Genomic DNA, 115343 nt, shown 5'->3' with positions numbered 1-115343 from the left:
CGATCACGATCGACCTGGGCAAGACCGCAGCGTCAGCGGACTCCGAGGCCGGCACGACCATCGAGCGGCTCGACCTCGTCCGTGAGGAGGTCCGGAAGATCTTCGGCGAGTACATCCCCGGCGACTGGATCCCCGGGACGATCGGCAAACGCGGCGTGGTGCTGCGCGAGCCGCTCGGCACGGTCGCAGCGATCGGCCCGTTCAACTACCCCCTGTTCATCCCCGCCTCCAAGATCATCCCGGCGCTCGCGGCCGGGAACACCGTCGTGGCCAAGGCACCCTCGGACGCCCCGGTCGCGTTGCTGATGTTCGCCCGGGCCCTGGAGGAGGCGGGTCTGCCCGCGGGCGCGCTGAACGTCGTCACCGGACCCGGCAGTGAGCTCGGCGACGCGCTGGCGTCCCACCCGGACATCTCCATGGTGTCGTTCACGGGGTCGAGCACGGCGGGGCGTGCACTCGCCCGCGCAGCCGGGCCCAAGCCGATCCACCTGGAGCTGGGCGGCAACGGTGCCGGGATCGTGCTGTCCGACGCCGACGTCGAGGACGCGGCGGCCAAGACCGTGGCCGGGGCGTTCAAGCTGGCAGGCCAGCGCTGCTCCGGACTGAGCCGCATCCTGGTCGAGGAGGCGGTGTACGACGAGTACGTGCAGCGGGCGCTGGGTGAGGCCCAGACCTGGACGGCCGGCGACCCGCGCGCGGACGGCGTCGGCATCGGGCCTCTGGTCAACGCCGAAGCCTGCGAGACCGTGCACGGCCTGGTCCGCGACGCCCTCGACAAGGGTGCGGAGCTGCTCGCCGGTGGCGAGACCGACGCGGCCTACCACCAACCCACCGTCCTGGCCGCGGTCCCCCTCGACGCGGACATCGTGTGGGAGGAGACGTTCGGTCCGGTCCTGACGATCGTCAAGGTCCGCGACGAGGACGACGCCCTCGATGTGGCGAACCGGTCGCGGTACGGGCTGGACTCCGCGGTGTTCACGTCAGACCTGAACCGGGCGTGGCGCGTGGCCGGCGCGTTGGAGGTCGGGATGGTCACCGTCAACGACGCCCCGTCGCACGGGGTGGGCCACTTCCCGTTCGGGGGCCGCACCCCCGACTCCGGCGTCGGCCGGGAGGGGCTGGGCTACTCAATCGACGAGTGCACCGCGCTCAAGACGGTCGTGCTACCGGGCTAAGGCCGGGCTAAGGGGTCAGGCGACCTCACGGACCAGCACGACGTGGGCGACCACCGCGTTCCGGATCCACGGACCGGTGCGGTCCTTGCCGGGCGGGTCGTACTTGCCGTGGAAGGCGTTGAGGGCCTCGACCCGCCGATCGTCGTCCTCACCCAGGAACGCCGCCCGCGCCAACCACGACCGCCCGTCGATGCGCAGCACGCCCTGCTCGGACGCCTGCAGGTTCAGGCACCAGGTGGTCAGCCCCCCGGAGCCGCTGAACAGGTACACCCCTCCCTCGGCCGGGACGAACCACAGCTCGGCGGTATGCCGCCGGCCGGTCACCCGCTGGGTGGTGGTGAGGTAGCAGTACCGCTCATCGCGGAGCTCGTCGGGGACCTCGGTCATCCCCCCGCCCCTCCCGGCCAGGCGAGATCGGCCAGGACGGGGCGGTGGTCGGAGCCGTCGGTCGACGCGACCCACGCGTCAACGGGGATCATCCCGCGTGCCATGACCCAGTCGATGCGCAGCAGAGGCCGGTCAGGCAGCCGATCGGTGCCAGCGGGCCACGTGAACCCCGGCCCGGCCCCCGCCTCGATCTGGGGGTCACGGAACCCGGCCGCGACCAGGTGGCGGTAGGGGTCCGACCGCCGGGTCGAGTTCAGGTCGCCGCCGACGACTGCGGGGATGTCCGGATCCAGTTCGGCCAGGGCCGCGTCGATCTCGGCCCGGCGGACATCGACCTCGAGCCGCTGTCGGCCGAGCAACGACGCCCCACAGTCCGGACAGGGCGACGTCAGGTGCACGGGGACGATCTGCAACGGTCGGCCGCCGACGTCGAGGTGGACCACCGCGGTGGGCCGTGACGCTGGTCGCGGGGGTGGGACCGGACGGAGCGCGACGATCGGGAAGCGCGACAGCACACCGACCCCGCCGACGCGCCCGACCTCGTCCCCGAACCAGCGATGCGGGTACGTGTCGCCCAGCTCAGCTTCGAGCTCCGCCGCGCGCCGCGGCGTGATCTCCTGGACCAGGAGCACATCCGGCCTCTCGGCGCGTGCGATGCTGAACACGTGCGACAGGTCCGACGACCGGATGTAGGTGTTGTACGAGGCGACCCGGACGTCACCGTCGACGGCCGGGGACGCGCCGACGAACAGCCCCCCGTAGGCCGTCACGAAGAGGCCGGCGGGCACCGCGAGGAGGAGCGCAACCCGCCACCGACGACGCACCAGGGCCAGTGCCGCCAGCGGCACGGCCGGGAGCGGCCAGTAGAACGTCGTGGCGTGCACCGGCTGGGTCCACCACAGATCGCCGACCAGGAACCACGCCACGATTGTGGCGGCGGTCACGGCGGCGTACACGCCGGCGAAGACGGCCGGCCAGCGCGGGGGGCGCGGCCGTTCCCGGCCGTGCGGACGCTGGCCTGACGGCTCCTTCAGGCGGGGCCGGGCGGCCGTCACGTCACGCGCTGGCCCGGGAACTTCAGATGCCGTCCCGGCATCAGTTCAGTCACCCGGGGTGTGGCCGAGACGGTGGACCAGGATCCGGTTCGTCCCGCCGTGGCCCCCAGGGATCCCCGAGACGATGACGACCGCATCACCGCGCTGGCCGTACCCGGATCCCAGGCAGACCTCCTCGGCGGACACGATGAGGTCACGGGTGTGGTCCTTTTCGGGGACGAGTTCACCCGCGGTCCCCCACATCAGCGTCAACCGCCGGACGGTGTCCTCGCGAGGGGTCAACCCCACGATCGGGACGTTGGGACGGAACTTCGACACCAGCTGCACCGACGAGCCGCTCAGGCTGAACACGACCACGGCTTTGGCCCGGGCGTCCTCGGCCGCTTGCACCGCGGCCCGTGCGACCACACGATCGATCGCCATGTCGTCGGCACCGGGCTCCGGTGGGTGCACGAGGTGGCGGCTGCTCTCGGCCACCTCGATGATCCTGGCCATGGTCCGCACCGCCTCGACCGGGTACCGCCCGGCCGCCGTCTCGCCCGACAGCATCAACGCGTCGGTGCCGTCGAAGACGGCGTTGGCCACGTCCGACGCCTCAGCGCGCGTTGGTCGGGGGCTGCGGATCATCGAGTCGAGCATCTCGGTGGCGGTGATCACCGGTCGGCCAGTCGAGTTGGCCATCGCGATGATCTCCTTCTGCAGGGCCGGGACGCGCTCGGGACCGACCTCTACCCCCATATCACCGCGCGCCACCATCACGGCGTCCGAGGCTTTGACGATCGCGGGGAGGTTGTCGAGGATCTCCGGCCGCTCCAGCTTGGACACCACCGGCTGCTCGCCTCCGCGCTCGCGGATGAACTGGCGGACCTCGTTGATGTCTTCCGGTCGACGAACGAACGAGAGCGCGACCCAGTCGACCCCCATGTCGAGCATGGCGGCCAGGTCCTCGCGGTCCTTGGCGGTCAGGCTCTTGGCTGACACCGCCACCCCGGGCAGGTTGACGCCCTTGCGCGACCGGGCCACGCCGCCGGCCACGACCCGGCAGTGGACCTCGCCGTCGGTGATCCGGGACGCGACCAGCCGCAGCAGACCGTCGTCCATGAGCACGAGCGCCCCGGGCTCGACGTCCCCACTCAACCCCTCGTACACCACCGGCAGGAGCGGCGTCCCGGCGCCGTCGTGGTAGCTGTCGAGCCGTTCGCTCCCCCCCATGAGGACGACGTCGCCGCCGTCGACGAGCTCGACCCCGTCGCTGGGGAGCTCCCCGAGGCGGATCTTGGGACCCTGCAGGTCGCCGAGGCTGCCGATCGGGCGGCCGATCTCGGGGGCCAGCTTGTGGACCCGCTCCAAGCGCTCCGCGTGCGTCTCGTGCGTCCCGTGGGAGAAGTTCAACCGGACCACGTCGATCCCCGCGAACAGGGCCGCCCGGAGCCGGGCAGGGTCGTCGAGGGCCGGCCCCAGGGTCGCGATGATCTTCGCGCGACGCACCCGCGGCCTCCGCTCGTCCGATGAGGTCATCGTAGGCCGGGGGGTCGTGGGGCTTGAGGACGCGCGCCGGTCCGAAGGGAGGCACGGTCGGCGTCACCGCTGTTCGCGGCCAGGGACGATGACCCGGCGCTCTTCGATGGCGTCGGCGACCTCACGCAGCTGAGCGGCGATCGGGCCGTAGCTGGGGCTGGGACCGGGGACGAACGCGAACCCGTCCTCGGCGAACCCGAGCCGGATGTCACGATCGCCGCCCTCGAAGGCGCTTTCCACGACCAGCGCCAGGGCGGTGTCGAACCGCTTCGTCACCGATCCCAGGACGTGGGCCACACCGGTGTCTTCGTCCAGCAGACGGGTCACGTCGACTGCCCAACCGAGCACCAGCCCGTCGGAGGCGGCCGCGGCTTCGCCGACCCCACGGACGACGGCGGTCCCGCCCACCGGCATCAGGCACGGCGTGGGCACGCCGGCGTCGAACTGCGCGGTGGCTGCTTCCCGCGCCGTGCGGACGGCGACGGACATCGCGACGTCCTGGTCGACGGTGGCCGGCGCCATCACGACCGGGATGTCACTGCGGATGAACCGCGCGCCGGCCTCGAATCCGATGCGCACGCGGTCCGCCGACCCGGGAGGGACGGCGCTGACGATCCCGGTCGCACCCACCGATGTGACGAGCGCCCCGGCAGCCCCGGCCAGGAAGGCACCCTCCTCGACGCGCCAGCTCACCGACATGGCGTTGGCAGGCGGGTCGGCGAGCCGGCCGTCGAGGAGACAGAACCGGGTGGCCGGGTACTGGGGCGCCAGCCGCGCCACGTCGTCGGCGCCTGCCTGGCCGACCGTGCAGACCAGCGTGAAGCCTTCGTCCGCCAGGAACGCGAGCTGGTCGCCCCGAAAGTCCTCCTGCGGCGGTTCGAGCACTCGGACGGCCCGCACGTCGTGGTCGATGACGTCGTGGAGCCGTTCCGCGGTCGACCGCACGATGTCGCTCTGCAACGAGGCGATCAGCTCGGTCGGAGGCGCCAGCACGATCCCGACGGTGAGTCCGCGTGCGGGGGGAGACGGTGTGAAGGGGGTCGTGTCGGTCGGCGTCTGGCCCGGCCGAGGCTCGGTCCCCGGACGGCACGCGGGCGCCATCACGGTCAGCACGACGAGCGCCACGATCCACCGCCGCTCGCAGGAGCGGGCACGGCTCGAACAGACGCGTCGCTCGGCCGTCACCGGTCAGGCGGAACGCAACACCGTCAGACGCAAGCGGCGGCGGTCGTTGTCGCGGTTGGTGTCGACCACACAGATGCTCTGCCAGGTGCCCAGCACCACGTCGCCACCCTGCACCGCGAGGACCAGCGTCGGCGACACCAGGACGGGCACCAGGTGGTCGGCGCCGTGGCCGACCGAGCCGTGGCGGTGCGTGTAGCGATCGTCGCGCGGGAGCAGCTCCTGCTCGAGCGCCTCCTCGAGATCACGCTCCGATCCGCTTCCGGTCTCCATCAGCGCCAACCCGGCTGTGGCGTGCGGGAGGAAGACGTGGAGCAGGCCATCGCCGCCCACGTCGCGGGCGAAGCTGCGGACCTGGTCGGTGACGTCCGTCACGCGCTGCCCACGGGTGTCGAGCTGCACCTCGCGGCTCTCCATCATCCCGACCCTTCCGGTCGCACCCCCCGGTAGGCGCCACGGTAGAACAGCAGCGGGTCGTCGTCGTCTGCGAGGCCGAGCGCGGCGACCTCGCCGACCACGACGAGGTGGTCGCCTCCGTCGTACACAGCCCACACCCGGCAGTCGACGAACGCGATCGCCACGTCCAGCACCGGCGAGCCCGTCACCTCCTTGCGGGTGGCGATGCGGTTGAACTCGGTGTCCCCGTGGGGCCGGTAGGGATCAGCGAAGTGCATCGCCAGACCCTCGTCGTCCTCGTGCAGGACCGACAGGGCGAACACCTGGCTGTCACCGACCGCGTGGGCCATGGTGGACCCCCGCTCCACGCACACCAGCACGAGCAGAGGGTCAAGCGACACCGAACACACGGCGTTGGCGGTCATGCCGTGGGGGACCCCGTCGGCGACGGTGGTCATGACCGCGACGCCGGTCGCGAACCGCGCCATCACGTCACGGAACGCGCGCGGGGTCAGGTCGGCGCGGCGTTGCGGGCGGCTCACCGATCCGCCCCACGCAGCCCCGCGAACAGATCGTCCTCCACGTCCGCGCTCGCGGGCGTCCCCCGCTCGACGACGAAGTACTCCATCCCGAACACGTCCTGGCTGACGTCATCCGGCAGGTTGAGGAAGAACGAATCCGCCCCGATCTGGGAACCGTGAGCACGCATGGCCGCACGCTTCCTCCCCAGCCAGGGACGCACGTCCACGGCTGTGGTGACCCGCTCGTCGGCGACCCCGAACGGCATGTCCTCGCCATCGGGCACGGGACCACGCCCGAACGGCGACGCGATCCCGGCATCCAGCAACCGCCGGTGCAGCGCGTGGAGCCGGCTGCGCGGCAGCACGTGCACGTACCACTTGGCGACGTCCCACGGGATCGCCGGCAGTGCAGCATCGGGGTCGGCGGCGAGCTCGATCGCGCGGCCGGTGACGGTGTGGGCCTTGAGGTGGTCCGGGTGGCCGTAGGTCCCGCGGTCGTCGTCGCTGACGACCGCCGCGGGGCGGAAGTCACGGATGATGGCGGCCAGCCGGGCGGCCGCCTCGTCCAGGTCCGCCCGGTGGAAGCTGTCGGGATGTTCGTTGCTGGTCGCGCCGGCCATGCCGCTGTCGCGGTACCCCAGGGTGCGGTGGTCGGTCACGCCCAGAACGGCGATGGCTGCTGCGAGCTCACGGCGGCGGACAACCGCCATGTCCTCGTCGCCGAGGTCGATGCCCGACAGGTTCTCGCCCTCCTCCCCGCCGGTACACGTCACCACCCCCACGCGCAGGCCCTCGTCGGCGTACCGGGCCAGCACCCCACCACACGCGATCGACTCGTCGTCGGGGTGCGGGTGCACGCACAGCAGCCCGAGGGTGTCGGGGCGGTCGGTCACGCCAGCCTCCTCCACACCACATCCTGACACCGCCGATAGCCTGCCTGCTCGTGGAGGTCCGTCTGGTCGACGAACCCGCCGAGGTCATGCAAGCCCTCACGGCGGTCGACGCCCCGACAGTGGGAATCGACGTGGAACGGGCCGACGGCCACCGCTACGTCCGCGAAGCCGCCCTCGTCCAGGTCGGGGTGGACGGGTGCTGCATCATCCTGGATCCGCTCGCACTGGACGACCTCGAGCCGCTCGGGTCCTTCCTGGGGGAGCGCCTGGTGGTTCTGCACGCGCTCGAGAACGACGTCGAGCCGCTGGCGAGCGCTGGCGCAGCGCTGGTCGATCACTGTACGCCGGCGCGACTGGCCGACACGGCCATCGCAGCGGCCGTGCTCGGCCTGCCGACCGGGCTCGCACCGCTCCTCGAGCAGGTTCTGAACGTGCGGCTCAGCGGCGACAAGGCGCACTACCAGCGGGCCGACTGGTCGCGGCGGCCGCTCACGGACGACATGCTCGCCTACGCAGCCGGCGACGTGGTGCACCTGCCGCGACTGTGGGAGGCCCTGTCGACGCACCTGGAGGACCTCGCCCGCACGAGCTGGTACGAGCAGGAGCTCACCGCCACGGTGGAACACGTCCACATCCAGGCCCGGTCCTGGGGTCGGACGAGAGGGCTCGGCCGCCTCGACGGGCACGGCCGGGCGGTCCTCAAGGCGGTCTGGGACGAGCGCGAAGCGATCGCGCGCGAGGAGGACCTCGCGCCGCAACGCATCGCCCGCGACGACACGCTGATCGCGATCGCGGCCCACCCCCCCGCGACGCTGAACGTCCTGCAGCGACGCGGGCTCGACGGCCGCCAGATCCGGCAACACGGCCACCGCCTCCTGGCCGCCGTCCGCCGCGGCGCCTCATCCCCCGACGAGCCCAGCCCATCGGGGCTGCGACGGGCAGACGACGACGACCGTGCGGCACACGACCGGATGCGCCGGGCGCGCGCCCGCGTCGCCGACCAGCTCGGCGTCGACCCCGGATTCCTGTGCCCGGGGCGGGTGCTTTGGACCGCAGCGCTGAGCGACCCCGCGTCGCCCGACGAGCTGGTCGAGGCGGCTGGGCTGCGTCCGTGGCAGCGCGACCTCCTGGCGGATGTGCTGTGGGAGGCGTACACCGGCACGTGACGCACCCCGGTCGCTCCCAGGCGCGCCGCACGACCCGATGCTCAACCGGCCTCGGCGAGCTTGCGGGCCAAGACGGCCGGCAGCTGGAACTCGACGTCCTCATCGACCAGGTGGACGGTGTCCACCGTCCGGGTCCCACGGGCGCGGAACCAGTCGACCACCTGCTCGACCAGGACCTCCGGCGCACTGGCGCCCGAGGTCAGTCCGACGACGTCCACACGATCGAGCCACCGCTCGTCGATCTCGGTGAGGTCGTCGATCAGCTCCGCCGCGACGCCCCGGTCGCGGGCCACCTCGACCAGCCGCTTCGAGTTCGACGAGGTCTGGGATCCCACGACCAGCACCAGGTCACACCGCCCCGCCAGCGCTTTCACCGCGTCCTGGCGGTTCTGTGTGGCGTAGCAGATGTCGTCGCTCTTGGGACGCACGAGGTGCGGGAACCGCCCGTTCAGGCGGCGGACGACCTCCGCGGTGTCGTCCATCGACAGCGTCGTCTGCGTGATGTACGCCACGGACGCGTCGCGGGGGAAGGGCAGGGTTTCCACCTCGTCGGGCGTCTCGATCAACGTGACCCGGCCCGGGACCTGACCCATCGTGCCGATCACCTCCTGGTGACCCTGGTGGCCGATCAGCACGATGTCGTGGTGGTGGTCGGCGTAGCGGCGTGCCTCGGCGTGCACCTTGGTGACCAGCGGGCAGGTGGCATCGATCAGCGTGTGGTGACGCTCGCCGGATCGCTGGTAGGCCGAAGCCGGTGAGCCGTGGGCGCTGAAGACGATCACCGCCCCGTCGGGGGCCTCGCCTTCGTCCTCGATGAACACCGCACCCCGCCGGCGCAGCGACTCGACCACGTGGGTGTTGTGCACGATCTCATGACGGACGTACACCGGCGGCCCGTAGGCTTCGAGCGCCCTCTCGACGATCACCACGGCACGGTCCACCCCGGCGCAGAACCCGCGGGGAGCAGCGAGCAACAGGGTGTGTGGCGTGACGGGCACGTGGGATCCTGGCTGGTCGCGGCGATCTGGCCGAAGGGTACCGGGGTCGCCGCAGGTCCTGGCGGTGCTGCCGGGGAGGCTGTGGTTCCATACACCGACGGTCGTTGCCGGAGGAACGCGTGCACGTGATCGTGGGAGGCTGTGGTCGGCTGGGCGCCGAGATCGCCACCCGGCTGTCCAGCGAGGGCGAGGACGTGATCGTCATCGACGTGCACGCAACCGCGTTCGACCGGCTGGGCACCACGTTCAACGGCGAGACCCTGGTCGGCAGCGTCACCGACCGTGACACCCTGGAACGAGCGGAGATCGGCCACGCCGACGGGCTGCTGGCGGTGACCCGCTTCGACAACGCCAACCTGATGGCCGTGGAGATCGGCGTCCACATCTACGGCGTGCGACGTGCGGTTGCCCGCCTGTTCAACCCGGAACGGGAGGCGAGCTACCGCAAGCTCGGCGTCCGGTACGTGTCCGCGACCGGGCTGCTGGCCAAGCAGTTCCTCAACGAGTTCCGCGAGGCCACGTTCCGCCAGCACCTGGCGTTCGAGGACCCCGACGTGGAGGTCGTCGAGATGATCCTGGCGGATGCCGCCAACGGGTTGACCGTGGACCGGTTCGAGATCAGCGGGAAGCTGCGGGTCAGCGCCGTGCAGCGCGGCGAGCGCGTCTTCATCCCCGGCCCCACCGACCGCCTCGAGCGCGGTGACCTGGTGGTCGCCGCAGCACGCCGCGGGGTCCACCCCCGTGTCCGCCACCTCGTGGTCGACGAACGACGACCCCGCGCCCACGTCCACGGTGGGCGGTGATGTTCGTCGTCATCGCCGGTGGCGGGAAGGTCGGTCGGTACATCGCCGCCGACCTGATCGAGCGCGGCCACGAGGTCAGCATCATCGAACGCCAGCGGGGACGCTGCGAGTCGCTCGTCGCCCAGTACCCGGTGCTGGTCATCGAGGGCGACGCCTGCGATGTGCGCTACCTGGAGCAGGCCCGCGTCGACCGCGCCGACGTGTTCGTCGCCACGACCCGTGAGGACGATGACAACCTGGTGGCCTGCCAGCTGGCCCGAGCCGAGTTCGGCGTGAGAAGGGTGATCTCGCGGGTCAACTCACCCAAGAACGTCGAGATCTTCGAGCTGATGGGAATCGAGGCGGTGTCGTCCACCACACTGATCTCGCGGCTGCTCGAGGAGGAGGTCACGGTCGGGGAACTGATCCACCTCTACACGCTCAAGGCCGGCAAGGTCGATCTGGTGGAGGTGAGGATCCCCGACCACGACGCTGCCGACGCACCGCCGCCGCGGACCGTCCAGGAACTCGACCTGCCACTCGACGCGGTCCTGGTCGCGATCTTCCGCGGCGACGCCGGGTCGGAGCAGACCATCATCCCGCGCGGCTCCACCCAGATCCTCCCCGGCGACGAGGTGATCGCGCTCACCACCCCGGAGCTCGAGGATGAGCTGCGCCGGATGCTGGTCGGCCGGACCGCGCGGCGATGACCGTCCGCGACCCGGTCCGGGAACGCTCCGTCACCCTCGCCGAGCCGGTCCTCGGCATCGGCTTCGTCGCGTTGGCTGCGGCGGCGATCAGCGTGATCGCGTTCGCCATCGCCGTCGTGGTGTCGCTGGTCTTCTAGGCGCCCGCGTGTTCCTCCGGCCGGATCGCGACGATGCACGCCTGGTCGCCTTCTACGTCGGCAGGGTCGTCACGATCCTGGGCGCGATCCAGGCGCTGCCGGCACTGGTGGCGCTGGGCCTCGGCGAGTGGAACGCGTTCACGGCGTTCCTGATCAGCATGGCCCTGGCGATCGGCGCCGGGCGCGTGACCGAACTCCGGCTGCACACGCGGGCACCGTTGGACTGGTCGCACGGGATGCTGATCGCATCACTGTCGTGGCTGGTGGGCTCGGTCTTCGCCGCGATCCCGCTGTACCTGTCCGGCCACGTGAGCGGCTTCGTCGACGCGATGTTCGAGGCGATGTCGGGGCTGACCACGTCCGGGCTGACGGTGCTGCACGACCTGGATCACCTCGCGTACTCGGTCAACCTGTGGCGCCATCTGATGCACTTCGCCGGCGGACAGGGGATGGTCCTGGCGATGCTGAGCCTGTTCGGCGGGGCGGTCGGCCAGGCCGGCACCCTGTACTTGGGCGAGGCACGCGACGAGCGGATCATGCCCAACGTCGTCCGCACCGCCCGCTTCATCTGGCGCGTGTCGTTCGGCTACCTGGCCATCGGGACCGCCTCTCTGCTGGCCGTCCTGGTCGCGGCCGGCCTCGGGCCGGGCCGCGCGCTGATCCAGTCGGTGGAGCTGTTCATGGCCGCCTTCGACACCGGCGGCTTCACCCCCCAGTCGAGCAGCATCGCGTACTACCACTCGGCGGCGGTCGAGGGGGTGATCGTGGCCCTGATGGTGGCGGGGACGATGTCGTTCGGCCTGCACTACCAGCTGTGGCGCGGCAACCGCGTGGAGCTGCTGCGTAACGTCGAGACCCGCACGATCGCGGCGACCCTGCTCGTCCTGGCCGTGCTGACCATGATCGGTCTCGGCCGTGCCGGCACCTACGGCGACGCGATCCCGCTGTTCCGCAAGGGCTTCTTCACGGTCCTGTCGGCACACACCGGGACCGGCTTTGCGGTCACCGCGCCGCGGCTGTTCATCACCGACTGGGGGCTGCTTGCCCCGGCCGCGATCGTCGGGGCGATGGCGCTGGGCGGGATGGCGTCGTCCACGGCCGGAGGGATCAAGGCGATCCGCGTCGGCATCACCGCCAAGGGCCTGTGGAAGGACATCCGGCGCGTCGTCCTGCCCGAGTCCGCCCTGGTCGTCGCGACCTACCACTCGCAGCGCCGGCGCATCCTCCGCGACGACCAGGTCCGCTCGTCGGTGACCGTCCTGCTCCTGTACCTGCTGACCTACATCGCCGGTGGCATCCTCGGCCTGTTCTACGGCTTCGACTTCACCGAGGCGATGTTCGAATCCACCTCCGCCTCGGCGAACGTCGGGCTGTCGGTGGGGATCACCGGACCGGACCTGGCCACGCCGTTGAAGGTCAGCTACATCGTCCAGATGTGGATCGGCCGGTTGGAGTTCATGGCCGTGTTCGCTCTGCTGGCGACCCTGCTGGCCGCAGTCCGGGGGCGGACGTGACCCGCCGCCCCGCTGTGAGCCGTCGCTCGATCGCCCAACTCGCCCTGGCCGCCGTCGTGGTGGCGCTGGTGGTGGGGTTGCTCAGCCACCTGCGTGCCACGGCCCCGTCGCGGCGGCTCGAGCCGGTCGCGCCGGCGGCGCAGAGCCAGCGCGGCGGTCAGCCGACCGTCGCCACGTGCCAGCGCACGCTCGCCGACCGTCCCGCGCAGCTCGAAGGCTTCGGGCCGGTCCCAGAACCCGTCGGTCTGGCCCGCTCTTCAGAGGTGATCGCCTGCCCCGACACCTTCTCGCCGTCGGGGCGAGGCGCTCCTGCCGTCGTCTTCGTCGGCGAGGTCATCGGAGACGTGCTCCGACGCGACCGCGGTGCCTGGGTCCTGCTCAACGACGACGCCTACGCGTTGGAGACCGGACCGCTCCCGGCCCACGCCGAGCTGAGCGGGACGAACACCGGGCTGGCCGTGTGGCTGCCCGCCGATCGGATCGAGGTCGGACAGCTCACTCCAGGGCGTCCGGGCCGGCGGGGCGACGTCGTCCGCGTCGAGGGCCACATCCACCGGGCGGACAACGCCGACGGAGGTGGCCTCACGCTCCGCGCCAACCGCGCCACCATCGTGGCCCAGGCGGTCACCCTGGAACCGCCGCTGCACACCCGTCAGGCGGTCGTGGCGGCGGTCGTGTTGATGGCGGCCCTCGCGCTCACCGCCTACGAGCGGCGAGCGTCTCGACCGCGCTGAGCCGGCCGCCGCGGTCAGCTGGCCTTGTGGCGGTCACGGCGCCCCGCGACCTGGCTCGACGGGCACAGATCCTCCACCGCACACGCGTCGCAGCGGGGTCTTCGCGCCTCGCAGGTCCGCCGGCCGTGCGCGATGAACAGGTCGGAGACCTCGAGCCAACGCTCCTGCGGGAAGAGCGCGACCAGGTCGCGTTCGATCCGCACCGGGTCGTCGTGGCGGGTCAGGGCCAGCCGCCGGGAGATGCGCCGCACGTGGGTGTCGACCGCGATCCCGGCGTGCTCCCCGAACGCGTTCGACAGGACCACGTTCGCGGTCTTGCGGGCCACCCCGGCCAGGTCGGTCAGGGCGTCCATCGTGTCGGGCACGTCACCGCCGTGTTCGTCCAGCAGCTGCCGCGCCGCCGCCCGGATGTTGCGCGCCTTCTGGCGGAAGAACCCGGTCGGGCGCAGATGCCCCTCGAGGTCGTCGAGGTCGGCTCCCGCAACCGCCTCCGGACCGGGGTACAGCGGGAAGAACGTCGCGGTGACCTCGTTCACCTTCTCGTCGGTGCATTGCGCCGACAGGATCGTGGCGACCAGCAGCTGCCACGGATCGGAGAACCGCAGCGCGATCCGCGCGTCCGGGTAGGCCTCAGCGAGCCGGTCGAGGATGACCGGCGCCCGTTGCGCCTTCCGTGAATCGCGCCCGAGCCCGCCCACGGCCGCGGAGCCTACCGGCGAGCCGCGACCAGCGACCTGCGCCGGCAGCGTCACACGCAAACGCGGCTCGCCCAGCCGCTCGGCTACCCGGTCGCCGGATCCTGGCCCGACCCTTCACGTGGGGAGGACGACGGTGAACTCGCTGCCCTCACCGAGGACGCTGTCGACGTGCAGCGAGCCGCCGTGGCGTTCGACGGCGTGGCGGACGATCGACAGGCCCAGCCCGGTCCCGCCGGTCGCCCGCGACCGTGCGACGTCGACCCGGTAGAACCGCTCGAAGATCCGGTCCAGGTCGTGACGCGCCACCCCGATGCCGCTGTCGCGCACGTGCAGCGCCCAGGCGCCGTCACTGCGTTCCAGTCTCACGTGCACGTCGCCGCCGGGCCGGTTGTACCCGACGGCGTTGTCGAGCAGGTTGGCGACGATCAGGCGCAGGTCGTCCTCGTCGCCGGTCACGACAGCACGGTCGGGTAGGTCCATGGTGACCGCGACGTCGCGCTCGCCGGCGACCGGCCGCAGCCGGTCGCCCTCGCGGCGGACGAGCGCCGCCAGATCCACCGGGGCGCGCCCGGGCGTGTCACTGTCCTCTTCGAGGCGCCGTAGGTCCAGCAGGTCGTGGACCAGCTTCGCCAGGCGATCGGTCTCGTCTCCCAGCCGACGCACCAGTTCACCGGCCCGGTCCGGATCTCGCCCGACCGTGACGTCCAGCGCGTCGGCCAGGGCCTGGATCCCCGCGACCGGTGTCTTGAGCTCGTGGCTGGCGTTGACGACGAAGTCGCGGCGGACCGCCTCGACGCGACGGCGCTCACCACGGTCGGAGAGCAGCAGCAGCACCTCGTCCCCGACCGGGACGGCCGCGACGGACACCTCGGATCCGCCCAACTCGATATCGACGTCGACCCTGTCGCCGATGTCGCGCGCTTCGTCGGCCGCGCGCGCGACGTGCGCGCTCGCCAGCGCCTGCGCGGCGGTGAGCGAGCTGGCCTCGGGGATCCCGAAGCGCCGCCGTGCTGCCTGGTTGGCGTTGAGGACGTACCCGTCCTCGTCGACGAGGAGCGCTGGGTCCGGGAGCGCGTCGACCAGCTGGACGCGTCGCTGGCGGGCACGACGCAGTCGGCGTCCTCGCCGGTCGTAGGACGCGCCGAGGACGTTGAGGGCCACCGCCAGCGGCTGCCAGACCGCGCCGGTGGGGACCCGCACCGGCTGGTGCTCCTCGAGCGCCATCCACCGGTTGATCTCGTCGGCGAGGGCGGTCAGCCGGCGGCGCTGCAGCGTCCACGCCACCGAGGCGGCCACCGCACCGACCGCGAGGCCGACGATCACGGCGGCGGCGGTCGGTCCGCGGGCGAGGATCGCAGCCACCAGCGTCGCCGCGGGGATGATCAGTACTGCCGTCCGCGTCACACGCCGAGCGTAACGGCGCAGCCGCGCCCCAAGAGCCTCGGATCAACGGTCGGCGAACCGGTACCCGACACCTCGGACCGTCCGGATCCGGGTCGGGTGGTGCGGGTCCTGCTCGATCCGGCGCCGCAGGCGTGCGATGTGCACGTCGAGGGTGCGGGTGTCACCCACGTAGTCGTTCCCCCACACCTCGTCGACGAGTTGCGTGCGGGTGCGCACCAGGCCGGCGTTGCGCACGAGCACCTCGAGGAGGTCGAACTCCTTGGGCGGCAGCTGAAGGACGCGCCCGCTGACCGTCACCTCCCGGCGAGCAGGGTCGACCCGCACGCCGGCGGCCTCGACCACCTCATCGGACCCGGGGGCGTTGGTGCGGACGTCACGGCGCAGGACGGCGCGGATCCGGGCGATCAGCTCACGCGTCGAGAACGGCTTCGTCACGTAGTCGTCCGCCCCGAGCTCGAGCCCGACGACGCGGTCGACCTCAGCGCCGCGGGCGGTCACCATGATGATCGGCACGTTGCTACGGGCGCGCAGCCGCCGACACACCTCCGTGCCCGATGTGCCGGGGAGCATCAGGTCGAGGAGGACGAGATCCGGCCGCTCCCGCTCCCAGGCACTGATCGCTGCGTCCCCGCTGCTGACCCACACCGGACGGAAACCGTCGGCCTCCAGGGACGCTGTGAGCCCTTCGGCGATCGCGGCCTCGTCCTCCACCAAGAGGATCGTCGGCATGGCGTTCAGCGTACCGACCGACTCTGCGTACGATGGGGGCGAGACCAAGGAGACGGCGTGCGCAACGACTTCCACGCCGAGATGGACCGGCTCATCGATGAGCTGCTCTCGGTGGGCGAGACCGTGATCGAGATGCTCGACCGCAGCGTCGAGTCGGTGTCTCGCCACGATGTCGAGCTGGCAGACACCGTGATCAGGATGGACAACGACGTCGACGCCGTCTACGCCGACGTCCAGCAGCGGCTGGTGCGGACCATGGCGTTGCAGGCGCCGGTCGCCAGTGACCTGCGCCTGCTGTCGGCGATGCTGCACATCGACATCCACCTCGAGCGCATGGGTGACTACGCGGTCAACATCGCCAAGATGGGCAAGCTGTCCGCCGCGTTCCCCGGCGAGCCGGAGCTCGTCGACCAGCTCCGTGAGATGCGCACCATCGCGATCGACGTGGCACGACGGGCCCTGGCGGCGTTCACACACCGCAACCTCGAAGCGGCCTATGGTCTGCCCGCCGCGGACGCCGCCGTGAACCGGCTGAACATCGGGATGTTCCACCGCCTGGTGCGCCTCGCCTCACGCGACGAGTCCTACCTGGAGTGGGCGACGCGGATGATCCTCGTGGCCCGCCAGCTGGAGCGCTGGAGCGACCACGCGGTCGACATCGGGGAGGCGACCATCTTCGCGGTGACCGGCGAGACCGTGGAGCTGTCCAGCAACGCCCCGCCGGACACGGCTGAGGCAGGCGTGTCGGACCGCCCAGCGACGTCGGCTAGGTCACTCAAGTAGCGAAGCGGTAGTGACCCGGTCCTAGGTCACTCAAGTAGCGAAGCGGTAGTGACCCGGTCCTAGGTCACTCAAGTAGCGAAGCGGTAGTGACCCGGTCCTAGGTCACTCAAGTAGCGAAGCGGTAGTGACCCGGTCCTAGCCGAAACGGCCGGTGATGTAGGCCTCGGTGCGCTCGTCGTCGGCGTTGGTGAACAGCTTGTCGGTCGTGGAGAACTCCACCAACTCCCCGGTGCGCGTCCCTTCGGCGATCGTGAAGAACGCCGTGTGATCCGAGACCCGGGCGGCCTGCTGCATGTTGTGGGTCACGATCACGATCGAGTAGTCGGTCGTCAGATCGCGGATCAGGTCCTCGATCTTGAGCGTCGCGATCGGGTCGAGCGACGAGCACGGCTCGTCCATCAGGATGACCTGTGGCTCCACCGCGATCGCACGGGCGATGCACAGCCGCTGCTGCTGGCCGCCCGACAGTCCCGTGCCGATGTGGTTCAACTTGTCCTTGACCTCGTCCCACAGAGCCGCGTCGCGCAGCGCCCGCTCGACGCGTGTGTCGAGGTCGTCGGTCATCCCCACCGCCCGCGGGCCGAACGCCACGTTGTCGTACACCGACTTGGGGAAGGGGTTGGGCTTCTGGAAGACCATGCCCACCAGCCGGCGCAGCGCGACGGGATCGACCCTGGGCGCGTAGACGTCTTGACCGCCGAGCCGCACGGACCCGGTGACCCGCGCACCGGGGATCAGGTCGTTCATCCGGTTGAAGCTGCGCAGGACGGTGGACTTTCCGCATCCCGACGGCCCGATCAACGCGGTGACGTTCCGACGGGGGATCTGCATCGTGATGTCGCGGACCGCGTGGAAGTCGCCGTAGTGCACGTTGAGCCCCTCGACCTCGAAGATGGCCTGGTCCGAGACGTTCCGGGCGGGTGCGGCGTGGACGTCGGCGACGTCCGAGGCGGTTCGAACGAGCGTGGGTCTGGTGTCGCCGGTCGTGGCACCTGCAGGCGGTTGTGGGGCCACGGTCAGCCTCGGTCCTGCAGTCGGTTGCGCAGCAGGATCGCCCCGGCGTTCATCGTGAGCAACACGGTGAGCAGGATGACGATCGCCGCTCCCGCGAGCCCGCTCCGGAAGGCCGGCTGGGGCCGCGATGCCCAGTCGAACACCTGCAGCGGCAGGACCGTGAACGAGCTCGACAGCGACGTGGGGGTCGAGGTGACGTACGCGACGGCCCCTGCGAGGATCAGCGGAGCGGTCTCGCCGATCGCACGTGACAGCGACAGGATGGTGCCGGTGAGGATCCCGGGCATCGCCGCGGGGAGCACCACGCGGGAGGTCGTCCGCCAGCGCGTCGCGCCCAGGCCGAGCGCCCCGTGCCGCAGCTCGCTGGGGACGGCCAGCATCGCCTCACGGCTGGCGATGATGACGATCGGCAGGACCAGGATCGCCATGGTCAGCCCGCCGGCGGCAACCGACCGGCCGAGGGCAGCGAGGCGCACGAAGAACGCCAGACCCAGGATGCCGTACACGATCGACGGGACCGCGGCGAGGTTCGCGACGTTGACCCGCACGAGCCGCCAGAAGCGCGTGTCGGGCGCGTACTCGGTCAGGTAGATCGCAGCGCCGACGCCGACGGGGAACGCCACCCCGGCCGTGATCCCCATGATCCAAAGCGACCCGACCAACGGCCCCCACACGCCCGCCCGATCAGGGTCGGCGCTCGGCTGGTTGAAGACCGTGGCGGTGTCGAGCCAGGGCAGGCCCTGCTGCAGGACAGCGGCGATGAGGACGAACAGCGTCGCAATCCCCACCAGTGTGGCAACGATCAGCAACGCCTCGAAGGCCCCGTCCTTGAGTTGCACACCGCGGCGGCGGCGCCCACCGACCAGCGCCTCGACCGACGCCATCAGTACTCCTCCTTGAACCTGCGGACGAGGGCGGCGCTGACCATGTTGAGCCCGAAGGTGATCACGAACAGGGTCATGCCGACCGCGAACAGCGTGTTGAAGCGTACGTCGGTCTGCGGCGTCTCACCGAGGCTGACCTGCACGATGTAGGCGGTCATTGTCTGCATCGGCTCCAAGGGGTTGGCGCTGAGGTTGGGGGTCTTGCCCGCAGCAAGGGTCACCGCCATGGTCTCGCCGATCGCCCGCGAGGCGGCCAGGATCGCCGAGGCGATGATGCCCGAGAGAGCGGCCGGGACGACGATCCGGACGGTGACCCGGGCCTTGCGCGCCCCGAGCGCCAGCCCACCGGCGCGCAGCGCCAGCGGCACCGACGACAGCGCATCCTGGGAGATCGACGAGACCAGTGGCAGGACCAGGATCCCAACCACCAGTCCGCCCGCCAGGACGTTGAAGGTCCCGACCTGCCCGAACAGCGGCTCGATGACGTTCGGGGTGATGAAGGTCAGGGCGAAGTAGCCGTACACCACGGTCGGTATCCCGGCCAGCACCTCGAGCGTCGGTCTGACCACGCCGAGGACGCGCGGGCCGGCGTACTCCGACAGGTACACGGCGGCCGCCAGGCCGGTGGGGACCGCCACCGCCATGGCGATGGCGGTGACCCACAGCGTCCCAGCCAGCAACGGCCAGATCGAGTAGGAGCAGCCCTGACCGACGGACTCGCAGAACAGCGCGTCCCAGGTCCCGGGGGCGAGGAACTCGCCGACCGGGACCAGCCGGAAGAACTCGACCGTTTCGCTCAGCAGTGCCAGCACGATCCCGGCGGTGATCGCGATGGTCAGAGCGGCGGCCGCGAGCAGCAGCGCCTCGATGGCCCGCTCCCCCGGGCGGCGGGCCCTGGCCAGTAGGACGTTGGTGTCGACGGGCATGGTCTGGCTCAGGGTCCAAGCCGACGCACCCGCCGCCATGACGGCGTGCCACAGCCGGTCATGACGACGCTTGCTGGAGCGTGTCGAGCGCGTCCTGCTGTGCCTGCTCCGACAGCGGGACGTACCCGGCCGCGGAGGCCAGCTCGCCGCTGCGCTGCACGTAGTAGCGCAGGAACTCGTGCACGTGGGGCATCTCCAAGGCGCGCTCGGCGACGTAGACGAACAGCGGACGGGACAGGTGGTACTGGCCGTCCTCGATCGTCTCCTCGGTCGGCTCGACGCAGCCGTCCCCGGCGTCGACCGCGAGCCCCTTGAGACGGGCGCGGTTCTCGGCGTAGTACGCGAACCCGACGTAGCCCAGCGCCCCCGGTGTGCCGGCGACCCCCTGCACGATGACGTTGTCGTCCTCGGAGGCGCTGTAGTCGGTGCGTGGCCGGGCACCCTCGTCGGGATCGCCGATGATCTCCTCGATGAAGAAGTCGTAGGTCCCCGAGTCCGGGCCCGGCCCGAACAGCTGCAGTCCGGTGTCCGGGAAGGACGGGGCGACCTGGCGCCACCGGGTGACCGACGAGCCCTGCACCCAGATGGCCTCGAGCTGATCGGTGGTCAGGCAGCTGACGAACTCGTTGTCGGCGTCGACGATGTTGGTGATGCCGTCCAGTCCGACCCGCATCTCGATGTAGGAGATCCCGCCCCGTTCGCAGACCTCCCGCTCATCGTCCTTGATCGGGCGCGAGGCATCGGCGATGTGGATGTCGCCGGCGCACAGCTTCTTGAAACCGCCACCGGTCCCCGAGAAGCCGACCGCGATGTCCACCTGGGGATGCATCGCCTTGAAACGTTCGGCGGCCAGCTGGGTGACCGGGAAGACGGTCGAGGAACCGTCGACCTCGATCCTGCCCGTCAGCCTGCTCCCCGCGGTCGGGCTGGTCGCGTCCGGTGCACCGGCGTCGGGTTGCCGGGCGCTGCCACACCCGGTCGCGACCACCGCGACAGCGGTGACGACCGTCATCCAACGCCAGGTGGTCACCGTGTGTCCTCCGTCCGCGCACCGTCAGGCGTGCGAACCGTACGGGGGACAGGTGTCCACGCCCCAACGCCAAGGTGAACGCAAAGTGAACGCTGCCTCGCGGTCGGTCGAGATGGTCCGCCGCCTTTCGTCACCGGCGCTGTGTCATGCGCGTCTCCCCGGGCAGCGCGACCGCCGCGCCCAACAGGCCCACGAGCGCTCCGCCGACCAGGGCCACCGCTGGCGGACCCCCCCTGGCGCCCAGCACCGCCTGCGCCGGGACCCCGACCAGGCCGACCCCGGCCGACATCCCGACGGTGGCGACGGCGACGCCACGCCGCCAGCCCGCGCCGACGAGCCGGCTGGCCGCCGTCCCGAGCGTCACGGGCGCGGGCGCCAGCGGCGGGTAGGCCGCACCAACCAGTGCGGTCACGGCAGCTGCCACGGTGATCGCGGTGGCGCCGCGCTCCGCGGCGACGACCGTGCCGGCGGCCAGGCCACTGACGAACCCGACCGGTACCGGGAGGATCAGGAGCACCTGGTCGGCGCCGACGCTCCGCGCCGCGGGTGGGCGGGTGGCGAGGACGACCGCGACGGCCACGGCACCGGCGATGCCGAACGCGACGCCGAGGGCGGCCCAGGCCAGGACGGTACGGGCCGGCTCGGTCAACACGGGCGATGGTGGACCGCCGGAACCGGTCGGCTCAGTAGTCGATCGCCGCGTACTCCCGGAGCTTCCCGAGCCGGTGGCTGGCGCGGACGAAGCGGATCGTGCCGCTCTTGGACCGCATCACCACCGATTCGGTCGCGGCGCCGCGGCGGTCGAAGTGCACGCCCTCGACCAGGCCACCACCGGTGATCCCGGTGCAGACGAAGAAGACGTCGTCGCTGCGGACCAGGTCGTCGGCGGTGAGGATCGCATCCAGGTCGTAGCCCTCGTCCTGTGCGGCCACGCGCTCCTCGTCGGAGCGGGGCCACAGCCGGCCCAGCATCTGCCCGTCGAGGCACTTGACGGCGCAGGCGGCGATGACGCCTTCGGGGGTCCCCCCGATCCCGATCAGCAGGTCGACGTCGGGGCGTTCCTCCCAGACGGCGCGCAGGGCGGCGGCGACGTCACCGTGGGTGATCAGCTGCAGACGCGCACCAGCCTCGCGGATACCGCGCACCAGGTCGGCGTGGCGATCGCGGTCGAGCATGACGACCGTGACGTCGCGGACCTCCTTGCCTTTGGCCTTCGCGATCGCCTGCAGGTTCTCAGCGATCGGCGCATCGAGGTCGACCACGCCGGCCGTCTCGCGGTCCACGACAAGCTTCTCCATGTACACGCACGGCCCGGGATCGAACATGGTGCCCCGCGGCGCCATGGCCATCACCGCGATCGCGCCGGGGCGGCCCTCGGCCAGCAGGGTCGTCCCCTCGACGGGGTCGACGGCGATGTCGACCGGTGGGGCATGGCCGGTCCCGATGCGCTCGCCGTTGTACAGCATCGGCGCCTCGTCCTTCTCTCCCTCGCCGATCACCACGATCCCGTCCATGTCGACGGTCGACAGCATCATCCGCATGGCATCCACCGCCGCCTGGTCACCCGACTCCTTGTCGCCGCGTCCCTGCCATCTGGCGGCCGCGAGCGCAGCCGCCTCGGTCACGCGGACGAGCTCGAGCGCGAGGTTGCGGTCTGGACTCTCCCTGGGGACCATCGCGGCGCTCCCTGTTCGCGGCCGTCTCGGTCGACTGTAACCAGCCCGCGGCTGGTCACGCCCGCTGCGCGGTGTCCGAGATGCCGAACGCACCCGGCCCTGGTGGGACACCGCCTTCCTCGACGTGCGACCGCAGCGCATCGTTCTCCCATGCGACCCGGTCGGGGACGCCCGCGAAGGCGTTGAGGACCTGCTTCAGACGTGCGACCGTTGCACGGTCGCGTGACGCCACGGTGGCGAGCCAGGCCAGCGCTGTGTCCTCGGCCTGGTCGTCAGCGACCAGCCGTTGCACGAACCCGGCCGCGGCCGCCTCGTCAGCACAGACGTCCCGGCTTGACAGCACCCAGTCCTTGGCGACACCCAGACCGACCTGGCCCAGCGTGCGGGCCGCCCCGACCGGGATGCCGTAGAGGGCCCCGGGGAACCGGAAACGGGCGGACGGCGTGGCGCAGCGGATGTCGCACGCCGCGGCGGCCTCGGCGCCGCCACCGACCGCGGGGCCGCGCACCGCCGCGGCGGTGGGCTTGGGGTGCAGCGACAGCAGCTCGTAGAAGAGCGTGAACAGCTCCGTGCGACGCGCGCCACCGTCCGTCAGCTCCTCGTGGACGTCGGCCCCGGCGCTGAACACGTCGCTGTCGCCGGCCAGCAAGATCCCACGGACACGGTCGTCGGTCCCGGCTTGGTCGAGCGCGTCGACCAGCGCCTCGAGCATGGCGGTGTCCATGGCGTTCCGCGCGGCGGGGCGGTGCATGCGCACGATCCGGATGACCTGCCCGTCATCGAGCGCATGGTCTGTCAACAGCAACGGCGGCGGGTCGGCCACTCCCAGCTCCTGTCCATCGCCGGCGGTCGCCCGGGTCAGCGCCAGCGTGGCGCGGCCGGCTGGAGGCTACTTCGCGGATAGCCTGTGGTCGTGTTGAACCTGCCTGGCTCCACGCCCGCCCGACGCCGCTTGGCGCGGATCGTGCGCGACCGCGACTGCGATGTGGCTGAGGCGGCGCTGCTGTGCTGCGTGGAGGTCGAGCCGGACCTCGATGTGGACGGCGAGCTGCTGCGGGTCGATGCGCTGGCCGACCGGCTACGCACGTCGGGGTTCGAGCCCTCGGGGCCGCGCCGGGACGCCAAGGCACTGGGCACCTACCTGGGGGAGACGCTGGGCTTCGTTGGCGACCACGAGTCGTACCACGATCCGCAGAACGCCCTGCTCACCCGTGTGCTCGACCGGCGGCGCGGGTTGCCGATCACGCTGGCGATCCTCTACATGGCGGTCGGTTCCCGAGTGGGAATCCGAGCCCACGGGATCGCCACCCCCGGCCACTTCCTGGTCGGGGTCGGCCCGGTACCTGACGCCGAGGAGGCCGTGGTGATCGATCCGTTCCATGGCGGGGCGGTGGTGACCGAGCACGAGATCGATCAACGTATCCAGCAGGCAACCGGAGGCATGTCCCGCCTACACCGCGGGATGTTGAGCCCCGCACCGCCGGTGCAGGTTGTACGCCGTCTGCTCAACAACCTCACCCGGGACTTCCTGGCGCAGGGCGACACCGAGGACGCCCTGTGGACGGTCGAGCTCAAGCGGCTCCTGCCCGACACCGGTGTCGAGGACGCCCGTGTCGCGGGTCAGCTGCTGGTCCAGCTCGGCCGTTACCGCTCGGCGGCCGAGACGGTCGAGGCGTTCGTGGCGGAGGTTGGCGACAGCGTCGACGCGGATGAGCTCTCGCGCCTGGCACTGCGCGCCCGTGCCAAGATGAACTGACGCGCGGCGAAGACCCTGGCCGAACGGCGGATGACGCTGAGCCGGCCGCGGCGTTGGATGGCGCTCGCCACGTCGGCGCACACCCGGCGTCGACGCCGCGAGGCCATGGATGTCACCAGCCCGTTCGCCGTGCCGTTCAACACCGACACCGTCCAGCAGCTGCTGCGCCGCCTCCCCGCCCGCCAGCGGGTCACGTTGCGGTTGCGCTTCGGTCAGGGACTGACCGACCGCCAGGTCGCCGCGCTCCTCGGTTGCGGGGTGTCGACGGTCCGTACGCTGACCCTACGTGGGGTGCGCCGCGTCCGGGAGCTGCTCAGTGAACAGCGGACGATCGATCTGCGGACCTGATCCTCGCCTGGTCGTCGCGGCTGCTGGCGTGGCGGGGCCGCGCGGGCGCGCCCACCGCGGGCGGTGATCACCCACGGTCGCTCAAAGAGCCGCTCACGTGAGGGCAGGGATGGTCGGGCTGGGCCGCATGGGCGGGAACATGGCCGAGCGTCTCCGCCGCCACGGCCACGCGGCGGTCGGCTACGACCACGATCCGAACGTCAGCGAGGTGGGCTCGCTCGAGGCGCTGGTGGCCGCGCTCGACGGCGAGGCGCGGCGGTGGGTGTGGTCGACGACGGCGACCTGGTCGTCGATGCTGGGAACAGCAACTGGCGTCACTCGCTGGCCCACTGCGACGTGCTGGGCGAACGCGGGATCGGTTTCGTCGACGTGGGCGTCAGCGGTGGCGTGTGGGGGCTCGAGGACGGCTACTGCCTGATGGTGGGTGGTCGCACCGCCGACGTGCAAGACCTGCAGCCGCTGCTGCGCGCGCTCGCGGCCGACGGCGGCTACAGCCACGTCGGCCCGGCGGGTGCGGGCCACTTCACCAAGATGGTCAACAACGGGATCGAGTACGGCATGATGCAGGCCTACGCCGAGGGGTACGAGATCCTGCGCGCATCCGACATGGAGATCGACCTCGCGGCCACGTTCCAGGTGTGGCGCCACGGCAGCGTGATCCGTTCGTGGCTGCTGGAGCTGCTTGCTGACGCGCTGTCCGACGATCCCGAGCTCGACCGCGTCACGGGTGACGCCGAGGACCCCGGCGAAGGCCGCTGGGCGGTCCAGGACGCCATCGAGCTGGCGATCCCGGCCCCGGCGATCGCCTCTGCGCTGTTCGCACGGTTCGCGTCGCGCCAGGAGTCATCACCCGCCATGCGCGCGGTCGCGATCCTGCGCGCCCGGTTCGGCGGGCACGAGATCCCGTCGTGACGACGACCAGCCAGGCTGTGGTGCTGTTCGGTGTCACCGGCGACCTGGCGCGCCGGAAGCTGTTTCCGGCACTGTACGAACTCGTTGCCGCCGGCCGTCTCGATGGCATCCCCGTGGTGGGTGTCGCGCGCAGCGACTGGGACCACGAGCGGTTACGCGCCCACGCCCGCGACGGCATCGAGCGGTTCGGTGACGTCGATGTCGACGAGGAGGTCTTCGCCAAGCTGGCGAGTGGGCTGCACTACGTCCGCGGCGACTACCGCGACGAGGCGACGTACAGGGCACTGGCTGAGACAGTCGGCGACGCCGCCCGGCCGCTGATGTACCTGGCGGTGCCCCCGACGCTGTTCGAGACGGTGGTCGCAGGACTGTCGGACGCGGGCTTGAGCCAGGATGGGCGGTTGGTGGTGGAGAAGCCCTTCGGCCGGGATCTGGACTCCGCCCAGCACCTCAACCGCTGCGTGCTGGATGCCTTCTCGGAGGAAGCGGTGTTCCGCATCGACCACTTCCTGGGCAAGGCGGAGACGCTGGACCTGCTGGTGTTCCGACTGTCCAACACCTTCCTGGAGCCGGTGTGGAACGGCCACTACATCGACAGCGTGCAGATCACGATGGCGGAGGACATCGGGGTCGAGGGCCGTGGTGGCTTCTACGAGGAGGTCGGCGCGCTCCGCGACGTGGTGCAAAACCACCTGCTGCAGATCCTGACGTTGGTCACGATGGAGCCCCCGGTCGACGCGGGCGCCCGCGCGCTGCACGAGGAGAAGTCGAAGGTTCTGCGCTCGATGCGGCGGCTCGAGCCCCATGACGTCATCCGGGGCCAGTACCGCGGCTACCGTCGTGAGGAAGGGGTGGATCCGTCCTCCGACGTCGAGACGTTCGTTGCGCTACGCGCCTGTGTGGACTCGTGGCGGTGGGCCGGCGTGCCGTTCTACATCCGCGCCGGGAAGCGCCTGACGGCGACGGTGACGGAGGTGCTGGTGGAGTTCCGCCGCCCGCCGCTGTCGCTGTTCAAGGGTGAGGACGCGCCGTCGCCCCACCCCAACCACCTGATCTTTCGTCTCGCGCCGGGCGAGCGGGTGTCGCTGTCGGTCCAGATCAAAGAGCCCGGCGACGCTCTGGTCAGCCGCTCGGTCGACCTCGTCTACGCCTACGACGAGCGCCGGGAAGGTCGCCACGAAGCTGCCTACGCCCGGCTGGTGTCCGACGCCATGGACGGCGATCACACGCTGTTCGCCAGCGCCGACGAGGTGGAGGAGGCCTGGAAGATCGTCGGGCCGGTCCTGCAACATCCCGGTGAGCTGTTCTCGTATCGGCCGGGCAGCTGGGGACCATCCCAGGCAGACGACCTGATCGCTCGTGACGGTGGCTGGCACCGACCCGAGCCGTGAGGTGCAACCTGTGCAAGTGCCGTGTCAGCGGCCGAAGCGACGCTGGCGCTGCTGGTACTCGCGCAGGGCACGGAGGAAGTCGATGCGGCGAAAATCGGGCCAGTACGGGTCGCAGAAGTAGAACTCGCTGTGGGTGCTCTGCCACAGCAGGAAGCCCGACAGGCGCAGCTCCCCCGACGTGCGGATGATCAGGTCGGGGTCGGGGAAGTCGTTGGAGTACAGGTGATCCCCGATGTCCTCGGGTTCCAGCGTCTCGGCGACGTCTTCCAGGGTCGCTCCTTGCTGTGCCTTGGCCCACAGCAAGCTACGCAGGGCGTCGATGATCTCCTGACGTCCGCCGTAACCGACCGCGACCTGCAGGAAGCACCGGTCGTGGTCGACGGTGGCCTCCTCGGCCTCCTTCAGCACCCGGCGAGTCTCGTGCGGCAGGAGATCCAGAGCGCCGAGCGCTGAGACCTTCAGGCGTCGCTCACGGGCCTTGGGGTGGTGGGCGATGCGCTGGACGGTCTCTTCGATGATGCGGAGTAGCCCGTTGACCTCAGCCGCGTCACGTTCGAGGTTGTCGGTCGACAACAACCACAGCGTCACGTAGGGCACGCCGAGCTCCCAGCACCAGTCGAGGAACTCGTCGATCTTCCGCGCCCCGGCGAGGTGGCCCAACGTCGGATCGTCCATGCCGCGTTGACGGGCGAAGCGGCGGTTGCCATCGAGGATGACCCCCACGTGGCCCGGTAGCGGCGCGGCCGCGATCTCACGGGCCAGACGCCGCTCGTACAGGCGGTAGGCGAGGTCGACGGGACTGAACATCCGGCCGAGCGTAGCGCTGACGGTGGCCGCCGGGTCGCTCACCGCGACGGTGGCAGCGTCTCGCGCATGGCGAAGGTCGCGGCGAAGCCGGCGCCCAGGAGGATCGCGGCCAGCCCGAACGCGGCCGGGAAGCCGAACACGTCGGCGACCACACCGGTGGCCAACGGCCCTGCGATCGCCCCGACGTCGCGCGCAACGTTCATCGCACCGACCGCACGGCCCTCCGCACCGGCAGGCGCCAGGTCCCCGACCATCGCGGCGGGGACCGTGGAGGTCGTCCCGGTGGCCACACCCTGCACCGCCATCCACACGAACAGCATCGGCACCGTCGATGTCGCCGCGAGACCGGCCAGTGCCAGCGCGAAGACCGCCGTCCCGACCCGGACGGGCAGCAGCCGGCCGTGCCGGTCGGTGACGTGGCTGGCGGGCCACAGCAGCAGCCCGTGCGCGACGCTGGCGGTCGCCAGCGCAAGACCGACCTGTCCCGGTGTTGCGCCGAGGACCTCCTCTCCGAACAGCGGGACTCCCACGAACCGCACACCCTGACTGCCCCAGCTGACGACAGCGTGGACGCCCAGGACCGCCAGGAACGTTCGGTCGCGGACCAGCGCGCCCACCTCGGACCCGCCCCGCGCGATGCCGTGCGCTCCTGTCGCCTCCAGCCGCGGTGGCGAGTCCTCCAGCTCGATGACCTGCCCACCGCGGTCGCGCGCCGACGCGGGGAGCGGCCGCAGGTAGTTCAGCGTGACCGCCGTCGCGATCAGGAGCGTCACGGCGTAGATCAGGAACGGCGCGCGGATCCCCAGGGCCTCGATCACCAGCCCACCGACGGCGGGGCCGCTGGCGCCGCCGAGGAGGAATGCGCCGTGCAGCAGCCCGTTGGCGCGGCCCCGCTGGCCAGCGGGGATCGCCACGACCAGGTACTGGCCGAGGCCGGTGATGAACAGCGCCGAGCCCAGCCCTCCGGCGCCGCGCAGGAACACCAGCTCCATGTACCGGTCGGCGAGTGCGGTCGCAGCTGACGACGCCGCGACCAGGACCAGGCCGGTCGCGACGGTGATGCGGGCGCCGACGCGATCGACGACCGCACCGGCGGGGCCAACGGCCACCAGGCGCACCGCTGCGAACGTCGAGATCACCGCGCTGGTTGCGCCGACGGACGCCCCGAGCTCCCGGGCGAACGCGGGGAGCGCCGGGACGATCAGCCCGAACCCGACCGCGACGGTGAACGCAGTGCCGACCACCCCGCCGAGGAAACCGGGCGTGCGCAGTGACGAGGGACGGTGGGCCACGGCCAGACACCTACCGCAACTGGCCAGGGTGGCGCACGTGGCGCGCCCCGGACCGTGATGACTGGCTACCCTCGCCGCTCACCTCTCGAGGAGTTCGCGGTGTCCCACACGTCGCTGAGCCAGGAGGCGTACGCGCGTCTCGCGGCTGAGCTCGAGGAGCTCAAGACGACCGGTCGGACCCGCATCGCCCAGACGATCGAGGAGGCCCGCGCCCACGGCGACATCCGCGAGAACGCCGAGTACCAGACGGCCAAGGAGGAACAGGGCCGCATCGAGGCACGGGTCCGACAGCTGCAGGCGCTGCTGCGAGAAGCGCACGTTCGTGACCCCGGCCAGCGGCCTGCGGCTGACGCGGTCGTGCCCGGCGTGATCGTCACGCTCGACGTCGACGGCGATGAGGAGACCTACCTGGTGGCCGGCAGCCGCGAGGAGCGCCACGCCGAGCTCGACGTGCTGTCGATCGTGTCGCCGATCGGTCGGGCCGTGCTGGGCAGCGGGGTCGGTGAGACCGTCTCGGTGCAGGCCCCGAGGGGATCCTTCTCGGTGACCGTCAAACGGATCGAGATCCCGTGACGCTGTCCGGTGGTGACAGCCCGCTGTTGCCACCAGGCTCGTGATCCCGGGCGCGCCGCACGGCGTCGGCGACGGCACGACCGGCGGTGGAAGCCACCATCTCGGCCTCCTCCACACGGTCGTGCAGCTCGCGGTTGTGTGCCTCGGCCGCTTCCAGGCGGCGCTTGAGGTCGGCGACCTCTCCGCGGACGGCCCGCAGCTCATCGATCGCGACGGGCGTGGATCGGTGGATGCCCTCGAGCCGGGACTCCACCTCGGGCAGCCGCCGGGCGGCGTGCTCCACCGCGGCGAGTCGCTCCTCGTGGCGGATGCGTGCCTCGCGGACCGCCTCCAGCTCCGCCACCACCGATCCCACCCGCGTCGCGAGCTCGCCGGCGATGCGGTCCACCGCGTCGGCGACGCGCCGACCGAGCACCTCGACGCGTCCGGTGAGCTCCTCCACGTGCCGGTGCAGGTTCCCGAGCTCGGTGAGGTGACGTGCGACCTGCGCGACCGCGCGGGCGTCGACCTGCTCGATGCGGCTCATCAGGCCGTCGAGGCGCTCACGCCACGCCACTTCCGCGCGGTCACGGTCGGCGCGGTCGCGCTCCACCGCCGAGTCGATGTCAGCCAGCCGCCCGCTCAGCGCTTCGAGCCCGCTGCCCAGGTCGCGGTGGGCTGCGGCGACCGCGTCGCGGGCCTCCGCCCGGGCCGCTTCCAGCCCATCGTGGAGCGTCGCGATCCGCGACCGGCCTGCCTCCGCGGCGGCGTTGAGCTCACCGTCCAGTCGGGCTTCGAGATCCTCCAGCTGCACGCTGACCCGGTGAACGGGCCCAGACAGCTCGTCGCGGACTCCGTCGACGAGCCGCCCGACGGATCGCTCGATCTCGGACGTCAGTTCCGTCAGGCGGTGTTCGATCCGACCGGACCATCCGCGATGTTCGTCGGTGGCGGCTTCGAGCGCCTCGAGCGCATCGTCGACGCGGGCGCGCATGACGTCGAGTTGTCCTCGCCGAGCGGCGTCGCGGCTGTCCGCGTCGACGGCGAGCCGCTCGACGTCGTGCTCGAGCTCCCGCAGTCGCGCCTCGAGCCCGGCCAGCTCTGCGTCGGTCCCGATCTCGACGAGCACGTCGCGCACCTCGGCGAAGGCCTCGTCCTGGCCCACGTCGGCGTCGCGGCTGGTGGTCATCGACAACCATCTTCGCGTGCCACGGCCGCCACGTCGAGCGCTGGTTGACCGCGTCCAACGACGAGGGGGGACATCCCAGCGACGGGTGTCTCCATCTCGTGGACTAGTGGGACGGTGTGGCGCGACCACGCGAGAACCGCCCACCTTGGGGATGTCGGCAGGCGCGATGCCACGGCACGCTGCGCGACAGGTACCGCGCGAGCCGTGGCAGGGTCCCCATGCGAACGACGTGCCCCGACGATCACCTCAGCGACGCACCGTCAGTTCGGGCGTTGGTCGCGGTCGCCGACGACCGACCGGTGGTCCGTGCCGGGGTGCGTGCCGCCTTGACCGGTGCCGGCCACGTCGTTGCGGAAGCGACCCTGTCGCAGACCGCGGAAGCAGTGCGTGCCACATCACCACGTGTCGTGGTGGTGGCGTCGGGCGGCGACGACCCCGCAGCGTTCCAGGCGGTGGCAGCCGCCAAGACCGTCCGCGGCGACGTGCCGGTTCTGCTCCTCTCCGACGACTTCACCGCAGCCGATCTCCGCGACGCGGTCTCGGCCGGCGCGGACGGGTTCGTGGTGACGTCGGCACCGCTGGCAGAGCTGTGCCAAGCGGTCGCCGCCGTCGCCCGGGGCGAACCCGTGATACCGCCGCAGGTGGCGATCCACCTGGTGGAGGCAGGGCGCGGCGACGCACCGGGTTCCGAACCACCGTCGCTCACCGCCCGCGAGCGCGACGTCCTCCGGCTGCTGGCCGATGGGCTGACCAACCAGCAGATCGCCGAACGGCTGGTGCTGTCGCCGCGGACGGTCAAGACCCACGTGGCCAACCTGGTGGCCACGCTCGGCGTCTCCGACCGGACCGGCGCCGTCGCCCGAGGGTTCCGACTGGGCCTCATCCGCTGACCTGCGGCGCCCCGCAGGCCGCTGTCGCCTATCTTGTCGACCGGAGCACACACCGTCTCGGCGCAGCGAAGGGCTCACCGTGCCGAACGATGACACAACGCCGCGCCCCGACCGCGACGACCACGACGAGCTGCTCACGCCTGCCGAGGTGGCCAAGGTGTTCGGTGTCGACCCCAGGACGGTCACGCGGTGGGCGAACCAGGGCAAGCTCCAACCGATCCGGACCCTGGGAGGCCACCGCCGCTACCGGGCTTCGGAGGTCCGCCGACTCCGCGAAGAAGCCGGCTGACGGCCTCCACAGCGACCTCCTGCCGCCCGCTACCGGGCTTCGGAGGTCCGCCGACTCCGCGAAGAAGCCGGCTGACGGCCTCCACAGCGACCTCCTGCCGCGCCGATCGTGGGGCGGCGATGCGCCCACGGCTCGGCCGATGTTCGACACACGCTCGACGATGACCGGGCGCGCCTGACGGGCCGGCCAGACGCGACACGCACGGTGGCGTGTCAACGGACATCTGGAACTCGCTGAGAGGGTCGTTGGGCTGTCGCGGCATCGCGATGAGACAGGTTCGAGACACCCTGCGGCCACCCTCGTGACGCGACGCATGAACCGGCGCCGTGAACCGGCGCCGTGAACCGGCGCGATGACTCGCCAGTTCGGGCGGTCGCACATAGTCGCCAGCTGTCGTAGGAGCCGTATGGGTGAGAGGAAGGATCACAGGCGTCTGACGCCTGAGCAGCGTCGCGCGTTCGTCGGAGCGCTCCTGCAGCTCAAGGCGAACGGGGCGTACGACCGCTACGTGGCCGAGCGCCGACGGGTTTTCGCGTCGGGCGGACCGGCACGCATGGGACCGGCCTTCTTGGCCTGGAATCGGGAGTTCCTGCACCAGTTCGAACTCGACCTGCAGGCCGTCGACCCCACGGTGACCCTGCCCTACTGGGATTGGACCGTGGATCGATCCGGCGGGTCGTCGCTGTGGAGCACCGACTTCTTGGGTGGTGGCGGCGACGGGTCCGAAGAGGTGGTGACCACCGGCCCGTTCGCCTTCGCCGCGGGAGCCTGGCGGTTGGTTGAGACGTCCCCGCCCGTCGATCCGGGTCCGGCGCTGCGGCGCCGGCTCGGACCCACGCCGCCGCTACCCACCGCGGCCCAGCTGGACGCCGTGCTGGGTTGCACTCCCTTCGACCGCTTCGCCGCTGTCCTCGACGAGGTCCTCCACAGCAGCGTGCACGCCTGGGTCGGTCGGACGATGGCGTCCGCAACCGCCCCCAACGACCCGGCGTTCTGGTTGCACGCCTGCAACGTGGACCGGTTGTGGGCGGTGTGGCAGGAGCGCCATCCCGACCACGCGCCGTACTTGGAACCGGGTCACGGGCCCGTGGGACACCGGCTCGACGACACCTTGACCGTCGGGAGCCTGACGAAGCGGCCTCGCGACCTGCTCCACCATCGGGCGCTGGGCTACCGCTACGACACCGACCTCCCGCCCGGCACCGTGACCCTGGTGGTCGGCGCGCCGCCCATCTGCACAGCGATCGGGACGGATGGCGAGCAGGACCACTACCAGTTCGTCGCCGCCGCAGCGGGCATCTACGTCATCGAGGCCGAGGGCGTCGCGGATGCCGCACTGGCGCTGTACGGACCCGACGACGCCTCCACGCTGGCCGTTGACAGCAACGGTGCCGATCGTGATGCCGATCGGAGGATGGAAGTCAGGCTCACGGCCGGGAACTACCTGGTCCGGATCCGCCACGGCGACCCCGGGCCCAACCGCGGCCGCTACAGCGTGGCCGTCCGTGGCCGACCTTCACCGCAGCCGTTGACCGCCATGGCAGTCAACGGACCGGGGACGGACCACAGCATCGACGGTGTCGATGTCGCCCACCTGTACAGCTTCGCAGCGACCGAGCCAGGCACGTACACGATCGCGATCGACGGCCCGACCGAGGTCATCGCCACCCTGTTCGGTCCCAACAGCCAGCTGACACGGGTCCCGATCGACGACATCGGCCCTGAACGCCAGTCGCGGATCACGTTCGACCTGGCCGCCGGTGTGTACTACGTCCGCGTGCGCCGCCACGGCCCCGCGGCGACGGGCACCTACCGCGTCACAGTCCGGCAAGAGCCGGCGTGACAAGCGGACAGCGATCCGTCGCACATCGCAGTGGCGGCACAGGACACCACGACGCGACGAGGAGTTGCGAAATGGCGTTAGCATTTCGCTCGTGGAGACGCTCTGGGTCTCGCTCCTGGGAGGGTTCGACGTCGAGGCCGGCGGCGAACCACTGCCGCCGATCCCGTCGCGTGCTGGTCGGTCACTGCTGGCGTACCTCCTGGTCCACCGCTGCCGGGCTCACCCGCGGGAGGAGCTAGCCGCCCAGTTCTGGCCTGATCTGCCCGAAGCCCGCGCACGGCGCCGGCTCTCGCAGACCCTGTGGCAGGTGCAGGACTCCCTGTCGGAACTGTCGGGGGACAAGCCGTACGTCGAGGCCACCACGGACGCGTTGGCGTTCAACGACGCCGCGCCGTACTGGCTCGACGTCGAGGAGTTCGAGACTTGTCTCGCCGGGCTCGACGAGGACCGCACCCACCCGCTATCGCAAGCAGAGCGGCTGGCAGCGCTCGAGCTCGCCGTGGATCTGTACCGTGGTGATTTCCTGTCCGGGTTCTACGACGACTGGGTCGTGCGCGAGCAGGACCGCCTCCAGCAGCGCTACCTCGACGCACTGCAACAGCTGGTACGGCTGCGCAAAGGGGGTGGGGATTACCAGCAGGCGTTGGCCTACGCCCGGCGGGTCACCCACCACGATCCCCTCCGCGAGGAAGCCCACCGGGAGGTCATGCGGCTGTGCGTCCTGCTGGGGCGGACCAGCGAAGCCCTCCGCCAGTACGAACGCTGTCGCTGTGTGCTCGCCGAGGAGCTCGGCCAGGAGCCGGCAGCCGCCACCAGGGAGCTGTACGACAAGATCGCTCGCCAGCGCCGGGTCAGTGGCGGGTCGCGCCTGCCCGACGACGTGGCGCCGACGACCGTGCGGGCGGACGTCCCGCTGGTCGGCCGCGACCCCGAGCGGGGCGTGCTGTTGGATCGACTGGAGCATGCCCTCAGCGGTCGGGGGTCGACGGTCCTGATCGAGGGGGAACCCGGCATCGGCAAATCCCGATTGGTGGCGGAGTTCGGTGACGACGCCGAGTGGCGCGGCTTCTCGGTGCTGTGGGGTCCCTGCCGGGAGCACGGTTGCCCGTACGAACCCCTGGCGGAGGCCATCGACGGGGCGCTCTCGCCGCTGCGCGTCGAGCAGCTGGCCTCCCGTGTCGACCCGGTGTGGATCGCTGACGTCGCCCAGGTCGTTCCCCGACTGCGACGGGTTGCGCCGCAGCTGCCCGGTCTGGCTGCTGCACAGACACCGCATCGTGTCCGCGAAGCGTTCGCCCGGATGCTTGTTGAGCTGGCCCGTCTCGTGCCGACCGTGCTGGTCATCGAGGACCTGCACTGGGCGGACGAGGCGACGCTGGCGTCGCTCGAGACGGTGACCGCCCGACTCGGCGGCGCCCCGCTGGTGGTCGTGCTGACCTACCGCGGTCAGGACGCGCGGCAGCGGGCCGCCGTGTGGGACGCCATCCGGGCGGTCGACCGTCACGGCAGACCCGACCGGCTGGTGCTGGAGCCGCTCACCGCGTTCGGGACCGCGGAGCTGCTGCGGAACCTGCACGGTCGTGGCGACCTGCCGCCGCGCTTCTCGACACGGCTCCACTCCGAGACCGGCGGGAACCCGCTGTTCGTCCTCGAGACGCTCGAAGCGCTCGTCGAGCAGGGGACCCTGGAGGCCGCCGTGCATGGCGCCCTGCCGCTGCCGCGGACCATCGCGGACGTCATCGCCACGCGGTTGACGACCCTGGGCAGCGACGCACGCGCCGTCCTGGCGACCGCCGCCGTGCACGGTGGGCCGGTCGACCTCGAGACGCTCCGGCGGTCGGCCGACGTCCCGGTCGACCGCGCCCTCGGTGCGTTGGACGAGCTGTTGCGACGAGGCCTGCTGACCGAGCGCGGCGACGGGTACCGCTTCGCCCACGACCAGATCGGGCGGGTTGTCGTACGCACGATCGACGACGCGGACAAGATCGACCTGCATCGGCGTCTGGCGACCACGCTGGCCGAGACCCGCCCGGGCGACGTCGAAGCCCTCGCTCACCATGCGCTCGCCGGTGACCTGCTGCCCACCGCCCTGCGGCACCTGGTCGCGGCGGCCGAACGGGCCGAGTCGCTCTCGGCCTTCGAGACGGCGGCCCGCCACTACGCGCAGGCCACCGCGCTCCTCGACCGGGTGCCGGTCACCGTCGACGAGCGCTACCGCGTACTGGCGGCCCACGAGACGGTCGTCGAGCTGCTCGGTGACCGCCAGCAGCAGGATCGGCTCCTGGCCGAACTCGCCGTCCTGGCCGGGAGCGACCCGGCACGCCAGGCCGATGTCCACCGCCGCCGCGCGATGCTCTACGCCCACACCGACCGGTTCGACCTCGCCGAGCAAGAGGCCCGTGCCGCCCTCGCCCTCGACGAGGGCAGCCGGCACGCCTCCCTGATGACGCTGGGAACGGTCCTGCGCTGGGCCGGTCGGGTCCCCGACGCCGCCGCCTGCTTGGAAGAGGCGGTCTCACTCGGGGGGGATCCCGCTGCTGTGGCCGAGGCCAACCGCGCGCTTGGCGCCGCCCTGCACGAGCTGCGCCGCTACCCACCAGCCGCCGCCGCCCTCACGCGCGCCCTGCAGACCTTCGACGAACTCGGCGACATGCGGGGACGGGCGCTGTCGCTGGGGGCGCTGGCTGCCGTGGCCATGGAGACCGGCGACAGCGCCAGCGCGGAGGCGCGCTACCGCGCTGCCGTCGAACTGGACGTCCGGATCGGCTTCCGGGAGGCGGAGGGCCGCGACCGCCTGAACCTGGCGAACCTCCTGGCGTCGACCGGCCGACCGCAGGGAGCGCTCGACCAGTACGGCGCCGCGGCGGCGATCTTCCGCGACATCGGGCACGGACGGGGCACGGCGATGGTCCGGATGAACGCCGCTTGGCTGCGCGAGACCGTGTTGGGGGATGTCGACGTCGCCGAACGGGATGCCCAGTCGGCCCTCGCCTACTTCCGTGACCTCGGCGACGTGCGCCTGCAGGCCTTCTGCCTGGGGATCCTCGGCGACATCGAGCGGCAGCGGGGGCGGCTGGACGCCGCGCGGCAGCGGCTCGTCGACGCCGTCGCGCTCGCGACCAGTGCGGGTGACGCCTGGATCCTCGCACAGCTGTCGCTTGGCGCTGCGACCGTTGAGCTGTCCGCCGGCGACCACGGACGGGCGTTGACGTCCCTGAACGAAGCCGCCTCCGCGTGCCTCGACCACGGCTTCGCCGACCTGGCCGTCACCGTGCGGGCACAACGGGGGCTCGCACTGCTGGGCATCGGACGGGTCCACGACGCTGTGGCGGCGACCACGGATGCGGTCGCGGAGCTACGGCCGGGCGTGCCTCGGCCCTGGCTGATCCACGACGTCCACCGCAGGGCGTTGTCGGCTGCCGGCCGGCCAGCGGACGCCGAAGAGTCACTGGCCCGTGCCCGCGCTGCACTCCTCGACGCGCTCGCGGATCTCCCTGAGAACGAGCGCGACGCCGCGATCGAGCGGGTCGCCGAGCACCGTTCGATCGTCGAGGACTGGGAGTCGGGCCGCCCCCCGGAGATCCGTGTCCGGCTCGCCGCCGCTGCAGCTCCGACGGGCCGGCCGCTGCGCGACGACGAGCGCGTCCCCGTGATCTTCCACCTCGCCGACGATCACGGCCTCGCCGCCGACGACCGTCGTCGCCGCCTCGTTCAGGTCGTCGACGAGGCGTGGGCGCAGGGCGCCGCCCCGACCGTCGAGGATCTTGCGAGTCTCCTCCACGTCAGCGTCCCCACCGTCTACCGGGACCTCAAGGCCCTGCGAGCTGCGGGTCACCGGATCCATACCCGCGGCAGCCGCGTTGGCTGAACGTGAGATGGTGGTCGAGGGCGGCAGGCTCCCACGGTGAGATAGCAGCGAGATAGGTCTGCGTCATCTTGCGCGGTGCAACGTCGCATAGCGCAAGGAGACCAAATGCGTCGCATCGTCACAACCACGCTCGTGACCGTCCTCGCCACGCTGATGGCCAGCCCGGCTTGGGCCGTCGTCAACATGGGGTAACGCCGACCGCATGGGGTAACGCGGACCGCGGCGACAGCGCTCGCCGTCCCGACCCTCGTCCAGGACCCGGCCGTCGCTCACCGTCATCGCTGCGACGCTGACGGACGTCGCCGGTGGGCCAGGTTGGGCGAGGGTCTTCGGGGCTCCGCCTCGTACGTTGGCAGCCACCGACGAGGCGAGGTGAGCGTGAAGCTGTCGCATGTGCCGCTACGGGTGACGACCGGCGTGTTCTTCCTGAACTCCGGGCTCGGGAAGCGGCAGGCACCCCGGCAACAGGCGGAGATGTTCCACAGCATGGCGACGGCCGCGGTCCCCGCGGTCGAGCAGATCGAGCCGGAACGGTTCACCAGGGCGCTGTCGGCGAGCGAGACGGCACTGGGCGTGGCGCTGCTCGCTCCCGTTGTCCCATCGTGGCTGGCCGGCCTGGGACTGACGGCCTTCTCCATCGCCACACTGCGCCTGTACCTCAACGCTCCCGGGATGACCGAGGAGGACAGCGTCCGCCCGACCCAGGAGGGGATCGGTGTCGCCAAGGACCTGTGGATGTTGGGGATCGGTCTGGCGCTGATCATCGACGATCTGCGCGGCTGACGCCCACTTTCCCGTTCGTCGGACGGCCGTTCGTTTCCCCCACGTCCGTCGGGGGGTGGAGGTGGAGACGCGACGTCCCATCCCCCACTCTGTTAGTGAGGCACGCCGCAAGACCGACGCCGCAAGACCCACGACGAGCCAAGGAGTGAACATATGCCGACGACGATCCGAAAGAGCATCGAGGTCAACGTCGACCGCACGACCGCGTACAACCAGTGGACGCAGTTCGAAGACTTCCCGCAGTTCATGAACAACGTCGAGGAGGTCCGGCAGGTCGATGACGTGACGCTGCACTGGAAGGGCAACATCGCCGGCGCGGAACGCGAGTGGACCGCGAAGATCACCGAGCAGCGGCCGAACGAGCGCATTGCGTGGCGTGCTGAGGGTGAGGTCACCCAGGCCGGCACCGTGACCTTCGAGCCGCTCGACGGCCAACGCACCCGCGTGAGCCTCGAGCTGGTGTTCGAGCCCGAGGACTGGCGCGAGAAGGTCGCCGACGCGGTCAACATGACCGACCGTCGCGTGCAGGGCGACCTCGAGCGCTTCAAGGAGTTCATCGAGGAGCGCGGCGGTCAAGAGACCGGCGCGTGGCGCGGTGAGGTCGAAGACGAGCACGAGGTCGAGTAACCACCTGTCGTGCGTCAAACGAGGCCCGGGCCTGGTGCCCGGGCCTCGTTCACGTCACGACCGCGTACGGTCAGGCGAGCGGGAGGCGCGCATGGACCTCGGCGAGGCCCGCCGACCCTACGAGATGGGATACATCGGCTGCTTCGTGTTCCCGCTTCCCCCTGAGGAACTGTGGGGCGACATCCAGCGGCTTGATCGCTACGAGCAGTGGTTCCGATGGCTGCGCAACGTCGAGGTGGAGGGTTCGGGACTCCGCCGGGGGACGGTTCTGCGCGGGGTCATCGTCCCGCCCGTGCCCTACCCCATGCGGGTGGGGATCCGACTCGTTGACTGTCGTCGGGCCGAACGGATCGACGCCTCAGTCCGCGGTGACCTGCGGGGCCCGGCGCGGCTGCGGATCCGCCCAGCCGACGGCGGGTCGTGTGTACGCATCGGGTGGCGGTTGGAGATGCGCAAGCCGTCGATGCGGGTGGCCGCCCGGGTGGCGTACCCGGCGCTGCGCTGGGGCCACGACCATGTCGTCCTTCAGGCGGTGGACGGCTACTGGCGCCACCTCCGCCGGGAGGGGCTCGCGCAGTGAGCCGTCCCGGGTCTAGCCGAACGCCAAGCGGGCGGCGACCAGCGCGGCCCCCAGGAGCACCATCCCCCACGACAGCGCGCGCAGCGCATCCTCGAGCGGGGCCAGCAGGAAGCGCTCGTCGAAGCGACGCGTCGAGGCGCCCTCGGTGGTGGCGACGTGGATCTCGACCCGGTCGGTCTCCCGACGCACGAACCGCGCGGGTGTGCTCAGCGCCCGCTGCGCCCACGACACCGCGAACGCAGCGCCGGCCGCGAGGATCGCCGGCCCGGCCAGCCGCTCGGCCTGAGCGTAGTAGGCGGTGACGACCGGGAACGCGCCCCACGCCGCCGCGAAACCGGCGTGGGTGTGCAGACGTCCCCCCAACAGCTCCAGGTTGTACCCGACGACGAGGACGACTCCGGTCACGATCAGCGCGATCGCCCCGACCACGAACCCCGGGCTTCCAGCCACACGGATCAGCATCACGATCCCGATCGCTGCCGCCGCGGCCAGTGACACGCTGGAGGCCACCATCAGCACCCGGTCGGAGATCGCGGTCGACAGCGGCCGACCGTTGAGTTCGTCGAGCGCGTGCGCCGCGATCCCCAGGGCCAGGAAGAACGCCACCAGCGTCGCCACGAACCTGCCCACGTCGAGCTGCGGCGCCAGGCCGGCACCCAGCGCGACGTAGCTCAGATGCCACAGGGTGTACGGGGGGTGCAGGACCGTCCACCAGTCCCGCCAGCCTCCGGAGCCGGCGGCGTAGAAGGCGGGGCGTCGGTCCCCGGCGTTCGGTCCGGGGCGTTCAGCCACCGGCTCTCACCCCCCACATCACCACGCCACCACCGAGGCTCATGACGTGGTGGTCGACGGCGACGATCCCGGCCTCGTGCCACGCCGCGAGCATCCGGGCCACCGGCCAGTGGCGGCCGTGCTCGCTGATGCTGGGCCCGAGGAAACGCCCCACCTCGTACCACGACCGCCCCGCGAGAGCCCCCAGCGCGGGCAGACCCACCCGGGTGTACAGCCACCACAGCCCGCGCCACGCGGGCTGCGCGGGGATGTGGAACTCGAGCGACGCGATCACGCCACCGGGCCGGACCACACGCGCCAGTTCCCGGAGCGTGGCCGGTGGATCGGCGACGTACCGCATCAGGTAGGTGAAGGTCAGCGCATCGAACGTCGCGTCGGCGAACGGCAGCTGCTCCGCCCGCCCGACCGCCAGCCGGATCCGGTCTGCGTGACCGTCCTCGGCGACCGCTGCCTGTCCCCGGCGCAGCATCTGCTCGGTCAGGTCGATCCCGGTCACGTCCGCGCCCGCGCGGCGGGCCAGCTCACGGGCCACCCCAGCCGTGCCGGTGGCCACGTCCAGGACCGTGCCGGGCCGGGCCGCGACGACCTGGTCGATCATCGTCCGCCGCCACCGGCCGTTCTGTCCGAACGACAGCAGCTCAGCCAGGAGGTCGTAACGGGGCGGTAGACCACGGAACAGCCGCCGGGCGGAGTCGTTGCGGTCGGTGGCGGTCGGTGGGGCAGGTGCGCTCATGGCCGTCGTACCGTAGACGCGAGGAGGTGGGGGCGTGAGCCAGCATGGTTGTGACGTCCTGGTCGTCGGGGCTGGGCCTTCAGGGTGCGTGGCGGCGCTGGTCCTGGCCAGGGCCGGCGCCCGCGTGGCCATCGTCGACAAGGCGCGCTTCCCGCGCGACAAGGCCTGCGGCGATCTGGTCGGTCCACGCGCGGTGCGGCTCCTCGATGAGCTCGGGATCGACCCGCCCGGCGCGCTCGACGTCACCGGGATGCGGGTGGTCGGTCCCACCGGGCGTGCCGTTGACCATCCTCGTCACCTCGGGCGGACCTACGCCGACCACGGGATCATCGTCCCGCGCGTCCGGTTCGACGCCCACCTGTTGGAAGCCGCACGCGAGGCCGGTGCCGACTTCCGCCGCGCGTCGGCGACCACACCGATCATGGGGCGAGACGGGCTGACCGGCTTCGCGCTGTCCGACCGCAGCCGCGTTCGCGCCGACGTGGTCGTGGGGGCGGACGGGGCGCTGAGCACGGTCGGGCGGGCGACGGGGCTCGTGGCGCCGGCGGCGGCGCTGTGGGGCCTGGCGCTCCGCTGGTACGTCGACGCGGACGTCGATGTGCCGACCATCGTGCTGTGGGAACCGCAACGGTGGCGGGCTTTGCCCGGCTACGGCTGGCTGTTCCCCGGCCCGTATGGTCGGGCCAACGTCGGGCTGGGGATCGGGGCGCTGCACGACCGGCGTGGCGGCGCGCGGCTCGCCCCGCTGGTCGATCGCTTCTTCGCTGACCTCCAGCGCAGCGGCATCCTGCGACGCCCTCCCGACCCCGCGACGCGGCGAGGAGGATGGCTGCGGCTCGGGATCGTGGGAGCCGTCCCCGGCCGTGATCGGGTCCTGCTCGTCGGCGACGCGGCCGGCCTGGTCAACCCGCTGCAGGGAGAGGGGATCTGCCAGGCCATGGGCAGCGGACGGGGCGCGGCCGAGGCGATCCTCGCCCGGCCCGAGTGTCCCGCTCCCGCGTACCGGCGCTTCGTCGCCGACTCCTACGCCCGGTTCCACGGCTCGAACGCCGCAGTCCACGCGGCGCTGCTGCCCCGTCCCCGCGTGGCGGCGGCCGCGGGACGTGTGCTGACCGCCCCGGCGATCGGCCGCGCCGCGGCCAGCGGGTGGGCGGTGTACTGGAACGACCTCCTGGACGGGGCGCGACCGAGCTGGGCCGCGGCGGTCGCGGCCACGGGGTCGACCGCCGTTGACCTGCTCACCAGGCGCAGCCGGATCCGCCGAGGGGTCGCCTGGTCGGTGACGGCCGATCACGAGCGGCCAGCGGCGATAGCCTCGACGGTCGATTCCGTCGGCCAACGCTCCGCCAGCTGATCGACGTCACCGCAGGCGACATCGCAGGGTCACGCGCGAGCGATCTCCTCCCAGGTTCGTCCCCCGTCGTGGCTGCGTTGCAGGCTGCGCGGTTCCTCGGTGACCACCCACACCGCGCCGTGACCGTCACCAGCCAGGGCCGCTGGCCGCCCCGGCAACACGCCGGGCTGGGTGACCACCTGCCACGTCCTGCCGCCGTCCTGTGACGTCTCGATGCCCCGTTGCGTGACGGCGACCGCCTGGTCGGATCGGTCGCCGACGTACGCGACCGCGAACCCGCCGGCCCCGACGACCCGGTTGAACGTGCGGCCGCGGTCGGTCGAGTGCACCACCCCGGTCCGCCCGCCGGCCATCAACAGCGTGTCGGGGTCGGCCGGATCCACCGCCATCCCGGTGATGTCGGAGCCGAACTCGTCGCCGAGGGGTGCGACCCGGGTCCACGAGTCACCGGCGTCGTCCGTGATGAACAGCCCGGCGTCGACCACGAACGCGTAGGCGGTGGTCGGTTCGGACGGAGCCTGGGCCAGAGCGTGGACGTCCAGCGACCCGAGCTCGTCGGGCCGCAGCGAGTCGAACGGAGCCGTGGGGCGCGGCGCGCGAGCCAGCAGGCCGTGACCGGCGACCAGCAGCGGCCCGTCAGTGCCGGGATCGATCCCGATCGCCATCGCGTCCTCGCCCTCGAGGCCGACCTCCTCCCAGGTCAGGCCTGCGTCGGTGGAGCGCCACAGTGCCCCGTGCACGCCCAGCAGGAGCGTGCCGTCGTCCGCCGCCCGCAGCGCGTGGACGTGGTGGGACGGCGGCAGACGCCCGACCGTCGTTCGCTCGTCGTCGCCTGCGCACGCCGTCGAGACGGCCACGGCAGCCAACCCGGCGACGAGTGCGACGATCGCTGTCCGCTGCTTCACGTGCTGTCTCCTTTGACCGCCTGCAGCGGCGCTCGGGCTCGAACGGAGCTTCAAGCGGGACCGCTACCGCAGCACCACGGCGCCGTCAGCGGGCAGCTGACCGGTGAAGGGTTCACCTTCTCCGCGACGAACCGAGGAGATGTCGACCACGGGGGTCGTGTCGAGCTCGACCCGCCGTGGCCGGTCGGTGAAGTTGACCAGGACCGTGCGCTGGTCGCTTGCCGCCCTCCGCCGGTAGCCGAGGACCCCATCGGCGGTGTCCAGAGGCGTCCAGTCGCCGACCGCCAGGGCGACGGAGCGCCGACGCGCAGCGATCAGATCCCGGTACAGCCGCAAGATCGACGTCGCGTCCCGTTGCTGCGTCTCGACGGCGTGGCGGGCCGGGCCGGGCGGCCACGGTAGCCACGGACGAGCGGCCCACCCGTGCGGCGGGTCGGCCGACCACGGCATGGGGGCCCGGCACGGGTCACGCCCCCCGGGGTCGACACGGCGATCGGCGGGAACGTCGGCGTCGAGCAGACCCAGCTCCTCACCCTGGTACAGGAACGGTGTCCCCGGCAACGTCAGCAACAGCACGGCTGCCGCACGTGCGCGCTGCAGCGAGCCGCCGTAACGGCTCCTGTGACGCGGCACGTCGTGGTTGGACAGGACCCACGTCGGCCACGCCCGCCGGGGATGGAGCGTGACGACGACCGCCTCGATCGCGTCGCGCCACGTCGCAGCGTCCCACGGCGCGTGCAGTGGCGAGAAGTTGAACACCAAGTTGAGCTGGTCCCTGTCGCCGTAGTACGGCGCGATCCGCTCCACCGATTCGAGGTTGACCTCTCCCACCATCATCCGGTCGCCCGTGTACTCGTCGAGGACCTTGCGTACCCGCTTGAGCAGTTCGTGGGTCCCCGGATGATCGTGGACGGAGACGAGGTCGCGGTCGGCCAGCTCCGGTGGCTGGTCGGGAAGCGCAGGGTCCTTCCCGATCAGGTGCACGACGTCGGCCCGGAAACCGTCGACCCCTCGATCCAGCCAGAACCGGAGCACGTCGTGCATCGCGGCTTCGACGTCGGCGTTGGCCCAGTTCAGATCGGGCTGCTCGGGCAGGAACAGGTGCAGGTACCACTGGTCGGTGCGGTCGTCGTGGGCCCAGGCCGATCCGCCGAACGCTGCCCTCCAGTTGTTGGGTGGCCGATCCGGTGACCCGTCACGCCAGATGTACCAATCGCGCTTCGGTGAGCGCCGCGACCGGCGCGACTCCACGAACCAGGGATGCTGGTCGGAGGTGTGGTTGGACACCCAGTCGAGCAGAACCCGGATCCCCAGGTCGTGCGCGTCACGCAGAAGCGCGTCGAAGTCGTGCATCGTTCCGAACAACGGATCGATGTCGCAGTGGTCGGACACGTCGTACCCGAAATCCGCCATCGGAGAGCGGTAGATCGGTGAGAGCCACAGCGCGTCGACCCCCAGCCACCGCAGGTACTCGAGCCGGGCCCGGATGCCGGGCAGGTCACCGACGCCGTCTCCGTCCAAGTCCGCGAACGATCGCGGGTAGATCTGGTAGACGACGCCCGACCGCCACCATGGCGACGCCGGTCGGAGGGGCTCCTCGACGACCGTCGCCGGTGGATGGTCGGGAACGACGCTGGGCTCAGCCATCCACACCTGTCCGGCGGTTGTGTCTGTTGAAGGGTAGGGAGCGTCCGAACGGAGCAACGCCGTCCGCGTCGTACGGTTGGTGGCCACGGCAGCGGCATGGCCAGGAGGCCGGGATGAGAAGAGCCTGGTACGAGAACGCGACGTTCTACGCCATCGACGTCGAAGCGTTCGACGACAGCGAAGGTGACGGCATCGGTGACCTGTCCGGCGTCCACGCCCGCCTCGACTACCTGGCCGCGCTCGGCGTCAACTGCATCTGGCTCCAACCGTTCTTCCCGTCTCCCAACCGCGACGCCGGGTACGACATCACCGACTACTACAGCGTCGACCCGCGCCTGGGCAACCTGGGCGACTTCGTCCGCGTCGTCCGTGACGCGGAGAAGCGTGGCATCCGGGTGATCATCGACCTGGTCATCAACCACACATCGCGTGAACACCTGTGGTTCCAGCAGGCACTGGCCGACCCCGACTCGAAGTTCCGCGACTACTACGTCTGGAGTGAGGAGCCGGTCGCGGACCTGCGGTACGGCCCGGTCTTCCCGGGGGTTCAGGAGGGTGTCTGGACCTACGAGGAGAAGGTCGACGCCTACTACCTACACTGGTTCTACGCCCACCAGCCCGACCTCAACCTCGCCAACCGGCAGGTGCGCGACGAGATCTTCAAGGTGATGGAGTTCTGGTTGCAGCTCGGCGTGGCGGGGTTCCGCATCGACGCTGCGCCGTTCATCGCGCACAAGGCGCGTTGGGCCGACCCGACCGATGACGGGCTGTGGTTCATCGAACAGATGAGAGCGATCGTCGACGAGTACACACACGAAGGTGTCGTCCTCGCCGAAGCGAACGTCGACGCCGACGACTACATCGCGTTCTTCGGCGACGGCCGTCGCGTGAACCTGATGTTCAACTTCGTGTGGAACAACGAGCTGTTCCTGGCGCTGGCTCGTGAGGACGCGGGACCGCTGCGCCGGGGGCTGAACGACGTGCCGGTGCCTCCGACCGGATGCGTCTACGTCAACTGGGCGCGGAACCACGACGAGCTGGATCTCACCAAGCTGAGCCAGGACGAGCGTGGGCAGGTCATGGGCGCGTTCGCGCCGGAGCCGCACATGCAGGTCTACAAGCGAGGGATCCGCCGACGTCTTCCTCCCATGCTCGGCGGCGACCGGCGCCGGCTCGAGCTGGCCTACACGGCGGTGATGTCGCTGCCGGGCGCGCCGATGCTGCGCTACGGCGAGGAGATCGGCATGGGCGACGACCTCTCCGCCGGGGAACGCATGTCGGTGCGGACGGTGATGCAGTGGTCGTCCGACGCGGTCGCCGGTTTCACGAGTGCCGATCCGGAGACGATCGCACGACCGGTCATCAGCGAAGGACCGTACGGGTACGAGGATATGAACGTCGCCGCACAGCGCGTCGACCCTGGTTCCTTCCTCAACTGGATGCAAAGGCTGATACGCGTGCGGCGGCAGCAGTCAGAGATCGGCTCCGGCACCTGGGACGTGCTGGACACCGGTGTGGACGGCGTCCTGGCCATCGCCTACCGCCTGTTCGACCAGGTCGTGATCGTCCTGGCCAACTTCTCGCCGGAGGCGTGCCGGGTCAAGCTCGGGATCCTCACGGAGCTGGCGTTCGTCTCTGACGTTTTCGCCGATTCGGCGTACGCCCCGCCCGAGGGCCAGGTCCTGGCGATCGAGGGGTACGGCTACCGCTGGCTGCGGGGCCGCAGCGAGGAAGGCCGAGGCAGGTCGCTGGCCACCGGTTGAACCGCTTCAGGTTGCTCCGCCGCCGATGTCGAGCAGGGGCTCGCCGCGCGTCTCGACACCGAGCAGCGCGACCGCGGCGGCCGCAGCCACGAACCCGACGGCGTAGATCGTGAGCGCCACCACCAGCGAGATGGGCAACAGGAGCCCGCCCACGACCGGGGCGATCGCCCCGGCGATGCGGGTCATGCCGCTGGCCCATCCCACCCCGGTGGCACGTGCTTCGGTCGGGTACAGCTCGGGGGTGTAGGCGTACAGCGCTCCCCACGCCCCGAGGGCGAAGAAGCTCATCAGCACCGCGGAGGTGACGACCCAGGCGGTGGTGGACACGGTGGCGAACAGGTAGGTGAAGACCCCCGCGACCGCGAGGTAGGACGCCAAGGTCGGCTTCCGTCCCCAGCGTTCGACGAGGTAGGCGGCGGAGAAGTACCCGGGGATCTGGGCCAGCGCCAGGATGAAGGTGTACTGGAACGTGTCGAGGAACGTGAAACCGCGGCCGACGAACACGCTGGGCAGCCAGGTGAACATGCCGTAGTAGCCGAGCGAGATCCCGAACCACGCCAACCACAGCATGGTGGTGCGGCGTCGGAACCGCGGCTCCCACAACGTCGCCGGCGTCGTGGCGGGGCGGGTGGCGGGGACGGCCTCCTCGAGCGGGGGCGTCGGGCGGTCGTTGGCTTCGGCGACCTTGGCCAGCACGGCACGTGCCTCGTCGAGGCGCCCCGCCGTGGCGAGGTAGCGGGGCGACTCGGGAATCTGCGCCCGGATCCACAGCACGAGGAAAGCCGCGACCCCCGTGGAGGCCAGCAGCGGCCGCCACCCGACCGTGGGGACCAGCAGCCAGGCGAGTCCCGCGGCGACGATCGTTCCCAGCGCCCAGAAGCTCTCCAGCAGCACCAGGTAGCGTCCACGCCGCTGGCTGGGCAGGTACTCGGCGAACAGCGAGAAGTCCAGCGGCAACGCCCCCCCGAGACCGAATCCGGTGATGGCCCGCAGGATCGCGAGCCACAGCGCGTTGGGTGCGAGGGCCGATACGGCACCGAACACGGCGAAGATCAAGACGGTCAGCTGGAAGCCGGTGCGCCGACCGATGCGGTCGGAGATGTTCCCCCAGAACCACGCCCCGACGAGCATCCCGAGGAACGTGGCGGTCACGATCAGGCTGGCCTGCAAGGAGTCCAGTCCGAACTCCCGGGTGATGTCGGGGAGTGCGAAGGCGATCAGCAGCACCTCCGCGGCGTCTGCGGCCCACGTGAGCCCGGCCACGAGCATGAGCTTGCGTTGGAACGGCCCGAACCCGATGTCGTCGATCGCGTCCTGGATCGTGAAAGCTGGCGCATGCGTCTCCATGCGACCTCCTCCTACCACAGCGCCACGTCCCCCGCTCGGGCGACGCGGCGTGCACACCACAGCCACGTGAAGAAGGCGGCGCCGCCGAACCCCACCGACCCGTCACCGGCCGGTAGCGTCGCTCCCGTGACGCTCTGATCAGCGACCCGGTCGGGGGACGACATGGTCGGTGTCCGCAGCTGGAAGGTCCCTGACCACGTCGACGGCCGCGGGCGGTTCCAACGGCCGCGCGCGGGCTTCGTCCCCGCCTACGTGCAGGCGCACGAAGCCGGTGTCCTGGCCCAACGCGCCGAAGCCGCCGGCGATCTGCTGACTCCCTGCCGGGTGTGCCCGCGACCCTGCCGCGACGTCGACCGCCTCGCCGACCGCCTCGGCGCCTGCCGCATCGGCCGCCACGCGCGGGTCGCCAGCGCCTTCCCCCACTTCGGAGAAGAGGATGTGCTCCGCGGCTGGCGCGGTTCAGGGACGATCTTCTTCGCCGGGTGCAACCTGCGCTGCGTGTTCTGCCAGAACGGCGACATCAGCCAGCGCCCCGTGGGCGACGAGGTCACCGCCACCGACCTCGCCGCGATCATGCTCCGGCTACAGGACGCCGGCTGTCACAACATCAACGTGGTGACCCCCGAGCACGTCGTGCCGCAGGTCCTCGAGGCGCTCCCGGTGGCGGTCGAGCGTGGCCTGAACCTGCCGCTCATCTACAACACCAGCGCCTACGACAGCCTCGACAGCATCAAGCTGCTGGACGGGGTCGTCGACGTCTACATGCCGGACCTGAAGCTGTGGGATCCCGAGCACTGCCACCGCTACCTGGGGATGCGCGACTACCCGCAGATCGCCCGGCGGGTCGTGACGGCGATGCACGCACAGGTCGGCGACCTGATCGTGGACCGTGACGGACTGGCGCTCCGCGGTGTGATGGTCCGCCACCTGGTGATGCCCGGCCTCGTCGACGACGCTCGCGCCATCATCGAGTTCCTCGCCGGACTCTCGGCCGACCTGTACCTGAACATCATGGACCAGTACCGCCCCGACTGGAAGGTGACGACCACCGACCGGTACGGCGACATCGACCGGCGGATCACCTCGTCGGAGTTCGACCAGGCACTGGCGACGGCGCGAGCGGCGGGGCTGTGGCGTCTGGACACGCGGTGGCGCCGCCTGCCCGCGTTGCGGTGACGCGTCCCGTCGACGGCCGGGCCGCCACTGCACGTTCGGACGGGCACGCCCGATCGCTCGGGTGCTACTGCGCGTAGTGTCGGCATCGCTGTGAGTGAACGGGGGGCGGCCTCCCCGGCGGACCCGTGACCGGCCGGCGTGCCGCGGCGCTCACGGAATGGGTATCCCCATGGGGTGAAAGTTTGTCACAGGACGTTGGCCAATACACCAGCTCAGACGTCAACACGGCCTACCGTCCGATGGACGAGAGGCCGGCACACACGGTCAACGCCGTGGCGATCCCCGTTGCGACGATCGTCGCGGCGGTCGTGGTGGCGCTGGTCGGGGCCGTCGCTGAGCCGCTGCAGGGTCTTTTGCCGACGGCCGTCATCGTCTACACGGTGGCGTTCCTCGCCGCTGTCCTCGTCGGCTACCTGCTGGGTGTCACCACGCGGGTCCGTCACGAGCCGCTGCTGGAGTGGATGACCCCCGGGTACTTCGTGGCAGCCCTCGGTGTGGGCCTGACCGCGGTGAGCCTGCCGAGCTTCCTGCGCGGTGGCGACATGCTCAACACCGGACCGAACGCGGCCGCTGCCCTGTACCTGGTGTGGCACGCGACGCTGATCGCCTTCGCGGTGGCGGCGCTCGCGCAACCGCAGCCAGCCGCCACATGGCGACGGTGGCTGGTCGCGATCGGCGTCGGGGTGACCATCCTGGCGGCGTTGGAGCCGGTCGGGGTGCCCATGCCTGGACTCGCGCGCCCGGATGGGACGTTCACCACGACCTACCGCGTCGCTGTGTCCGCACTCCTGTTCGCCGCGGTCGCCGTGACCGTGGCGTGGATGCGCCGGGTCGCGCAGCGCGCCAGCTGGTCCGAGGCGTGGATCACCATCGGCCTGGCGTTCCTGTTGTGGGATCTCGCGCTCGACGTCGCCGCGTACCGCTTCTTCGGGGCGTTGTGGTGGGCCAGCGTGCTGCTGCGGGGTGCGCAGTTCGCCGTCCCCGCCGCCGGCCTGCTCTCTCAGTACGTGAAGATCACCGAGGCGCTCGACCGTCACGAACGTTCCCTCGCGGAGCGGCTCAACCAGGAGCTCGCCTTGGCGTACACGCTGCAGTCCGGCAACACCGCCGAGCACCAAGCACGCGAGGAAGCCTTCGGGCGGGTGCGCCGCGCGCTCGACGCAGGCGACCCGGGCACCGTCTACCAACCGATCTACGACCTGCGATCCGGGGAGCTGGTGGGGGTCGAGGCACTCAGCCGGTTCCTCACCCTGCCGAACCGCCCGCCCCACGCCTGGTTCGACGACGCACACGAGGGCGGTCTGGGGCTCGAGCTGGAGGTCGCGGCGGCGCGCAAAGCACTGGACGGGATGGCGCAGCTGCCTCCCGACGCGTACCTCGCCGTGAACGTCTCGCCGTCGACGGTGCAGAGCGAGCGCTTCCACGACCTGATCGCACGCTACCCCGGCGATCGCGTGGTGCTCGAGGTGACCGAGCACGCTCCCGTGGATGACTACTCCACGCTCCACGCGGCGCTGCGGCTCTTAGCGGAGCACGGGGTGCGCCTCGCCGTGGACGACGCCGGGGCCGGGTTCGCCAGCCTCCGTCACGTCGTCCGTCTCGATCCGACGATCATCAAGCTGGATCTCAGCCTCACGCGTGACGTCCACATCGATCCCGTGCGTCGCTCGCTGGCTCTGTCGCTGGTCACGTTCGCACACGAGAACGGCAAGCGGCTGGTCGCCGAGGGCATCGAACACCCCGAGGAGTTACGCACGCTGCAGGACCTCGGCGTGCACTGCGGACAGGGCTTCGGCCTGTGCCGGCCCTGTGACCTCCCGGTGCGCCAGCTGATGCTCTCGTCCGATCGCTCCTCTGCCATCGCCGACTGACGCCCGCTGATCAACGTCGTGGGGGCCGCCCGCGGCGGTCGGCCAGCGATCTTCAGCGCCCGTGCGGTATAGGGTCGTCACCGTGGTGCGCCCCTGGTCACCACCGGTGACGGCTGCTCCTCGAGTGGTCGACGGGGCCATCACGCCGCGAAGCTGCTCGAGTGGCTTGGGGAGGCAACGGTGCCGATCGCTGACCGGCTGGCCGGGAAGCGGATGTTCCTGACCGGGGTCACGGGCTTCCTCGGTCAGGCACTGCTGGAGCGGGTCCTCGCTGACCTTCCCGAGACCCGCCTGGTCCTGCTGGTCCGCTCCAAGGATGGGGTGGCCGCCCGCGACCGGGTCGCCCAGCTGCTGACCGCACCCGTGTTCGAGCCGCTGCGTGACCGGATCGGTGCAGAGGCGGTCGACGCGTTCCTCGACGAACGCATCGAGGTCGTCGAGGGCGACGTCACCGGTGAGCCGCCGTCCATCCCCGGCGACATCGACGTGGTGATCCACCTCGCCGGCAGCGTCGAGTTCGATTCGCCCATCGATGCGGCCTTCCGCACGAACGTCGTCGGGGTGCAGCGGCTGTACCGGTCGGTGCAGGAGGCCGGTGGCGCACCGCACGTCGTGCACGTCTCCACCGCCTACGTCGCCGGTGTGACCCAGGGCGTGATCCCGGAATCGCCGCTCGAGCACGCTGTCGATTGGCGGGCGGAAGCGGACGCTGCCAGCCACGCCCGCCAGCACGTCGAGCGCCGTTCGCGCGAGTCCGAGCTCCTCGAGCGTCTGCTGGACGACGCGCGCGGCGAGAACCGCAAGGCCGGTCCCAAAGCGGTTGCCGATGACGCGGAGCGCCGCCGCCGCGAGTGGGTGGACGACCACCTCGTCGAGCGGGGGCGGAAGCGTGCCCAGAGCCTGGGCTGGCCGGACGTGTACACCTTCACCAAGGCGCTGGGGGAGCGCTGCGCCGAGGAGGTCTGCGCCGACCTGCCGCTGTCGGTCGTGCGGCCTTCGATCATCGAGTCGGCGCTGCGCCATCCGCGGCCGGGATGGATCGTGGGGTTCAAGATGGCCGAGCCGATCATCCTCGGCTTCGGACGCGGGGCGCTGGTCGAGTTCCCCGGGATCCCCGACGGCGTGATCGACTTCATCCCGGTCGACCTGGTCGTCAACGCCCTGATCGCGATCGCCGCCAACCCGCCGCAGGACTCGGGACATGCCTACTACCACGTGTGCTCCGGCGCACGGAACCCGTTGCGTTTCCGCACGCTGTACGAGCTGGTCCGCGAGTACTTCGTCGAACATCCCATCCCTGACCGCGACCACGGTCCGGTCGACCCGCCCCGCTGGGAGTTCCCGGGCACCTCCCGGGTGATGCGGCTGCTGCGTGCGGGCGAGCGGCTGGTCGAGTTCGCCGACACGGCCGTGGAGTGGCTGCCGCGGTCGGAACGGACGCGGACGCTCGCTCGGCGCATCTACCGCCGCCGCCGCCAGGTGGAGTTCATGCGCCGGTACGCCGACCTCTACGGTGCCTACGTCGACATCGAGGTGATCTACACCGACGATCGCACCCACAGGCTGCTGCGGTCACTGGACCCGGACGATCAACGCCGCTTCCCGTTCGACGCGGCCGGTTTCGACTGGCCCCACTACCTCAAGGACGTGCACTGCCCCAGCGTGTCCGCGTCGCTGCGTGAGCCGCAGCCGCGGTCGCGGCCGTCGATGACTCCCGCCGACGGACTGCCCTCCAACGGTTCCGCGGTGGCCATCTTCGACCTCGACGGGACCGTGGTGGCCACCAACGTGGTCGAGTCGTACCTGTGGCTGCGCATGGCCGAGGCCGACGGCGCGGGTTGGGTCCGCCACGCGGGCACGCTGGCATGGGATGCTCCCCGGTACCTGATTGCCGAGCGACGAACCCGCGAGGGGTTCCTGCGTCACTTCTACCGCCGCTACGAAGGTGCGTCCCTGGCGGCACTGCGTCGGCTCGTCGAGGACCAGGTCGCCGAGCTGATCCTCCAACGGGCATCACCGCAGGCGATCCGCCGCATCCGTGCCCACCGTAGCGCCGGCCACCGCACGATCCTCATCACCGGTGCCCTCGATCTGCTGGCGCTTCCGCTGGCTCCGCTCTTCGACGAGATCGTCGCCGCGGAGCTGGCCACCGACGCTGACGGCATCTGCACCGGGATCCTGATCCGCCCACCGCTGGTCGGCGAGGCCCGCTCCGCGTGGCTGCGGCGCTACGCGAACAGGACCGGGGCGGACCTGGCCGCCTCGTACGCGTACGCCGACAACCACTCCGACCTGCCGTTGCTCGAGGCGGTCGGCAACCCGGTCGCCGTCAACCCTGACGTCCACCTGTTCCGCCGCGCCAGTAGCCGGCGTTGGCCGGTGGAGCGGTGGGACCTGGCCGGAGGCACCCCTCGGGTGCTGCTCCCGGCCCGGTACGTGGCGGACGGCCCATGACGGTCGCCCTGCGGACGCGAGGTCGTCGCCCCGCCGCGAGCGGCCGACCGACGCCGCGAGCGCGGCCGTGAAGGCGCTGGAGCTGTACCGCTCGGTCCCCCGCTACGTGGCGTCGCGGGTGGTGGGGCGTCGCGTCCCCGGCGCGATCGCCGGGCCCCTGGCACCGCTGCGACTGGTCGACCGCAACGCGCCCCGTCCCGACCGGCCGGGCTGGGGGCGGGTCCGCCCGCGGCTGTCGGGCATCTGCGGGTCGGACCTGGCAACCATCGCCGGGCGCAGTTCGCTGTACTTCTCACCGCTGATCTCGCTGCCGTTCGTCCCCGGTCACGAGGTGGTCGGTGAGCTGCTCGACGAGGTCGAGGACATCCCTGCCGGCACGCGAGTGGTGCTGGATCCACTGCTGAACTGCGACGCCCGCGGTGTGCGCGCCTGCGCGGCCTGCGCGGCCGGGGAACGCAACCGCTGCGCACGGATCACGGTTGGGCACCTGTCCCCGGGCCTGCAGACCGGCTTCTGCGCGGACACAGGCGGTGGTTGGAGCCACGAGTTCGTCGCCCACCGCTCGCAGCTGTACCCGGTCCCCGACGGCCTACCCGACGAGCGGGCCGTGCTGGTCGAGCCGCTGGCCTGTGCGGCACACGTCGCGCTCCGCGCCGGCGTGACGTCCACACAGCGGGTGCTGGTCGTCGGCGCCGGCTCGGTCGGGCTCCTCACCCTCCTGGCGCTGAAGGAGCTCACCGCAGCCGCAGAGATCATCGTCGTCGCCAAGCACCGCCGCCAGGCCGAGCTCGCCCGCGCGTTCGGGGCGACCGAGGTCGTTGCCCCGGCTCGGTCGATGAACGCCGTCCGGCGCGCCACACGCGCGCTGCGGCTGGATCCCGAGCGTGGCCGATCCTTCCTGCTCGGGGGCGTCGACGTGGCGATCGACTGCGTCGGGTCGGCCAGCTCGCTGGACACGGCGCTGCGCACCACGCGCGCCGGTGGACGGGTCGTCCTGGCCGGCATGCCCGCGGCCGGGACCGACCTCGCCCCCGCCTGGTTCCGGGAGCTGGAGGTGGTGGGTGCGTACGCCAGCTCCACCGAGCAGGTCAACGGCCAGCAGATGGCGACGTTCGAACTTGCGCTGCAGATGGCCGGCGACGCCCCGCTGGATGGGCTGGTCGCCTCGCCGTACCCGTTGCCACGCTGGCGCCAGGCCATCGATCACGCGCTGGATGCGGGACGGCTGGGCACGGTGAAGGTCGTCTTCGACGTCACCCAGTGAACAAGGAGGCTACCGTGGGAAGACCGGGGTTCGTGCTGGAGGTCGACGAGCGCACGCCGCCACTCCTGGTTCACGAAGGACTGGACTTCCGCCTGGAGCGGTTCCCGCTCGGGACACGGGTGGTGTACCCGCCCGACTCACTGCCGGGCATCGACGACGTCGACTCGGCCGTCCGTGAGGCGCTCCTGCACCCACGCGACAGCGAACCCCTCCCCGAACTGCTCCGCCCGGGCATGCGGCTGACGATCGCGTTCGACGACATCTCCCTGCCCCTGCCTCCGATGCAGACGCCCGACATCCGCCAACGGGTGATCGAGGCCGTCCTCGAGCTCGCCGTGCAAGCCGGGGTGGACGACGTGATGCTGATCGTCGCGAACTCACTCCACCGGCGCATGACCCCTGCCGAGATCCACCGGGTGGTCGGCGAGCGGGTCTTCCGTTCGTTCTGGCCCGACCGGCTCGTCAACCACGACGCCGAAGATCCCGACAACCTGCTGCACGTGGGGGAGACCGACCGAGGCGAGGACGTCGAGATCAACCGGCGCGCGGCCGAGTCCGACCTGCTGGTGTACGTCAACATCAACCTCGTCGCGATGGACGGCGGGCACAAGTCCGTCCCCGTCGGGTTGGCGTCCTACCGCAGCCTGCGACCCCACCACAACGTCCACACCATGGTGCGCTCCACCAGTTTCATGGACCCGTCGCACTCGGCGCTGCACGAGTCAGCCACGCGCATGGGTCGGCTGCTGGCCGACCACCTGAAGGTCTTCACGGTCGAGACGACGCTCAACAACGACACGTTCCCGGAGCCGTACGGGTTCCTCAACAAGCGCGAGTGGGAATGGTCGCTGAAGGACCAGGCCACGATGTTCGCGGTCCGCCAGGGCCTGTCGGTGCTGCCCCGCCGAGCCCGGCGACCGATCTTCCACCGCACGATCGCCCCGTACGGGGTGACCGGGGTCAACGCGGGCGAGACCGAGGCCGTCCACGAGCGCACGCTGGCGAGCGTGCACCGCCAGCAACTGGTCGAGGTAGACGGCCAGTCGGACGTGCTGGTGGTGGGGTTGCCCTACATCTGCCCGTACAACGTCAACTCGATCATGAACCCGATCCTGGCGATGTGCTTGGGGCTGGGGTACTTCTTCAACAGCTACCGCGGCAAGCCGCTGGTGCGCCCCGGCGGGGCGATGATCTGCTACCACCCGGTGCCGCGGGACTTCCACCAGGTCCACCACCCCAGCTACGTCGACTTCTTCGAAGAGGTCCTGGCCGAGTCGACCGACCCGGCGACGATCGAGGCGAAGTACGAGGAGCAGTACGCGACCGACCCGTGGTACATCCACCTGTACCGCACGTCGTACGCCTACCACGGCGTGCATCCGTTCTACATGTGGTACTGGGGAGCGCACGCTCTCGACCACTTGAGCGACGTGATCTTCATCGGCGGTGACCGCGGATCGGTGGCGCGGATGGGGTTCCGCAGCGCCTCGACCCTCGACGACGCGCTGGAGATGCTCAGCGACACGGTGGGTCCCAGCCCCACGCTGACCTACCTCCACACACCACCGCTGACACTCGCCGAGGTGCGCTGATGTCGCTGGTCGGCCAGATCCGCGACATCGCCCGGGGTTGGCGGTGGACCCGCCGGCCTCTGGTGCCCGGCTCCGCCGCCCCCCACGTCGACGAGCGTGAGGACGACGAGTTCCCCACCGCCTGGGCGCGGACGCCATCGGCCCAGATCGCACGCGACGCCCTACAGCGGTTCGGTTTGAAGCCCCTGGTGTGGTCCCAGGTCACCCCCTCGGTCCGCGGGCTCGACAACCTCGACAGCCTCACCGGGCCGGTCGTGTTCGCCAGCAACCACTCCAGCCACCTCGACGCGCCGCTGGTGCTGAGTTCACTCCCGCCCGCGTGGCGGCGGCGAACTGCGGTCAACGCCGCCTCGGACTACTTCTTCACCGTGTGGTGGCGGGGGACCGCCACGACGTTGCTGTTCAACGCCTTCCCGATCGATCGCGAAAGCGGTCGGCTGTCGGAACTGCCCGGTCAGCTGCTCAACGACGGGTGGAACCTGCTGCTGTTCCCCGAGGGCGGCCGCTCGGACGACGGGTGGGTGCAGGGGTTCCTGCGTGGTGCGGGTTTCCTGTGCCTGCGCCACGGGGTCCCGGCGGTGCCCGTGGCGATCCGCGGCGCGTTCGCCGCGATGCCACCGGGCCGGGGCTGGCCGCGCCCGGGGCGGCTGCCGGTCACGGTGCACTACGGCCCTCCCGTGAAGCCCCGCGACGGGGAGCGCAGCGGCGACTTCGCACAGCGGCTGGAGAACGCGGTCGCGCGCCTGCTCGACGAGGACGAGACCAGCTGGTGGGCGTCGCTGCGCCGGGCCACCGAGGATCGGACCCCGTCGGCCCGTGCGCCCGACGTGGCTCGGTGGCGCAGGGTCTGGGAGTCGTCACGACCGCTCCCCCCACCAGGCGACGGGCGGCGCGCCTGGCGACGCTGAACCGGTCCGGGTGCGCCGGCACAGGCCGATGCGCCGAGCCTGGCTCAATCCACCAGGGGCAGGAGCCCCTCCCCGGGGGTGGCGCCCGACCCGCCCCGCCGGTAACCGGCCAGGTCCAACGTTACGTGCACGAAGCCGGCCCGGCGCAACGCCACCACGACCGCGTCGGCCTGCGCGACCACCCGCTCGAGGTCGGCCGGGTCCACCTCGATGCGGGCCAGGTCGCCGTGGTACCGGACCCGGAGCTGGCGGACACCCAACCTCCACAGTGCGTCCTCGGCCTCCTCCACCTGCCGCAGTGCTGCCGGGGTGATCTCCGTGCCGTGCGGGAAGCGTGACGCCAGGCACGCGAACGCCGGCTTGTCCCACACCGGAAGGTCGAGGGCGCGGGCCAGATCGCGGACGTCGGCTTTGGTCAGTTCCGCCTCGCGCAGCGGGGCGCGGACCCCGTGGCGGACGGCGGCAGCGCGGCCGGGACGGTGGTCGCCGTCGTCGTCGAGGTTCTCCCCGTACGCCACCCACGCGAGGCCGCGTTCGGCGGCCACGCGGTCGAGGTGCGAGAACAGCTCGTCCTTGCAGAAGTAGCAGCGGTTGCGCGGGTTCGCGGCGTAACGGGGATCGTCGACCTCCGCCGTGTCGATCACCTCGCAGGCGATCCCGATGTGTTCGGCCACCCGGCCGGCGATGTCCAGTTCGCGGCGCGGAAGCGACGGTGACCACGCCACCACCGCCAGTGCCCGATCGTCGAGGACAGCGTGACAGGCGTGCGCCAACAGGCTGGAGTCGACCCCGCCCGACAAGGCGACGACCACGCTGCCGAGTTCCTCCACGATCGCGTGGAGCCGATCGAGGCGCTCATCGTCGTACACGGTGGCCCTGCGTCGGTGCGTCGCGTGTCCCGCCGAGCCTAACGGTGCCTGCTGGCGGTAGCGTCGGACGGGCAGGCCACCAGGACGGGGCGCGGTCGCCGTCCGACTCGGCGTGATCCGGGAGGAGCTCGGTGCCGTCAGGGACGTTGCAGCAACTGCTCGGTGCGGTCCGGTCGGGACAGGTCAGCGTCGCAGCCGCCGCGGCGGCTCTCCGCGACCTGCCGTTCGCGGACCTGGGGGATCTCAAGCTCGACCACCACCGTGAGCTGCGCACCGGTGACCCCGAGGTGGTCTTCGGGGAGGGCAAGACCGCCGACCAGTGCGCCCGCGCCGTGCAGCAGCTACTGCGGGCCGGAGACGGTCCCGTCCTGGTGACCCGGGTCAGCGACGAACAGGCCGCGGCCGTTCACGAGGTCGCCCCCGCGGCCCGCCACGACGAGGTGGGCCGGGTGGTGGTTGCCCGCCGCGCCGCGCCGGCCGCACGCGTGCACGGCGTGGTCACAGTCGCCTGCGCCGGGACCAGCGACCTGCCGGTCGCCCGGGAGTGCGCCACGGTCCTCGACGCGTTCGGCGTCGACGTCGCCGTCGTCGCCGACGTGGGTGTCGCCGGCGTCCACCGGCTCCTGGCGGTGCGCGACCAGATCGACACGGCCGACGTCGCGGTGGTGGTGGCCGGCATGGAGGGTGCGTTGCCGTCGCTGGTGGCCGGACTGGTCGCCGCCCCGATCGTCGCGGTCCCGACCAGTGTGGGGTACGGAGCGTCGTTCGACGGTCTCGCGGCGCTGCTGGGCATGCTGACCGCCTGCGCCCCCGGGATCGCCGTGGTGAACATCGACGGCGGCTTCGCCGCCGCCATGGTGACCCTGCGGATGCTGCGACTGGCGGGACGGGCCCGACACGCGCGGAAGGTGAGTGAGGTGCCGACCGGGTGAAGGTCGCTCATCTTCTCTGCGATCACGGCGTCGCCGGTGACATGTGGCTCGGGGCGCTGGTCGACGCCGGCGCGCCCCTGTCCACGCTGCAGGCCGCCGTCGACGCCCTCGATGCCGGCGCCCGGCTCGACGCCGCGACGGTCCGCGTCCGGGGGGTCGCTGCGGTCAAGGTCCACGTCCGGCTGCCGGCCGGGGCGCCGACCGTGCGCACCTGGGCAGAGGGCCGGTCGCTACTGGACGGCGCCGACCTGCCGGCGGCGGTGCGTGATCCGGCGCTGTCGGTCTTCCGTCGGCTCGCCGAGGCGGAAGCGGCCGCGCACGGCACCGACCTCGACCGGGTCCACCTGCACGAGCTCGGCAGCCTCGACACCGTCGTCGACATCGTCGGGGCCTGCACCGGCGTGCACGCCCTCGGTCTGCAGCGGCTCACCTCCGGGCCGGTCGCGGTGGGCTCGGGGACCGTTGCCACCGACCACGGGGACCTGCCTGTCCCAGCCCCCGCGGTGATCGAGCTGCTCCGCGGGTTCACGGTGTTCGGCGGAGGATCGCGCGAGCTGGCCACACCGACCGGGGCGGCGTTGCTCGCGACGTTGACGATCGGAGCGCCTCTCCCAGCCGTCCGCCTGACCGGCCGCGGGCGGGGCGCGAGCGATCCCGACCGCGCCGACGCCGGTGTGCTCACCGTCCTGGTCGGCGACGCAGAGGCGGGGGCGGCAGCTGACCCGGCGGTGCTGATCGAGGCCACGGTCGACGACCTCTCACCGGAGCTGGTCCCGGTGGTGCTCGACGGGCTCCGCCACGCCGGCGCGCACGATGCCTGGGCGACGCCCGTGCTGATGAAGAAAGGGCGCCCTGGCTACACGCTAACCGCGCTCGTCGACGCCGCGGACATCCCCGCCACCCAGGCCGTGCTGTTCCGCGAGAGCACCACCATCGGGGTTCGGTGGTTTCAGATCAACAGGCGACCGCTGCCGCGGCGCTGGGTGACCGTGCAGGTCGAAGGCCACGACGTCCGCGTCAAGGTGGCGGAGTTCGACGGCCAGATCGTCACGACCGCAGCGGAGTTCGACGACGTGCGCGCCGTCGCGGAGGCGCTGGACCGCCCCGCCCGCGAGGTGCAAGCCCACGCCGCCGAGCTGGCCCGCCACGTTGTCGCGTCCTGGGACCGCTCGGGTTGACGACCGTCACCTCCGAACCGAAGGGGTAGTGGGGCGGGCAACGAGGCACCCGTGCTCCCGTAGGGTTCGACACGCCAGAGGAGGACGCCGGGGTGCACGTCGAGCGTCGGGTGAGGGACGTCCTCTACGACGTCGTCGCGGGCCTCTTCCGGCTCGGCTTCCGCCTGTTCAGGTGGTCGTTCGACGCTCGCGGCCAGGAGCACATCCCGGCGACCGGTCCGGTCATCGTGGCCAGCAACCACATCAGCTACCTCGACTTCTCGTTCGTGGCGCTGTGCCAGCGACGGCGGCGCATCCGGTACATGGTCCGCAGCGACGTCATGCACACGCCGGTGGTGGGCGCCGCCCTGCGGGCCCTGCGACAGATCGAGATCGATCCGTACGGCGACGCCAGGCCCGGGTACCGCGACGCGCTCGGGGCGTTGCGCGCCGGGGATGTCGTCGGGATCTTCCCCGAGGGCACGATCAGCCCGTCGTTCGTCCCGATGGAGGGACGGGCCGGCGCGGCTCGGCTCGCGGCCGCCGCCGGGGCGCCGATCGTCCCGGTGGCGGTGTGGGGCAGCCAGCGGGTCCTGACCAAGGGCCGCGACCCGCGACCCGCCCGCGGGATCCCGATCCTGGTCCGCTACGGGGAACCGCTGCTGGTCGAACGTCGCGCCGACAGCCGCCAGGCCACCGACGAGCTGATGGCCCGGATCGAGCAGCTGCTCAAGCAGGCCCAGGACGACTACCCCGACCAGCCCGCCGGTCCCGACGACCGCTGGTGGCTCCCCGCGCACCTGGGCGGGACCGCCCCCACCGTCGAGGAAGCGGCCGCCATGATCGCCCGACAGAACGAGGAGCGGCGCAGCCAGGGCTCCCGCGACTGAACGACGCGCGCCTGAGTGGGAAACATCAACCGGGCAGGATCGGCGTCAACGTCTCGACCGGTCCGGGACGGCGCGTCGTCGGGGAGTCGTCCGGTTCGGGCTGCGGCGAGCTCGGCGTGGTGTTCCCGAACGTCGGCTGCGTGGTGCCGAACGTCGGCTCGCCCGTCGGAGTCGTCTCCTCATCCGTCTCGGGCCCAAGGTCGGGACCGGAGGTCGGCGTCGGGCTGATCCCCGGCGCCGTCCCGCCAAAGGTGTCGATCGGTGCAGGCGACCGGTCGGGCGTCGGCGACCGGTCGGGCGTCGGCGACCGGGGGACCAGCGTGTCCCAGTTCGGCTCGGGGAACTGTTCCACGGCGAGCGACGCGACCGCCTCGCGCATGTAGTCGCCCCAGGTCTCGGCGGGGATGGAGCCCCCGGTGACCCGGGCCATCGGTGTGTTGTCGGCGTTCCCGATCCACACCGCGGTCGCAAGTTGCGGGACGTACCCAACGAACCACGCGTCGCGGAAGTCGTCGGTGGTGCCAGTCTTGCCGGCTGCCGGCCGTCCGAGCTGTGCGGACGTCCCCGTCCCTTCCTGGATGTTGTTGACGAGCACGTCCGTGACCCCGTGGGCCACGGCGGCCTGCATCGCCCGGTCCGGCCGAGCGCGCTCGGCATCGAGGACGACCTGCCCCGATTCGATGTCGCGCACGGTCCTGATGAACCGCGGCTCGTGCCGCTCCCCGCCCGCCGCGAACGTCGCGTACCCCTGCGCCATGTCCAGCGGTGTGACGTCGACCGTGCCCAGGATCAGCGACGGGACGGCGACGAGGTCCTCGGTGTCGTCGATGCCCGCTGCGATCGCCATCTCCTTCACGGCCTCGGGGCCGATCTCCGACGCGATCTGTGCGTACACGACGTTGGTGGACGTCAGCGTGGCTTGGCGCACGTTCTGCTGACCGAACCCCGCGTCACCGAAGTTCGACACGTCGTACGGCGGGAACTGGTCGAAGTTGACCACCATCTGCGCCGGGGCACGGAACACCTCCTCGAGGGACCGACCCTGGTCCAGCCACGCCGCCAGACCGAACGGCTTGAACGCCGACCCGGCCTGGTTGCCGCCCCGGATCGCGATGTTGAACTGCTCGGTGCGAAAATCCCGTCCCCCCACCACGGCTTTCACCGCACCGCTGGTCGGGTCGATGGACACGACCGCCCCGGTGTAGGGAACGTCCGCCAGGTGGGCGTTCAACGTCGTGAGCGCCAGTTCCTGCAGCCGCACGTCGAGCTCGGTGGTCACATCGAGGCCGAGGTAGATGTCCTGCTCGTCGCCGAGCTCCTCGGCGAGGGCCTGTTGCACCGCGTCGAGGTAGTACGCGTTCGTCCCGTACTCGACCAGTGGCTCCTCGCGGAGCTCAGGGAGCCCCTCCGCGATCAGCTGGTCGGCCTCCGCGTCCGGTAGCCATCCCATCTCCGCCATGCCCCGCAGCGTGATCTCGCGCCGCTCGTTGGCCGTCTCGGGGTGGCGTCCGGGGTCGTAACGGGAGGGGGCCGCCACCATCCCGGCGAGCGTCGCAGCCTCGTTGACGCTGAGCTCGGTCGCGGCCTTCCCGTAGTAGGTCCGGGCAGCCGCTTCGATCCCGATCGCCCCGCGCCCGAACGGGACCGCGTTGAGGTAGTACTCGAGGATCTCGTCCTTGGGCAGTCGGTTCTCGAGCTTGCGGGCGTACGCGAGCTCGCGCAGCTTCCCCCGGTAGGTGCGCGGGACCTCCCGGATGGCGATGTCGACGTACTGCTGCGTGATGGTCGAGCCGCCCTGGCGGATCCCGCCGTGGATCAGGTTGGTCCAGAAGGCGCGGACGATGCCTCGCGTCGAGTACCCCTCGTGCTCGTAGAAGTTGCGGTCCTCGACCGCCAGGATGGCCTGCCAGACGTGGTCGGGCAGCTGATCCAACTCGATGTTCGACCGGACCGCGCCCGGGTCCAGCCTGGCGATCACGTCACCCGCGGCGTCTCGGACGATGCTGGGCTCGGGTAGCTGGAGCTCGTCGGGGCTGGGCAGCGGGCCCGCCCGGTAGTTGCTGAGGAAGAAGATCGCCGTGAACAAGACCACCACCACGAAGGACACGACGATCGCCAAAGCGATCAGCGGCAGCACCGGCCAGGCGCGCATCATCGCGCCACCGCCGCGCGGTTGGTGACGGTTTCGGGAGCGACCGGAGACAGGACGGCGAGGTCCGGGTCGGGGAAGTCGGCCACCGGCAGGTTCGCGACCGCATCCCCCATGTAGTCACCCCAGGTCTCCGCCGGGATGCCGCTTCCGGTCACGCCGTCCATCGGCGTGTTGTCCGGCGTCCCGATCCACACGGCGGTGGCGAGCTGCGGGACGTACCCCACGAACCACGCGTCACGGAAGTCGTCTGTCGTCCCGGTCTTCCCCGCCGCCGGCCGACCGATCTGAGCCGCCGTCCCGGTGCCACGGCGGACGTTGGCGTGCAGCACGTCGGTCACCACATGAGCGACGTTGGGTTGCAGCACCCGCGTCGGCTGTCGACTGGCGTCGAGCAGGACGTCGCCGTCGGTCGTCTCCACGCGTCGGATCAACTGTGGTGCGACGCGGGACCCACCGTTGGCGAAGCCCGAGTAGGCCCGTGCCATGTTCAGCGGCGTCACGTCGGCGGTGCCCAGAGCGATCGCCGGGGCGGTGGCTCGACGCAGATCCTCATCGTCGGCGATCCCGAGGCTCGTCGCGACCTCCGCCACGGCAGCCGGCCCGACCTCGGACGTCAACTGGGCGTACACCACGTTGGTCGACGTCAGGGTCGCCTCGTACACGTCCTGGGCACCGAAGCCTCGACGGCCGAAGTTGGAGACGCTGTAGTCGGGGTACCGGTCGAAGTCCACCTTCATGGTGGCCGGTGCGGCAAACACCGACCGCGTCGGGGAGTTCCCGGCCGCCACGAACGCCGCGAGCGCGAACGGCTTGAACGCCGACCCGGCCTGGTTGCCACCGTGCGTGGCGTGGTTGAACTGCTCTGCGGGGAACCCCCGTCCGCCGATCAGCGCTCGAGCGGCACCGTTGCGCGGGTCGATCGTCACGATGGCGCCGGTGTAGGCGGTCCCCTCCAGGTGGGCGTTCAACGTGTCGAGCGCCACACGTTGCAGCCCAGGGTTCATCTCCGTGAACACCCGCAGGCCGATGTCCACGTCGCGCCGGTCTCCCAGTTCGTCGGCGAGGACGTCGCGGACGGCATCGACGTAGTACGAGTGGGGCCCGTACTGAACCAGCGGCTCTTGGCTGACCGCGGGGAGTCCGGCGGCGACCAACCGCGAGCGCATCTGGTCGCTGATCCAGCCCTGCTCGGCCATGCCGTCGAGGACGTAGGTCCGCCGCTGGTTCGCCGCTCCGGGATCGCGCTCGGGCTCGTACCGCGACGGCGCCGCGATCATGCCTGCGAGCGTGGCTGCCTGGTTGACGCTCAACTGGCTCGCGGGGACGCCGAAGTAGGTCTTCGCTGCCGCCTCGATGCCGATCGCGCCCCGCCCGAACGGCGCGGCGTTGAGGTAGTGCTCGAGCACCTCCTCTTTCGGCAGTCGTCGTTCGAGCTTCACCGCCGCGGCGATCTCGCGGATCTTCCCGACCGTGGTGCGCGGGACGTCGCGGATCGCCAACTCGACGTACTGCATCGTGATGGTCGACCCGCCCTGCTCGATCTCTCCGTGTCTGACGTTGACCCACGCGGCGCGGAGCAAGGCGCTCCAGGCGAACCCCGGATGCGAGAAGAACCCACGATCCTCGGCGGCCAGCACCGCCTGCCAGACGTGGTCGGGCAGCTGCTCGACGTCGACGTTGCGCCGGATGGCGGTTGGATCCAGCGTCGCCACCCGCTGCCCGTTGGATGCGTAGACGACGGTGGGATCGGGGATCGTCAGGTCCTCAGGCGCAGGCAGCTCCATCGTCACGTACGCGTGGAGGAACACGGCGGCTCCAGCGAGCAGGACGGCAGCCACGACCGCGACCGGGAGGAGTAGCAGCGGCGCCCAGCGGACGTACCAGCGTTCATCCCGCCGCAGCAGTCGCTGGTACCACCCGGTGGAGTTTCCATCGTGGGGCACGTGGTTTCGTCGAGCAGGGAGCACATCGCCCCTCGACCGTAACCGGACGACCACTCCCAGGCCGTGGGAGGCGACCGACCATCGGGACGCCACGCGTGTCGCCGCAGCGGGGCGTGGCTGACGCCGACGGCTGTTACAGCGCCTGGATGATCCAGATCAGCAAGGCGATCGCGAGCAGGACACCGACGACCGTCCAGATCCCTCCTCGTGGCATGACGTCTCCGTTCTGTCAACCGCCCGCGGCGACGGATCGCCGCCCCGACCGGTCATGGCGACTGCGCCGCCGTTGGCCGTTCGTCGCGCGTGAGCCGTAGCGCCCGGTCAGCCCCCGTCCCAGTGCGGCGGCGGCAGGTCGGGGTGGTGAACCGGTTCACGCTCGACGTCGTATTCGAACCTGTCGATCGCCTCCTGGACCAGCTCCGGTTTGAGGTCGCCCTGTTGGGCGAGCATCGCCAGAGTGCAGATAATGACACTTTCGGCGTCGATTCGGAAGTGGCGCCGCAGCGCCGGACGGGTGTCCGACAGCCCGAAGCCGTCGGTCCCCAGGACCCCGTAAGCGCCGGGGACCCAGTCAGCGATCTGCCCCGGGACCGCCTTCATCCAGTCGGTAACCGCGATGTAGGGTCCTTCGGTGCCTTCCAGCTGTTGGCGGACCCACGGCACGCGTGGCTCGGAGAGCGGATGGCGGCGATTCCACGAATCGCACGCGATCCCGTCACGGGTGAGCTCGTTCCAGCCAGGGCAGCTCCAAAGGTCAGCAGCCACGTCCCACTCGTCGAGAAGGCGCTGCTGCGCCTCGAGCGCGAAGTGGATCGCGGTCCCGCTGGTCAGGATCTGCGCGCGGTGGCGACGTTCCTCTTCCGCAGCGCGGTAGCGGTACATCCCACGGATGACGTGCTGCTCGTCGACACCGTCGGGCATCGGGGGCTGGCGGACCGGCTCGTTGTAGACGGTCAGGTAACACATCACGTCGTCGGGGTTCTCGCCGTACATGCGGTCGAGCGCGTGCTCGACGATGATCGGGATCTCGAAGGCGAAGGATGGGTCGTAGCTGATCACCGCCGGGTTGCTCGCCGCGAGAAGGTGCGAGTGACCGTCCTCGTGCTGCAGCCCCTCCCCGTTGAGAGTGGTCCGGCCGGCGGTCGCCCCGATCAGGAAGCCACGCGTGCGCTGGTCGGCGGCGCTCCAGATCAGGTCCCCGACCCGCTGGAAGCCGAACATGGAGTAGAAGACGAAGATCGGGATCATCGGCTCGCCGTGGGTGGCGTAGCTGGTGCCGGCCGCTGCCATCGACCCCATCGAGCCTGCCTCGGTGATTCCCTCGTGCAGGATCTGCCCGTCGCGCGCCTCCTTGTAGGACAGCAGCATCTCCCGGTCGACCGGCTCGTAGTTCTGCCCGTGCGGTGAGTAGATCTTCCGCTTGGGAAACAGCGAGTCCATCCCGAACGTGCGCGCCTCGTCGGGGATGATCGGGACGAAGCGCGGCCCCCAGTCCGCGTCGTCCATCAGATCCTTCAGCAGGCGCACGAACGCCATGGTGGTGGCCACCTCCTGGTTGCCTGACCCGCCCTTCAGCTCCTGGTAGGCGTCCCTCTTGGGCAGCGGCATGTGGTGGTAGTTGACCACCCGCTTGGGCAGCACCCCGCCCAGCGTCTGGCGGCGCTCCATCATGTACTGGTACTCGTCGCTGTCCTCGCCCGGGTGCACGTACGGCGGCAGCTCCTCCTCGAGCTCGCGGTCGGAGATGTCCAGGAACAGCCGGTCCCGGAAGGTCTTCAGCGCCTTGACCGACAGCTTCTTCATCTGGTGGGTGGCGTTGCGGGCCTCGAAGTCCGGACCGAGCGTCCACCCCTTGATGGTCTGTGCGAGGATCACCGTGGGTTGCCCGGTGGTGTTCACGGCCGCGTCGAACGCGGCGTAGACCTTGCGGTAGTCGTGTCCACCGCGCGACAGCTTCTCCAGGTCCTCGTCGCTGAGGTCCTCCACCATCGCTCGCAGCCGCGGGTCCACACCGAAGAAGTCCTCGCGGATGTAGCTCCCGGACTCCACCGTGTAGGTCTGGAACTGCCCGTCGGGGACCTCGTTCATGCGCTTGACGAGCACACCGTCGGCATCCTGTGCCAGCAACGGGTCCCAGTCGCGTCCCCAGACGACCTTGATCACGTTCCAGCCGGCGCCACGGAACACCGACTCGAGCTCCTGGATGATCTTCCCGTTGCCGCGGACCGGGCCGTCGAGCTGTTGCAGGTTGCAGTTGACCACGAAGATCAGGTTGTCCAACTCCTCGTAGGCGGCGACCGACAGGGCACCCAACGTCTCTGGCTCGCGTGTCTCGCCGTCTCCAAGGAGGCACCACACCCGCTGTTTGGACGTGTCCTTGACCCCACGGTTGTGCAGGTACTTGTTGAAGCGGGCCTGGTAGATCGCGTTCAGCGGGGACAGCCCCATCGAGACGGTGGGGAACTCCCAGTAGTCGGGCATCAGACGCGGGTGCGGGTAGCTGGACAGGCCGCCCGGAGCGGTCTCGCGTCGGAAGGCGTCCAGCTGCTCCTCGGTGAGACGCCCTTCCAGGTAGGACCGGGCGTAGATACCCGGTGACGCGTGCCCCTGGATGAACACCTGATCACCGCCACCTTCGTCCTTGCCGCGGAAGAAGTGGTTGAACCCGACCTCGTACAGCGCCGCCGCCGAGGCGTAGGTCGCGATATGCCCGCCGACGCCGTACCGGAGGTTGCCGCGGGTGACCATCACGGCGGCGTTCCACCGGATGAAGGCACGGATCCGTCGTTCGAGGTGTTCGTCGCCGGGGAACCAGGGCTCACGCTCCGAGGGGATCGTGTTGACGTAGTCGGTCGAGATCAGCGAGGGAACCCCGACCTGCTGGTCACGAGCCCGTTCGAGCAGCTTGAGCAGCAGGAACCGGGCGCGCATCCGCCCCCGCTGTGTGATCACCGCGTCGAGCGAATCGAGCCACTCCTCGGTCTCCTGCGGATCGATGTCGGGGATCTGGCTGGGCAGGCCGTCGGTGATGACGTGCCGCCGGTCGTCGACCATCCCGCATCCTTCCTCGTGGCTCACGCAACCCTACGCCACCCGAGTCCGCACGGTCGTTGGTGGCCACCCCGCTCGCGACCGTGCCCCTGCGGGTCTCGGAGGTCCCGGTCCGTCCCGCCGGCGTCCTGCAGTCGGCCCAGCTCAGCTCTGTGTGCCCTGGTCGCCCCAGTCGTCGTCCCACTCGTCCTCCCACTGTTGCTGTTCGTCCCAGTCCAGGGGTCCTTGCTCGAGCTTCTCGGCATGGGCCTCCGCGTCATCCCGGGACGCGAAGTTGGCCACGGGAAGGTCGCGGTTGTGGGTGTCGACGACCGCGAACCGCGGCTTGGCGTCGGCCGGATGTTCTCCCTCGCGGATCTCGAACCGTGGCACGTTCGTCTCCCTTCGACCCTCTCCAGCATGCCGGGGGGCCAGCGCTGGCGCTCCGACGGGAGGTCGACGCCCGGACGAGCCGACGTGGCGACTTGCTGGTCCGGGGCGACGCTGCTGGCGTGGTCGCCGGATGGGATCGAGCGCCGCTGACGTTGGACGGGTTGCGGACGCGCAGGGCGGGGCGCACCGGGGACAGGACGGTCGTTGAGACGTGACGACGTGAGCTGGATGCGCTTGGCCCTCACCGAGGCGCACGACGCTGCCGCCCACGACGACGTGCCGATCGGCGCGGTCGTCGTCGGGCCGGACGGCCGCCAGTTGGCCCGGTCCCACAACCGGCGGGAGGTCGACCACGATCCCACCGCCCACGCCGAGTTGCTCGTCCTACGCGGCGCGGCGCGGCGCCTGGGCAGCTGGCGGCTCGAGGGGTGCACGATGTACGTGACGCTCGAGCCGTGCGCGATGTGCGCCGGCGCCACGGTCCTCGCGCGCGTCTCCCGGCTGGTGTTCGGTGCCGACGACCCAAAGGGCGGGGCGGTGGGGTCAATATGGGACATCCCGCGCGACCCGCGCCTGAACCACACCGTCGAGGTCGTTCGCGGCGTCGAAGCCGGGGAATGCGCGGCCCTGCTCCGCGGGTTCTTCCAAGAGCGTCGCGGCCCGGCTGGTGTCTCGCCGCTGGCTCCGTGACCGGGTACGCTCGGCTGTCCGTCTACGGGCGTTCCACGGCCTCGTCAGGGGTCGCTCCGGAGGGATCGCATAGTCCGGCCGAGTGCGCCCGCCTCGAAAGCGGGTAGGCCCGTGAGGGTCTCGAGGGTTCGAATCCCTCTCCCTCCGCCGCGTTTTCCCAGGTCAGAGGCGGTTTCCGCCAGGAAGCTGCCTCGACCGCTTCGGGGGCTCCGAGCGCTCTGATCACATCCTGATCACATGAGGTCCGGAAACCGGTGATCAGACGCGGGTCCGCGTGCGTGTTCATGCATCCCCCTCGGGGTCGTTCTCGGGCTGTTCCTGGTGTCGCGTTTCGGGCTCGTCGGCGGCGTCCTCGTCGTCGCCGTCGCCCTTGGCGAGGCGCTCGTGGAAGCGGGTGGCGGCGTCGCGCTGCATGCCGGGCAGGACGTGCTGGTAGGCGTCCTGGGTGTAGGCGGTCGTTGAGTGGCCGAGGCGCTCGGTGACGACCTTGGTGACCTCCCCGGCCTTGAGCAGCAGCGTCGCGTGGGTGTGTCTCATGTCGTGGAGGCGGATCCGCGGCAGACCGGCCGCGTCGGTCAACGCGTGGAACATCTTGGTGATGTCCGGCGGGTAGAGCCGGCCGCCGACCGGTGAGGTGAAGACGTGGCCCTTGTGCTTCCAGGCCTCCTGGGCGGCTTTGGCCTCTTCCTCCTGGACCTTGCGGTGGAGGTCCAGCACGTCGACGTCGGCGGGTGCCAGCTCGACGGCGCGCCGTGACGAGGAGGACTTGGGGAACTCCTTCTCGTAGACCTTGCCGCGGTCCTCCACCGCTCCGCGCACGACCGAGAGCATCGCGGCCTCGAGGTCGACGTGGTCCCAGCGCAGGGCGGCCATCTCGCTGCGGCGCATGCCGGTCGAAACGAACAGCTGCCACATCGCGAAGAGCCGGTCCTCCGCGGCCGCGCGGACGAGGCGCTGCAGCTGCGCCCACGAGTAGACGTTACGCGAGGCGAGGGCCCGCGCTTTTACCTCGGTCGTGGACGGCGGGTCGGCCTGGTCGCAGGGGTTGCGGATGATAAGGCCCCAGCGCATCGCGTCGGCGAAGGCCTTGTGTAGCTGGGTGTGGATGCGCCGGATCGTCGTCGGCGACAGTCCCCAGCCGAGCTCCGGGTCGCGGCGCTGCGTGCGACCCCGCACGGCGAGGTCGTCGTACATCTCGTTGAGCTCCTCCCCCGTGAGGTTCACGAGCTTGAAGCCACCGATGCGCGGGATGACGTAGGCGCGCATGTGGGTCTCGCGGTCATTGCGCGTCTTGACCGACGTCCGCGTCCGGGGCAGCCACCGATCGAGGAGGTAGTCCTTCACCGTGATGTTGGTCGGCTCGACGCCCTGGCGGCTCTGGTTGACGAACTCCTCCAGCGCGCGCTCGGCCTCGCCCTTGGTCTCGAAGCCCGATCGGAGCACCTGCCGACGCTTCCCGTCGCCCCGGCGGCCGAGGTCGATCACGAACGACCAGCGGACGCCCGGCTTGGCGCACTTCGGGTTGTCGCAGCCTCGCTTCTTGGGCTTGATGCGACGGCCGCATCCGCGGCAGCGCTTGAAGACGTTCCCCGGCATGCGGCTACCCCCGCGCGTCGGCGGCAGGGCAGGCGGGGCGAGAGGCGAGGCTCACGACGCCTCGGCCACGAGCTCGTCGCCCTCGTCCGCGGCAGGACCGAAGTCGACGTCCTCAGGGGACAGCCCGAGGAGATCCAGGAGCCTCGCGGTCGGCACGAACCACCGCCGCCCGATGCGGATCGTCGGGATCTGCCCGCGGGCCGCTGCCCGGTAGGCGGTCCGCCGGCTGACGCCGAGTAGCTCGCCCGCCTGCTCCAGCGAGATCGTGGCCGGCACGTCCATCACGGTCATGGTTCGTCTCCCTCTGCTCCGGCCGGTCCGGCGCGACGGTTACCCGCCTGCCTGTGCCGAAGCTCCGTCCCTCGATGCCAACTGGTTCACATGTCTATACCAGTTGTGGAGGCGAGTCAACGACCCTCGGTACAGACCATGTGGAGGTCACCGCGACGGCAGCGCGTGACCGTAACCTTCGACCTGTGAACGACGAGTCGCTGATCATCGATCGCGCCGCTGCGGCGGCCCGCCTCTCTCGCGAGCAGGTCCGCGACTGGGCCGCCGACAAGCGTGTGTTCATCTCCAGTGTCATGGACGGACTGGAAGACGAACGTCGCGCGGTGGCGGAGGCGATCCGCGAGCTGGGAGCGGAGCCGATCTGGTTCGAGGAGTTCGGCGCACGCGATCAGGACCCCGAGCAGGCCTACTTGAGCGAGGTGGAGCTGAGCGACGTCTACGTCGGGATCTTAGGTTCGCGGTACGGCAGTCAGGACGCCGCCACGGGCTACTCGGCCACGCATGCCGAGTACCTACGTGCGATCGAGCGGGGCCTCCGAGTCGGGGTCTGGGTGCTGGACGTGGATGACATGGCTGGTCACCAACGCGACTTCCTCAGCGAGGTCCGCACGTACTTCACGACGGAGACCGTCGATAGCCCTGAGCGACTGGCAACGCGGGTAGCAGCCCGGCTTGATGCGATCGCCTCCGAGGACGTCGCCCCGTGGTGCAAGATCGGCAACGTCATCCTTCGCGCATCATCCATCCGCGACGACGGGACGACCATCACCGTCGAAGCGAACGTTCGCGACCGAGACGTGGCCCACGCGCTCCAGCGTCTCCGGCCTGACGGGGTCGGTGCGGCACGGCCGGTGCAGGTTGTCTTCGGCGACACGGTCGGAGCCGCCCGACCGACATCGGTCGAGAACGAGGTGACGGCCGGGTCATCGACCCGGGTCGTCGTGACGCTCACCAGAGACGGAGGTCAGCGGGGGCCGGGAGTGTTGGGTGAGGTGTCCTTCAACACCGGAACCTCAACGTACTCGCCCGATGACCTCGCGGAGATCGGTATCCGAAGGGCGCTCTTCGACGAACCGAACCCTCTCGGGCAGATGGGATTCCTGGCCCACGTTCCAGAACCCCTGGGTCCGCTCCGGCACACCGGCGTGACCGAGGAGAACCTGCGGCCCATCCTCCGCCTGGCGCTTGTCGAGGCACTGGTCGGCTCCGGCCGTGCGTCACGCATCGTGCGGCTGCTCGTGGGACCGCGTACCAGAGACGGTCAGCGTCGCCTCCTCCTCGAATGGGAGGGGCCGACCCGATACGGCCAACGCGGGCAACGGCGACAGGTGGAAGGCACGATCAGCGTGTGAGCGCGTTTCTCCGAGTGACCGTGACGCAAATCGTCGCGGGGATGCGCGATCGAAAACGGGTCACCCCGCGCACGGGATGGGGACGAATCCATCGGCCTTGTAGTGCCCCCACCCGGGAGCCCGGACCACTTCGTTGGCCACCTTCTCAAGGCGTTCGTAGCTCTGGAAGCACACGTGGTTGCACCGGGGACATCGGATCCGAGGGTCTTGGCCACGACGACCACCGGATGGCGTGCATCGCAGCTCTGGAGGTACTTGTCGCTCGACCCGCACGCAGCCAGGGAGTTCGCCCCGCAGCGGCATCGGATGCGGACATCGAGAAGCTGTTCCCGACTCATCAAGAGGCCCTTTCGCCGTCAACCTGAAGCTACGGCCGGCCTGTGACAGAGGGTGGCGGACGGCGAGTGCGGAAGAGCTCGGGGCGGACCTCGGGCTGGAAGTGCCCGAAGCCCGAGGCGCCGCCGAACGGGACCCTGAATCCACGCGCTAGTCGGCGGGCAGCTCGTAGGACAACACGTACCGATCGGCGGCCTTGATCGTGTCGCACACTTCCAGGACGGCGCCGTCGTCGGCCACAGCACGTCGGACGACCCGCATGATCGGTACGCCAGCGGGAAGGTCCAACGCCCGAGCTTCCTCCGGGTGTGGCATCCGCGCTGAGACCTCCTCGGTGAAGCTCACCAGTGTGTGCCCGAGATCCTCGAGACGGGCGTAGATGCCGCCGGGACCGGTGTCCTCCTCCTCGATTGGAGTGCCAGAGGCAACGTCCCACGGGAGGTACGACGTCGCGATCTCGACCGGATCACCGTCAGCGAGGTACCGCCGTCTTCGCACGAGGATCTTGGCGCCCTTCTTCACGCCCAGCATCCTCGCGATCTCCGATGGCGCGGAATCGGGTCCGACGTACTCGACCTCGACCGTCGGCTTGCGGTCCTCGCTCTTCATCTCAGCGAGGAACGCGGCCCGGCCTGCTTCTCGGTGCCGTCGCGCGAACCGGTCGTGGGCCAGTCGCCGGATCGGCGGACGATCGCGGACGAACGCGCCCTTGCCGTGGTGCACCTCGATGAGCCCCTCGGTTCGCAGCACAGCAAGAGCTTGACGGACCGTGCCTCGGGCAGCGTCATACCTGTCCATGAGGGAGCGCTCGCTCGGGATCTTGCTCCCAGGCTTGAGAACACTCTCGGTGATGTCGGAGCGCAGGCAGTCGGCGATCTGGTGGTAGGCCGGACGGTCGCTTCGCCGATCGAGACGGTCGGCCACCGCTACTCCTACACTCGTCTGGACCAGTTGACGATACATCCCGGAGACGTTCGTGGGCGAGGAGACGCCGAAGCACTCGGTCAGCGTGGCGGCTGCCGTGGTCCGCGACGACGGGCGCGTCCTAGCGATCCAGCGCCGCGACAACGCTCACTGGGAGCCGCCCGGAGGGGTCCTCGAACTCGATGAGACCATCGAGGACGGCCTTCGACGAGAGGTCCGAGAGGAGACCGGTATCGAGATCGAGGTCGATGGTCTCACGGGGGTCTACAAGAACATGGAGCTCGGCGTCGTCGCACTCATGTTTCGGTGTCGGCTCGCTGACGGGGACCCGGCCCCGACGAGTGAGGTTACGGCCGTTGCGTGGCTCGATGCGGACGGGGTTGCGCAACGCATGGACGAGGCCTACGCCGTCCGCATGCTCGACGCTGTCCGAGCTGCCCCAGAAACAGCAATCCGCGCCCACGACGGAACCGAGTTGCTGTAACACGCTCGCAGGGACGCGGCCGGACTTCGGCAGCGAGACGTCGTCACACTGAACCTCTAGGTTCATGCTGGAGCTTGCAGTGGGACTGGATCATGCTGGACCGCATCGGCGTTTCGCCAAGGGAGACTAGAGGTGGGGGAGTTCATACCGATCGCGCGCAGCTGGGACCGCGTCGAGAAGGCCAGAGGCGACTCGGATACCGCCTACTTCTACGAGTTGCTCTATCTGGGCGAGCTAGCAACGAAGCTAATCGCTCTCGGACTACTGAGTTCCGTGCCGGGCGAGCGGCAGCAGCACCGTTACGCCCTTGAGCACGAACTCGTGCGTGCAGACTCCATCGGGTCCTGGGTCAAGGTTCTCCACGAAGTGCTGCAAGGTCCTGCCGCGGCCGTAGCTCTGTACGAGAGTCGCACCGTCCGGGCTCAGCTCACGCAGGGGTTCGCTGAGGACTCCGGGGCCTGGCAGCGAAGTTGCGTCACCGCCCTGGAGTCGGCTCTAGGTGAGTTCGAGAAGGTCGAACCGTCCCAAGGCAAGGTTTCATTGAGGCGCTGGTTGGACAGCTTCGCGAGGCTGCGCAACGCGACGCGCGGGCATGGGGCTCCCCTGGCTGCAGCGTGTTCCAAGGCGGCCCGACCGCTGCAGGCGAGCCTAACGGCAATCACCGATGAGCTAGAGCTCTTCCGTCGTCCTTGGGTGTATTTGCATCAGAACTTGTCCGGCAAGTTCCGAGTCATCGAGTTGGGTGGCGATGCGAGCGCTCTCGCCCACCTCAAGTCATCCCCGGACTATAACTACCGGGATGGGATCTACATCTATTGGGATGCGCCACGCCCCGTGAACCTCATAACGACGGACGTCGACATCAGGGACATCTACGTAGCGAACGGGAAGTGCAGCGGGAACACATGTGAGGGGCTCTCGTACCACTCGGACGATCGTGTTGCCCTTGACACAAGCCGTTGGAAGACACCCCCGAGTGCCCGACCCACGAGCGAGACCGCTCCGCCGCCGAACCTTGACGTGGTGGGCAACACCTTCGCCACGCTGCCGCCGCCCCGCCCTGATTACGTGCGGCGCCCCCGGCTTGAGCAAGAACTGCGGGAGGTTCTCGAGAATGAACATCGCCACCCCATGGTCACGTTGCTCGGTCGAGGCGGCATCGGCAAGACCTCGCTGGCACTGCAAGTGCTGCACGACCTAGGTACGGCGACCGAGACGTACGAGTTCATCCTGTGGTTCAGCGCGCGTGACATTGATCTTCTGGAACACGGCCCCCGTGTCGTGCGACCTCAAGTGCTTACAATCTCGGAGGTCGCCGAGGACTTCGTCTCGGTGATCGAGGCCATGCCGGATGGCACGTGGGATTCTGCCCAAGACTACCTTCGCGAGTGTCTCTCCGGCACGGATCGGCTCGGTGGTCCCGCGCTCTTCGTCCTTGACAACTTTGAAACGGTGCAGGAGAAGAGCGAGCTCTACCACTTCCTCGATACGGCGATTCGTCTTCCGAACAAGGTCCTCATAACGACGCGTCAGAGCGAGTACAAGTCGGATTACCCGGTCGAGGTTCGCGGAATGGAGGAGCCCGAGTTCCGCGAGCTCGCACAGGCCACGGGGACCCGGCTAGGGATAGGTCAGCTACTCATAGAGGATTACTTGGCCGCGGTTTATGAAGAAAGCGACGGTCACCCCTACGTCGTAAAGGTTCTGCTGGGCGAAGCTGCCACCGCTGGGCATCGTGTTGATGTCGAGCGGATCATGGCGAGCAAGGAGGAACTGCTCGATGCTCTCTTTGAGCGGACGTTCGAGGCGCTTGCCGCCCCCGTCCAGCGAGTCTTCCTGACGTTGAGCAACTGGAGGTCGAACGTGCCTCGCCTGGCGCTGGAGGCGGCAGTCCTTCGGCCGGAGAACCAGGAACGTATAGATGTCGCACATGCCCTCAGGACGCTCCAGAGGGCCTCGCTGATTGAGGTCGCGTCATCGCCGGTAGACGGGGAGGAAGTAATCAGTGTGCCGCTCGCCGCTGCCGTGTTCGGCAGACGAAAGTTAACGGTTCACCCCTACAAGACGGCTATCGAGGCGGACACGCAGATCATTCGACTCTTCGGCGCATCGAAGACGATTCACTCCGAGAGAGGTGTCGAGCCACGAGTCGAACGGCTCATGTCATCGATAGCTCAGAAGCTGGAGGCCGGGGAATCGCTGGACGATGTACAGCCGGTACTTCGGTACGTCTCAGGCAAGTACGCCCCGGCACGCCTCCACCTCGCAGATCTCTATCTGCAGCAACTCCCCCGTCCACAAGGTCTCAAACGAGCCGTCCAGCAAGTCGAGAGGTACATCGAGGACCGCCCGGGAGACGTGATGGCGTGGAGGAAGCTCACGGCGCTAAAGGAGCGAGCCGGTGACCCTCTCGGAGAAGTCCAGGCACGCCTTGAGTTGGCACAGCGGCCAGATGCGACGATCACTGACGTCAGCGCGGCTGCTAACCGCTTGAACCAGCTGCTCGCGGAGGGCCAGCTGAGCGTCGACACGGACGAGAAGCGCATCATCGCTGAACGCTTGCGTGACGTGTTCGTCCTGAGGCGCTCGGAGGCCGACGCCACGGACCTGTCGCGACTGGCGTGGCTGCACATGCATCTGAAAGACACCGCAGGGGCGTTGCGCTACGCGGAGATGGGCCTAAAACTCGATGCAGCTAACAGGCACTGCCAGAACCTGGCGGAGCGCTTGAGGTCGTAAGACCAGGCGGGGAGGTTTGGGCGTGCGTATCGGCTTGGTGGGGTGCGTGAAGTCGAAGCGGAGCCCGCCGTCACCGGCGAAGGAGCTCTACACCTCGCCGGTGTTCACGGGAGCACGTCGAGCCGTCGAGTCCGGTTGCAACCTGTGGTTCATCCTGTCGGCCGAGCATGGGCTGTTGGATCCGGACACGGTGACTGAGCCGTACGACCGGACTCTCGCGACGGTGTCGCGGCGCCGTCGACGGGAATGGAGGGCTGCGGTCCTGAGTGCACTCGGCGACAAGTTGGGTGACTCGGTATGCACACGTTCGAGATCCACGCCGGGAAGGCGTTCTACGGCCACGGACTCAGGCGAGGAGTCGAAGATGCGGGTGCCGAAGTCGTCGTCCCCACGGAGGGCATGTCGATGGGACGGAAGCTCTCCCACTACGCCGGTGGGCCGGACGTGGCAATCTCGTCACGTGAGCGGCGCGGTAGCCGCAGGGGAGAGCCTGGCTCCGTCGGTCGCACGTACGCTCCGCCGCGCGGCAAGTATCGGCCGGTGTTCGACCACCTCTCGTCGCGTGCCGACGAGAGGTGGGACGCGAGGTTGTCGGACATCGAGCACATCCGCGGCAGCCCGCTTCCGCGGAGTGCCAGGGAGTACTCCGCTTGGTGGGCGAACGACGGCAGCGGAAGTCACAGCCACGCTCGGGGATGGCTCGCCGCGGGTTGGGAGACGTCGCGGGTAAAACTCGGCGCCGAACGGGTTCGGTTCCGGAGGAGCGGGGCGTGGAGCTGACGGAGCGATTCAACACCCTCAACGAGCTGTACTCGCTCCTGCACGCTGCGGCCACCTTACACGGCGGACCTCGTCTTCTCGGGGAGGCGACGGGTCGGGACGGATGGCCAACTCACGGTGTCTACTTCTTCTTCGAGTCGGGCGAGCTGCGAGAGGATGGTGAGACGCCCCGCGTCGTGCGCGTCGGTACCCACGCCCTCAGCGAATCGTCGAAGACGAGGCTCTGGACCCGCCTCCGAGCACACAAAGGCCGTGTAGGGGGCCGCAACCCCGGCGGGGGGAACCATCGCGGATCGGTCTTCCGGCTCCACGTCGGGACGGCGCTGATCCAGCGCGACGGCTACCCGGAGGCTGCGACGTCCTGGGCCAGCGGATCGAGCGCACCGCGAGACGTCCGAGACAAGGAAATGCAGCTCGAGAGGGCGGTCAGCCGGCACATCGGAGCTATGAGCGTGGTCCATGTCGCCGTGCCGGACCGCGGGTCCCGCGCAGCGATCGAGAGTGGCTGCATATCTCTCCTCAGCAACTTCGACCGCGAACCCATGGACCCTCCTAGCCGTGATCTTGCAGTAGGGGCTGCGCGAGATACGTGAAAGTGCCCTCCAGCGCCGCGAGACTGTGGTTTGTCTGAAGAACCAGAGCCGCGGGCGGAGGGCACCTCGTTGATGAACGCTACCAGTGTGGTGGAGCGGGTTCGAGTAGCCGACGGCGGACGCCAGATCGCCTCGCAGGTCGGTACCCACCTTGTGGGTGGTCTGGCCCAGAAACTCGGGATCCCTTCGGCGCTGTCGGCGGCGATGTCGACAACGGTGCAGCGCCGTTCCCGGCACGACCGGGGCCGGGTGCTGACCCAGATCGCGATGACGCTAGCGGCCGGCGGCCGGTGCATCTCGGACGTCGCGGTGCTGCGCAACCAGCCGAGCCTGTTCGGGCAGGTCGCCTCGGACGCGACGGTGTGGCGAGTCGTCGACGCCATCGACGACGAGGTCCGCGACGAGCTGCGATCGGCGCGGGCGAACGTGACCGCGTCGCTGTTGGACCGCCTCGACCCCGGCGAGCTGATCTTGGATGTGGACGCGTCGGTGTTCGAGGTCCACTCGGAGAACAAGGAGGGCGCCGCGCCGCACTTCAAGGGCGGGTTCGGGTTCCACCCGCTGTTCGTATTCGCCGAACCGGTCGGGGTGCCGCTGGCAGGCCGGCTGCGGCCGGGCAACGCCAACGCCAACAACGCCACCGACCAGCTGCAGGTCATCGACGACGCGATCGCCGCACTGCCCGACCAGTGGCAGGCAGGCCACCGCGACGGTGACGATCCTGGCGAGGTGGTGCACCAAATCGTGGTGCGCACCGACATCGCCGGCTACTCGCACAAGGTCATCGGCGGGCTCCACGGGCGCAACCTGGCCTTCTCGATCGGGATGCCCGCCAACGAGGCGTTCGACGGCCACATCCACCGCTTGGGGCACGACGACTGGCGTCCGGCGCTCGACGGTGACGGCCGTCCCCGCAAAGGTGCGCAGGTCGCCGAGCTCGAGGCCGTCCCCGACTGGATGCCAGAAGGCACCCGGGTGATCGTGCGTCGTGAGCGGCCCCACCCGGGCGCGCAGCTCAAGCTGTGGGACCACGACGGCTGGCGGCACCAGGTCATCGTGACCAACCAGACCGGTGACCCGACGCTGCTCGAGGCCCGCCACCGTGCCCACGCCCAGGTCGAGAACCGCATCAAGAACCTCAAGGACATCGGCCAGTCACGCTTCCCGTTCGCCCGGTTCACGTCCAACGCGGCCTGGCTGCAGCTGATGCTCGTCGCCGCGCTGCTGCTGGCCGCCACCCAGACCCTGCTGCTCGAGGGTGAGCTGGCCGTGGCCGAACCCCGACGGCTGCGCCACACCATCCTCCACGCCGCCGCACGCGTCGCCCGGCGATCACGCCAGACCTGGCTGCGGCTGGCCGACAACTGGCCCTGGAGCCCCCAACTGCTCGGCGCCTACCACCGGCTGGCCGCCCTCCAACCCGCCCCCGGCTGACCCGGCCCGCTTGCGGCCATGGCGGGCCTCGCCCGCCCACCTCACGCTGCACACCACTTCGACACCGCGAAATGGTCGGCGAACAAGCACCCGTCGTCGGACCAAACGGCGCCCCGACCCTCCCCCGAGACCCCCAAACCCGGCCACGCCGTCCTCACCGGCCACCCTCAATGCTCAGAACGCCACCCGAGCGGCCTATTGAAGGATTGGGGCTAGACAGGCATCTGGTGCAACGTTAGAGTCCTGCAGGTGGTGGGTCGTCCGCTTCTCGGATAGTTCGGCGGTAAGCCGAACCAAACGGCGGAGCGTGTGCGTGGTTACAGCTGAGGGAGGGGGCGGCCACGCTCGGGGACGCCTGCTCGATGACGGTGAAGCAAGCTCTCGGAGAGCTCGGTCAGGCGGGTGGGCCTCACGGACCCCTTCCATCTTCCGTATGGCACGCGGATCTTCGAAGAAGTGCAGCGTCGGTCAGATGGCATTGCCAGTGGATCGTCGCCGACGCACTGATAATCACGCCTGTGGCGAGGACCTTGCCAACGATCGCGTCAATGGACACAACGGCGACATTGGGCCCCAACGACTTCATTCCCGTCGAGTTCCCTGTTGCGGCTCATGGTCAGCACGGGGGGCATGGGGCAGAGGACAGGGTCCCCGGGCACTGCATCGGAGATCGGCCTCGAGGACCTCCCGCTCGAGTAGTCCCGCGGTTGACCGTGACAGGTTGGCGGACGGGTGCGCCTCGATGCCATGGCAGCTTAAGGAGGCGTCCTCTTTGCCGCGCGACGCGTGTAGAGCGTGCTTGCCAAGTCCCGTCGACAGAAAGTCTTAGACGGTGAAGACGACCGGTGTCTTGAAGAAGCTTGGCGAGTGGGGGCTGGTTCTGGCTGGCATTACCCTGGTCGCTTGGAGCTGCACGAACGGCGGAGAGGAACCGAAGGCGACTGCTCCGGAGGACCAGGCAGAGGTCGGCACCGTCGAGAGCGTGCTGGGTGCCATCCCCATCCCGCCCGGCAACCCCCAGACTCCCGAGAAGGTCGAGCTCGGGAAGATGCTGTTCTTCGATCCCCGTCTGTCTGGGAACAACCAGATGGCTTGCGCGACGTGTCACTCACCCGACAACGGCTTCAGCGACGGCGTTCCCCGCAACAGTGGGCCGAAGGGAGAGCTGGGGCGCAATTCCCCAACCATCTGGAACGCGGCGTTCGCCGACTTCCTGTTTTGGGACGGCCGGGTCGCCAGCTTGGAGGAGCAGGCGGCCAAGCCGATCCCGGCCGATGTGGAGATGGCTCAACCGATCCCCGAGCTGATCGAGGAACTGAAGGCCATTCCGCAGTATCCGGAGTTGTTCGGCAAAGCCTTCGGGAGTGAAGAGATTACGTTCACCCGGATCATTCGGGCCATCGCCGCCTTCGAGCGGACGATCGTGACGGCCAACTCCCCTTTCGACCGCTTCCAGGCGGGTGACCAGACGGCGCTCTCGATGGAAGCTCAGGAGGGGATGAGACTTTTCAACGACAAGGCTGCTTGCGTCAGCTGCCATGCCGCCCCGCACTTCACGGATTACAGCTTCCATGTTCTGGGGGTCCCAGAGGTCGGGCCGAAGCTCGCCGACGTGGCGGCGAGCCAGCAGCGCGCTGAGGGCCTGATCCCGAGGGGACGGCGCGTCCCGGCCGACCTCGGTCGGTTCGAGGTCACAGGTGACCCGCAGGAACTCGGGGCCTTCAAGACCCCCACGCTGCGCAACACCGAGCTCACGGGTCCGTACATGCACGACGGTGTCTTCCCCACGCTTGAGGAGGTCGTCGCCTTCTACAACCGCGGTGGCGGCGACGCCGACAACAAGTCCCCTTTGATCCAGCCGCTCAACCTCAGCCCAGAGGAAGAAAAAGCCCTGGTGGCATTCCTGAAGTCGCTCACTGACACGAGCGTACGGGTGGAACCGCCCGAGTTGCCTCCAGGGCCGGGGGGATCTCCTGCCCCACCGCCAGGAGGCGCAGCCATGCTCCGCCCACAGGGGGCGACGGGAAAGACGGATGCTCCGGCTGTCGCGGCGGGCCAGCACGCGGGGGGACCACTTGCCAAGCTCCGGGTTTCAGGCTTCGGCCGGACACACCTCCTGCTCTCACGTTGAGTTTCCTGGACATCGCCAAGTCCCTGGCGGAACGCGAACGCGCACGAAGACCGCGGCGCTCGTTGAGCAGGTGGCCGCCGACGCGGGTGATGCGGTGACCACGTTGCGGGAGCTGGCGCACGGCATTTACCCGCCGCTGCTGGCCGCCGAAGGCCTGACCGTCGCGCTCCAGGGTCAGGCCCGCAAGGCCGCAACCCCCGTGGAGACCATCGCCGACGGGGTCGGCCGCTACCCGCAGGAGGTCGAGGCGGCGGTGTACTTCTGCGTGCTCGAGGCGCTGGACAACACCGGCAAGTACGCCAAGGCCACCAAGTCCACCGTGACGCTGGCCCAGACCATTGGCGACCTCACCTTCCAGGTCGTCGACGACGGGGTGGGGTTCGACCCGGCCACGCCCCCGCGCGGTCACGGCCTAACCAACATGGTCGACCGTCTGCAGGCCCTCGACGGCGCCGTTGCTGTGCCCTCACAGCCGGGGCGAGGAACCACCGTTGCAGGCTTCACCCCCGTTCCCTTCATGACTGATACATCCGTTGAGGCGGCTTGGCGATTGATGCCGACGCGCACGGAGCGACCTCCACGTCACCGCGTTGACTGCGCGAGGACAGATGTGCGATAGGCAGCACTTCGCGCGGTGCACATTTTGAACATCAGGAGGCAGTAGGTACTCGCTGCCGTGGCGTACCGGAGACTAACGAGAGGGAAGATCTGTGCTGCGCGACGCCCGTCGACGTCAGACCGAGACTCGGCTGCGGTCCCCCATCTGGCACGACCACGATCTCGTGTTCTGTCGCGACGACGGCAACCCATGGCACCCAGACCACGTCACCGAGACCGTCCGCGAGATGATCGTCGAGTCGGGCCTCCCACGCATCCGGCCCCTACAAGATCTCCGCCACACCCACGCGACCCTTCTCCTGGCCGATGGCGAGAACCCCAAGGTCGTTCAGGAGCGCCTCGGCCACCACTCCCACTCCTTCACAGCCGACACCTACCAGCACGTCATGCCCGGCATGGACGCCAACGCCGCAGCGCGGTTCGATGGGCTGATCTTCGGCGAGGCGCACGAGAGCGGCGAAGCCGACCTGGACGACTGACGTCGACACGTGCGCCGGTGCGGTAGCCCCGCCGGCAGCTCAGCTGGGGACGACCTCAAGACGGCAGAGAAGGCGAAGGTGCCAGGGCCGATCGCCTCCGTTCGCCCGCTCCACCATTACCTGGAAGCTGTAGTTCTCATTGCGCTTCTTGTGCACGTAGTCAAGTAGGTAATCGGGAATCCATCCAACCAGGCAGCCGTCGACTTCCAGGCGAATGGCTCGGTCGTTGAAGGGGTTGGCTGGCTCGTCACGCCACTCGAGTCTCTGGCCGCGTTGGAGGCTGGCGACTCGTTCCGTAACAGCCTCGGGCGTATCACCTTCGGCGTCCTCGTGGGCATGGCTCACCCCCGAGACAAGGAACGGCAACCATTCGGCTCCACCAGGTTGGGGCTGTGGTTCTGGGACAATCTGGATGGTGTCGTGGGGACTCTGTCCCCACGAGCGGGCGAGCAACTCCACCGGTGTCGCTTCTTCTCTCGTCAGCCCGAGCGCGTCGAGTTGGCTGTCGTAGTCCAGTCGCGCAGACGACACGATCCGGTCAGCGAAGAAGGGGAACAGATCTTCTGACTCATACTGTGCACGCAGGTCTGGGAACTCACAGAAGGGCTCGAACCCGGCGTGGAGTTCTGCCTCTGGTGTGTACGCGAAGAGGAACTTCTCCCCCGTGAACCGCAGGCGGCCAACGTGGACCAGCTGTCTCGTGTGGGGGTCCTGCCAGACGACATGGAAGCTACGCGGTGAGCGCCCCATGGCGCCTTGCTCGCCGAGCACGGGCAGACGAATCTCATAGGCGCGATCCGGGTAATCGGCCACGATCCGGAGTCGCCCCCCCGTTGCGACCACGTACTCGCGAAGTGTCGAAACCAAGATGTCACGCTGACGCTCAAGCCGTGAGACGCCTGACTGCGAGGTCCCGATCAGCTCGCCCAGTTCCGTCTGGGTTCTCTGCATCCTCGAGCGCAACTCGGCGAGACCGAGCTCCTCTGTGAGCTCTGCCACCTTCTCCGCGACTCGCTGGCGCGACTCCGGACTGCGCTCGTAGAGGTCGGCCTTCAGCTTCGAGAACTTCTTGCTGCCGCTCATTCGATGATCCCTTCCCTGCGCAGGCTTCGGAGATACTCGGCGTAGAGCGCGTCGGCGGCAGGTATCGCCTCGTCGTACCAGGCATCCCAGTCACCCGACTTATCGCCTCCAAGCAGCAAGATCGCCTCTTGACGCGGATCGAAGGCAAACAGCACTCGGAGTGTCCCGGAGCTGCTGCACCGCAACTCCTTCATGTTGTGGAACGCCGACCCATTGACACGATCGACGGTCGGTCGACCGAGCGCCGGACCATGTTCCTCCAGGAGTTCGACTCTCGCGATGATGGCCTCCTGTTGCTCGATCGACAGCCCATCCCACCACTCCCCGAACTCGTCCGTGTAGTTGATCTCGTACGGCACCAGCCTCTCCCAGCATAACGTTTGTGTACTATACTGTCAAGGTGCTACAGTCCTTCGGGCCGAACACCGAAAGGGCGATGCCATGCCAACCAACCGTCACGTCGTACCCAACCCCGACGGTGGATGGGACATCAAGAAACCCGGCGGTCGGCGGTCGAGCGGCCACGCCGACACGCAGTCCGACGCCATCCGGCGTGCGAAGGAGATCGTCCGCAACCAGAGTGGGGGTGAGGTTCGCGTACATGGTCGCGACGGCAAGATCCGGGACTCGGACACCGTCGCGCCAGGTAACGACCCGTTCCCGCCCCGCGACAAGAAGCACTGACCTCAGTTCGGTGAGACAACGGCGACAACAGCTAGGACGAGTCCGTGTCCAACCACCCTCTACCGAAGCAGTTCCGGGAGATGCACTCGAACATCGCCCTCGCAGACCGCGCTCTCGTCGCGATCGCCGCCCATGTGGAGGTTCGCTCTGTTCTGCACGGCTCTCGAGCCCTGAGCGACCGCGAACTCAAGGACGTCCTCGTCGGCAGCTACGCCCGCAGGGTGTCGATCTGGCCCGGCAAGGACGTGGACGTCTTCGGTCGACTGATGGGCGAGACGGTGCAGTCGATCGCCCCCGACGACGCCTACGGCCTGTTCGATAGCGCTCTTAAGCCGTTCGACGAACAGGGCCGCCTCGTCCGACAGCCACGTTCGCTGAAGGTCAGCTTCGGACCCGACCGCGTTCCCTCCCCCGACTACATCCGGCTCGCCGCCAAGGAGTACAACTGGAAGCAGTCGCGGGTCAGCAGGGTCATCGCCAACCTCGACAAACTCGGCTTCGACTTCTCCGTCGACGTGGTCCCAGCGGTCCGGTGGAACGGACACTACGGCATCCCAGAGGTGCACCGCCCCCAACCGTGGGCCGATCGGCAGCGCACCGGGGGTTGGCATTGCACTGACCCGGTCCAGCTCATCGATGAGACCCGCGAGCGCAACGGAGACGTGATCGTCGGGGGAGCCGGTGGCTTCGTGCCGACCGTCAAGACCCTCAAGCAGGTCAAGAGCAGCCACCTCGAGGACACCAAGCCCAGCTTCCTGTACTACGAGTTCGCGCTACACGAGGGGTTCGCCGCAGGCGACATCCAGGGAGACTCCTGGGCGGACGTGACCGCGTCGGCTCTCAAGTTCCTGGCCGCCCGTCTCGCCGAAGTCGACGCTCGTCCGGTTTGCGATCCCGTGCTCGATCAGCCCTACGCGCCGGCGCCTGCACCCGACGATGTCGCGGCCGCCCGAGAGACGCTCGACGCGCTGGCCCGCCGCGCTCAGCGCGCCGTCACGACGCAGGACGCGTGCCAGGCCGCCATCGAGTGGCGGCACATCCTGGGAGGCAACCGCAAGATGGACAACGTCTTCCCGCTCCCTCCCGGATGCCGATCCACAGGCGTGGTGATGGGAGGCGCCGGGGCAGCGAACGTTGCGACCGGAGGGACTGCCGAGAGGTCGTTCGGTGGGCGCTGAGCCCGACGCGTTCGACCTAGCCGCGGACCCCGATCGACTGCGCGAGTTCGTCACCGAACTCGAGGCCGACGGGTTCGAACGGACCGGGCCCTTCAGCTGGGAAGGTCCCACCCACCCGTCCCTGCTCGAGGGCGCGCACACCGACGCAGAACGCATGACCATCATCGTCCGGCCCTCTTGGCCCTACCTGCCGCCGCTCATCCACGTTCCCGACATCGCGACGTGGCACGCCGACCAGGAGCGGCTGTGCCTGTGGCAGACGGAGGACGCCAGCCAGCGGTGGGCCACCCTCCAGGGCTTGTACGACCGCATCGAGGAGTGGGCCACCGACGCCGACCGTGGCTTCGCCGACGTCGAGAACGCCCGAAACCCGGAGATCTACTGGCAGGAGGACATCCCCCAGGTCGTCGGGCTCGTGGAGATCGACACAGTTCTCGGTAGGCCACCCTGGCGACGGACAGCACGGTGATTTCCACTTCACGCACGCCGTGTCAGCCGACGGCCGTCCAAGCCCGGTCGTCGTGTACGACCTACACCCCGGCGCGTTCACGGCTTCGACCGACCTCCCAGCCGGACTCAAGGACCGTCGCGCGGTCCGTGCACGGTGCTTCTACCGCGAGTCCGTCCCCCATCCGCCCCGGAACCTCGACGAGTTCAGGCGGTTCCTCACCGACAAGCAGCGGAAACGTCTGGACAGCGACCTGCGCAACCACCCGGTCGTGATGTTCGGGCTGTTCTGGCGCAACCAGGCCGGGCTCGTCGCCACCGTCCTGCTGACCTACACCGACGACAGCGGCGGCGGCCGGGACCTGTACCTCGTGGTCCTTCGCCCCAAGGGAGTGCACGAGATGCTGCTACGTGCAGGCCCGGACGCCGACCTGCTGGATGGCAAGAGCGTCGCGATCATCGGGGTCGGCGCGATCGGCTCCCACGTCGCCGACCAGCTTGCCCGCTCTGGCATGCGTAACCTGCGGCTGCTCGACTACGACTTGTTGTGGCCGGCCAACCTCATCCGCCACGCGGCCGCCCCCGGCACTCCCGCCGGTACCACCAAGACCGGCGCCCTCAAGGAGCAGCTCGAGCAATACCCGTGGGTCACCGTGGCGATCCCTGAAGAGACCCACGACGGGCACGTGTGGACCACCGACGGGCTCCGCGCCGTGGTCGAGTCGGCGGACCTCACCATCGACGCCACCGGCCACGGTGGTCTCGCCGAACTCGCAGCGCGGGTCGCCCAGGACGCAGCCCGGCCCTACCTGACGGTGGCGCTGTTCCGCGGCGGGGCCGTGGCGCGCGTGCGACGCCAGGCCGGCGTCGGGGACACCCCCATCGCCGCTCGCACGCACCTCGACGCCTACCCGCAGATCCCGCCGCTCGGCGACGAGGCGGAGTACGTCGGCACCGAGACGGGCTGCCTAGCCCAGATCCACAACGCCCCACCCGCGTCTGTCGCCCACGCCGCGAACGTCGCCGCCAACGTCGCCATCGACCATCTCACCGGACGGCACGACCAGCCCGACGAAGTCATCGAGGTCATCCGCCCCGGCGACCCGCCCTTCGACCGGCCCGGCCGGGTCCGCCCCGAGGACCTGCCCATCACCGTCGACGTGACCGAACGCGCCCAGCGGACCATGCGAGGCGCCGCCAGCGCCGCCCTGCCCGACGAGACCGGCGGTGTCCTCGTCGGATGCCGCATCGACGGGAGGACGCTGGTGGCCAACGCCATCGAGATCCCCGACGCAGACGCCGACCCGCGCAACTACCGCATCGCCGGCGACACGGCAGCAGCCGTCATCGCCGACGCGCGGGAACACGACTCCCGCATCGGCTACGTCGGTGAATGGCACAGCCACACGACGGATCCGGACCCGAGCCCGCTGGACCTCGCCACCATGCTGACCGTCGCCGCCGACCCGGACGCCAACGACACTCCCATCCTCCTCATCGCCCACCCCAGCCCCGATGGCGACGCCGCCGCCGAGCTTCGGGCCTACGCCACCAGCCCGACGGGCCTCAAGCGCGCCAAGATCTGCATCACCGGGGACCTCCCCGACCACTACGAAGGACAAGGCGCGTGAACGGCGCCTTCATCAGCTACACCGGCGACCGAATCGAGCGTGGTCAGGTCGTCAAGGCGCTGCGCGAGCACGGCATCAACCCCTGGCGCGACGTCGAGAACCTGGACGTCGGCGACGACACGACTGACACCATCCTCGCCGAGCTCGCTAACTGCTCAGGAGTCATCCTCTGGATTAACGAACGAATCATCCAATCCGCCTACGTCGCCAAGGTGGAGCTACCGGCCATCGCCCGCGCCGCCCGCAACAAGCATCTGCGCATCGTTCCCGTGTTCGACGGGATGACTCCCCAGGAGGGCGCCGCGCTCGTCAGCCGGATGGGTGTCGAGATCGGCGACAGCCATGGCCACGTCGTCGACCCCGATGCCGACCCGCCCACCACCTCCGCCGCGATCGCCTCGCGGTACGTGCGCGGGCACCTGAAGGACGCCCACACGGCAGGCGCAAGCCCCGTTGTACGCATGGTCACCTACGACGACACGGCATCCCTGCGGGACCGCGCCGTCCTCAACCTCGACTGGCGCCACCACCTCACGGACGGAAATCTCACCGCCAACACCGAACAACGCCTGCGATCCGCACTGCACGCCGCCACCGGCGCGCTGAAGGCCGCCTACGGCGCCTGCCAGGTGACCATCGCCGCGAAGGCCCATCTGTCGCTAGCGGTCGCGCTTGGCCACGCCTTCTCGCAACCCACCGGCTGCACCTTGCGGCTGCACCGCGAAGACGGCGCATGGACGACGCTCGCCGCCCCCGAGAACCCAGCGCCGCTGAACGAAACCCGCGGCGGGCGCGGCCCGGTCGATGCTGGCCGCGCCTGCGTCGAGCTCTCGGTGACCCGCAACGTCGACGCACGAGTGGCAGCGCACATCTCCGCAGGCAACCGATACCGCCACCGCGTCATACTCACCCCCGCTGACGGACCCGGGCGCACGACCGTTGGCAGCTCCGAGATCGCGAACGGCTGGGCCCAGCAGATCGGGGACGTGCTAACGCGCGTGGCCGACCAGTCCGATGTCGACCACACCGATCTCTTCCTAGCCACCCCCATCGAACTGGCCGTCATGATCGGCTGGTGGACCAACGCCGCTGGGCGCATCAACCTCATGGACTGGGCCAAGACCGGTCCCTACCGCCGCCTCTGGGAACTGCCGTAACCCCGCCGTCTATGCACGACCGTGCATAGCACCGGCAAGCTGTACGCGGTGCTGCGATGCGCAGTGCCAATTCCGGCGGCCATCCGGCGGCCATGAAAAGGAGAAACCCCCGAAACCGGGGGTTCTCGTAGTAGCGGGGGCAGGATTTGAACCTGCGACCTCCGGGTTATGAGCCCGGCGAGCTGACCGAACTGCTCCACCCCGCGTCGCGGCGACGACGGTACCCCCGCCCCGTGAGCGCGGCAAACGCCGGCGCCCCGCCCGAGGTCACGCCCCGCCCTCGGTCGCAGCGCCGCCTTCCTCGGTGTCGGTCGCCGCCGCGGCTTCGTCCGAAGGCGCCGCATCCTGCTCGGGCACCGGTACGCCTTCCTCCTCCGCGGCGCGGCGCAGCAGATCCTGTGCCTCGTCGACCCGGCGCTGGTAGGTCGCCAGGTCGCCGTCACGCAGAGCCTGATCGGCGGCGGAGAAAGCGTCCATCGCGCGGCTCAGCAGGCCCGCGACGCTCACCCGCTCCGGCTCTGGATCGGGCTGCTCCACGGGGGCGCCGGGGACCACCGCGTCTTCGGGGGCCGCCCCGATCAGTTCCGCGAGCGCCGCATCCAAGGTGTCGGCCATCACGACCTTGTCGCCGAGCACGAGCGTGACCTTGGCCAGCTCCGGGATCTCGGTCTGCGGGTTGACCAGGAACAGCGGTTGCACGTACAGGATCGAGCGCTCGATGGGGATCACCAGCAGGTTGCCGCGGATCACCTCCGACCCGGCCTGGCTGCGCAACGTGATCCACTCGGAGATGGTGCGGTCCTGCTCGACCTTGGCATGCGCCTGCGCCGGCCCGAGGATCGTCTGGTTGCTGGGGAACTGCACCGCGTATAGCCCGCCGTAACGCCCCGGATCTGAGCGTCCCGCCAACCACGCGATCATGTTGGGCTTGTTCCGCGCCAGGTACGGCTGGATCAGGACGAACTCCTCGGTTTCTTGACCGGGGAGCCGCATCAACAGGTAGTACGGCTCGAGGGGCGCACCCTCGGGCTTCTGCCTGTTGGTGATGGCCGGGGCGTCGGTGGGGAACTGCCACGCGTCCGCCTTGCTGTAGAAAGCCGGCGCCTGGGGGATGTGGTACAGCCGGTACACGTCGGCTTGCAGCTGGAAGAGGTCCTCCGGGTAGCGAAAGTGCCGCACCAGCTGATCGTCAGCCGCGGACACGTCGGCGAACGGCTCCGGGAACGCCTGACGCCACGCGGCGACCACCGGATCATCGGGCTCGACCACGTACAGCGTCACCGTCCCGTCGTAGGCGTCGACGACCGCTTTGACGCTGTTACGGATGTAGTTGACGGTCGCACGGTGCAGATCGTTGATGAACTGGTTGCGTTCCGCGTACGGGTAGTGCGCCGAGACGGTGTAGGCGTCCTGGATCCACACGATCCGCCCGTCGAGCACGACGGCGTACGGGTCGTCGTCGAGCAGGAGGAACGGGGCGACGCGCTGCACCCGTCGGCTGATCTCTCGCTCGAAGATGATGCGCGACTCGGGCTGGATCAGGCCCGACAACACCAGGTTGGGGTCAGCGAACCGCAGCGCGAACGCCAAGCGCTGCAGGGGGCCCCCGACCGGGACGCCACCGAGCCCGTCGTACACGGTCGTCTGCGCCTCGCCGGTGTCGCTGGCTTCGAAATCCAGCTCCTCGTCGGCGCCCCGCACGATCGAGTAGTCGCCGTGGAGCTCCCCGAAGTACACGCCGGGGCGGCCGTCGGGCACCAGTGTCTCGGCCGGGCCGCGTGGGGGGATGTCGCGGCTGAGGAAGACCGGGGAGCCCTCACGGTCTGCGATGTTGACCTGCGAGGCCACCGCCCCGTGGCCGTGGGTGTAGAACGTGTGCAGGTTCTGCCAGGTCTTGGCCGACTCCTCCAGCTGCTGGGGCTGCATCTCGCGCACCGACAGCATCGTCTGGCGTACCTCGCCGTCGACCATGTAGCGGTCGACGTCGACGTCGGCGAAGTCGTAGTAGGGCCGGATCGCCTGCAGCTGGCGGTAGCTCTTGAGCAGGACGCTGGGATCCCACAGGCGGACGTTGTTGAGAGTGACGGCGCGCTCCTCGACGTCCGCGGGCCCCAGGTCGTCGTGGACCGTGAACCTGGTGCCTTCCACCTCGTGCAGGTCGTACGCACTGCGGGTGGCTTCCAGGTTGCGTTCGATGAACGGCTGCTCGCGGGTCAGTTCCTGGGGATCGACCCGCAGCCGCTGGATGGCGGCCGGGTAGATGCCCTGCAGCAGGATGCTCGCCAGGATCAACAGGCCGATGGCGGCGCCCGGGAGCAACCACCCGCGCCGGCGGATGTTGACCAGCACCATCACGATCGCCACCGCGGTGACGAGCAGGAGCAGGTTCAGGGCCGGTAGTTCAGCGTTGACGTCGGTGTAGGACGCCCCGGTGACCGTGCCCCGGGGCGAGAAGTTCAGCGCGAAGCGATCCAGCCAGTACCCCCACCCGCGCACGGCCAGCACCAGCGCCAACATCACCGACAGGTGCGCTTTGGCCTGAGGAGTCACGCGGTTGCGGGGCGCGTCGGGACGGATGGCGCCGAGCAGGTAGTGGGCACCCGCCGTGACGGCGAGCACCATCAGCAGCGACGTGAACAGCCAGCCCTCGACGAACTCCGCCCACGGCAGGTCGAAGACGTAGAACCCGACGTCGCGCCCGAACTGGGGGTCAGCGACGCCGAACGCCCCGCCGTGGCGCCACAGCACGAACGGTTCCCACTGGCTGGCTGCGGCCGCCCCGCCGCTGAGGGCGAACAGCAGGGCCACACCGCCGATCAGCCACGGAACGTAAGGATCGACCAGTTGCCGGTACCGCTCGATCGCCGCCTCACGAGCCGTGGCGGGCAGGATCAGCGGACGCAGACGTCGGGCGATCACCAGGTTGACGGCCACGAGCAGTGCGAGCACCGCACCGAACAGTGCCCCCAGACCCATCCGGGCGCTGAACAGCCCGAGGAAGACCGACTCGTACCCCAGCCCCTGGAACCACCACAGATCGGTCAGGAAGGTCGCGACCCGGTTGGCGGACAGCAGCACGAGCACGACGACGACGGCCAGGACCACACCCAGCCGTCGGCGGATGGCGTCGCGCAACCGGCGCGTCGCCACGGGCGCTCGGGTCACTGGGCCGGCGCGACGGTACAGACACAGCCGCGGTGGGCTGGGGGCACCAGATCGCCGCTGGGGAACTCTCGGTCGAGCGTGACGCGCCCCTCGGAGGCGTTGGCACGGCACTGGTTCTCCGGGCAACGGGCTTCGTCGCCCACCACCCAGACCCGTTCGGAGAGCGCGGCCGCGCGCCAGGCGTCGTGCACGCCCAGCTGGTACGTGCGGATCAGGCTGGTCTCGGCGGCGGCCTCGGCCACGGGGCCCTTGAGGTCACGGAAGACCTCACCGACCCGCTCGGTCAGTACCCCCAGCTCCTCTTCGGCTTGCAGGCCGGCGCGCAGGGTCGCCTCCAAGGACGTGGTGATCTCGTGGGCCAGGCCGTCACGCAGATCCCGCGCGGCCGAGCGGATCCGCTCGCGGTCGCCCTCGTCCGGTTCGGCGGTGTCCGCCAGGGTGGCGCCGTCTCGCAGCCCCGCGCCGTAGACCTCGCTGAGGAAGGCCTCACCGACGCCCTCCAACGGAGCGAGGTCCTCGTCACCGGGCAGCAGCACGGTGACGTCGGACTTCCCCTCGGTCCTGCGGATGGCGTCGAGGACGCCGTTCTGCACGTCCTGCAGCGTGCGCTTCAGGCGCCGCACCATCCCGGGGCGGATCTCCTGCAGCGCGCGTTCGCGCAGCTCGGCCGCGGCGACGTCGGTGACGGAGCGGGCCTCTTGCATCGGCTCGACCGCGGGCGCTGACGTCTCCACTTCGGCGACCACAGCCTCGTCCATCCTGATCTCGGCGGTGTCGTCGGCGCGAGCCGCCGCCTCATCATCGGGAGGCACGGCCTCATCGGCGGGAGCTGACTCCTCATCGGCGCGAGCTGACGCCGACTCCTCGGCGGCAGACGTCCCCTGTTCGGCGCGCGTTTCCTCGGCGGTTCGCTCCTCACCGCCTCCGCCGGGGATCCCCTCGTCGTCGCCTGCTTCGGCAGCCGCCGCGACTTCGGCGGCCGCGGATTCCACGGCCCACTCCCGCTCGGCCTCGTCGTCGGTCTCGGGAGGCCCTGGCGTGGCGAACTCCGGCTCGCTCAGCGCGACCTCGTCGGAGGCTTCGGCCTCGGCGGGCACCGCCTCGGACGCTGCGGCTTCCTGCGAGGGTTGCAGCTGCAGCCCCTCAACGGCGGACGCGACCGCCCCGATGGCGGCTTCGAGATCGACTGCCAGCTGGGCGCGTGCGGCCTCGAGGTCGCGCACGCCCGCTTGGATCACCTCCCGGCGGTGGCGGGCCTCTTCGACCAGCTCCTCCGCCTCCCGGCGTGCCCGTTGCAGTTCCTGTGCTGCCGTGCTGCGCGCGTGCTCGAGCTGCTCGGTCGCGCTGCTGCGCGCGCGTTCGAGCTGCTCCGTGGCGCTCATGCGGGCGGAGTCCAGCTCGCTCTGCGCGGTCCGTTGCGCGGCTTCCAGCGCCGTGCGAGCCTCCTCGTCGGCGCGCCGACGCATCTCGGCCGCGGCGTCCTGCGCCGCGACGAGGATCCGGGTGGTCTCCTCGCCCAGCTGCTGGAAGACGTCGCGGGTGTCGCCCGCCGCCGGGGCAGCACCCGGCTCGGGTGGCGCTTGGCCGGACTCGGCCTGCAGCTCCTCCACCTGCCGCTGCAGCGCCCGGTAGTCGTCGGCGACCTGTTCCAGGAACGCCGTGACCTCGTCACGGTCGTAGCCGCGGAGGGCGATCAGGAACTGGCGGGACGCGATCTCTTCGGGCGTGAGCACGGTTCCCTCGTTGCCTGCTGCGGGTCGCAAGCATAGAGGCGCCCCGGTCGCGCCGCCGTCGGTCACCGACCGAGGGCCTACGGGAGCGTCGGGAGCTTCGAGACGGTGTCGTCGATGGCCTCGCCGACGTCCGACACCGTCTCGTCGAGGAGGCCGGTGAGGTCATCGACGGTGTCGTCGACGACGTCGTTGACCGGGGCGCACGGCTCCAGCGGGCACAGCTCGGCGTCGGGCGGCGGCGGTGGCGGCGACGGTGGTGGTGGTGGTGGTGGTGGTGGCGGCGGACCGGCCGGGCCGGGTGCCTGCGCGCCAGGCGCCGAGCCGCCCGGCGCCACGGGCTCGGCGGCCACGACGTCCGCGCCCGGCGCCCCGCCGACGACAGCCGGGAACGCCGGTCCCAGCCCCACCGCCAGCGTCACCGCCTGCCTCAGCGCATCGGCCCCCAGATCGTGCATCGCCAACACGATGCCCCAGGTGGCGCCGTCGTGGCGGAGGCGGACGATCGTGTCGACCGCCTCGTCGAGACCCAACCCGGCGCGCTGCACCAGCAGGTCGGTCACGACCACCGCGACCAGGACGTCAGCTGGCGGCCCGAACCGCCCCGCGGCGGTGGTGGTCGCCAGGCGCGGCAACGCGTCCGCGAGCGGCCCCTGCACCTGACTGAAAGCGGTGTAGAACGCCGGCGGCTGTGGTGCGCTGCCGTACCGGGCGGCGAACCCGGCCGCCAGCTGGGCGACCTGCCGGTCGATCGCCAGGACGTCGGCCAACAGCCGCCGATCCCATTCATCGACCGGCTCGTAGTGCAGCGGACGCGGGTCCGCGGGGAGTCGTCCACCCACCACCGTGGCGTCCTGCAGACGGCCGACGGCCACGCACGGGCCGTCGCAGTCGACGCCGGCGGCCTCGGCGCGGATCCCCACCCCTCCGTCGTAGACCCCGACGCGCACGGCGCCGCCGGTGTCCACCCGCCACGACCCGCGCCCGCTGACGGTGAACGGCGAGAAGGCGACCACCCGCTCACGTCCAGGGACCTCGGTCAGGACGGATCCGGCCGTGATCTCCAACGGATCCGCCAGGCGGGCGCGCGCCTCGCCCGACAGCGCGATATTCCCCCCGTCGACCGCTAGGCGCGCCCCGTCCTGCGACCGCACCGCGGCGCCGTCGGGCACGAGCTCTTCGAGGCGGACGTCGACCCAGCGGCCGTCGACGAGGCGCTGCAGATCACCCGTGATCAGGCGGGCGGCGAAGCCTGCGGGGATCCCCGGTGTGCGCCACGGCGGCGCGACGACCACCCCGACGATCACCGCGACGACGGCGATCCACGCGGAGACGCGTCCGCGTCGAACCACCGCCGGCCGCGTCCCCTCGGCGCTGTGCACGCTCATCGGCCTGCGCCTCGTCGGCGACCGGGCGGACGTCCGCGGCGGACCTGGGCGTCGGTCGGGAGCAGCAGGTGGACGTCGGTGCCGGCGCCGGGGACGGACTCGACGGTGACGGTGGCGCCGAAACGGTCCGCGATGCGACGCACCAGCGACAGACCCAGCCCGAGCCCCCCGTACCGGCGGGTCGCGCTGCCGTCCAGCTGGTGGAAGTCACGCATGATCGCGGTGGCCTCTTGGGGGTCGATGCCGACGCCGGCGTCGCGGACGGTCAAACGCACGTGGCCGTCCGCACGTTCCGCGACCAGCCGGACCGGCCCTTCCGAGAACTTCACGGCGTTGTCGACGACCTCCTCCAGGACACGGTCGAGCAGCGCGGCGTCGGCGGCGACGGGCGGCAGGTCGCGCGCCAATCGGCGCGTGAACCGCCGGTCGGGACGACGTTCGCGCCAGGACGCCAGGACCTGATCCACGACGGTGTCGAGGTCGATGGGTTGGATCTGCACCGAGATCCGACCGGCCTCCAGCGCCGCGAAGTCGACCAGCATCCCCACGATCCGTTCGAGACGCGTGACCGACGCCACGATGCTGCTCGCGAAGTCGGCCACACGCTCGTGGGGCAGCTCGCGTTTGCGCAGGACCTCGGCGTAGCCCCGGATCGGGGTCAGCGGGGTGCGCAGCTCGTGGGACATGTTGGCGAGGAACTCGGTCTTCATGCGTTCGACCTCGGCCTCGCCGGCGATGTCGCGCAGGACGTACACCCGACCCAGCCGGGTGCCGTCGACAGCCACCATCGGGGCGGCGGTCGCCGCGACCGGGACACGACGGCCGTCACGGTCGATCTCGCCCCGCGCCGCGCGGATGTGGCGGTCCGCGGGTCCGCCGAGCGCAGCGACCAGGGAGGCGCCGGTGTCGTCGGTGCCCACCAGCACGTCTTCGACGGCGCGACCGACCGCGTCCCCGGCGCTGGTGCCGAGCAACCGCTCGGCTGCGGGATTGAGGGTCTGCACCGACCCGTCGGGACCCACAGCAGCCAGACCCTCACCGATCGAGGCGGTCAGGACCTCCAGGCGGCCGCGCAGCGCCGACTCGACCGCCGCCGCTGCCCGCAGCTCGTCCTCGCGGATCGACAAGGAGGCGGTCATCTCGTCGAAGGCGTCGGCCAGACGTCCGACCTCGTCGGGTTGGTCGATCCCGGTGCGCACCTGGCGGTTGCCGGCGGCGACCTCCTCGGCGACCCGGGTCAGCCGTCGAACCGGTCGGGTGGTGCGGTTGGCCGCCCATCCCGCCAGCAGTCCCGCGACGGCGACACCGGCGAGGGCGGCCAGGAACAGCGTCCGCGCGAAGTCGCGCTCCGCGCCGGCCAGGATCGCGGCGTCCTCGGTGAGGACCAGCCACCCCAGCGTCTCCACGCCGGACTCCAGCGGGGCGGCGACGAGCAGGGCCGGCTCTCCGCGCAGCTGGACCAGCCCGCGCCGCTCGCCGCCGGCGATGGCGTCGGCCACGTCCGCCGTTGCCCGGGTCAGGGTGGACGCTGCGACCGTGCCCGCGACCACGACCGAGGCCTCTGCGCCCGAGGCCGCAGCGAACTCGGCGAGGAAGACCGGATCGGTGACGCGGCGGCCGGTCACCAGCACACCGACCAGGCGGTCGCGGCGTGGTTCGCCGCCCTCGGTGGGGTAGACCGGCGTCGCAGCGACCGCCAGGACGTCGGTGCCCAAAGTCACCACGCCGCCGGCGTCGTTCCCACCCAGCGCCCGCTGCACCAACGGGTCGCCGGCCAACAGCAGCTCGTCGCCGGCGGGGAGCCGACCACGGTCTTGCACACCCCAGTCGTAGGACGACAGGACGTCACCGCCGGGTCGGACCACAACGACGACGTCGACCAGTGGCAGCGCCGCCACGGTCCGGGCGGTCTGCTCGGCGACCTGCGGATCACCGGTCGCAACGCGCTGCGCAAGAGCGCCACTGGAGAACAGCTGCGCGGTCGTCAGCAGCTGCAGGGGCCAATCTTCGAGCACCTGCCCGGCGCGGCCGGTGACGGCCGTCTCGAGGTTCTCGAGCTCATCGGCCTGCAGGTCAGCGGTGAACGCCACACCGCCGACGCTCGCCAGCCCCAGCACGAGGACGAGCAGCGCCACCATGAACGAGGCGACGACACGGCTGAGCAGGTGCTCCCGGGACCGCCACAGCAACCACCCCCCGACCGCCACCGAGCCTGCCAGCCACAGTGCCGCCGCGAGCGTCGCACCGATCTGCGCGGCCAGGTCCGCCACAGCCCACAGCAGGATGCCTGCGGCCAGGGTGAGCACGTCGCGCCGGTCCAACGCCCCACGCACGACCGCCACCGCGGCGGCGACTCCGGCGACGGCGGCGGTCAGACCCGCCGCGGGCGGAGGGGCGACGACGACCGCGGGCGCGGCGATCACCGCAGAGGCGGGGCCGCGTGCGATCCAACCGCCGGTGCCTGGGCGCAGGCCCCCGGCGGCCCCGACGGCCAAAGCGGCGTAGCCGGCAGCGCGGATGGACACCGGCCACGCCGAACCGCCCGCGACGAGAGCACCGGATACCGCGTGGCTGATGGCAACGAGCGCCCCGCCCGCGGCGAAGCTCAGCCAACCCGACCCGGCGTCGTCGCGCCGCGCGGTCGCGTACGCGACCAGACCGGCTGACACGGTGAAGCCCAGGATGTGCACCGCCAGGTGCAGGGGGATGGCGACGCCGCTGCTCATCGGTTCGATCGAGTGTACGGGGAGGTCGCGGCGACCCGCGGCCCTGCTTCAGTTATCGACCTGCTGCACGGCCTTCTTGACCGTGCCGGTCGGCGTGCGCGGCAGCGTGGCCGCCACCTGCGGCGCGCGATCAGCTCCGGCCCAGCGCGACCGCATCGGGGGGGCGGCGCCCCCCGCGCAGCTGCTCCAGGGCGTCAAGCGCCTCTTGCAGCGTGCCGACGGGGATCACCAGGATCTCGCGGCCCACCCGCGTGCTGCGCGCCTCGTCGAGGTTGCCGCGCGGCACCAGGAACGCCGAGGCGCCGCGGTCGTCGTCACGGTGGACGGCGCCGAGGATCTTCTGCTGGATCCCTCCGATCGCACCCACCACACCGTGTTCGTCGATGACCCCGGTCCCGGCGATGACCGCCCCGCCGGTCAGGTCCTTCGCGGTGAGCGCATCGATCACCGCCAGCGCGAACATCAGGCCCGCCGAGGGACCGCCGACCTGCCCCGCCTCGATGCGCACGTCGACCGGGAGGCTGAGGTGGTCGGTCAGCAGCGCTCCCACCAGCGGCCTGTCCGGGTCGTCGATGTGCGGGGCCAACCGCACCGTGACGGTGCGGAGATCCCCGTCGCGGCGGATGCGCAAGCTCACCACGTCGCCCGGCGCCCGGTCCCGGACGTGTTGCGTCGCGGCGTCGGCGGTGTGGACCGGGTCGCCGTCGACCGACACGATCACGTCGCCTAGCGCGAGGGTCGCCTCGGCCGGCGACCCGGCAACGACCTCGACGACCCGCGCCCCGTCGGGCGCGAGGTCCACCGCGTGGCCGAGCGTGCGTAACGCCGCGACCGCGGCTGCGACCTGTGAGCGGTCCATCTCGGCGACGTTCCGCCGCCGGACCTCGTCGGTGTCGTCTCCTGGAGGATACAGCTCGGTCCGCGCCACCAGCCGAACCCGTGGGGACCACAGGTGGCGGACCCACTCGGCGGCGGCGAGGTCGGGGTCGACCGCGACGGTCGTCAGCAGCAGCTCACCCGCCGACGCGTACGTCCGCGCGCCGCGGATGAAGACGGCGGTCAAGGCGTCCTGAGCGGGTCCTGGATGCAGCGCGACGAAGCAGCGCGGCTGAGCCGGGAACGCCTCACACCCCACGTGGCCACGGCCCAGGAGACCAAAAGCCGAGAACAACAGCAGGATCGACAGCAGACGGCGCACGCGACCTTACCTGGGAGCGGACGGCGGGGCGCCGGCACGCAGGTGGAGGGTACCCGACGGGTGAGACGTCAGCCGCGGTTGAACAGCGAGATCTTCCGGTTGTCGGCTGGGGTGTCGGTGCCTTCCACGTTCTCCTCGTGGGCCACGCTGACCGGCGCGGGCGCAAGCGGCATCGCTCCCGCCGGCGGCGACGGCTGGTCGACGACCGGCACCACGGGCGCTGGGACGGGGGTCTCGTGGGTGACCACCGCGGCCCGGTAGTAGGCGCGGAAGGTGACCGGGACCTGGCGGTAGACGCGCACGTCGGCGACGCCCTCGTCGTTGCGCAGGTGCTCCACGCGCTCCAGCGCAGCCTCGACGCTGGGGACGTCCTCGAGCCGGTCTTCTCCGGCTGGGGTGCGGTAGCGGACGACGTGCTCCATGACGGCTCCGTTCTGACACGCGCGGGCGCGCGTTGTAGAGGGGTTCTCGGCCGTCGCCCCGACGGACTTTACGCGTGGTGCGGAGGCCGCAACCGCCTGCGCCGCGTCGCGGCGGTGGTGAGGATCAGCGCGACCACGTCGACCGCCAGCAGGACCGCCGCGAGCGCCGCCCACCGGCCGACCGCCGCGCGCTCGCCCTGCCGTGCCGGGCCGGCCTGCGGTGAGGTCGGTGTGTCGGCCGGCAGCCGCGTGGCCCGCGGCGACTCGACCGTGGTCCCCGTCGCCGGGTCGGTCGTTGGATGCGGTGTAGCGGATAGGGGCTGCGGCGCGGGCTCGGACAGCTCGGGGGTCGCGGTGACCGCCGCTGGCGGTGCGGCGGGCGACGGCTCCACAGCGGCCGCGGTCTGCGGTCGCGGCCCGGTACCGGGCGGTGATGGGGCCGCCTGCCCGGCGGATTCCGACCGCGTCGTTTGCACACCGACGGCCGCGGCGGCATCCAGCCGTCCGTACCCGGTGTGGGAGTCCGGTCCGGGCGGGCCGAGGTCGACCGCTGTGGCGCGTACGCGTTCGACCGCCTGAGCGCTGCTGGATCCGGAGGCGCGGAGCAGGGCCACGGTCGCGGCCACGTGAGGCGCCGCGTATGACGTTCCGCTCGACTGGCCGATGCTGTGGCGGGCGCCCGCGCCGCACGGATCGCACCAGGTACTGCGGATCTCAAGACCTGGTGCCATGACCGCGTCGTGGCGGCCGAAATCGGAGAAGTTCGCCGGGCGGTCCTGCTGGTCGGTCGCTCCGACCAGCAACACGGGGACGTCTGCGGCGAAGTCGGTGAACGCGTCGCTGTCGTTCCCCGCGGCGGCGACGACCGCGACGCCACGCTGCCAGGCGTAGCGCACCGCCGCGTCAGGTGCCTGCTGCGCGCGCAGGATCGACACGCCGCTCTCGCGGTGGACCTCCAGCGACAGGTTGATCACCTGGGCGCCGTTGTCGACCGCCCACCGGATCGCCGCGTCGACGTGGTCGCTGGTGCCTGCCGCCTCGCGGTCGAGCACCCGGATGGGCATCAGCCGGGCCTGGGGCGCGACCGACGCCACCCCGATCCCGTTGGACGTCCGCGCCGCGATGATCCCGGCCACCATGGTGCCGTGGCCGTGGTCGTCGGTTGGGTCCTCGTCGCCGTCGACGAAGTCGTAGCCGACGATGCGCCCGTCTGGCCGGCGGGCGAAGGCGTCGACCAGGTCGGGGTGGGTGAGATCCACGCCGCTGTCGATCACCGCCACGACGACCCCGGCGCCCCGCGAGACCGTCCACGCTTCGGGGGCACCGATCTGCTTCAGCCCCCACTGTGCCGGGAAGTGCGGATCGTTGGGTGCGGCCTGCGCGGCGGCAAGCGACACCGATGCCAGGACGGCGACGAGGATGAGGAGGATTGCGCGGCGAGGGCTCACGACGGTGCCGGTTTCCCACGAGACGGTGGCGGGGGAGCCGCGATCGTAGGGTCGTCGTGACCGTCACGCTCCGGGAAGGTGCGGCGGGCGCACCTCCCCACAGCCCGGTGCGCTCGTCGCCGCGTCTTCCGGCGCTCGCCGGGGACGGGGGGCGCGCCGTCAGCCGTCGTTGCGGCGTGCCGAGGCCTCGGCCGGAGCGGACGTGTCATGGCCGGGCTGCATCGCGGCCAGCGCCCGGTGGAAGTTGTCGACGGACGTGACCGGGTTCCGTGCGACACGCCCCGACCACCACGACCAGGCCAGGACGCACACGACAATCACCATGATGGGGATCAGAACGAAGCTCACGGGATATCCACGCTGCCGCGGTCGTGGGACGTCTACGACCGACGGTACTGCCAGCGTCTGGGCCCAACAACCGCTGTCCCGGCCAGGGCGTCAGCGTCCATCCGGACAGGTCCCGGCGGTCACGCCCCGACCTCGGCCCGAGCGTCACCAGGGACGGCCGCGTCGGGCGGCCAGCGCTCCTCGGGCCGGTCGGGAGCGACCGCGGCCAGGAGCACGAACGGCATCGCTGCGACCGGGCCGGCCGTGACGTCGCCGGCGAGCCACCACGGGAGGGCCGTCAGCAGCAGCGCGGCGGTCACCGCGGACAGCCGTGTCGGCGACAGGGGCCGGCGGACCGCGAACGCCGCCGTCGCGACGGCGGCGACCACACCCACCGCCACAACGTTGACGGTGGACAGGTCTGGCAGCCCCGGCAGTTCCCGATCGACCAGCATCAGTCCCGCTGCCGCCGTGGCGAACGCCGCCAACGCCCCGCCGGCGAACCAGCCGGCGGTCCGCGCGGACAGGCGGCGCACCCACGGCGGCGTCGCGACCAGCGACCAGGGCGCCGCGACCACCGCGGCACCGAACAGGACCCCGCTGGTGGCGGCCAGGCGCCCCGGGCGGTGGCGTCCCCCCCACATCTCCACCAGGGCCCACCACGACCACACCAGCGCGGCCGCGGCGACGAGCGCGGTCGGATGGCTGCGGTAGCCGAGGATCAGCGGTGGGGCCCACGCCACGGCCGCGGCCGTGCAGCGTGCCGTGCCCACGTACCCCCACCGGCGCCCCAGCCGCTCGGCACCGAACACGATCGCGGCGACGGAGAGAAGCGCCAGGACGTCGGCCGTGTGCAGCGCGACGGATACGTGGACGACGAGCGCCCCGGCGATCAGCGCGGTCGCGGCGCTCGGGCCGGTCCGTGGTTCCCAGCGCAGCGGCTCGGTGACGGCCGTCAGCGCCAGCAGGCCCGCCAGCGACAGTGCCCCGACCGTTGCCAGCACTGGCCACGCCGGACCGCCGAGCTGGGTGGTGCCCAGCGCCCCGACGGCGACGATGAGGAGCGCGGCCGCCGCCAGCCACCCGCGGCGACCCACGGGGCGCAGGACGGCCAGGACGACCACGAGGCCGAACGTCCACGCCTCCCGCGCTTCGAACGCAGGCACGAGCTGGCCGACCTGGTCCACGTCACTCGTCCCGGCCGACGACGGCTGCGGCCGTGCCCAGCAGGGCGAGCGTCCCGGCGAGCGCGGCACCGATGCGGACGTCGCGGCGGCGCACCCGGACCCCGTGCTTGACGGGGAGCCACTCGGCGTGTGCCTCACGCAACTCGCGGAGCGCTTCACGGTTGGTGTGCCGCGGCCGCCAGCCGGTGGCCACCAGCCGCTCGACGCTGAGAACGATCGGGTGCATCACGTAGTGCACCGCTCCGGGAGGCCCACCGACCAGGTCGAGCTTCCACAGCTGCTCGGCGAGGGCGAAGGCCTGACCCTCCGGGATCGACAGGGGTTTCAAGCCGGTGATCGCGAGAAACTCGTCGTAGGACAGCCACCCCTCGCACGCGACGTTGTACGGCCCCGACAGGTCGTGGCGCATCGCGTGGGTGATCGCGGCGACAACGTCGTCGACGTGGCCGAACTGCCACGGCGGTCGGTAGCCGCGAACGTTGAACACTCGCCGCAGACCCAGGGTGGTGCCTTCGACGAGCTGGCGGACGAACCAGTTATCGACGTCGCGGCCCGCCACGATCCAGGGCCTCAACACGACCACCTCGACGTCGCGGTGCTCGTCGCGCCACCCTTCCAGCCACCGTTCGACCGCGAGCTTGTCCTCGGCGTAGGCGAAGTCAGGGTTGGCCCGCAGGGCGCTGTCTTCGGTGAGGGGGACGTCGTTGTCGGGGTGCGCGCCGTACGCCACGGCCGACGACAGGTACACCACCTTGGCGACGCCTGCCCGTCGTGCGGCCTCGAAGACGCTCCGCGTCCCGTCGACGTTGATAGAGCGCATCACCGCACGGTCACCGACCTCGTCCATCAAGAACGCCAGGTGGACGACCACGTCGCACCCCGCGAAGCGCGTGGCGAGGTTGGCGTCTCGCACGTCGGCCTGCTGCAGGTCGACCGTGTCCCCGACCGGCAGGTCGGCTGGGAGGGTCACGTCGAGGCCCACGACACGCTCGACGTCAGCGTCGGTCGACAGCCGTCCCAGCAGGCGCTGCCCCAGCAGGCCGCCGACGCCGGTGATGGCGACGCTGGTGCCCATCTCTGCGTAGCCTTCGGCGGGACTGGCCGGTCAGCGTAGTCGCTTCACTCTCCTGGCCGTTCTTCAAGGGACAGGAGCCGCCTCCACGGCGATGTTTGAGTGCGGGGACGGTCGCTCCGTCTCCCCCAGGTGCAGCCGGGGCCGGCCGCGGTCGCACTGACGCTGCGGCCCTGCGAGACTCTCACCATGGCACCCGAGGACAGCAACGACGCAGCGGGCGACGACCAGCCGCAGGTCCCCGGCGATCTCGCCGGGCTCTTCGAGCAGCTGGGCGGCCCCGAGCTGTTCGCTCAGCTGCGCCGGGCCATGGCCGCCACCGGCGGTGCTCCGGTGAACTGGGACCTGGCCCGCCAGGGCGCGCTGCACCTGGCCGCCAGCGGCGACCGTCCCCCCACCCCCGACGAGGTCGCAGGCGCCGCCGAGGCGCTCCGCCTGGCCGAGCACTGGCTCGACGACGGTTCCCTGCCGGCCCCGCCCGATGCGGGGCGTCTGGCCGTCGTCAGCCGCCAGACGTGGGTGAACGCGGCCGTGGACGGCTTGCGGCCGTTGGTGGAACCGGTCGCTCAGGCCCAGATCGCTGCGCTCGCCGATCTCGTCGAGGACCAGGCTCCGATGGAGGCGCTCGGCGTCGAGCTCGGCGGTCTGGATCTCGGGGCGGTGCTGGGCGACCTGCGTCGCATGCTCGAGCCGATGGGGGCGGTCCTGATGGGCATGCAGGCCGGCCAGGTGATCGGTCAACTCGCACGGCAGTTGCTGGGACAGTTCGACCTGGCGATCCCCACGGCCGACACCGCCACGACCTACCGGATCGCGGTCAACGCTGCTGAGGCGTTCACCGGCTACGACCTGGACGCGACCGAGGTCAGCGTGGTGCTGGCGCTGCACGAAGCGGCCCACCGCCGTCAGTTCCACGCCGTCCCCTGGCTGGCCGGTCACGTCCACCGCCTGGTTGCGACGTTCGCGGCAGGGACCGAGATCGACGCCGAGCGTCTGATGGACCTCTCGCGCGAGGTCATGGCCGGGGTGGATCCCGACGATCCCGAGGCGCTCCAGCAGGCGATGGAGCGGGCCAGCCAATTCCGGCTGGAACCGACCGCCGCCCAACGCCGGGTCCTTGAGCGTCTGCAGGGAGTGGTGTCGCTCCTGCAGGCGTGGACCCGCGCCGAGGTCCGCGCCGCGGCGACGCCACGGCTACCGAACCTGGGGCGCGTCGAGGAGGTGCTGCGACGCCGGCGCGCGACCGCCGGCGAGGGTGAGAGACTGCTCGAGCAGCTGCTGGGCCTCGACCTGCGCCCGCGCGACGAGGCCATCGGCGATCGCTTCGTCGCGGCCGTCGTCGACGCACGCGGTCCTGAGGGGCTGCGCCGCGCGCTCGCGCACCCGGAGAACCTCCCCGATGCCGACGAGTTGGCCGACCCGCCCCGCTGGCTGGCGCGCATGGCCGGCGGAGAGGAGGTCCCAGACGATCCCTCGACGCTGTTCGGGCCGGGTGACGCCCCGCCCGAGCCACCCGACCCCGAAGACGGCGGCGACCGCGGAGGCCCATCCGCCGATGGGTGACTGCAAGTCCGCGTGTCGTCGCCATGGTCCCCCGTGGGGAGACCCGTCGCCGTGGACGGTCCACAACCCCACCCAAGACGGACGTCACGTCACGAACGCTCGTGACACACCTCCGCCGCGACGGTCGAAGTCGCTGGCCACCCGACAGCACGTCGTGCCGTCGTCGTCGGCGGAGAGATTTCCCAGACGTCCCCTGACCGTCGTTCTGCCTGCCTCGGTGAGGTGGTCCCTTTCCTAGGGCCGCCCAAAGACGTGGGCGAGGACGTGAAGCCGTCGACTCAGGGTCCCATGAGGGCGCGCTGCAAAGCTGCTGGTCCGCGGGCAGGACATCGCCGATCATCTCGATCGGCATGTCGTGGAGATGATCGCTGAAGACGCGGTTGCTCTTACAAAGGAGAAGAGATTGGCCGGTCAACGCCCATGGACAGAATGGCTCCGCCGCTGAGTGTCTGATGAACGACGCAGTAACGCTCGGTCAGCTCGATCAGACGGCCCAGCGTCGCGTCGTCCGCGTCCGTGTCGAGGGAGAACGTCACGCGGATGCTGCGGAACCCCACCGGCGCGTCACGATCGACGCCCAGCGTCCCGCGGAAGTCGATGTCTCCCTCAGCGCGGACGCTTCCTGAACGGATCGGGACGTCGAGGGCCGTCGCCACAGCCCGCAGCGTGACGCCTGCGCATGCAACGAGCGCTTCGAGGAGCAGGTCTCCGGAACACGCCGAGAGACCATCCCCGCCGGTGGCCGGGTGCAAGCCCGCTTCGACGAGTGCGCGGCCGGTCCGCACCGAGCAGGTGAGTCCCTCGCCGCCGAGATCGCCGCTGGCTTCCAGCGTGACGAGCGCGCTCTGGGGCGCGTCGCGGTAGCGCTGCTTCAGCGGGGCCTGCATTGCTCTCAGTTGCTCACCGTTCATGACCACACCCTCCCGGGCGCTCGGCGACGGCGACGCCCGCCGTGCTCGACACCATCCCGGCTCTCCGGACGGAGCCCGTCAAAGGCGGAACCCGGAGGCGGGCCGTCAGGCTACAGCCCGCGACCGGCCTTCCCACGATCGCCCGCATCGCAGTGGATGCACCCGGTCCGACCGACAGCCGCGCGTTCCCGAAGCAACCCGCAACGGGCACGACCGCGATTGGCGCGCCACGGTGGGACCTGCCCGCCCACGACAAGATCCGAGGCCGGCGGCGACCGTGTCAGCTCCGCACACGACCGGTGTCCCGAGGCTGGGGGTAGATGAACGTCATAGCTCCCTCCCTCCCCATCGGCTGCACCCACGGCGTCGTGAACTCCAGGGTGTTGCGCGGACTTCCGTCGTGGCTGACGCTGGCCCCACGCTTTTCGCGCGCGCTGAACAGGGAGAGCATCCGACGGTCCGGGGCCTGCCTGAGTCCGGTGCGGGTCAGCTGGCGGTCAGCGTGCCAAGTCGGCCATCAGGGCCGGTGACCTGCGACCCGTACCGCACCGACACGCGTCCACCTGACCGCAACGCGATGGACACGCCATCGTCGCTCATGTCGACGATCTCGCCGGAGATGCCACCGGACGCGGTGATCCGGTCACCGACCGCGGCGACGACCGTCGAGCCGCGTCGCCGGGGTGTCGGTTGCACGCGCGTCCCCGCCCCGCCTCGGCGTCGCGCGGGGCGACCGCTGTCCGGTGTGGGTCGCGGGTCGGTCTTGGACGGTGGTCGCAGCTCGAACACGAACCGCGACGTGGCCGCCTTCGACGCGACGACATCCACCGACGTCCTCCCGCGGGTGATAGCCACGTGGAACACGCGTCGTTCCTCGTCGAGGTCGTCGACGAGCCGGTGGGGGACGATCCCGTCGTTGGCTGCGTAGACGAACACGTGCGCGAACTCCATGCCTTTCGTGGAGTGGACCGTCGCCAGCCGTACCCCGTCGCGGTCGACTCGTGCGTCTAGCTGGTCGCCCAACCAGTCGACGAACGTGGGCGCATCCGGATGCAGGTCGGCGACCTGCGTCAACGCGTCGAGCTCGTCCAGATGCGAGTTCGACTGTCGGGCTGCGCTGACCGACCTGTCGAGCTCGTCGGCGGCGGCGTCCAGACCACCGACGTCACGTACGGCCGCTAACGCGGCGGCGGTCGATACGCGTGCGGCCACCCGCACGTCACGCAGCTGCTGGAAGAAGTCGACCAGCTGGGTCGCGTCCCAGCCGCCGACGTCCTTGCTCAGCTGCCGCAGGTTGCGTTCGGTCCACGTGCGCGACGCCAGGGTCCGCAGGTGCTCGCCGCGGATCTTCGCTGACGAGCGTTTCGCTGCTTCCGCCAACGCGTCGCCGGGGATGGTGTTGCCGGCTGTGGCGGCCCGCAGCCACGCCAGCGCGGCTGCCACGCCGGTGCGTGACAGCACCTGCGGGCCGACCGGCGCGGTGTGTGGGATACCGGCGACGCTGAGGGCGACCTGGACGGGCAGCAACAGCGCGTTGACGCGGCATAGCACCGCGACGTCGCCCGGGGCGACGTCCCGGTCGAGCAGCCCGGTGATCTTGTCGGTGACGTAGCGAGCCTGGTCCGCGGCGTCGACCCGGGCGACGGTCAGCGCGTCCGCGTCCCGGTCGGTGCGTGCGGCGCGGATGGTTTTGGCGACCCGGCCGGTGGGTGGGATACGTCCGAGGAGGTGGATCGCTGCGTCAACGACCGCGGGTGGGGAGCGGTAGTTCACCTCCAGCGCGTGGCTGCCGGCTGCGGGGAACAGCTTGGCGTAGTCAACGAGGTACGTGGGTGACGCGCCGACGTACGCGTACAGGGTCTGGTCGTCGTCCCCGACGGCGTGCACCTGCATCTGTGGGGCGGCGAGCAGACGTAGCATCAGCCAGAACGCCGGGGTGAGGTCTTGGGCTTCGTCGACCAGCAGGTGTGTGCAGCTGTGCTGCCAGCGGCGTCGCCGCTGCGGGTCGGTGAGCAGCACCCGCAGCGCCGTGTGGACCTGCTCGTCGAAGTCGATCAGGTGACGGGCGGACAATTCGGCGCGGTACCGGTGCAGGACGCGTGCGAACTGTGGTACGTCGTCGGTTGCGTTCTCGATGGCGTCGGGTGCGACCAGACCCAGCCGCACGCGGCTGAACCCGTCGAGGTAGGGGGCGTACACGTCGGTGTTCGCCGCAGGGCGGACGGGTGCGAGACGGGCCACCAGGTCACGTTGGCCGCGTTCGTCGAGCATCCGCACGTCCGGTACGGCGTCACGGACGATGGCGTAGCCCAGGCTGTGGAGGGTGCGGACGTTGCCGTCGAGGTCGCCGGTGCGGTCGCGCATCTCGGCGGCAGCCCGGTTGTTGTACGCCAAGGCGGTGACCTGCTGAGGATGCCAGCCACGTCCGTCGAGCAGGTGACGCAGCCGCGCGGTCAGCACCCGGGTCTTGCCGGACCCGGCCGGTGAGACGATCCGGCAGGCGTACTCGTCAGCTTCGACGGCGGCGCGTTGGTCGGCGGCCAGCCCGTCGGTGGATGGTGCCCACCGTTCGACGGTCAGCGGCCGGTCGACGGTGAGCTGGTCGATGTGGACGGTGCGCACGGTCGGTCGGCTGGTGCGTGGACCGCCGTCGAGCCACACGTGGGTGCCGTCGGGCAGGGCGACGTCGGCCCGGTCGGACGGTCCGGCGCCGCGGGTGAGCGCGTGCCGGATGTGCGGCCACGTCGGGCTTCCGTCGGTGGCGTCGTAGCTGTTGACGGCAGCGAGCCAGCGGGCGCGTTCTCCGAGGAACGTGAAGTCGTGGGGTAGCAGCCACGGGTCGAGTGTGGTGGTCTCGTCACGGGGGAAGGCGACGTCGTGGTCGACCCTCAGCACGGTGGGGGTCCGGGTGGCCCAGGCGACGGTGAGACGCTCGACCAGCTGCGATAGGCGGGGGGTGTCAGTGGCGTCGGCGGCGGTGATGTGGAGCTGTGGGGCGTGCGACCAGACGTCGGGGACGGGTTGGCCGGGGCGGATGATGACGTTGCGCCCCAGCTCCGTGGGTGGTGTGGGGGTGAGCATGGTGGGACGCTACCTGTCGCCGGTGACGCGCATCCGGCCGACCACCGGAACTGACCACGCCTCCGGGCTCCGCGACGGGCATGGACATCGGTCAGCGTCCGTCCGATGTACACCGCTGGTCAGCAGCGACCCGCGGGAGCCAGGTGCGCGTCAGTCTGTCTGGACGCCGTTGACCCTTGCGCTGCAGTCGACGTCCGCGACTCGATCGTCATGTCGGGACGTGCCCCGCTGTCGCGTCATCGCGGATAACGGGGACGACCCGTCTGATGTCCATCCTGTCCCTGTCTCAGGGACGGCTCTACCAGTCCGCCCGTAACGAGGCGGGACCGATGGAGACGGTTGACCGTTCTGAGCGACTGGTGACGATCAGAGGTATTTCCTTGCGATGCGTTGGACGGTGCCGTGCGTGCGGATCGTCGTTCCGCCGGTGAGCTGGTCGAGACGGTGGAGGTCCATCCCGTTGTCGCTCAGCCCCCCCGCTGGGAGCCAGTGCAGCTCACGCCCCGCGGGCACCAGCACGTCACCATCGGGCAACAGCGCGGCCACCTCGTGGAGCGCATCGGCCGACGGCTCGTCGTGGAGGAAGACGACCTGGCGTCTGCCATCGCTCGACGCGAGCTGGTCGGCCGTGAACGGGGACGCCGCTGCGACCGCCCGCACCTCGTCGGCGTCGCGGAGGAAGACCGGGACGGGATAGCCGAGTTCGGCCGCGAGGCCGTTCTCCAGCGCGTCGGCGAGCTCGTCGGCGTCGCGGTGGTCGTTGAACACCACGTTCCCGCTCGCCTGGTACGCCTCGACGTCGTCGCAGCCGAAGGACCTCACGGCACCGACCAGCTCGTCGTTGGTTACCCGACGCCCACCGAGGTTCATCCCTCGCAGGAACGCCACCCACCGTCGTTCGTCCACACCAGCTGCTCCGGGTCGGCAACCGCCTGAGCTCTGCCGTGCTCTCGGGGGACGGCCATCTCAGCGCCAGCGGATGCTCGCAGCAAGCATGAGCGAACCACATCAGCGATCAGCCCCCCATGGCCACGGTTCCCTGGATCCGCGATGCCGGGACGTCAGGGTGTGGTCACTGCGAGTCGACGGGCCCGCAGGACGAGGTCGCGGACGTGCTGTGCCTCGTGTGCGACCGGTCCGGGGCGTGGTCGGGCCTCGTGGACCTCGACCTCCCAGCCGTCGTCGAGGTGCGCCTCGACGTCGGCGGGCATCACGTACGGGGCGGTGTCGGATCCGTGCTCGGCGGCGTGCGCGGGGTCCCGTTGGTGGTGGACGAACAGCAGCCTGCCGCCGGGTGCCACCGCTCGGAGGAGCGTCGTGATCGCGGCGTCCTCATCCGTGCGAAGCAGCACCGGGTACTGGGCCGAGACGAGGTCGTACGAACCGGGCCCGTCGGGCATCCCGAGCAGCCCGGCGTTGACCCACGTGACCTCGACCCGGACCGCGCGGGCGGCGGCCGCGGCTCGGTCCAGCGCAACGCGGGACGGGTCGACCGCTGTCACCTGCCACCCCTGCCGGGCGAGCCAGATGGCGTCCGCTCCCTCGCCGCACCCGACGTCGAGGGCGGTGCCCGGTGTGAGGCCGGACACCTCGGAGACCAGGGTGCCGTTCGGCTGGCCCGACCAGTGGGGGACGTCGTCGCCATCGCCCGTGTAGAACCGGTCCCAGTCGCGGGCGTCGTCGTGGCGGTCGTGCATCACGCACCGTCCCGGGCGTAAGCGGCGTCCTCCGCGACGAGGTCGGCGTTGACCGCGGCGCCGGCGCGGTTGCCCTGGGCCGCTGCGGTGATGACCTGTGCGCTCGGGTCGGTGACGTTGCCCGCCACCCAAACGCCCGCGATCTTCGTGGCGCCCATGGCGTCGGCGGGCACGTGCGCACCGGCACCGGAGGGATGGTCGACGGTGTCGACGCCCAGTGCGGCCAACAGCCCGGACCGCGCGACGAACCGGGGGGCGACGGCCAGCACGTCACGTGCCACCCGTCGACCGTCCGCCAGTCGGACGCCGCCCAGCACGTCGTCGTCCACCTCGAGGGCGACGACCTCGCCCTCGACCACCTCGATGTCTCGGGCGGCGAGCGTCGCGGCCTGGTCGGCGTCGGGCGTCGGGCCGGTGTGGGCCAGCACCGACACGCGGTCGCTGAGTTGGCGGAACAGGCCGGCCTGGTGCAGCGACAGGAGGGAGGTGGCCAGGACGCCGATGACCCGGTCGCGGACCTCCCACCCGTAGGGGTTGCGTGGTTCGCCGGCGTCGCTCACCAGCACGGACCGCCGCGACCGGGCGAGCACCAGCGCGGCGGGCAGCGCGGCCGGGCCACCGCCGACGACGCAGACGTCGACCTGGCGATGGGGGGAGGAGGACGTGGGAGGCATACGAGGTCCTCTCGTGTGGTGCGCAGAGTGACGCAACCAAGAGTCAGCCGGCAACATGATTCGCCGAACTGGCAGTTACGCATCGATGTCACGGGAGTTCGGCTTGGCGGAACCGCCCGACGAGACCCTGGACCAGCGGGTCCGCACCCGGCTGAAGCAGCTGCGGACCGAGCGAGGACTGGCGCTGCAGCAGGTCGCGGACGCAGCGAAACCTCGACGTATCGACGCGAGCCGGGTGACGGTGCTAATCCGCACCAGCCTCGCTCGATGCGGTCCCCCGTCGCCACCGCGGTGGAGTCGCCGATGCGGATGAGGGCGGACTTGTCGACGAGCCAGTCGCGCGCTGGTGAGCGGACCGACTCGGCAAGCGGTCAGCAAGCACCGCCCTGACGAAGTTTGACTTTCCGTACCCGTCAGCGGAGGCCGCACGACGTGGGCCGACATCGTTGCGCTCGCCCTGCCGCGATCTGTTCATGGTTGGCTGGGTCCTCGGCGCGCGGACGGAGCGACTTCGATGGTGTCGCTGGGCGCCTTGGAACTGACGGTGACAGTGCCAACCGGGATACGCGCGGTCGTCGCACCGGCGGCCGAGTGGCGGATGCACACATAACCGCCTGCGTGCCTACGGGCATTATCCCGCTATGGCGTTTCGGTTACGGCGCGCGCGTAGGACCGCACTCGCACGATATGATAGCATGTGATATCAGGAGGGTTGCGTCATGCCTGATCTGCTCATCCGAGACGTCCCTGACGATGTCGTGGCTGCGATCGACGCCAAGGCCAAGCGGCTGGGTCTCTCGCGCGCGGAGTACCTGCGCCGTCAGATGCTGCAAGCCGGTGCCACCTCGACCGACCCAGTGACGGTGGAAGATCTTCAGCGGGTGGCCGAGCGGTTCGCTGACCTCACCGACCCTGACGTGATGCGCGCGGCTTGGGAGTGAGCCGGTGGCTGATCGACAAGTCGGCGTGGCCGAGCGGTTCGCTGACCTCACCGACCCTGACGTGATGCGCGCGGCTTGGGAGTGAGCCGGTGGCTGATCGACAAGTCGGCACTGGCGCGCTTGGCCGCCAGCGTGGACGCGACCGCGTGGACCGAACGCATCGATCGTGGGCTGGTGTGCATCAGCACCGTCACCCGGCTCGAGGTTGGCTTCAGTGCACGCAACGGTGAGGAACTCCGTGACGACTGGTCGCGTCCACCGCTCGCGTCGATGCCGGTGCAGTACCTCACTCCCGCCATCGAGGACCGTGCTGTGGAGGTCCAATCCTTACTCGCAGACCGCGGGCAGCACCGAGCGCCCAGCGTGCCCGACGTGCTGATTGCAGCCACCGCAGAACTCGCAGAGCTCAGGGTCCTTCACGTCGACAAGGACTTCGAGCTCATCGCCGAGATCACCGGCCAACCCCTCCAACGGCTCCCCCTACCCGACTGATGTTCGGTCGCGACCTACACGCTCACGACACCGCCCGTGAGTGCGGACCTCGCGCACTGGGTCCGTGATTGCTCAACGCAAGGACTAATTCGGTCCGTCTGGATCGGGTAGGACAGTGAAGAGCTCCCCGTCACCTGTCACCACTTGCAGCCTGCCCTGGTCGGTGAGAGGTCGGAGTCGAGGGCGGTGCGGATCTCGTCGTGCGTAATCATCTCAATGCCGCCGCGGGTTACCAGCTCGGACCGCCAGCGCCTCGGCCGGACAGCCGCGGGTTCATGTACCTGTGGACAGGGCGGTCGCTGCATGAACAGACTCTACGGCTAGTCACGAAGCGTAGTAATCCGACTACTTAGAGGTAAGCGCCGCGTGGGGCCGTCGGGGACGGGAGCGGCGCACCGAACCGGGAGAACCGCCGTGGTCGTCGGGGTCCGTCTGCGCGCTGTGCTCGTCGCCACCGTGCTCTTCGCCAACCTGGCGACGTTCGCGATCCAGCCCCGGCCGGCGGCCGCCGCGACGGTGCGGTCATCGACCTCGCCGGCTGCACATACAAGACTTACGAGCGGAGAGAACGATGTCAAGCATCTTGGAACCACCCTCAGCGCTTGATCGCGGCGACCGCCGCGCGCAGCTTGACCAGCAGCTCGAACGTCAACGGCCGATCCGCCGGCGCGCCGGCCCGGTCGGTGGCCGCCTCAGACACCGTGACCGTGCCCGACTCCCCGTCGTCGCACACCAGCAGCCGGCCCGACGCCAGCTGCCGCTCGAACAGCACCCGCAAGCGCTGGCCGCTGTGCGGATGGAACGGATGGGTCACCGTCACCCAGTCCGAAACCGAAGACCGGCTGGACGACCTCGCCCTATGCGGTGACCGTGGGGATACCCAGCGGGCGCTGCTTGCCGCCTGCCTTGGGGATGAACACCCGCTTGACCGGCATCGGCTGCCAAGACGACGGCTGGCCATCGATCAACGCGACCAGCTGCGCCTTGTCGTGAGCAGTCGAAACGACCTGCCCGTCGATGCCTGCCGTCAAGCGGCCAGCGTTGCGCTCGGTCACCCGCCGCACGCTCAACAGCGTGTTCGCGCGTGACCGGAGCATCAGCTTCGCAGATTGCGGACCTTCTTGAGGTCCCTTGCCTGCGATGCCGTGAAGATCCTGCCACGCAGCCGCCGTACGTCGTCCTCGACCGCACGCCAGTCGATCGCATGCCAGTCCAGGACCTCGCCCTCGGGTCCGTTCACCACTACGCCGCCATCTGCCTGCGAGGGCAGCGGCGGTATCGCGGCGTCCAACTTGTCCGTCGGTTCCAGCGTCCTCGTCACGTTCTCTCCACGAGCTCACCTGACTCCTGTCAGCCCCCTTTCGGGTCGGGCACGAGCCCGTATCCGGCCGGTTATCCGCCGACGCGCCGGTGGAGGCCGACCCCTGCTGCCTGCGGTTTCCCGTCGCCTTTCGGCAAGCCGGCATTCGCTTGTGGGTCATCCTTCGCCCGCTGAGGAGTTGGGCCTTCCTTGCGGTCGGCTTACCGATCACGCCATCGGCGTGGCGGACCTCAACGGGGTTGCCACGTTCCACACGAGCGAGACACGACCGGGGTGGGTGCCCTCTCTACCCCGAGGACGGTGGTGCTCACCCGATCGGAAACGCGTCTCCGGCCGGCACCCGCCGCTTCCCAGCGGCCAGTCCCTTCACCCCACCTGCCACATCCCATCCGGTGGGGCTTCCCCTAACGAGGCATCATCGAGGGTTCACGGTTGTTCACCCGTCCGGTCTTCCCCATCGCCTGTGGCCACTGGATGGAACAGCGGGACTGCCCCAGCTTTGGTTGACATCTAGCGTGGGCCGTCTGGGGCTATGTGATCCGAGACGGCGAAGATGGTCAGCGTCGGCTCAGCGCCCGCGGCTTGGAACACCCGCACCCCCGGAGGAGCCTGCCCCGAGGACTGCATTGCCGCTGTCCCCGCGGCGCGATCTGTGGCCGGCGATCGATCCGCCAGGCTCGTCTAGTCGGAAGTATAACTCCGGTATCCAAATGCGTACTATGAGATGTGCGCCTAGCGGTCCCTGCCCGCCCCCCCCGGGCT

Annotated in this window: 101 protein-coding genes, 2 tRNA genes and 2 pseudogenes (1 of these 105 running past the window's edge); 50 read left to right on the top strand and 55 right to left on the bottom strand. The window is 70.3% G+C overall.

The genetic code is table 11. The features are described from left to right. A protein-coding gene (locus KY462_00525; GenBank protein MBW3576230.1) for an aldehyde dehydrogenase family protein crosses the window boundary here: on the top strand, positions 1–1175 show its 3' portion. 352 nt of this gene lie to the left of the window's left edge; 1175 of the gene's 1527 nt are visible here — the last part of the coding sequence; its start codon lies beyond the left edge, outside the window; its stop codon occupies positions 1173–1175. A 15-nt stretch (positions 1176–1190) separates the two neighbouring features. Here KY462_00525 and KY462_00520 read toward each other — a convergent pair whose 3' ends face one another. From KY462_00520 to mshB, 7 genes are all read right to left on the bottom strand, one after another. Then, on the bottom strand, positions 1191–1562 hold the full coding sequence (locus KY462_00520; protein ID MBW3576229.1) for a hypothetical protein: 372 nt from the start codon (positions 1560–1562) through the stop codon (positions 1191–1193). Next, positions 1559–2617: an endonuclease/exonuclease/phosphatase family protein gene (locus tag KY462_00515; GenBank protein MBW3576228.1), complete on the bottom strand. Its 1059-nt coding sequence runs from the start codon at positions 2615–2617 to the stop codon at positions 1559–1561. Before KY462_00515 ends, KY462_00520 begins: the two co-directional genes overlap by 4 nt. Before the next feature lie 45 nt (positions 2618–2662). Then, positions 2663–4105: a pyruvate kinase gene (gene pyk / locus KY462_00510; protein ID MBW3576227.1), complete on the bottom strand. Its 1443-nt coding sequence runs from the start codon at positions 4103–4105 to the stop codon at positions 2663–2665. 93 nt (positions 4106–4198) lie between these two features. Continuing rightward, the gene (locus KY462_00505; GenBank protein ID MBW3576226.1) at positions 4199–5260 is read right to left on the bottom strand and encodes a BMP family ABC transporter substrate-binding protein; all 1062 of its coding nucleotides are present in this window, start codon (positions 5258–5260) and stop codon (positions 4199–4201) included. A gap of 63 nt (positions 5261–5323) precedes the next feature. Next, positions 5324–5734 carry a YjbQ family protein gene (locus tag KY462_00500; protein ID MBW3576225.1) on the bottom strand — a complete coding sequence of 137 codons (411 nt, stop codon included), beginning with the start codon at positions 5732–5734 and terminating at the stop codon, positions 5324–5326. Next, complete coding sequence (locus tag KY462_00495; protein MBW3576224.1) at positions 5734–6201, bottom strand: flavin reductase family protein; 468 nt, start codon at positions 6199–6201, stop codon at positions 5734–5736. The genes KY462_00500 and KY462_00495 overlap by 1 nt, the downstream gene beginning before the upstream one ends. 50 nt (positions 6202–6251) lie before the next feature. Continuing rightward, positions 6252–7100, bottom strand: coding sequence for an N-acetyl-1-D-myo-inositol-2-amino-2-deoxy-alpha-D-glucopyranoside deacetylase (mshB, locus tag KY462_00490; protein ID MBW3576223.1), 849 nt, complete (start codon positions 7098–7100; stop codon positions 6252–6254). A gap of 77 nt (positions 7101–7177) precedes the next feature. Between mshB and KY462_00485 the strand changes: the two genes are divergently transcribed. Further along, on the top strand, positions 7178–8293 hold the full coding sequence (locus KY462_00485; protein ID MBW3576222.1) for an HRDC domain-containing protein: 1116 nt from the start codon (positions 7178–7180) through the stop codon (positions 8291–8293). A 41-nt stretch (positions 8294–8334) separates the two neighbouring features. Here the strand turns inward: KY462_00485 and ispH are convergent, their stop codons facing one another. Beyond that, positions 8335–9291, bottom strand: coding sequence for a 4-hydroxy-3-methylbut-2-enyl diphosphate reductase (gene ispH, locus KY462_00480; protein ID MBW3576221.1), 957 nt, complete (start codon positions 9289–9291; stop codon positions 8335–8337). A gap of 119 nt (positions 9292–9410) precedes the next feature. Here ispH and KY462_00475 point away from each other — a divergent pair, with 119 nt between their 5' ends. The 5 genes from KY462_00475 to KY462_00455 are packed head-to-tail and all read left to right on the top strand — an operon-like array spanning position 9411 to position 13168. Next, a complete protein-coding gene (locus tag KY462_00475; GenBank protein ID MBW3576220.1) occupies positions 9411–10094 on the top strand; it encodes a TrkA family potassium uptake protein in 684 nt (227 codons plus the stop codon). Further along, positions 10094–10783, top strand: coding sequence for a TrkA family potassium uptake protein (locus KY462_00470; protein MBW3576219.1), 690 nt, complete (start codon positions 10094–10096; stop codon positions 10781–10783). Before KY462_00475 ends, KY462_00470 begins: the two co-directional genes overlap by 1 nt. After that, positions 10780–10920, top strand: a complete 141-nt coding sequence (locus tag KY462_00465; protein MBW3576218.1) for a hypothetical protein — start codon at positions 10780–10782, stop codon at positions 10918–10920. The genes KY462_00470 and KY462_00465 overlap by 4 nt, the downstream gene beginning before the upstream one ends. 8 nt (positions 10921–10928) lie before the next feature. Continuing rightward, a complete protein-coding gene (locus tag KY462_00460; protein MBW3576217.1) occupies positions 10929–12434 on the top strand; it encodes a TrkH family potassium uptake protein in 1506 nt (501 codons plus the stop codon). Continuing rightward, positions 12431–13168, top strand: a complete 738-nt coding sequence (locus KY462_00455; protein ID MBW3576216.1) for a hypothetical protein — start codon at positions 12431–12433, stop codon at positions 13166–13168. Before KY462_00460 ends, KY462_00455 begins: the two co-directional genes overlap by 4 nt. 14 nt (positions 13169–13182) lie before the next feature. Here the strand turns inward: KY462_00455 and nth are convergent, their stop codons facing one another. The 3 genes from nth to KY462_00440 form a co-directional block, all read right to left on the bottom strand. After that, positions 13183–13866: an endonuclease III gene (nth, locus tag KY462_00450; protein ID MBW3576215.1), complete on the bottom strand. Its 684-nt coding sequence runs from the start codon at positions 13864–13866 to the stop codon at positions 13183–13185. A gap of 114 nt (positions 13867–13980) precedes the next feature. Further along, positions 13981–15270 (bottom strand): PAS domain-containing protein, encoded by a 1290-nt coding sequence (locus KY462_00445; GenBank protein MBW3576214.1) that lies wholly within the window; start codon positions 15268–15270, stop codon positions 13981–13983. A 42-nt stretch (positions 15271–15312) separates the two neighbouring features. Then, positions 15313–15999, bottom strand: coding sequence for a response regulator transcription factor (locus tag KY462_00440; GenBank protein ID MBW3576213.1), 687 nt, complete (start codon positions 15997–15999; stop codon positions 15313–15315). Between the two features lie 57 nt (positions 16000–16056). On the opposite strand from KY462_00440, the gene phoU reads away from it, so the two are divergent. After that, on the top strand, positions 16057–16782 hold the full coding sequence (gene phoU, locus KY462_00435; protein MBW3576212.1) for a phosphate signaling complex protein PhoU: 726 nt from the start codon (positions 16057–16059) through the stop codon (positions 16780–16782). Between the two features lie 135 nt (positions 16783–16917). On the opposite strand, the gene pstB is transcribed toward phoU, so the two are convergent. From pstB to KY462_00400, 7 genes are all read right to left on the bottom strand, one after another. Continuing rightward, the gene (gene pstB, locus KY462_00430) at positions 16918–17796 is read right to left on the bottom strand and encodes a phosphate ABC transporter ATP-binding protein PstB (protein MBW3576211.1); all 879 of its coding nucleotides are present in this window, start codon (positions 17794–17796) and stop codon (positions 16918–16920) included. 2 nt (positions 17797–17798) lie between these two features. Continuing rightward, positions 17799–18680 carry a phosphate ABC transporter permease PstA gene (gene pstA / locus KY462_00425; protein ID MBW3576210.1) on the bottom strand — a complete coding sequence of 294 codons (882 nt, stop codon included), beginning with the start codon at positions 18678–18680 and terminating at the stop codon, positions 17799–17801. Further along, positions 18680–19606 (bottom strand): phosphate ABC transporter permease subunit PstC, encoded by a 927-nt coding sequence (gene pstC / locus KY462_00420; protein ID MBW3576209.1) that lies wholly within the window; start codon positions 19604–19606, stop codon positions 18680–18682. The genes pstA and pstC overlap by 1 nt, the downstream gene beginning before the upstream one ends. Positions 19607–19664: 58 nt before the next feature. Continuing rightward, a complete protein-coding gene (locus KY462_00415; GenBank protein ID MBW3576208.1) occupies positions 19665–20636 on the bottom strand; it encodes a PstS family phosphate ABC transporter substrate-binding protein in 972 nt (323 codons plus the stop codon). 130 nt (positions 20637–20766) lie between these two features. Continuing rightward, complete coding sequence (locus KY462_00410) at positions 20767–21288, bottom strand: hypothetical protein (protein ID MBW3576207.1); 522 nt, start codon at positions 21286–21288, stop codon at positions 20767–20769. Between the two features lie 31 nt (positions 21289–21319). Continuing rightward, the gene (gene glpX / locus KY462_00405) at positions 21320–22312 is read right to left on the bottom strand and encodes a class II fructose-bisphosphatase (GenBank protein ID MBW3576206.1); all 993 of its coding nucleotides are present in this window, start codon (positions 22310–22312) and stop codon (positions 21320–21322) included. Between the two features lie 55 nt (positions 22313–22367). Then, positions 22368–23135, bottom strand: a complete 768-nt coding sequence (locus KY462_00400; GenBank protein MBW3576205.1) for an enoyl-CoA hydratase/isomerase family protein — start codon at positions 23133–23135, stop codon at positions 22368–22370. Between the two features lie 84 nt (positions 23136–23219). Between KY462_00400 and KY462_00395 the strand changes: the two genes are divergently transcribed. From KY462_00395 to zwf, 4 genes and pseudogenes are all read left to right on the top strand, one after another. Continuing rightward, positions 23220–24068, top strand: a complete 849-nt coding sequence (locus tag KY462_00395) for a transglutaminase-like domain-containing protein (protein ID MBW3576204.1) — start codon at positions 23220–23222, stop codon at positions 24066–24068. Between the two features lie 30 nt (positions 24069–24098). Further along, entirely contained in the window at positions 24099–24416 is a 318-nt protein-coding gene (locus KY462_00390) for a hypothetical protein (protein MBW3576203.1), read from the top strand. Between the two features lie 97 nt (positions 24417–24513). Continuing rightward, positions 24514–25328, top strand: a pseudogene (locus KY462_00385) (NADP-dependent phosphogluconate dehydrogenase). After that, positions 25325–26719 carry a glucose-6-phosphate dehydrogenase gene (zwf, locus tag KY462_00380; protein ID MBW3576202.1) on the top strand — a complete coding sequence of 465 codons (1395 nt, stop codon included), beginning with the start codon at positions 25325–25327 and terminating at the stop codon, positions 26717–26719. The pseudogene KY462_00385 and the gene zwf overlap by 4 nt, the downstream one beginning before the upstream one ends. A gap of 24 nt (positions 26720–26743) precedes the next feature. Here the strand turns inward: zwf and uppS are convergent, their stop codons facing one another. Further along, positions 26744–27526 carry a di-trans,poly-cis-decaprenylcistransferase gene (gene uppS / locus KY462_00375; GenBank protein ID MBW3576201.1) on the bottom strand — a complete coding sequence of 261 codons (783 nt, stop codon included), beginning with the start codon at positions 27524–27526 and terminating at the stop codon, positions 26744–26746. 38 nt (positions 27527–27564) lie between these two features. Beyond that, on the bottom strand, positions 27565–28818 hold the full coding sequence (locus KY462_00370) for an MFS transporter (GenBank protein MBW3576200.1): 1254 nt from the start codon (positions 28816–28818) through the stop codon (positions 27565–27567). Positions 28819–28875: 57 nt separating this feature from the next. Between KY462_00370 and KY462_00365 the strand changes: the two genes are divergently transcribed. Further along, positions 28876–29391: a transcription elongation factor GreA gene (locus KY462_00365; protein MBW3576199.1), complete on the top strand. Its 516-nt coding sequence runs from the start codon at positions 28876–28878 to the stop codon at positions 29389–29391. On the opposite strand, the gene KY462_00360 is transcribed toward KY462_00365, so the two are convergent. Continuing rightward, entirely contained in the window at positions 29369–30559 is a 1191-nt protein-coding gene (locus KY462_00360) for a hypothetical protein (protein MBW3576198.1), read from the bottom strand. The genes KY462_00365 and KY462_00360 overlap by 23 nt on opposite strands. 218 nt (positions 30560–30777) lie before the next feature. Between KY462_00360 and KY462_00355 the strand changes: the two genes are divergently transcribed. The 7 genes from KY462_00355 (at position 30778) to KY462_00325 (ending at position 39439) form a co-directional block, all read left to right on the top strand. Further along, positions 30778–31449 carry a response regulator transcription factor gene (locus KY462_00355; GenBank protein MBW3576197.1) on the top strand — a complete coding sequence of 224 codons (672 nt, stop codon included), beginning with the start codon at positions 30778–30780 and terminating at the stop codon, positions 31447–31449. Positions 31450–31528: 79 nt separating this feature from the next. After that, on the top strand, positions 31529–31738 hold the full coding sequence (locus KY462_00350) for a BldC family transcriptional regulator (protein MBW3576196.1): 210 nt from the start codon (positions 31529–31531) through the stop codon (positions 31736–31738). 406 nt (positions 31739–32144) lie between these two features. After that, positions 32145–33581 carry a tyrosinase family protein gene (locus tag KY462_00345; GenBank protein MBW3576195.1) on the top strand — a complete coding sequence of 479 codons (1437 nt, stop codon included), beginning with the start codon at positions 32145–32147 and terminating at the stop codon, positions 33579–33581. A gap of 91 nt (positions 33582–33672) precedes the next feature. Beyond that, the gene (locus KY462_00340; protein MBW3576194.1) at positions 33673–37449 is read left to right on the top strand and encodes an AAA family ATPase; all 3777 of its coding nucleotides are present in this window, start codon (positions 33673–33675) and stop codon (positions 37447–37449) included. 378 nt (positions 37450–37827) lie between these two features. Then, positions 37828–38232 (top strand): DoxX family membrane protein, encoded by a 405-nt coding sequence (locus KY462_00335; GenBank protein ID MBW3576193.1) that lies wholly within the window; start codon positions 37828–37830, stop codon positions 38230–38232. Between the two features lie 153 nt (positions 38233–38385). After that, positions 38386–38859 carry an SRPBCC family protein gene (locus KY462_00330; GenBank protein MBW3576192.1) on the top strand — a complete coding sequence of 158 codons (474 nt, stop codon included), beginning with the start codon at positions 38386–38388 and terminating at the stop codon, positions 38857–38859. Positions 38860–38950: 91 nt separating this feature from the next. Next, a complete protein-coding gene (locus KY462_00325) occupies positions 38951–39439 on the top strand; it encodes a hypothetical protein (protein ID MBW3576191.1) in 489 nt (162 codons plus the stop codon). A 12-nt stretch (positions 39440–39451) separates the two neighbouring features. On the opposite strand, the gene KY462_00320 is transcribed toward KY462_00325, so the two are convergent. Further along, positions 39452–40231, bottom strand: a complete 780-nt coding sequence (locus tag KY462_00320; protein ID MBW3576190.1) for a hypothetical protein — start codon at positions 40229–40231, stop codon at positions 39452–39454. Continuing rightward, positions 40224–40964, bottom strand: a complete 741-nt coding sequence (locus KY462_00315; protein MBW3576189.1) for a class I SAM-dependent methyltransferase — start codon at positions 40962–40964, stop codon at positions 40224–40226. The genes KY462_00320 and KY462_00315 overlap by 8 nt, the downstream gene beginning before the upstream one ends. A gap of 34 nt (positions 40965–40998) precedes the next feature. Between KY462_00315 and KY462_00310 the strand changes: the two genes are divergently transcribed. Then, positions 40999–42318 (top strand): NAD(P)/FAD-dependent oxidoreductase, encoded by a 1320-nt coding sequence (locus KY462_00310; protein ID MBW3576188.1) that lies wholly within the window; start codon positions 40999–41001, stop codon positions 42316–42318. A gap of 29 nt (positions 42319–42347) precedes the next feature. On the opposite strand, the gene KY462_00305 is transcribed toward KY462_00310, so the two are convergent. Beyond that, entirely contained in the window at positions 42348–43223 is an 876-nt protein-coding gene (locus KY462_00305; protein ID MBW3576187.1) for a hypothetical protein, read from the bottom strand. Between the two features lie 63 nt (positions 43224–43286). Next, positions 43287–44870 (bottom strand): DUF3459 domain-containing protein, encoded by a 1584-nt coding sequence (locus KY462_00300; GenBank protein MBW3576186.1) that lies wholly within the window; start codon positions 44868–44870, stop codon positions 43287–43289. Between the two features lie 113 nt (positions 44871–44983). Between KY462_00300 and KY462_00295 the strand changes: the two genes are divergently transcribed. Further along, entirely contained in the window at positions 44984–46633 is a 1650-nt protein-coding gene (locus tag KY462_00295; GenBank protein ID MBW3576185.1) for an alpha-amylase family protein, read from the top strand. Between the two features lie 6 nt (positions 46634–46639). Here KY462_00295 and KY462_00290 read toward each other — a convergent pair whose 3' ends face one another. After that, on the bottom strand, positions 46640–47980 hold the full coding sequence (locus KY462_00290) for an MFS transporter (GenBank protein MBW3576184.1): 1341 nt from the start codon (positions 47978–47980) through the stop codon (positions 46640–46642). A gap of 11 nt (positions 47981–47991) precedes the next feature. Beyond that, positions 47992–48144, bottom strand: a complete 153-nt coding sequence (locus KY462_00285) for a hypothetical protein (protein ID MBW3576183.1) — start codon at positions 48142–48144, stop codon at positions 47992–47994. Here KY462_00285 and KY462_00280 point away from each other — a divergent pair. The 6 genes from KY462_00280 (at position 48143) to KY462_00255 (ending at position 57245) form a co-directional block, all read left to right on the top strand. Then, complete coding sequence (locus KY462_00280) at positions 48143–49156, top strand: radical SAM protein (protein ID MBW3576182.1); 1014 nt, start codon at positions 48143–48145, stop codon at positions 49154–49156. The genes KY462_00285 and KY462_00280 overlap by 2 nt on opposite strands. A gap of 272 nt (positions 49157–49428) precedes the next feature. Next, entirely contained in the window at positions 49429–51027 is a 1599-nt protein-coding gene (locus KY462_00275) for an EAL domain-containing protein (GenBank protein MBW3576181.1), read from the top strand. Between the two features lie 180 nt (positions 51028–51207). After that, the gene (locus tag KY462_00270) at positions 51208–53481 is read left to right on the top strand and encodes an HAD-IB family hydrolase (GenBank protein ID MBW3576180.1); all 2274 of its coding nucleotides are present in this window, start codon (positions 51208–51210) and stop codon (positions 53479–53481) included. Positions 53482–53548: 67 nt separating this feature from the next. Then, positions 53549–54745, top strand: a complete 1197-nt coding sequence (locus KY462_00265) for a zinc-binding dehydrogenase (GenBank protein ID MBW3576179.1) — start codon at positions 53549–53551, stop codon at positions 54743–54745. 32 nt (positions 54746–54777) lie between these two features. Beyond that, positions 54778–56337 (top strand): nickel-dependent lactate racemase, encoded by a 1560-nt coding sequence (locus tag KY462_00260; protein MBW3576178.1) that lies wholly within the window; start codon positions 54778–54780, stop codon positions 56335–56337. Beyond that, positions 56337–57245 (top strand): 1-acyl-sn-glycerol-3-phosphate acyltransferase, encoded by a 909-nt coding sequence (locus tag KY462_00255; protein ID MBW3576177.1) that lies wholly within the window; start codon positions 56337–56339, stop codon positions 57243–57245. The genes KY462_00260 and KY462_00255 overlap by 1 nt, the downstream gene beginning before the upstream one ends. 44 nt (positions 57246–57289) lie before the next feature. Here the strand turns inward: KY462_00255 and larE are convergent, their stop codons facing one another. Beyond that, positions 57290–58114 (bottom strand): ATP-dependent sacrificial sulfur transferase LarE, encoded by an 825-nt coding sequence (gene larE, locus KY462_00250; protein ID MBW3576176.1) that lies wholly within the window; start codon positions 58112–58114, stop codon positions 57290–57292. Between the two features lie 131 nt (positions 58115–58245). On the opposite strand from larE, the gene larB reads away from it, so the two are divergent. From larB to KY462_00235, 3 genes are all read left to right on the top strand, one after another. Beyond that, positions 58246–59046, top strand: coding sequence for a nickel pincer cofactor biosynthesis protein LarB (gene larB, locus KY462_00245; protein MBW3576175.1), 801 nt, complete (start codon positions 58246–58248; stop codon positions 59044–59046). Positions 59047–59087: 41 nt separating this feature from the next. Then, a complete protein-coding gene (gene larC, locus KY462_00240; protein MBW3576174.1) occupies positions 59088–60224 on the top strand; it encodes a nickel pincer cofactor biosynthesis protein LarC in 1137 nt (378 codons plus the stop codon). A 92-nt stretch (positions 60225–60316) separates the two neighbouring features. Further along, positions 60317–61093: a 1-acyl-sn-glycerol-3-phosphate acyltransferase gene (locus KY462_00235; GenBank protein ID MBW3576173.1), complete on the top strand. Its 777-nt coding sequence runs from the start codon at positions 60317–60319 to the stop codon at positions 61091–61093. Between the two features lie 25 nt (positions 61094–61118). Here KY462_00235 and KY462_00230 read toward each other — a convergent pair whose 3' ends face one another. The 4 genes from KY462_00230 to KY462_00215 form a co-directional block, all read right to left on the bottom strand. After that, positions 61119–63248, bottom strand: coding sequence for a penicillin-binding protein (locus tag KY462_00230; protein MBW3576172.1), 2130 nt, complete (start codon positions 63246–63248; stop codon positions 61119–61121). Beyond that, the gene (locus KY462_00225) at positions 63245–65188 is read right to left on the bottom strand and encodes a penicillin-binding protein (protein ID MBW3576171.1); all 1944 of its coding nucleotides are present in this window, start codon (positions 65186–65188) and stop codon (positions 63245–63247) included. The genes KY462_00230 and KY462_00225 overlap by 4 nt, the downstream gene beginning before the upstream one ends. A 321-nt stretch (positions 65189–65509) precedes the next feature. Beyond that, positions 65510–68242 carry a pyruvate dehydrogenase (acetyl-transferring), homodimeric type gene (aceE, locus tag KY462_00220; GenBank protein MBW3576170.1) on the bottom strand — a complete coding sequence of 911 codons (2733 nt, stop codon included), beginning with the start codon at positions 68240–68242 and terminating at the stop codon, positions 65510–65512. A 141-nt stretch (positions 68243–68383) separates the two neighbouring features. Further along, positions 68384–68611, bottom strand: coding sequence for a hypothetical protein (locus KY462_00215; protein MBW3576169.1), 228 nt, complete (start codon positions 68609–68611; stop codon positions 68384–68386). 228 nt (positions 68612–68839) lie between these two features. Between KY462_00215 and tadA the strand changes: the two genes are divergently transcribed. Beyond that, complete coding sequence (tadA, locus tag KY462_00210; protein ID MBW3576168.1) at positions 68840–69301, top strand: tRNA adenosine(34) deaminase TadA; 462 nt, start codon at positions 68840–68842, stop codon at positions 69299–69301. A 58-nt stretch (positions 69302–69359) separates the two neighbouring features. Next, positions 69360–69448: transfer RNA gene (locus KY462_00205), tRNA-Ser, on the top strand. 135 nt (positions 69449–69583) lie between these two features. On the opposite strand, the gene KY462_00200 is transcribed toward KY462_00205, so the two are convergent. Both KY462_00200 and KY462_00195 read right to left on the bottom strand, forming a co-directional pair. After that, positions 69584–70897: a site-specific integrase gene (locus KY462_00200; protein MBW3576167.1), complete on the bottom strand. Its 1314-nt coding sequence runs from the start codon at positions 70895–70897 to the stop codon at positions 69584–69586. Between the two features lie 51 nt (positions 70898–70948). Beyond that, a complete protein-coding gene (locus KY462_00195) occupies positions 70949–71188 on the bottom strand; it encodes a helix-turn-helix domain-containing protein (GenBank protein MBW3576166.1) in 240 nt (79 codons plus the stop codon). Between the two features lie 185 nt (positions 71189–71373). Here KY462_00195 and KY462_00190 point away from each other — a divergent pair, with 185 nt between their 5' ends. Next, positions 71374–72540, top strand: coding sequence for a DUF4062 domain-containing protein (locus KY462_00190; GenBank protein MBW3576165.1), 1167 nt, complete (start codon positions 71374–71376; stop codon positions 72538–72540). A gap of 486 nt (positions 72541–73026) precedes the next feature. Here the strand turns inward: KY462_00190 and KY462_00185 are convergent, their stop codons facing one another. Then, entirely contained in the window at positions 73027–73839 is an 813-nt protein-coding gene (locus KY462_00185) for a GntR family transcriptional regulator (protein MBW3576164.1), read from the bottom strand. A gap of 13 nt (positions 73840–73852) precedes the next feature. On the opposite strand from KY462_00185, the gene KY462_00180 reads away from it, so the two are divergent. The 8 genes from KY462_00180 to KY462_00145 all read left to right on the top strand — a co-directional run bounded on the left by KY462_00180 (position 73853) and on the right by KY462_00145 (position 83058). Next, complete coding sequence (locus KY462_00180; protein ID MBW3576163.1) at positions 73853–74284, top strand: NUDIX domain-containing protein; 432 nt, start codon at positions 73853–73855, stop codon at positions 74282–74284. Between the two features lie 132 nt (positions 74285–74416). Next, complete coding sequence (locus tag KY462_00175; GenBank protein ID MBW3576162.1) at positions 74417–77023, top strand: hypothetical protein; 2607 nt, start codon at positions 74417–74419, stop codon at positions 77021–77023. 297 nt (positions 77024–77320) lie between these two features. After that, the gene (locus KY462_00170) at positions 77321–77803 is read left to right on the top strand and encodes a hypothetical protein (GenBank protein ID MBW3576161.1); all 483 of its coding nucleotides are present in this window, start codon (positions 77321–77323) and stop codon (positions 77801–77803) included. Continuing rightward, positions 77794–78396, top strand: a complete 603-nt coding sequence (locus KY462_00165; protein MBW3576160.1) for a hypothetical protein — start codon at positions 77794–77796, stop codon at positions 78394–78396. The genes KY462_00170 and KY462_00165 overlap by 10 nt, the downstream gene beginning before the upstream one ends. 72 nt (positions 78397–78468) lie before the next feature. Beyond that, positions 78469–79830, top strand: coding sequence for an IS1380 family transposase (locus tag KY462_00160; protein MBW3576159.1), 1362 nt, complete (start codon positions 78469–78471; stop codon positions 79828–79830). Positions 79831–80662: 832 nt separating this feature from the next. Continuing rightward, the gene (locus tag KY462_00155; protein ID MBW3576158.1) at positions 80663–81961 is read left to right on the top strand and encodes a hypothetical protein; all 1299 of its coding nucleotides are present in this window, start codon (positions 80663–80665) and stop codon (positions 81959–81961) included. A gap of 94 nt (positions 81962–82055) precedes the next feature. Beyond that, the gene (locus KY462_00150; GenBank protein ID MBW3576157.1) at positions 82056–82580 is read left to right on the top strand and encodes a hypothetical protein; all 525 of its coding nucleotides are present in this window, start codon (positions 82056–82058) and stop codon (positions 82578–82580) included. A gap of 91 nt (positions 82581–82671) precedes the next feature. Further along, positions 82672–83058 (top strand): tyrosine-type recombinase/integrase, encoded by a 387-nt coding sequence (locus KY462_00145; protein MBW3576156.1) that lies wholly within the window; start codon positions 82672–82674, stop codon positions 83056–83058. A gap of 39 nt (positions 83059–83097) precedes the next feature. Here the strand turns inward: KY462_00145 and KY462_00140 are convergent, their stop codons facing one another. Together KY462_00140 and KY462_00135 are read right to left on the bottom strand one after the other, a co-directional pair. After that, on the bottom strand, positions 83098–84141 hold the full coding sequence (locus KY462_00140; protein ID MBW3576155.1) for an XRE family transcriptional regulator: 1044 nt from the start codon (positions 84139–84141) through the stop codon (positions 83098–83100). After that, entirely contained in the window at positions 84138–84500 is a 363-nt protein-coding gene (locus KY462_00135; GenBank protein ID MBW3576154.1) for a type II toxin-antitoxin system RelE/ParE family toxin, read from the bottom strand. The genes KY462_00140 and KY462_00135 overlap by 4 nt, the downstream gene beginning before the upstream one ends. Positions 84501–84582: 82 nt before the next feature. Here KY462_00135 and KY462_00130 point away from each other — a divergent pair, with 82 nt between their 5' ends. Genes KY462_00130 through KY462_00110 form a run of 5 tightly spaced genes read left to right on the top strand, consistent with a single transcriptional unit; the run spans position 84583 to position 89238 of the window. Further along, positions 84583–84825, top strand: a complete 243-nt coding sequence (locus KY462_00130) for a DUF2188 domain-containing protein (protein ID MBW3576153.1) — start codon at positions 84583–84585, stop codon at positions 84823–84825. Between the two features lie 44 nt (positions 84826–84869). Continuing rightward, entirely contained in the window at positions 84870–86003 is a 1134-nt protein-coding gene (locus tag KY462_00125; GenBank protein ID MBW3576152.1) for a hypothetical protein, read from the top strand. Then, positions 85993–86472 carry a hypothetical protein gene (locus KY462_00120; protein MBW3576151.1) on the top strand — a complete coding sequence of 160 codons (480 nt, stop codon included), beginning with the start codon at positions 85993–85995 and terminating at the stop codon, positions 86470–86472. Before KY462_00125 ends, KY462_00120 begins: the two co-directional genes overlap by 11 nt. 19 nt (positions 86473–86491) lie before the next feature. Continuing rightward, the gene (locus tag KY462_00115; protein MBW3576150.1) at positions 86492–88081 is read left to right on the top strand and encodes a ThiF family adenylyltransferase; all 1590 of its coding nucleotides are present in this window, start codon (positions 86492–86494) and stop codon (positions 88079–88081) included. Continuing rightward, the gene (locus KY462_00110; GenBank protein ID MBW3576149.1) at positions 88078–89238 is read left to right on the top strand and encodes an SAVED domain-containing protein; all 1161 of its coding nucleotides are present in this window, start codon (positions 88078–88080) and stop codon (positions 89236–89238) included. Before KY462_00115 ends, KY462_00110 begins: the two co-directional genes overlap by 4 nt. 131 nt (positions 89239–89369) lie before the next feature. Here the strand turns inward: KY462_00110 and KY462_00105 are convergent. The 11 genes from KY462_00105 to KY462_00055 all read right to left on the bottom strand — a co-directional run bounded on the left by KY462_00105 (position 89370) and on the right by KY462_00055 (position 103904). Then, positions 89370–89444, bottom strand: a tRNA-Met gene (locus KY462_00105). Positions 89445–89505: 61 nt separating this feature from the next. Then, positions 89506–92388 carry a UPF0182 family protein gene (locus tag KY462_00100; GenBank protein ID MBW3576148.1) on the bottom strand — a complete coding sequence of 961 codons (2883 nt, stop codon included), beginning with the start codon at positions 92386–92388 and terminating at the stop codon, positions 89506–89508. A gap of 11 nt (positions 92389–92399) precedes the next feature. Continuing rightward, positions 92400–94136: a DivIVA domain-containing protein gene (locus KY462_00095; GenBank protein MBW3576147.1), complete on the bottom strand. Its 1737-nt coding sequence runs from the start codon at positions 94134–94136 to the stop codon at positions 92400–92402. A gap of 77 nt (positions 94137–94213) precedes the next feature. Further along, positions 94214–95521: a hypothetical protein gene (locus tag KY462_00090; GenBank protein MBW3576146.1), complete on the bottom strand. Its 1308-nt coding sequence runs from the start codon at positions 95519–95521 to the stop codon at positions 94214–94216. Continuing rightward, positions 95518–98247, bottom strand: a complete 2730-nt coding sequence (locus KY462_00085; GenBank protein MBW3576145.1) for a HAMP domain-containing protein — start codon at positions 98245–98247, stop codon at positions 95518–95520. The genes KY462_00090 and KY462_00085 overlap by 4 nt, the downstream gene beginning before the upstream one ends. 130 nt (positions 98248–98377) lie before the next feature. Beyond that, positions 98378–99445 (bottom strand): PDZ domain-containing protein, encoded by a 1068-nt coding sequence (locus KY462_00080; GenBank protein ID MBW3576144.1) that lies wholly within the window; start codon positions 99443–99445, stop codon positions 98378–98380. Between the two features lie 68 nt (positions 99446–99513). Continuing rightward, entirely contained in the window at positions 99514–99867 is a 354-nt protein-coding gene (locus KY462_00075; GenBank protein ID MBW3576143.1) for a hypothetical protein, read from the bottom strand. A gap of 68 nt (positions 99868–99935) precedes the next feature. Beyond that, complete coding sequence (locus tag KY462_00070; protein MBW3576142.1) at positions 99936–101315, bottom strand: S8 family peptidase; 1380 nt, start codon at positions 101313–101315, stop codon at positions 99936–99938. Positions 101316–101474: 159 nt separating this feature from the next. Next, the gene (locus tag KY462_00065) at positions 101475–101663 is read right to left on the bottom strand and encodes a hypothetical protein (GenBank protein ID MBW3576141.1); all 189 of its coding nucleotides are present in this window, start codon (positions 101661–101663) and stop codon (positions 101475–101477) included. Positions 101664–101782: 119 nt separating this feature from the next. After that, positions 101783–102829: a hypothetical protein gene (locus KY462_00060; GenBank protein ID MBW3576140.1), complete on the bottom strand. Its 1047-nt coding sequence runs from the start codon at positions 102827–102829 to the stop codon at positions 101783–101785. Between the two features lies 1 nt (position 102830). Further along, positions 102831–103904 (bottom strand): NAD-dependent epimerase/dehydratase family protein, encoded by a 1074-nt coding sequence (locus KY462_00055; protein MBW3576139.1) that lies wholly within the window; start codon positions 103902–103904, stop codon positions 102831–102833. 99 nt (positions 103905–104003) lie between these two features. On the opposite strand from KY462_00055, the gene KY462_00050 reads away from it, so the two are divergent. Then, positions 104004–105464: a zinc-dependent metalloprotease gene (locus KY462_00050; protein MBW3576138.1), complete on the top strand. Its 1461-nt coding sequence runs from the start codon at positions 104004–104006 to the stop codon at positions 105462–105464. Positions 105465–105850: 386 nt separating this feature from the next. On the opposite strand, the gene KY462_00045 is transcribed toward KY462_00050, so the two are convergent. From KY462_00045 to KY462_00025, 5 genes are all read right to left on the bottom strand, one after another. Then, entirely contained in the window at positions 105851–106375 is a 525-nt protein-coding gene (locus tag KY462_00045; GenBank protein MBW3576137.1) for an OsmC family protein, read from the bottom strand. A 486-nt stretch (positions 106376–106861) separates the two neighbouring features. Further along, positions 106862–109456, bottom strand: coding sequence for a UvrD-helicase domain-containing protein (locus KY462_00040; GenBank protein ID MBW3576136.1), 2595 nt, complete (start codon positions 109454–109456; stop codon positions 106862–106864). Between the two features lie 366 nt (positions 109457–109822). Further along, positions 109823–110362: a DUF1697 domain-containing protein gene (locus tag KY462_00035; GenBank protein ID MBW3576135.1), complete on the bottom strand. Its 540-nt coding sequence runs from the start codon at positions 110360–110362 to the stop codon at positions 109823–109825. 155 nt (positions 110363–110517) lie between these two features. Next, positions 110518–111153, bottom strand: coding sequence for a methyltransferase domain-containing protein (locus KY462_00030; GenBank protein ID MBW3576134.1), 636 nt, complete (start codon positions 111151–111153; stop codon positions 110518–110520). Then, positions 111153–111827: a hypothetical protein gene (locus KY462_00025; protein ID MBW3576133.1), complete on the bottom strand. Its 675-nt coding sequence runs from the start codon at positions 111825–111827 to the stop codon at positions 111153–111155. Before KY462_00025 ends, KY462_00030 begins: the two co-directional genes overlap by 1 nt. A gap of 719 nt (positions 111828–112546) precedes the next feature. On the opposite strand from KY462_00025, the gene KY462_00020 reads away from it, so the two are divergent. Then, positions 112547–112768, top strand: a complete 222-nt coding sequence (locus KY462_00020) for a ribbon-helix-helix protein, CopG family (GenBank protein ID MBW3576132.1) — start codon at positions 112547–112549, stop codon at positions 112766–112768. 75 nt (positions 112769–112843) lie between these two features. Beyond that, complete coding sequence (locus tag KY462_00015) at positions 112844–113260, top strand: PIN domain nuclease (protein ID MBW3576131.1); 417 nt, start codon at positions 112844–112846, stop codon at positions 113258–113260. 595 nt (positions 113261–113855) lie between these two features. On the opposite strand, the gene KY462_00010 is transcribed toward KY462_00015, so the two are convergent. Together KY462_00010 and KY462_00005 are read right to left on the bottom strand one after the other, a co-directional pair. Continuing rightward, positions 113856–114074, bottom strand: coding sequence for a hypothetical protein (locus tag KY462_00010; GenBank protein ID MBW3576130.1), 219 nt, complete (start codon positions 114072–114074; stop codon positions 113856–113858). A 43-nt stretch (positions 114075–114117) separates the two neighbouring features. Further along, positions 114118–114581 (bottom strand): annotated as a pseudogene (locus KY462_00005) (reverse transcriptase N-terminal domain-containing protein). Between the last annotated feature and the right edge of the window lie 762 nt (positions 114582–115343).

This window comes from Actinomycetota bacterium (genome assembly GCA_019347675.1).
Classification (GTDB): Bacteria; Actinomycetota; Nitriliruptoria; order Nitriliruptorales; family JAHWKO01; genus JAHWKW01.
The sequence above is the reverse complement of the archived record's forward strand: the minus strand, read 5'-3'. Positions and strand labels throughout refer to the sequence as shown.

What these genes read in the sequence shown, in the direction of transcription:
- KY462_00520 (MBW3576229.1), bottom strand. Translation starts at nt 1,562, where the DNA reads ATGACCGAGGTCCCCGACGAGCTCCGCGATGAGCGGTACTGCTACCTC.
- KY462_00500 (MBW3576225.1), bottom strand. Translation starts at nt 5,734, where the DNA reads ATGGAGAGCCGCGAGGTGCAGCTCGACACCCGTGGGCAGCGCGTGACG.
- KY462_00495 (MBW3576224.1), bottom strand. Translation starts at nt 6,201, where the DNA reads ATGGCGCGGTTCGCGACCGGCGTCGCGGTCATGACCACCGTCGCCGAC.
- KY462_00470 (MBW3576219.1), top strand. Translation starts at nt 10,094, where the DNA reads ATGTTCGTCGTCATCGCCGGTGGCGGGAAGGTCGGTCGGTACATCGCC.
- KY462_00465 (MBW3576218.1), top strand. Translation starts at nt 10,780, where the DNA reads ATGACCGTCCGCGACCCGGTCCGGGAACGCTCCGTCACCCTCGCCGAG.
- KY462_00440 (MBW3576213.1), bottom strand. Translation starts at nt 15,999, where the DNA reads ATGCCGACGATCCTCTTGGTGGAGGACGAGGCCGCGATCGCCGAAGGG.
- pstA (MBW3576210.1), bottom strand. Translation starts at nt 18,680, where the DNA reads ATGGCGTCGGTCGAGGCGCTGGTCGGTGGGCGCCGCCGCCGCGGTGTG.
- pstC (MBW3576209.1), bottom strand. Translation starts at nt 19,606, where the DNA reads ATGCCCGTCGACACCAACGTCCTACTGGCCAGGGCCCGCCGCCCGGGG.
- glpX (MBW3576206.1), bottom strand. Translation starts at nt 22,312, where the DNA reads ATGGTCCCCAGGGAGAGTCCAGACCGCAACCTCGCGCTCGAGCTCGTC.
- KY462_00390 (MBW3576203.1), top strand. Translation starts at nt 24,099, where the DNA reads ATGACGCTGAGCCGGCCGCGGCGTTGGATGGCGCTCGCCACGTCGGCG.
- uppS (MBW3576201.1), bottom strand. Translation starts at nt 27,526, where the DNA reads ATGTTCAGTCCCGTCGACCTCGCCTACCGCCTGTACGAGCGGCGTCTG.
- KY462_00365 (MBW3576199.1), top strand. Translation starts at nt 28,876, where the DNA reads ATGACTGGCTACCCTCGCCGCTCACCTCTCGAGGAGTTCGCGGTGTCC.
- KY462_00360 (MBW3576198.1), bottom strand. Translation starts at nt 30,559, where the DNA reads ATGACCACCAGCCGCGACGCCGACGTGGGCCAGGACGAGGCCTTCGCC.
- KY462_00355 (MBW3576197.1), top strand. Translation starts at nt 30,778, where the DNA reads ATGCGAACGACGTGCCCCGACGATCACCTCAGCGACGCACCGTCAGTT.
- KY462_00345 (MBW3576195.1), top strand. Translation starts at nt 32,145, where the DNA reads ATGGGTGAGAGGAAGGATCACAGGCGTCTGACGCCTGAGCAGCGTCGC.
- KY462_00330 (MBW3576192.1), top strand. Translation starts at nt 38,386, where the DNA reads ATGCCGACGACGATCCGAAAGAGCATCGAGGTCAACGTCGACCGCACG.
- KY462_00325 (MBW3576191.1), top strand. Translation starts at nt 38,951, where the DNA reads ATGGACCTCGGCGAGGCCCGCCGACCCTACGAGATGGGATACATCGGC.
- KY462_00315 (MBW3576189.1), bottom strand. Translation starts at nt 40,964, where the DNA reads ATGAGCGCACCTGCCCCACCGACCGCCACCGACCGCAACGACTCCGCC.
- KY462_00300 (MBW3576186.1), bottom strand. Translation starts at nt 44,870, where the DNA reads ATGGCTGAGCCCAGCGTCGTTCCCGACCATCCACCGGCGACGGTCGTC.
- KY462_00295 (MBW3576185.1), top strand. Translation starts at nt 44,984, where the DNA reads ATGAGAAGAGCCTGGTACGAGAACGCGACGTTCTACGCCATCGACGTC.
- KY462_00290 (MBW3576184.1), bottom strand. Translation starts at nt 47,980, where the DNA reads ATGGAGACGCATGCGCCAGCTTTCACGATCCAGGACGCGATCGACGAC.
- KY462_00280 (MBW3576182.1), top strand. Translation starts at nt 48,143, where the DNA reads ATGGTCGGTGTCCGCAGCTGGAAGGTCCCTGACCACGTCGACGGCCGC.
- KY462_00285 (MBW3576183.1), bottom strand. Translation starts at nt 48,144, where the DNA reads ATGTCGTCCCCCGACCGGGTCGCTGATCAGAGCGTCACGGGAGCGACG.
- KY462_00255 (MBW3576177.1), top strand. Translation starts at nt 56,337, where the DNA reads ATGTCGCTGGTCGGCCAGATCCGCGACATCGCCCGGGGTTGGCGGTGG.
- larC (MBW3576174.1), top strand. Translation starts at nt 59,088, where the DNA reads ATGTGGCTCGGGGCGCTGGTCGACGCCGGCGCGCCCCTGTCCACGCTG.
- KY462_00230 (MBW3576172.1), bottom strand. Translation starts at nt 63,248, where the DNA reads ATGATGCGCGCCTGGCCGGTGCTGCCGCTGATCGCTTTGGCGATCGTC.
- aceE (MBW3576170.1), bottom strand. Translation starts at nt 68,242, where the DNA reads ATGGTCGACGACCGGCGGCACGTCATCACCGACGGCCTGCCCAGCCAG.
- tadA (MBW3576168.1), top strand. Translation starts at nt 68,840, where the DNA reads ATGCGCTTGGCCCTCACCGAGGCGCACGACGCTGCCGCCCACGACGAC.
- KY462_00200 (MBW3576167.1), bottom strand. Translation starts at nt 70,897, where the DNA reads ATGCCGGGGAACGTCTTCAAGCGCTGCCGCGGATGCGGCCGTCGCATC.
- KY462_00195 (MBW3576166.1), bottom strand. Translation starts at nt 71,188, where the DNA reads ATGACCGTGATGGACGTGCCGGCCACGATCTCGCTGGAGCAGGCGGGC.
- KY462_00185 (MBW3576164.1), bottom strand. Translation starts at nt 73,839, where the DNA reads ATGTATCGTCAACTGGTCCAGACGAGTGTAGGAGTAGCGGTGGCCGAC.
- KY462_00170 (MBW3576161.1), top strand. Translation starts at nt 77,321, where the DNA reads ATGCACACGTTCGAGATCCACGCCGGGAAGGCGTTCTACGGCCACGGA.
- KY462_00160 (MBW3576159.1), top strand. Translation starts at nt 78,469, where the DNA reads ATGAACGCTACCAGTGTGGTGGAGCGGGTTCGAGTAGCCGACGGCGGA.
- KY462_00140 (MBW3576155.1), bottom strand. Translation starts at nt 84,141, where the DNA reads ATGAGCGGCAGCAAGAAGTTCTCGAAGCTGAAGGCCGACCTCTACGAG.
- KY462_00130 (MBW3576153.1), top strand. Translation starts at nt 84,583, where the DNA reads ATGCCAACCAACCGTCACGTCGTACCCAACCCCGACGGTGGATGGGAC.
- KY462_00090 (MBW3576146.1), bottom strand. Translation starts at nt 95,521, where the DNA reads ATGAGCGTGCACAGCGCCGAGGGGACGCGGCCGGCGGTGGTTCGACGC.
- KY462_00085 (MBW3576145.1), bottom strand. Translation starts at nt 98,247, where the DNA reads ATGAGCAGCGGCGTCGCCATCCCCCTGCACCTGGCGGTGCACATCCTG.
- KY462_00075 (MBW3576143.1), bottom strand. Translation starts at nt 99,867, where the DNA reads ATGGAGCACGTCGTCCGCTACCGCACCCCAGCCGGAGAAGACCGGCTC.
- KY462_00055 (MBW3576139.1), bottom strand. Translation starts at nt 103,904, where the DNA reads ATGGGCACCAGCGTCGCCATCACCGGCGTCGGCGGCCTGCTGGGGCAG.
- KY462_00045 (MBW3576137.1), bottom strand. Translation starts at nt 106,375, where the DNA reads ATGAACGGTGAGCAACTGAGAGCAATGCAGGCCCCGCTGAAGCAGCGC.
- KY462_00040 (MBW3576136.1), bottom strand. Translation starts at nt 109,456, where the DNA reads ATGCTCACCCCCACACCACCCACGGAGCTGGGGCGCAACGTCATCATC.
- KY462_00030 (MBW3576134.1), bottom strand. Translation starts at nt 111,153, where the DNA reads ATGCACGACCGCCACGACGACGCCCGCGACTGGGACCGGTTCTACACG.
- KY462_00025 (MBW3576133.1), bottom strand. Translation starts at nt 111,827, where the DNA reads ATGCCTCCCACGTCCTCCTCCCCCCATCGCCAGGTCGACGTCTGCGTC.
- KY462_00020 (MBW3576132.1), top strand. Translation starts at nt 112,547, where the DNA reads ATGCCTGATCTGCTCATCCGAGACGTCCCTGACGATGTCGTGGCTGCG.